Genomic DNA, 111,040 nt, shown 5'->3' on the forward strand with positions numbered 1-111,040 from the left:
CGAACCCTGGATGCCCGACACCCGGAACCGGCCCGGCTCGTTGGCCGAGTACGCCGAGCAGTTGCTGGTGCCGGCCGACGTCCTCTTCGCCGACCCCCGGCACTTCTTCCGCTCGTACTCGGCCGCCGAGACCGGCCGCATGATGACGACCACGACAGGGAGCCGCCTTCGAGGCCCTCCTGGACGGCGAGGGGCCGGAGAAGGTCGACCCCTCCGCCGGCCGCGAGCAGCAACTCGACAACATCAGCGCCATCTACGGGCCCGAGAAGGAAGCCCTGGGCGCCCTGGCGATCGAGATCAAGCTGCTCTGACACCCCGCAGACTCCCGCTCCGCAGCCTACGGCCATGGGCGGGAATCACCACCCCCTGCACCACTCGAAAGGCAATCGAGAGGAGCACGACATGACCGAGATGCTGACCAGGCCGGTCACCCCGGCCGCCGGCCAGTACCGCAACCCCCGCGACTTCGTGAAGCCCGAGGTCTGGGACCGCGAGATCACCCTGCTCATGCGCGACTACCCCTTCGACGAGGTGATGGCGACCCGCCTGTTCCACGCCGCGGTCTCCTACCTCATCACCGCGATGGAGAGGTGGGACGAGCCGGTCCCCCTGGAGATCTGCTGCGGCCGGATCGTCGACATCGCCGTGCACGTCTTCATCCTCGACACCCAGAACTACCGCGAGTTCTGCCACGAGCACTTCGGCGGCCGGTTCCTGGAGCACATCCCCGAGATCGCGTTCAAGTACGACGGCTCCGTGGAGCGCACCGCGCAGATCATCCACGACAACGGGTTCGAGGTGGACTGGAAGCTGTGGGAGGCCGACTACGCCAAGTGCGGCCCCTGTGCGCCGGGGCAGAAGTGCCACTGACCCCGTAGGGCCTTAAGCCCGCCCACGCCCGGAGGTGCGATCATGCGCCTCCGGGCTCGATTTATGCCCATATGCGCGAGTTTCCAGTTTTCGCCCGCGTCCCGGGACCCCCACCGGTAGCGTCTCGCGCACCGAAACCGAGAACCTCCCGAGGAGCCTCATGTCCAGCGCCCCCACCACCCCCGCCGAGTACTGGGACAAGTACCGCCCTGCCGTCCAGCAGCGCCCGGCCGCCGACCGTTTCGACTGGACGGGCCTGCCCGGCGTGGGCCCCGGCGCGGAGATCCTCGGCACGCCGAAGACCGCCCTGGACCTCGGGCCGGCGGAAGGAGAGAACGCCGTCTTCCTCGCCCGCTCCGGTGTCGAGGTCGTCGCGGTGGACTTCTCCGCCGTCCAGACCGAACGCGCCCGCGGCTTCTGGAACGACGTCCCGAACCTGGAGTTCGTCCACGCCGAGGTCTGCGCCTTCCTCGACCAGGACGTGCGGCTATGGGACGTCGTCTACTCGACGTGGGGTGCCGTCTGGTTCACCGACCCCGACAAGCTGTTCCCCCGCGTCGCCCGCAGCCTCGCCCCCGGCGGCCTCTTCGCCTTCGCCCACCGCGAGCCGATCGTGGGCCAGTACGGCGCCCAGGAGATGGGCGGGAAGTGGCTGGATGGCCGGGAGCCCGAGCTGACCGTGCTGCGCTGGCAGCACACCCCCGAGCAGTGGAGCGACCTCCTCAAGCGGCACGGCTTCACCGACATCCGAGCCGAAGTCATCCCCGCCCCCGACGGCGCCCTCGGCACCCTGCTGGTCACCGCGACGGCCGCCTGACCCCGCACACGACGACACCCTCGTCTCCGAGCGCCAGGAGCACGGGGGCATCGTCATGTCCGCGCCTACTCGTCCCGGCGCCACCACGAGACCGACGACAGCGGCAGCCGGGCGGGGGCCCCTGCGTCAGGAGGGACGGGCCGAGGAGCCGTTCGGGCGGGCGGCCGCGAGCGCCGCCTCCTGGGCGTCCAGGAGCTCGTCCCAGTGCTCCCGCGTCCACGCGCACGCCGCGTCCAGGGGCCCGAGGAGGCCCCGCCCGAGCGGGGTGAGGGCGTACTCGACGCGCCGCGTCGGGGTCCCGTACTCCGTGCGCGCCACGAAGCCGTCCCGCTCCAGCCCGCGCAGGGACTGGGTCAGGGACTTGGCCGTGATCTCGCGCAGCGGGACCTTGAGTTCGGAGAAGCGGCGGGGGCCGTCCTGGAGGCAGCGCAGGATCAGCGTGGCCCACTTGTCGCCGATCCGGAAGGGCACCAGCGGCGAGGGGCAGACGGGGTCGAACATCTCCGGGTCCAGGGGCGGCGGGCTCTGCGGCGGCGGGCTCTGCGGCGGCGTGCTCTGCGGCGGCGTGCTCTGCGGCGGCGTGCTCTGCGGCGGCGGGTTCATGATCACGATCGTAGGCCGGTATCCGATCGGTAACCAGGGCATTCCATAGGGTCCGGAACATGACGAACCAGGGGAACGAGCAGGACCAGAGCAATCGGAAGATCGTCGTCTTCGGCGCCCGCGGCCGCGTCGGCCGGGCCGTCGTCGCCGAGGCGCGGGCGCGGGGCCTGGAGGTCACCGAGGCGGGACGCGGTGACGGTGACGTCACCTCGGCGGCGGACGTCGCCCGCCTCGCGGCCGGGCACGGCCTGGCGGTGGCGGCCGTGTACGACACGGCCGCGGACCCGGGGGAGTTCTTCCCCGCCGCCGCCCGCGCCCTCGCGGCGGGCCTGTCCGAGGCCGGGGTGCGGCGCCTGGTGTCCGTCGGGCTGGCCTCCGTACTGCCCACCGGGGCCGGGCCGCTGCTGATGGACACACCGGGGTATCCGCAGGAGTGGCGGGCGTTCTACGTCGGCCACGGCGCCGGGACCGCGGCCCTGCGGGCGGCCGCGCCCGAGGGCCTCGACTGGGCCGTCCTGAGCCCGTCGGGCGACTTCGCCGCCACCGGGTCCACGGGCGGCTACGCGTTCGGCCCCGCCGACGGCGACGACCGGATCACGCACGCGGACTTCGCGCGGGCGGTCCTCGACGAGGCGACGGCCCCGACCGTGCACGCCGCGCACGCGGGGGTGCGGACGGCATGACGCAGGCGCAGCCGACGGACAGTCCGAACCCGTGGGTCGCCGGGCACATCCGCCGCTTCGAGGAGACCGGCGGTGTGCCGCGCCCCGGAATCCGGGACCTGCTGCTGACCACGCGGGGGCGCCGCTCGGGGGTGCTCCGGCGCACGGCGCTCGCGTACGTACGGGACGGGGAGGCGTACGTCCTGACGGCCTCGAACGCGGGGGCCGCGCACCATCCGGCCTGGTACCTGAACCTGACGGCCGACCCGGCCGTCACCCTCCAGGTCGGCACCGGGACCTTCGCGGCCGTCGCCCGCCGGGCCACGCCCGCGGAGGCGGAGCGGCTGTGGCCCGTAGTGGTCGCGGCCATGCCCTCGTACGAGGCCTACCGCGCCTCCGCGGGCCGCGAGGTCCCGCTGGTCCTGGTCACCCCTGCCGGCGGGGCGGAACGAGGCGGTCCGGCTGATCGAGGTGGAAGGGGGATCCGGGGTTCCGGGGCCTCCAGCCTTCGGTGAGGGCGGTGCGGCCCTGGTCGTAGGTCGGACGTCCGCGGAGTCGCCACCGGTAGGTGACGCCGTCCACTGTGATGAGCCGCGATCCCTTTCTGACCAGTGCCATACCGCGTCCTTTCCGGTGTTCAGGAACGCTGCTCCCGGACGGCACCCCGTCGCGGGCGCCCTGCGGGTGACCCGGGCATGCCACGATTCGGTAACCGATCAACCGAACACCGGGTCCGGCCGGCCTGCCGGCGCACACCATTCCCCCATGACCAGTACCGAGGACATCAGCGAGAACATCCGCCTGGAGGACGGTTCCACCGTCCGGTTCCTGCTCTCGGACGCCTCCGGGGCGGCCCCCGCGGCCGGTGACGGCCTCGGTCGCGTCGTCCCGGTCGGCAGGCGGGCCGACGCGGTCGCCGCCTTCGCCACCGACGCGCTGCGCTCCACCCTGAAGCCCCTCGGCGCCCTCGTCCGCGAGGTCCACTCCTCGATGACCTCCGTACCCGTGCCGCCCAGCGAGATCACCGTCACCTTCGGCATCCAGCTCACGCAGGACCTGCAGTTGGGCATCGTCAACGGCAACAACCAGGCACACCTGACCGTCACCGCCAGCTGGAGCCCGCCCGCGGGCGCCTGACCGCCCGGTCACGGCGCGGCAGCCACGGCTTCCGCGCCCGCGTCCAGCAGGCGCCGGAGGACGGGGACCGGGATCGACGGGTTGGTGACCGCCGCGCCCGCCGTGTCGCGGTCGTGGAGCAGCCCGGCGAGGACGCGGGCCGGCAGCCGCGGGCTGCGCACCGCGCTCGCGCGGACGGTGGCCTCCGGGTCGTTCAGCAGCCGCACCGCGTCGGACGGTGACAGCCGGGGGTCCTCGGCCGCGCGTCGGCGCACCTCGGCTTCCGGGTCGCGGGCGAGGCGTGCGACGTCGGCGGGCGTGGACAGCGGATCGTCCAGGGCCAGGCGGCGCATCCGCCCGGCGGGGTCGCCGGCGTAGTGCAGGAGGCCGGTACGGGGGAAGTTGGGGTGGCTGCGGGGGCGGTCGGGGTGGCTGAAGCTGCCGTCCCACCAGCTCCAGACCTCCAGCAGCAGTTCGGCCGGAGCGTCGTCGCAGGATTCGGCGAGGAACAGGCGGACGGGCTCGTCCTCGTCCCGCGCCAGGCGTTCCACGACGTCCGGTGGCAGGTGGCGGGCACGGGCCACGCTGCGGCGGACGAGCGGGTGGGAGGACCCGGCGAGGCGGCGCATCGCGTCGGCGTCCCCGTGCAGGCGCTCGACCCAGGGCAGGGCGTACGACAGCAGCGACGGGTCGAAGGCGTGGCGGACCGCGGCTCGCCGCTCCTCGTCGAGGTCGGGCCGCAGTGCCACCTCCGAGCGGACGTCCTCGTCCGGGTCCTGCGCCAGGACGGCGACGCCGAGTGGACCGAGCCCCGGGTTGGCGGCCAGCGCCCGGCGTTGCTCCGCGGTCCCGTTCCGGACCAGCTCCGCCTCCAGTCCGGGCGCCAGCCGGCACGCTTCGAGCGCGCGCCGGGGCTCGGGCAGCGCCTCGTAGACCTCGCGGGGCATGGGGACGCCGGTGTGGTGGGCGAGCAGCGCCGCCGTACGCACCTGGTCGTCGGTGTCGGCCAGCAGCCGGTCCCGCAGCGGCGCGGCGAGTTCCTCCCACCGGGTGCAGGCGGCGGCCCGCACCCGGGGGTCGGCGTCGGCCGCGAGGCCCGGAACGCGGTGGGCGGGGAGCCCGGGGAGTTCGGCGGCCGAGGCGCGGGAGGGGCCGGCGAGGAGCTCGTCGTACAGGTCGTCGGGGAGTTCGGCGCCCCAGACGAGGGCGCGTTCGGCGCGCAGCACGCGGCGCGCGGCCGACGGTTCGGCGCGGACCAGGCGGACCCACTGGTCGGAGGTGAGCTTGGGGCGGAAGGCACCGGCGGGCCTGGACCGCACCCCCGGATCGGGGTGTGAGACGGCGGCGTCGAGGACGGAGGGCCGGTCGCACCCGAGCAGGAAGCCGTCGTCCACGTCCAGCAGCCGGATCAGCAGGTCGTCCGGGGCGGCCGGGTTGGACCCGATCCGGTCCACCCAGTGCAGCGGCCACGCGGGCCGGCCGGGCACCGCCGCCCACACCTCGGCGCGCTCGGCCTCCGTCTCGCGTCCGGCGGCCGCGGCGGCCTCCTCCAGCCGCTCCGGCAGCCGGTCGAGGGCCGTCACCCGGGGCCCGTCGGCGCCGGGCACCTGAGCCAGGAGCACCTGGCCGTCGAGGGAGAGCGCCACGAAGCCGGGGTCGGCGGTCAGCCGCGGCACACCGCCGTCGGCGGGGCGGACGCGGGTCCACCAGGAGTCGTTGCCGCCGATCCGGTAGCCGAGCACGGCCACCAGGAACTCGCCGTCGGCGTCCGTGAGGCGGCGCCACCACGCGGCGTCGAGCGCCTTCGGCGCGGGGCGGTCGGGCGCCGCGGTCCCGCGCGCGACGCGCCAGGCGGCCTCCGGCGGGAAGAGGCTGCCGGGTGGCACGTCCTCGACGACGGTGAGTCCGGTGCGCGGGAGGAAGGCGTGGAGTGGTTCTCGGCGGGGCACCCGGTCATGATTCCCGGCGCCTCGTGAAGGGGCAACCGGCACCCGCGGATTTCTCATGGGCCCGGCTATGGTCGGACCGGTCGCCGCCGCCCGCGGAGTGCCCCTCGGCCGCGCCGCCGTGCTCCCCCTGCTCGCCGTGGTCGCCGCGGTCGGCCCGCTGCTCGTCAGGGAGGTGCGGCAGCCGGCCGAGTGGGCGGGACGGCACCCGGAGCCGACCGGACGCCCCGCACGACCACCGAGGAGACCCGAATGCCCGACCTCACGCCCGCCCCCGCCCCGATGGCCGACCCCCGTGCCGCGGCCGTCCCGGTCGCCCCGCTGCGGCCCGTCCGCCACGAGGTGCCGTACTTCGCGCAGTGGGAGTCGCCCGAGCTGGTCTCGGAGTTCGTCACCGGCCGTCTGGACGCCGTCGACGACCCCCGCTGGCGGGCCTCCGGCGCCGACTCCCCCGAGGAGTACGCCTTCTGGTCCTGGCGGGTGTGCGGCATGGCCTGCCTGCGGATGGCGCTGGCCCACTGGGGCCTCGAAGCGCCCCCGAGCGTCACCCTCGGCAAGGAGTACCTCGAAGCGGGCGCGTACGTGCCGAAGGACGGGGGCCTGCACGGGCTGATCTACGAGCCGTTCGCCCGCCACACCCGGGACCGCTTCGGCCTCCGCGCCGAGTCCCGCCCCGAGCTCCCGCTGGAGGAGATCGCCGGGCAGCTGCACGCCGGCCGTCTCGTGATGCTGTCCGTCCACCCGGGCGTCCGCAGCGGGGACACCGAGCCGCCCCACCGGGGCGGGCACCTGGTGCTGGCCGTGGGCGCGGACCGGGACGCGGTCACGATCCACAACCCGTCGGGCTGGCACGGCACCTCGCAGGAGTTCGCGGTCGTCCCCTGGCCGGTGATGCACCGCTACTACGCGGGCCGCGGCGTCCTCCTCGGCCGTCCGCCGGCCGCCTGACCCCGCGGCCCCTCCTCAGCGGTCGAGGGGCTTGTGGGCGCTCTCCGGCAGCCGCAGGTACACCGCCGAGGAGCACAGGCAGAGCACGGCGACGTACCAGGGGAACAGGTCCGGCGTGCCCCGTTCTTGCAGCAGGGTGCCGACGTACGGGGCCGTGCCGCCGAAGAGCGCCACCGTCAGCGAGTACGGGAAGCCGATGCCCGCCGCGCGCACCCGGGCCGGGAAGACCTCCGCGTTCACGGCCGCCGAGATCGAGGTGAAGCCGGTGAGCAGCACCATGCCGGCGCCCTGGACGAGCAGGAGGGAGAGGAACGAGCCGTCGAGGGCCCGCAGCAGCGGTACGACGAGCAGGGCGAAGCCGAGTCCGAAGAAGAGCAGGGACGGCTTGCGTCCGAAGCGGTCGGACAGCAGTCCGCCGATGGGCTGCAGCAGGGCGAAGAACGCCAGGGACAGCGTCCCGGCGAGCAGCGCGTCGCCCTTGGCCATGCCGGTCCGGAGTTCGGCGTAGGTCGGCAGGTACGAGGTCCACGTGTAGTAGGCGAGGGTTCCTCCGGCCGTGATGCCGCCGATCAGCAGCGAGGCGCGGGGGTGGTGGCGGAGCGCGTCGAACAGCCCGGGGCGGGGGGCCGCGGCGGGGCGGGCGGCGAGGGTCTCCTCGGCGCCCCGCCGGATCCAGAACCCGGCGAGGCTGAGGACGGCGCCGAGCAGGAAGGGCACGCGCCATCCCCAGCCGTTCATGGCGTCCTCGGGGAGCACGGTCACGAGCAGTGCGGCGATGCCGGAGGCGGCGAGTTGGCCGATGGAGGTGGAGACGTACTGGAACGACGAGAAGAGACCCCTGCGTCCGGGCCCGGCGGACTCCACGAGGAAGGTGGTCGACGCGGCGAACTCCCCGCCGACGGAGAGGCCCTGGAGCAGCCGGGCGGTCACGAGGACGACCGGGGAGAGCAGGCCGACGGCCGCGTAGGCCGGGGTGAGGCCGACCAGCAGGCTGCTGGCGCCCATGAGCAGGATGGTGGCGGTGAGCGCGGTGCGCCGGCCCCGCCGGTCGGCTATCGCGCCCATCAGGAGCCCGCCGACCGGGCGCATGAAGAAGCCGACGGCGAAGACGGCGAAGGTGGAGAGCAGCGGGACCAGGGAGTCGCCGGCGCCGGGTGGGAAGACCTGCCGTGCGATGTGGGTGGCCAGGAAGGTGTACGCGTACCAGTCGTACCACTCCACGGCGTTGCCGACGGACGCGGCCAGGAGCTGGCGTAACGGGCGGCGCGGCGGGGCGGAGGTGTGCGTGTCGGTCTCTGTCATGATCACGCTCTGCCCGTCGGGGGCCGTCCTCACGCCACGCACCCGGCCGCGTACCCGGCGACGTACCCCCCGCCTACCCCACCGCGGGCAGCGGCTCGCGGGCCGCGTGCCAGGCGGGCGGGAGGGCCGCGACACCCGTGCGGGCGGCTATGACCCCGCCCGCGATGGCGCACGTGGTGTCGATGTCCCCGCGCCCTTCGACGGTGGACCACAGGCCCTCGTGCAGGTCGTCGAGGTGGGTGGCCGCGCACCAGAGGGCGTAGGGCACGGTGTCGGGCCCGGACATCCGGTAGCCGGAGCCCAGGACCTCCGAGGCGTGCCGGACCGAGGTGTGATCCGGCATCCTGGCCGCGATCCGCACTCCGGCCCGGACGTCGCCGACGGGGAGGCGTTCGGCGACGGCGTGGAGGAAGTCCGGCCGTGTGGGAGCGGCACCGCCCCGGCTGCGGGCGGCCAGCGCAGCGGCCACGGCGACGGCCACCGCTCCGGCGACGGCCTCCGGATGGTGGTGCGAGACCTCGCTCTGCCGGGCGGCCTGCTCGGCGACGGCCTCCAGGTCGGCGGCGAGCCAGGCCCCGAGCGGGGCGACCCGCATGGCGGCGCCGTTGCCCCAGGAGCCCTGGCCGCCGAACTGTCCGGCGACCACCTCCCGCCAGGCCTCGCCCGCGCCGATCCGGCGGAGCACGTCGTGCATCGAAGCTCCGTAGCCGCGGTGCGTGTCCTCGGCGTAGGTCTCGGCGAGGCGCAGGGCCAGCCGGTCCTGGTCGACGGTTCCACCGCTCTCGGCGAGTTCCCGCAGGAGCACGATCGCCTGGGCGGTGTCGTCGCTCCACTGCCACAGCGGCTCCGGGGGCGGGACCCGCGCCTCCAGGGCTGCCGGGCCTTCGCGGCGCAGGATGCCGAACCAGCGGTCGCCGAAGGCATCACCAAAGGCGAGCCCGGCCAGCGAGTCCCGCGCCGCGGGAGGCGGTGTGATCATCGCCCCATTGTCACAGGGCACCGGCACCCCCGGCACCGCGTTTTCGACGTGGTGCCGGGGGTGCGGCCCGGGCTTCAGACCAGGCTCGTCAGGAGGTCCGCGAAGATCTGCGGCCGGCTGAAGTAGCCGACGTGCGAGGCGTCGAGGGCGTGCACGTCGAAGGGATGGTGCGGGGTCAGTGCGTCCGCCTCGCGGATCATCCGGTCCTGGACCGCCGGGGGGAGGCTCCGGTCGGCGGTGAGCCGAACGTAGGTGTGCGGCACCCGCCCCCACGCGTCGGCCCGGACCAGCGCGCCCGGCTCCATCGCCACGTAGGTCTCGTCCGGGTCCAGGGAGTCGAGCAGCAGCCGGAACTGGTGGTCGGTCGAGTCGGCCATGATGGCGGCCTTCAGCGCGGCGAACGTGTCCGGATCGGCGTGGGCGGCCCGCCAGTTGAGCCGGACCACGCCCGGATCGCGTACGCCCGGCACGGCGATCCGGGCCACCGCGGCGTCCAGCAGGCCGCCGTCGTCCGCGCCCCACCCCTCGGTGAGCACGGCCGGATCGCTGAGGCAGAGCGCGGAGAGGTAGACCACCCGGTCGAGCAGCTCCGGGGCGGCGTTGGCGACGGCGGTGATCGTGAGTCCGCCGAGGCTGTTGCCGACCAGGACGACCGGCCCGGACGCGGCGAGCCGCCGCAGGGTGGCCACCACGTGGCGCACGTTGTCCTCCAACGTGACACCGCGCAGGGGGGAGGGCGCGGCGGCGAGTGCCGTGACGTCCTGGGGCCGGCGGTAGTAGGCGGCGGGGGTGTCGGCGAGATCGCCGTGACCGGGCAGGTCGACGGCGTGCGAACGGTGGCCGCGCAGGGCCAGCTCGTTCTGCAGCGGGCCCCAGGCCCGGGCATTGCTGGATCCGCCGTGGACCAGTACGAAAGTGGGGCGCGGGTCTGCGCGCATGGTGGAGATCCTCGTCATCCTGAGGTGAAGGGTGAACAGCGGGTGGACGTGGACCCGGTGCGGGCGAGCGCCGACACCGACGGTCAGCGCGTCGACCGGATGCGCAGGGCCTGCCGGTTGTGGATGACGGAACACATGCGGACGACCGTAGCGGTCACCCCCGCACCGCGCACGCGGTTTTCGGGGTGGGGGCCGCCCGGCCGGTGGGGTCGGGGCCGTGGGGTCGGGGCCGTGGGGCCGGGGCAGCGGGGCCCTGGGCAGCGGTCGGTGTCGTAGCGGTGCCCTACGGTCGGGCGGCATGACCACTCTGATCGTTTACGCGGGCGAGGGCAGACCCGGCGCTTCGCTCACCCGGATCGGCGGCGTGCCGTTGGGCGTGCCCGGGGCGGCATGGCCGACGTGCCGCGAATGCGGTGGCCCGCTGAAGTTCCTCGCGCAGTTCCGGCTGGACGAGTCCGGGTCGGCCGTCGCCGGTGCCGGCCGACCGCGGTCGCACGCCCACCTGCTGGCGCTGTACGCCTGCCAGAACCGTCCCGGCTCCTGCCAGGACTGGAGCGCCACCTCCGGCGCCAATGCCGCGCTGCTGCTGCCCGCGCGGGGCCTGCGCCGCATCGCACGGCCCCGGGGCCGGTCCGTCGACGTCGACATCGAGAAGCTGTACCTCGGGGCGACCCACGCCGCCGAGCCGTACGTGTCCGCCGAACCGGACTACGACAGCGCCTGTGCGGCCTGGGCGGCCGAGACCGGGCGGCCCCGCAAGCACGTACTCGGGCAGCTGGGCGGCACACCGGCCTGGCTCCAGTACGACCGGACCCCCACCTGCCCGGACTGCGCCGCGCCGATGCGGCCGGCCGTCCAGCTGCAGGAGGGGCCCGATCCGATCACCGCCATGAACTTCGGCACGGGCCGCGGCTACGCGTTCACGTGCCTGCCCTGCGGCGGGGCGGCGTTCCTCTGGCAGTGCTGACCGCCCGCCACCGGTTCGGCCCTGACGCCGAAGGCCATCGCATCCGAGGGGGAAATGGTCCGGGGAAAAGGTCTTGCGCAATGGTCAAGAAACGTTGACCATTGAGCCATGCCCACCGATGATCTTCCTGAGACGTTCCACGTCACCACCGACGAACAGCTGCGCGCCGTTTCCAATCTGACGCGCCACCGCATCATGGCCGTGCTCCGCTTCGAGCCCGCGACGATCACGCAGATCGCCGAGCGCGTGGGCCTCGCGAAGGGGAGTTCCAGCTACCACGTACGGCTCCTGGAGCGGGCCGGTTTGGTGAAGGTGGTGCGGACCCGGAAGGTCCGGGGGGTCACCGAGCGGTACTACGCGATGGCCGCCCGGTCGATCGTGCTCCCGGATCCCGGCGAAGGCGGGCCGGACGTGCTGATGCGGCACGCGGTGGCCGACCTGGAGGCGGCGCCGGCGGACGCCGAGCGGCACGTACGCATGGCCCACCTGCGGCTCACCGAGGAGCAGTTCGCGGAGCTGGGGGCGCGGCTGGAGGCGCTGGCGGACGAGTACCGCGCGCTGTCCGACCCCTCGCTGCCGGACACCTCGCTCGTCTTCGCACTGTTCCACCCGGCATCGCGCGCCCAGGCCACCGAGGAGACCGAATGACCTCCGACGTACGCAAGCTGCCGGCCGTGTTCGGACGGCTGTGGACCGCCCAGACCGTCTCCTCTCTCGGTGACGGGGTATCGCACGCCGCGCTGCCGCTGCTCGCACTGGCGTTGACGCGGGATCCGATGGCGCTCGCCGTCGTCTCGGCCGCCGGGACGCTGCCGTGGCTGCTCTTCGGAGTGCTCGGCGGAGCGCTGGTGGACCGGTGGGACCGCCGGCGCACGATGTGGGTCACGGACGCCGCGCGTGCGGTGCTCCTCGCGGTGACGGCGGCAGCGGCAGCGCTCGACGCGCTGAGCATTCCGCTGCTCGCGGCCGTCGCCTTCCTCCTCGCCCTCGGCGGGCTCTTCTTCGACACCGCCGCCACCGCCTACCTGCCGGACCTCCTCGGCCGGGACACCGCGCTCCTGGAGCGTGCCAACTCCCGCCTGCGCGGCACCCAGACCGCCGCGTCCGGCTTCGCCGGGCCGCCCGCGGGCAGTGCCCTGCTCGCGCTCGGCCGGGCGGTCCCGCTGCTCGCCGACGCGGTCTCGTTCGCCCTGTGCGCAGTGCTCGTACGTTCGTTGCCCGCCGCGCCGCGGCCCGCTCCGCAGGCGCGCGAGTCGCTGCTGCGGCAGGCGCGGGCCGGTGCCTCGTACGTGTTCCGGGACCGGCTGCTGCTGGGACTCGCGCTGCGTCCGGCGGTCGGGAACATCGCCTTCGTCGGCGTGGAGACCGTACTGGCCCTCTTCGCGCACGACCGTCTCGGCGTCGGCGCCTTCGGCTTCGGCCTGCTCCTCACGGCGGAGGCCGCCGGCGGTCTGCTCGGCGCGGGCATCGCCTCCTTCCTCGGCCGGCGGCTCGGCACGGGCACCGCGCTGACCTGCACGGCCGCCGTCGAGGGGCTCGCCGTCCTGGGCCTCGCCGCAGCCCCGAACGCGTACGTCGCCGGCCTCGCGCTCGCCCTCTGCGGGGCGGGCATGGGCGCGACGATGGTGCTCGCCCCTTCCCTGAGGCAGTCGATCGTCCCCTCCCACCTGATGGGCCGGGTCACCTCCACCTCCCGCATGCTCGCCATGTGCGCCGCCCCGTTCGGCGCCTTCCTCGCGGGCTGGCTGGCCACCGCCCACGACGTGCGCACCCCGCTCTACGTCGCCGCGGGCCTGCTGCTCACCATGACCGCCGTCACCGCGACGATGACAAGCAACCGCCGGGTCGAGGCGGCCCTGGCCACCGTCGCGGTCGGCTGAGCGCAAGGAACCCGGCTCGGCCCGGCCCGGGCGTAATTCGGTTGACCCGGCCGCGGGGCGGCGCTGCACTGTGGCGGGGCACCGCGAGCGGTGGTGCCGGCTTCCGGGGAGGGCAGCGGCGCGCATGGAGATCCGTCAGACGACCGAAGAGGAGTTCGGCGTCTTCGTCGACACGATGCTCGCCGCGTTCGGGTTCTACCCGGAACCCCCGGTCGACGGCGGCGGGCAGTGGTGGTCGGCGCTCGAAACGGACCGGTGCCTGTTCGCCGTGACGGCGGACGGGAAGCCCGTCGGCACCGCCGGCGCGTACCCCTTCGAGCTCACCCTGCCCGGTGGGGCCCTCGTCCCCGTCTCCGGGGTGACCGCCGTCGGCGTCCTGCCCTCCCACCGGCGCCGGGGCGCGCTCGGTGCGCTGATGCGGCACCAGCTCGCCGAGCTGCGCGCCCGCGGGGAGTTCCTCTCCGTACTGCTGGCCTCCGAGGCCCTGATCTACCGCAGGTTCGGCTACGGACCGGCGACGTACACGGCGGGGCTGACGGTGTCCCGCCATCGCGCCGCCCCCGCCGTTCCCCGGGCACGCGGGGGCCGGAACGGCGAACCGGCCACGGGCACGGGCACGGGCGCGGCAACGGCCACGGGCACGGCGGGCGGTTCGATCGAGGTGGTGCGGAGCAGTGACTGCGGCGAGGTCCTGGAGGAGGTCTACGACCGGTACCGCCGCGCACAGCCCGGCGCACTGTCCCGCCCGCACCGCTGGTGGTCCCTGCGCGCGGGACAGCCCCCGATCTCCCCCGCACCGCGTTACGTCGCCGTCCACCGGGACGCCCACGGCGTCCCGGACGGGTACGCGAGCTACACGATCGAGCCCGGCGGGTCGAGGACGATGAAGGTCGACGAGATCGTCACCGCCGGCGAGGCCGCCGACGCCGTCCACACGGCCCTGGCCCGGTTCCTGCTCGAACACGACCTCGTCGCCCAGGTCTCCATCAAGCACGTCCCGACCGACCACCCGCTGCGCTGGCAGCTGGAGGACTTCCGGGGCGGCGAGGTGACGGGGGTCGGCGACTGGCTGTGGGTGCGGCTGCTCGACATCCCTGGGGCGCTGACCGCGCGCGGCTGGTCCGCGGACGGCGAGATCGTCCTCGACGTCGAGGACCGGTTCCTCGGCGAGCACGGCCGCCACCTGCTGACCGTCCGGGACGGCAAGGCCGACTGCGTCCCGACGGACCGGCAGCCGGACCTGTCCCTGGACGTCAGCGACCTGGCCTCGCTGTACCTCGGCGGCACCGCCCCCAGCACCCTCGTACGCGCCGGGCACATCAGCGCCCACCACCCCGGCGCGGCCGCCCTCGCCGACGCCCTGTTCCGGACCGAGCGCTCCCCGCACTGCCTGCACTGGTTCTGAACGGGCCCGGGCGGTCAGATCTGGCCGGGGTCCAGGTGTCCCGGCGGGGCGAGGTGCTCGGACTGGCCGTCGACCGCGGCGACGTGCTGCTGCTGCGGATCGAGGTGCTCGAAGTTCCCGTCCGAGGCGGTGTCCGACCCCACGCCCACGTAGTTGGCGTAGGGGGTCTTGCCCGCGAGGCTCACACCCGCGGCCGGCCCCGGCAGGGCGAGCGCCGCCAGGGCTGCGAGGGCGAGGGCTGCTCTGATTCTGGTGTCCACGGCGTGTTCCCCCGGTCCGGTCCGGCCCCGCGCGGGGCCCGCATCCGGCCAGGCTGCCGGCACGCGCCCGGCCGGGCAAGGGATCAACGGCCGCCGGCCGCACTCCTCGCCCCGCGCTCCTCGCCCCGCACTCCTCGCCCCGCGCTCCTCACTCGGACGGAGCGGTCGCGTGGGACAGTGCCACGCCGCCGATGATCAGGGCGAGGGCGAGGAGGCGGCCCGGGGTGACCGGATCCTTGTGGAGCACGACGCCCAGGGTGATGGCGCCGGCCGCGCCGATCCCGGTGAAGACGGCGTAGGCGGTGCCGACCGGCAGGCCCTTCATCGCCAGGGACAGCAGGTACACGGCAACGGCGGCAAGGACGAAGCAGAGCAGGGTGGGCAGCGGGCGGGTGAACCCGGCCGTCGGTTTGATGCTCTGCGACCAGGCGACCTCCACCAGCCCGGCGGCGACGAGGAGGAGCCAGCTCACGGGGCCCCTCCCGTCTTCCGGGCGGCGACGGCGTCGCCGGCCTCTCGGCCGTGCAGCGGCGTGGTCATGACGGGACCCCCTCGTAAAGGACCGGCGCCTCTAACCGGACACGGCGTCCAGTTATACCGGATGGGAGCCTCAACCGGACAGGTCGTCCACTTATTCCGGTAGGCTGGGGTGCCATGGGGACGACTGAACGCGCGGACGCCGCCCGCAACCGGGCCAAGGCGCTCTCCGCCGCGGCCGGGCTGTTCGCCGCCGGTGATCCGCGGTCGGTGACGATGGAGGACATCGCCCGGGCGGCCGACATCGGCCGCGGCACGCTCTACCGCCGCTACCCGGACGTCACGTCCATCGCGGCGGCCCTCCTCGACGAGCACGAACGCCGCCTGCAGGAAGAGCTGTTGCGCGGGGCTCCGCCACTCGGCCCCGGCGCGCCGCCGCTCGAACGCCTCACCGCCTTCTACGCCGCCATGGTCGACCTGCTGGACACCCACGGCCACCTGGTGCTGGGCGCCGAGACCGGCGAGAAGCGCTTCACCGTCGGGGCGTACGGCTTCTGGCGCACCCACGTCCTCGTCCTGCTGCGCGAGTCCGCCGTCCCCGACCCGGAGGCCCTGGTGGACGCCCTGCTCGCGCCCCTGGCCCCGGAGGTCTTCCTCCAGCAGCGCGCGAAGGGAGTGACGCCGGACCGGCTCAAGGCAGCCCTGGCCCGGCTGGCGAGCGGGCTGCGCGCCGGCTGAACGGGACCCCGGCATCCCCGGCGCCCCGCCCGGTGGTTCTCGGGGGCGGGGCGCCGGTCCGGGCCGGGGGCTACAGGAGGGCGATCGAGCTCGCCCGGTCGTTCAGTGCGTCCCCGACGTACGAGGTCGACTGCCGGTACTCCTGGTGGAAGCCGGAGGTGTTGGGGGCGTCCCACAGCTCCAGCCAGCAGCCGTTGCCGCTCCGGCAGCCGCTCGCGCCCGTCAAGACGAGGGCGTTGCCCCCGTAGTTCGAGTCCGCGGGGTGCGCGGCGTACCGAGTGCCGTTCGCTGACCTGGCGCGACTCGTCGCACGGGCCATCGACGGCAACCCGGGGAAGGCGCCCGGGAACGCGACGCGAACTGTTCGCGGGCGCAGCCCCGTTGGCGGAGGTCCCCGGCCGGGACCGGGGCGGCTACTCCCCGCGTCCCATGGCTTCCCCCTGGGCCACCACCGAGCGGACCCGGGACTCGTCGGCCGTGTCGCCGACGAGGGCGTAGTTGTCCGCGGCGATGCGCATGGCCCCCAGGGCCTCCGCCAGGCGTTCCTCTTGGAGGAGGAAGGTGGCGATCATCTCCATCGTCCGGGCCGCTTCACGGCTCTCGCCGAGGTCCGCGAAGTCCTGGGCCGCGCGGGCCAGGGCGCGGCTTCCCTCCTCCCGGCCTTCGGGGCCGGCCAGCAGGGCCGAGCCGAGGTTGCGCACCGCGAGGGCGGCGGCGTGGGCGTGCGGGGTCCGCGTCAGGATCCCGGCGGCCCGGCGGCCGGCGGTCACCGCCTCCGCCACCCGGCCCTGCTGCAGGAGCAGGAGCGCGTGGTTCGACAGCACTTCTCCCTCGCCCGCCCGGTTGCCGGTGTTCCGCAGCAGGGCCAGGGCCTCCGTGGAGGCGGCGACGGCCTCGTCGAAACGGCCTGCGGTGGCCAGGGCGGCGGAGCGGTGGCCGAGCAGCACGGCCCGCTCCTGCGCACTGTCCTCCCCCGCCCCCTCTTCGTGACGGGCGAAGGCCTCGTCGAGGACCCGCTCGGCCTCCTCCTGCGCGCCGGTGCGTTCGAGGGCCACGGCGAGGCAGCTCAGCAGCCGGGCCTCCAGCGTGGTGTCGCCGAGGCTCCGGGCCGCGGCGACGGCGAGCCGTGCTCCCTCGACGCAGTCCTCGAAGCGGCCGGTCCGGATCACGTACGTCCAGGTGTTCTGGAACAGGACCGGCACGCTGTCGTACCGCCCGAGCTCCGTGGCCAGCGGCAGCAGGCCGAGCAGCGCGGTGCACTCCAGCGTCATGAAGTCGCCGGCTTCCGCGGTGCTGTGGAACAGGGTGACGCCGTAGGGGCCGGGCCCGTGCGACTCGCCCCGCATCCCGCGGTCCGCCTCCGTGCTGAGCACCTCGTACGCGTCGAGCAGCCGGCCCGCGGCCTCGTCCCGCCCGTCCTCGCGGGCGTGCCGTCGGCCGGCTTCGGCGGCGAACAGCCGGACCAGATCGTGCATCCGCCAGCGGTCGGAGCCCACCGGCTGCTCCGTGAGCAGCCCGGCCCGGGCGAGTGCGGCGAGCTGTTCCCGGGTGCCGTGCAGGTCGGGCTCGTCCTCGGTCTGCTCGTCGGCCGCCGCCACCATCAGGCTGACCAGCAGCGTGTGCGCGTCCTCCCCCGGGACGAGGGTCAACAGCCGCAGCAGCCGGGCCTCTTCCGCCGGGAGGCGGTCGTACGAGAGGTCCAGGGCCGCGGCCACACCGGTGGGGATGCGGTCCCGCCCGACGCGCGGGCTCAGCGTCCGCAGCCGGGTCCGGGCGTCGGCCAGCCGTCGGGCCAGCACGCCGAGGGGCAGACCCGGATCGCCGGCCGCCAGCGCGGCGGCGACGGTCAGGGCGATCGGGAGGCAGCCGCAGTGCGCGGCGATCTCCCAGGGCGCGTCCGGCTCCTTGCCTGGCCGCGGGTCTTCGGGCCGGGTCGCCCAGATGCGGGTGGTCAGCAGCTCGACCGCCGGACCGGCCGGCAGCTCCGCCAGGGAGACGACCAGCGGGGTGAAGTCCGGGGTCACGAGCACGTCCCGGGAGGTCACGAGCAGCCGGTGCGCCTCCCCGCCCGGCGGCACCAGGGGCAGCAACTGCCCGGCGTCCCCGGCGTCGTCGGCGACGATGAGGACCCGCTCGGCGGCCGCCGCGCGCTCGGCGAGCTCGGACCTGTAGCGGGCCAGCCGGGCGTCGGCGGTGGCGGGCAGGTCCGCCTGCCGTACGCCCAGCTGTTCCAGCAGCGCGATGACGCCCTCCTCGGGCCCCGCGCCGCCGTCCGGGGCGTAGCCGCGCAGGGAGACGTACAGCGCCCCGCCGGTGAACGTCCCCGCGGCGAGCGCCCGGTGGGCGACGGCGTGCGCGAGGGCGCTCTTGCCCACGCCCGCCAGCCCGGCCACGACCACGGTGCGGGCGCCGCCGGGGGCCAGCAGGCCGAGCAGCCGGGCGGCTTCCTCGTCCCGGCCGACCAGGAGGGGCGGGGGGCCGGGCACTCCGCGCGCCGCGACCCCGGCGTGCGGGGGCCGGTCGGCGTAGTAGTCGCCGGCCACCTGGATCTGGGTGATCCTCGCCTGGCCCGCCGCCCGGGCCCGCTGTTCGTTCTCGGCGCTCATGCGCGTCCCCCGTCCCCGGGCCCCGTCCCCCGTCCCCCCGCCCCGTGCACTGCCCCCACGATGGCAGCTCCGGAACCCGCTCGTCCCGGAAACCCCCACCCGCCGACCGTGGCCATCCGGGTCCGGCGGGACGATGCCCGGGCGGCCGGCTCCGGAACCAGGGGCTCGTCCGCGACTTCGGCGCGGAACGCGGTGTGGGTCCGGTGCGGGGCGGGGGTGCGGTTCGGGGCGGGGGTGCGGCGGGGGTACGCTCGCCGTTCATCTGGCCCCGGTGGGAAGTGGTGGTGGTCGTGGTCCGGCCGCGTGTGGGTGTCGCCGTGCTGACGATGGGCGACCGGATGCCCGAGCTGCTGGCCCTGCTGGCGTCGGTGGCCGGGCAGGACGAGCCGGCGGCCCGGGTCGTGGTCGTCGGCAACGGCACCGCCCTGTCGGGTCTGCCCGCGGACGTGACGCAGGTGGAGCTGGAGGAGAACCTGGGGGTGTCCGGTGGCCGGAACGTCGCCTGGCGCCGCTTGCGGGACTTCGGGGACGTCGATGTCCTGGTGGACTTGGACGACGACGGCCTCCTGATCGAGGCGGGCGTCTTCCGGCGGATCGCCGACCTGTACGAGGCGGACCGGCGGCTGGGCATCGTCTCGTTCCGGATCGCGGACGAGACCGGCCACACACAACGGCGGCACGTGCCCCGGCTGCGGGCGGGTGACCCGATGCGGCGCGGGCTGGTGACGACGTTCCTCGGCGGCGGGCACGCCCTGTCGATGCCGATGCTGGAGGAGACCGGCGGCTGGCCGGACGCCTTCTTCTTCACGCACGAGGAGACCGACCTGGCCTGGCGGGCGATCGACCGCGGCTGGGACGTCCTGTACGAGCCCGACCTGGTGCTCCGGCACCCGAGGACGTCCCCGGCCCGTCATGCGGTCTACTACCGGATGACGGCCCGCAACCGGGTCTGGCTGGCCAAGCGGCACCTGCCCGCCCCGCTGGTACCCGTCTACCTCGGGGTGTGGGTGGTGCTGACCGTGGTCCGTGCCCGTTCTCTGGTGGGGCTGCGGGCCTGGTTCGAAGGGTTCGCCGAGGGCATCCGGACATCCGGCGGCACCCGGCGCCCGATGCGCTGGCGGACGGTCCGGCGGCTGACCCGGCTGGGCCGCCCGCCGGTCGTCTGAGCCGTGGGCGGGCTCCCGCCGGTCGTCTGAGCCGTGGGCGGGCTCCTGCCGGAAGCTGTCCGTATCCCGTCAGGCCATGTCGCCCAGGTACTGCGTCTGCCAGGTCCCGGCGGCGGCCCGGGCAGCGACGTCGGTGAGCCGGTCGCGCAGGTACAGGGGGATCATCCGCAGCCCGGCGACCTCGTCGAGCGGTACCCGCTCGACTTGCCCCTGACGAGCAGGACGTGGCCGTCACGGACGACCAGGCCGGTCGCGGCTGTGCGGATGCGGCTCATGCGGGCATGCCCTCCTGCAGGTAGACGGCGCGGCCGTCCAGGGCTGCGGTGTGCAGCGCGATGAGCGTCCGGCGGTGCGCTGCGAGGGTGTCCGGAAGGCCGTCGGGGTGGTGGAAGGCGTGGCGGTCGTGTTCGGGGCTGAGCCGGATCCGTTGCCGGGCCGTGGCGAGCCGTGCCGCGAAGTAGTAGTCCACGACGGGGCCGGTGCCGAGTACGTCGGCCCTGTGGTCGATGCCGATGAGGCGGGGTTCCGGGTCCAGCGTGAGGCCGGTTTCCTCGCCCGTCTCCCGACGGGCCGCGGGCCACGGGTTCTCGCCGTCGTCGACCATGCCGCCGGGCAGCCACCACTTGCCGCTGGCCTCTCCCTGGCCGGGGCCGTACCGGAGCAGAAGCATCCGGTCTTGGTCGTCCAGCATCACGACGCATGACGCCACGAGTGCCTGGGACTGCGTCTTCACCCACTCCTCGCGGGGGATCCAGCCGCCCACTCACGCCTCCTCTTCGGTGGTCGGTGGTCGCCGGTCCGGGCCCGACGTGCCGGGGACGGGCCGGCCGTGCTTCCAACGACGGCATGCCGGAAGGCCGAAGGTGGCATCCGCCGTACGGCCGAGTGTGCCAGGAAACGCAGGGCCGCCCGCGGAAAAACCGGATGCCGGTCCGGGCGCGGTGTGACCACACTGGCCGCGTCACACACCACCCCCACCCCGGAGGACGTCCCACCCGTGCAGGCTGCCGTCACCGTCACCCCCGCCCAGATCCCCGAACTGCTGCTCGGCCTCGCCACCGTGCGGCCCGTTTTCCTCTGGGGGGCGCCCGGCATCGGGAAGTCCTCGCTCGTGCGGAAGTTCGCCGACTCCCTGGGCCTGGAGTGCGTCAGCCTCCTCGGCACGCAGCTCGCCCCCGAGGACCTGATCGGCGTACCTCAGATCCGCGACGGCCGGTCCGTGTTCTGCCCGCCCGAGGCCATCGCCCGCGACGAGCCGTACTGCCTCTTCCTCGACGAGCTCAACGCCGCGAGCCCCGACGTGCAGAAGGCCTTCTACTCGCTGATCCTCGACCGCCGGATCGGCTCCTACGAACTGCCCGCCGGCTCCATCGTCATCGGCGCGGGCAACCGCGCCACGGACAACGCCCTCGCACGGCCCATCGCCTCCGCCCTCGTCAACCGCCTCACCCACGTCCACCTCCGGGCGTCCGCGCAGGACTGGCTGGTGTGGGCCGGCGAGCACGGCATCCACCCGTGGGTCACCGACTACCTCACCGACCGCCCCGACCACCTCTGGTCGCAGCCGCCGAAGACCGAGGAGCCCTTCTCCACCCCCCGCTCCTGGCACATGCTCTCCGACGCCCTGCACTCCTTCGGCGCGGAACTGGACGAGCAGACCCTCAAGGTGGTCGCCCACGGCACCCTCACCCCCGCGCACGCCGTCTCCTTCTGCGGCTACGCCAAGATCGTCCGTCACACCTTCGGCATCGAGGCCATCCTGAAGGGCGACGCCTCCTGGCCCGCCCGGCTCCAGGACCGCGACCTGCTCTACTACCTCGCGGAAGCGTTCCGGGGCCGCCTGCTCAAGGAGCTCCCCGCGCAGAAGGAACACGTCTCGCCCGCGCTGCGCCAGCACACCCACCGCTTCAAGTCGCTCCTCGTCCAGCTCGCCGAGATCTCCGTCGAGGTCGCGCAGACCGTCATCGCCGACGACGCCGACGGACTGCCCGTGCTTCCCGGCTGGTTCCTGATCGAGGCCGCCCGCGACATGCCCCGGCTGGTCGAGGCCCGCCGGTGAGCCGGAACGGCAAGGCCCGGGCGAAGGCCGCCGCCGAGGCCGGTACCAAGCCCGACCCGGCCGCGCAGGCCTTCGCCGAGGGACTCGCCCTGGTCAAGCAGAACCCGGCCCTCGCCGCCCTGAACGGCAAGTTCTGCCGCGAGGCCGGCTGCAAGGAGTCCCCGGACGGGGGCCTGGCCGCCGTCACCTCCAACGGCATCGTCCACGTCCACCCCACCCGGCGGGCCGAACCCGCCGAGTGGGCGTGGGCGCTGGCCCACGCCCTGCTCCACCTCGGCTTCGGCCACGTACCCGCCGCCGCCGACGACCGGACCCAGCCGGACCCGTTCGACCTCGCCGCCCGCTGCGTGGTCGTCAACCGCTTCCTGCAGACCTTCCCCGTCGGCCGCGCCCCCGACCACCTGCCCGCCGACCACCCCGGCGGCGACGAGGCCGAACTCGCCGCCCGCTGGCGCCGCGACGGCATCCCGCCCGCGTACGAGCACTGCGGCACCGCCGGGCGCGGCCCCGACCAGGTCCTGACCACCTGGCGGGCCCGGGGCGGCGCCGCCGTCCCCGACTGGCAGGCCGCCTTCGCCGCCGCCCTGACCCGCAGCGTCTCCGCCGCCATGGAGGTGGCCGGCGGCCGCCGCGACCGGACCACCGGTGAGCGGGTCGCCCAGCGCCCCTGGGACCGGGCCCTGAACTGGTTCGTGTCCTCGTACCCGCTGCTCGGCGGGCTCGCCGCCGGCCTGACCGTCGTAGCCGACGCCGAACTGGCCCGCGCCCAGGACATCTCCGTCGCCGCCGTCAGCGCCACCGCCGGCGAGATCTACGTCAACCCGCTGCGCACCTTCGAGGACGACGAGTGGCGGTTCATCCTCGCCCACGAGATGCTGCACGCCGCCCTGCGCCACGGTGAGCGCCGCGGCGGCCGCGACCCGTACCTGCACAACGTCGCCGCGGACTACGTCGTCAACGACTGGCTGGTGGAGATGCGGATCGGCAGCATGCCCGAGGGGCTGCTGCACGACCCGGCGCTGCGCGGGCTCTCCGTCGAGGAGGTGTACGACCGGATCGCCACCGACCTGCGGCGGATGCGGCGGCTCGCCACCCTGCGCGGCAAGGGCGCCGGGGACATCCTGGGCGAGCCCCTCGCGCACGGCGCGGGGCGCCCGTACGCGGATCTCGACGAGTTCTACCGGCGCGGCCTCGTCCAGGGCTTCGACCTGCACGTCCGCGAGGGGCGCGGCCTGCTGCCGGCCGGGCTGGTCCAGGAGATCCGGGCCCTGGCCCACCCGCCGGTGCCCTGGGACGCCCGGCTCGCCCGCTGGTTCGACGAGTACGTGCCGAGGCCGGAGGCCGTACGGTCCTACGCGCGCCCGGCGCGCCGCCAGGCCTCGACCCCGGACATCCCGCGCGCGGGCCGGTACTTCCCGCCGGAGGAGACGGCCCGCTGCACCTTCGGCGTGGTGCTCGACACCTCGGGGTCGATGAACGCCGCCCTGCTCGGCAAGGCGCTGGGCGCGATCGCCTCGTACGCCGAGGCCCGTGACGTACCGGCGGCGCGGGTCGTGTTCTGCGACGCGGCGGCGTACGACGCGGGCTACGTCCCGCCGACCGAGATCGCGGGCCGGGTCCGGGTCCGCGGCAGGGGCGGCACGGTCCTCCAGCCGGGCATAGACCTGCTCCAGCGCGCCGAGGACTTCCCGCCCGCGGCGCCGCTCCTGGTCATCACCGACGGCTGGTGCGACACCCTGCGCGTCCGCCGCGAACACGCCTACCTGATCCCGCAGGGCGCGTCCCTCCCCTTCACCCCGAGGGGCCCGGTCTTCCGCCTGACCTGACCACCGCAGGGCGACGGTGAGGAGCCGCCGGACCCCTGATTCGGGCAGGGGTCCGGCCGCTGTCATCCGAAGGTGAATCTAGGCGCGGGCGGAGCGTCGTGGTGTTCGTGGCGTGCCGGGTTCCTGTGCTCTGCGTGCGATGCGTGCGCTGCGGCGGCCGGCGGGGACGCGCGGTGCTCGGTGGGCGTGGTTCCGTAGGCTTCGCGGAACGCCCGGCTGAACCCGGTGGCGCTGGCGAAACCCCAGCGGGCCGCGATCGCCTGGACGGGATGGCCGCCCAGCTCCGCGCGTACGAGGTCGGCGCGGGCGCGCTCCAGCCGGGCCCGCCGGATGTGCGCCGCGACGGTCAGGGGCTGATCGCCGAAGAGGGCGTGGAGACGCCGCAGCGAGATGTTGTGGCGGTCCGCGACCGTCCGGGGGGTCAGGTCCGGGTCGCCGAGGTTGTTCTCGATGAAGCGGTGGATCCGCTGGAGCATCTCCCGCGCACGGGCCTCGGCGGGTGTCGCGCCGGGGTCCGCGAGCTGCCGGGCGAGGAACGCGGTGGCCAGGTCGAGGGTGACGGCCCCCAGCCCGCGCAGCTCCTCCGGGTCGCAGTGCCGGGCCTGTCCGAGCAGCGACCTCATGAAGTCGGCGAGGATCGCTCCCGACCCGGTACCCGCGGGCAGGTTCCGGGCGAGGAGGCCGTCAAGGCGGTCCGGGTCGAGCGCCAGAGCCCGACGGGGAATCTGCACGACCACCGACGCGAGCGTCTCGTCCGCGCACGCCGCCTCGCTCGGCCGTGAGGTGTCCGTGAGCACGAGCCCGCCCGAGACCACCGATTCGTTGCCCCGCTGGGAGATCCGGACGCCGCCCCGGGTGAGGAGCGCCAGCTGCAGGTGCTCGGGATCGCCCTGCCGGACATGGGTCGGGGTGCGGCGCGAGCGCACCGGTGAGCAGGTCACGGCGGACAGGCGCACCACGCCGAGGTCCAGCTCCGTGATGTGCGCCCGGAAATCGGCCGCGTGTCGGCTGCTGAGCAGGATGGGCATCACATGGCTCGCGATGGTCTCGCAGAACCAGTCGAACCTGTCCTCGCGCGCCCCGACGACCTCTGACGCGACCAGCGTTCCCAAGCAGTCCCCCCGCACGTCGACCTGACAGAACCCCACTCCGACGGGCCCGGGTCCCTCAGTCCGTCATGCCGCCCAGGCTAAAGGGTGTGGCAGAAGGGTTCTCCTGGTCCTGCGGGGCCTACGCGTGAGTGGCGACGAAGTGGCGCAGTTCCACGCGGGGATCGGGGCCCTCGCCGCCGCGCCGGATCCGGTTGACCCTTTCCCCTGCGGGGATGCCGCGGAGCAGCATGTCCCGCATGGCCGCGACGGCCGTGGCCCGGGCGCGCAGGGTCCGTTCACGGCCGTCGGCGGTGCCGTCGCCGTCGGCCAGGGCGGTGGCCAGTGCGCGCTCCCAAGAAGGGGGGACGGGCCGACCTGGCAAGCGCCCGACCGGAGCCCACGGCGCGCCGGTCCGTGGAGGTGGGCGGGGCGGCGGGGCCGGGGGGTGGGGGCTAGCGTGGGGGCGTGGAGCTGCTGCTGTTGTCGGACACGCACGTTCCCGCGCGGGCCCGGGTGCTGCCGGCGGAGCTGCTCGGACGCGTCCCGCGCGCGGACGTCGTGATCCATGCCGGCGACTGGACCGACGAGGCCACCCTCGACCTGCTCCAGGAGCGGGCACGCCGCCTGGTCGGCGTGTACGGGAACAACGACGGGCCCCGGCTGCGCGCCCGGCTGCCCGAGGTCGCGTACGCGGAGCTCGGCGGGCTGCGGTTCGCCGTGGTGCACGAGACCGGCCCGGCACAGGGGCGCGAGCAGCGCTGCGCCGCGCGGTTCCCGGACGTGGACGTGCTGGTCTTCGGGCACAGCCACATCCCGTGGGACACCACGGCGGGAGACCGGCTGCGGCTGCTGAACCCGGGTTCCCCGACGGACCGGCGCCGCCAGCCGTACTGCACGTACATGACGGCCCGGGTCTCGGACGGCCGGCTCACCGAGGTCGGCCTGCACCGGCTCACCCGTCCACCCCGGCCTTGAGGATCGTCCCGGCCGGCCGAGGCCTGACGTCTTCTCGGTTCGCCGCCCGATCCGATCCGATCTGCGCCGCGCCTCGCCTCGCCTCGCCTCGCCTCGCCTCGGACGACTAGCCCATCAGCGGCGAGTTCGTGAGCTGCCAGGTGAAGGGTCCCTTGGTGTCGCCCGCGATGTCGTACACGACGGTCGCGCCGGCGGACCACTGCTTCTTCGGGTAGAGTGCGGCCGACGGAGTCAGGCAGTCCAGGATGCCGGAATCGGTCGAGTTGATGCGGGTCGTGACGTCACAGGTCCTGCTGGTGACCACGGTGCCGGTACCGCCCGGAACCCGGCTCTCCAGCCGGACGGTCACCTTGAACGAGCTGAAGCGCTTGCTGCGGTCGATCTCGCCGTCCTGGGTGAAGCTCCAGTTGACGTCGGCCCTTCCCCGGACCTTGCCGCCCGGCGCCGCCTCGATGCAGGTCGGTACGTACATCACCGCCTCGGGGATGCCGCCGGGCATCGACTGGATCCGGTCGTTTCCGATCGTCGTGCACGTCTCCGCCGCGCTGGCGGACTGCGAAACGGAGATGACTCCGGAGAAGGCGACTACGGCAGCGCCGACTGCGGAGGCTCGAAAGAGGATACGGTTCATGGCTTGATTTCCCCCATGGAAGTACGGAATAGCGGCTGTACGCCTCGCAAGAAAGCGAATGCGCCCCCCAGCGGAGTTGATCTTAGGTGGTGACACGGTCTTCGCCCGGTGAAATCGGCCCATTTCCGTGGGGAGCGGGATCGCCGATCACCGATCGCCGCGATTCATGTCCTGGGCCATTCCTTCGGCAACCGGGATTTCGGCCATGTCGACGGGTGGAGAATTGGACGATTCGCGGCGGGTCAGGGCCGGCCGGGCGGTGGGGTCTGGAAGTCGTAGGTGACTCCGGTGAGCTCCTCCGACAGGTCCCACAGGCGGCGGGCGGTCTCGGGATTCTTGGCGGATTCGGTCGGCTGCACGAAGGTGGGGTGGCCCTTGGACTCGTTGCGGCCGTCGGGTCCGATGAACTGGCCGCCCTGGGCGTCGGGGGACGCGGCCGCGTAGAGCTGGTTGAGCACGCCCATGCGGACGTCCTGGGCGACGAGGCGGTTGGTGACCTTGAGGATCGACTTGAGGAGCCCGGTCGGTCCGGAGGACTGGAGGTTCGTGGCCGAGTAGCCGGGGTGCGCGAGGATGCTGTGCACCGGGGCGCCGCTCGCGCGCAGCCGTCGGTCCAGTTCCAGGCCGAACAGCACGTTGGCGTACTTGGACTGGGCGTAGAAGCCGCGCGGCGAGTACGAGCGGGCGCCGTCGAGGTCGTCGAAGTGGATGGCGCCGTTCTTGTGCAGGGTCGAGGTGACCGTCACGACGCGCGGGTCCCGCCCGGCCCGCAGCCGGTCCAGCAGGAGGCCGGTGAGTGCGAAGTGGCCCAGGTGGTTGGTGCCGAACTGGGACTCGAAGCCCTGCCGGGTGAGGGAGCGCGGCGGCATCATGATCCCCGCGTTGTTGACGAGTACGTCCACGGGCGTGTCGAGGGCGTCGGCGAAGGCGCGGACCGAGTCCAGGTCGGCGAGGTCCAGCGGGCGCAGCTCCGCGGAGGCTTCCGGGAGTTCGCCGCGGAGGCCGTTCAGCGCGGCCCTGCCCTTGTCGGCGTTCCTCGCGGTGAGGATGACGTGCGCGCCGCGGCGGGCGAGTTCCCGGGCGGTGACGTAGCCCAGGCCGCTGTTGGCGCCGGTCACCAGGACCGTACGGCCGGTCTGGTCCGGGATGTCGTCGGCCGTCCAGCGGCCGGCGGTGGTCGGGACCGTGGTCCGGGCGGTGGTCATCGTGCGTCTCCTTGCTGCTGCGGGGTGTGGAGCAGGTCGTCGACGCTCGCCGCCAGCAGGCGGTGCAGGTGGGCGCGGTCGACGGGGAGCTTGCGGATCGAGTGCAGGGCGGCGAGGCCGTGCGCGGTGGCCCAGATGCGGGCGATGCGGTCGTCGTAGGGGTCCGTGACCCCCAGGGCGTCCGCGATCACCGCGCCGACGGCGTCTCCCTCGGTGACGGTCTCGGCGGCGGACACGTGGACGCCGCCCAGCCCGTACATCACCTGGTAGACGTCCGGCTCGTCGAGCGCGAAGTCCAGGTAGGCGGCCGCCGCGGCGTGGACGGACGTCCCGCCGGCGCGCATGCCGGCGGCGAGCCGGACGAAGCCGTCCTTGACGAAGGCCAGCAGGATGTCGTCGCGGCCCTTGAAGTAGCGGTAGGCGTAGTTGGCGGAGTAGCCGATCCGGTCGGCCAGGCGGCGCATGCTCACCGCCTCCCAGCCCTCGGCCTTGGCCAGGTCACGCGCGGCCTGCAGGATCTCGGCGCGGGCGGCGGCGCGTTCGCGCTCGCGGCGCAGCTGGGAGGCGGACGGGCCGCGCTCCTGGGGTGAGGGGGTCACAGCGCCTCGCCACCCGTCGGCGCGGCGGCCGGCTGCTGGGCGGCGGCCGGCGCGTCGGGCATGCCCGTCAGTTCGAGCAGGCCGAGCTGGGCGAAGAACTCAAGGGTGTTGAGCTCGTCCCAGTGCTCCACCGCCATGCCGTCGCGGACCCGCCAGATGTCCAGCGAGCGCATCTCCACCGCCCGCCCGGTGGGCTCCTCCCCGAGCAGCGACCCGAGGTGGGTGGCGCGGTAGGTGAACCTCCCCACCACGCGGTCGCCGTCGGTCAGGACGTCCTCCAGGGTCACCCGGGTGTCCGGGAAGGCGGCGAACCAGCGCCCCCAGAAAGCCCGGTTGGCCTCGCGGCCGTCCTCGACGTAGGGGTTGTGGTTGACGTAGTCCTCGGCCACGAAACCGTCCACGGCGTCGGGGTCGTGACCGTTCATCAGTGCGGCGAAGGCGTGGGCAACGGTCGGGTGGGACATCTGTTCCTCCGATCAGCGATGTGGTTACACCGTACACGGTGTGTACGGTGTAACCAATACTGAACGGGGTTTGTTTCAGCGGGAGATGGGCTCGGCGCCGGTCGCGGCGAGGGACAGGTCCCAGAGCCGGGCGGCCGCGTCCGGTGCGACGGCGTACGGGCGTACGCCGCCGTCGTCCATCGGGGTGTCCGGGGCGCAGACCCGCGCGATCTCGCAGTCTTCGAGGTAGAGCCCGCCGCGCCCGGCGAGGAGCGGGGACGTGGCTGCCCACAGGCCCGTGGCGGCGCCCTGGGAGGGCGACTTGAAGCCCTCGCCGATCACGTTCCCGTGCGCGTCCACCCATCCGCGTTCGATCTGCTCCCGGAGCGTCATCTCGCGCTGGAGACCGGTGATGATCTTCCCGGGGTGGAGGGCGAACGCCCGGACGCCCGCCTCGCGCCCGAGGGCGTCGAGGTGGACGGCGAAGAGGGAGTTGGCGGTCTTCGCCTGACCGTAGGCGAGCCACTTGTCGTAGCCGGTGCGGAAGTGCGGGTCGTGCCACCGGATGTCGGTCAGGGCGTGCCCGGCCGAGCTGTTGACGACGACGCGCGCGCCGTCCGCCGCGGCCAGGAGCGGGTACAGCTCGCAGGCGAGCGTGAAGTGCCCGAAGTGGGCGGCGGCCAGCTGGCTCTCCCAGCCGGGTCCGACGTGGCGCTCCGGGGTGGCCATGACCCCGGCCACGGCCATGAGCAGGTCGAGCCGGGTGAGGGACCGCGCGATCCGGGCCGCGGCGGCGCGCACGCTGTCGAGGTCCTCCAGGTCCATGGGCACGACCTCGCAGCCCTCCACGCCGGCGAGGGCGGCGCGGGCGAACTCGGGACGTCGCGCCGGGACGACGACGCGGGCCCCGGCGGCGGCCAGGGCCCGGGTGGTCTCCAGGCCGAGTCCGGAGTAGCCGCCGGTCACGACGGCGCTCGCGCCGCGGAGGTCGACGCCGGCCATGACGGCCTCGGCGGTGCTGGTGGCGGAGAAGGGCGAGCCGAGCGGCTGCTGGACGAGGTCGAGGTCAAGATCGTGGTCGAGATCGAGGCTGTTCATGCCGGCGACGCTATGAGCTGGAGCCGGGTCTAGATCAACTCCCGGAGCCTGCGGCCCGCCCGGCCGTCCGCCCGCGACTTAGGTGATGACCACCGACGCGTGGCCGGGGGCCGCACGGCCAGGGTGGGGGCATGAGCGGCGAACTGGATCACATGGAGATCGGATTGTGGGTGCGGGACGGCGGCGGGCGGTGGTCGCGGCGGACGGTGTGGGTGGTGGTGGTCGACGGGGAGGCGTACGTCCGCTCCGCGTTCGGGCGGCGCAGTGCCTGGTACCGCCGGGTCCTGCGGCGGGCCGACACGGAGGTGGAGGTGGAGGCCGGGGTGCGGGTTGGGGTGGTGCCGCGGCCGGTGGCGGACGCCGCGCTCGTCGAGCGGGTGTCCGCCGGCTACCGGGCCAAGTACGGGCTGCACTGGCCCGGTCCGGTGGAGTCGATGAACGGGGAGGAGGCCGCGGCCACCACCCTGTGGCTAGCGGATGTCGGGAAGGTCGCGCAGCTGCCTGCGTGAGGTGAGTCCGAGTTTGCGGAAGATGTTGCGCAGGTGCGCGTCGACCGTCCGGGGGCTGAGGAAGAGTCTGGCCGCCACCTCCTTGGAGGTGGCGCCGTCGGCGACCAGGCGTGCGATGTGCAGCTCCTGCAGGGTCAGCTGGTCCGAGGCCTTCGAGGTGCGGCTGCGTGCCTGCTCCCCGGTGGCGCGCAGCTCGCCCGCGGCGCGCTCGGCGAAGGCCTCGGCGCCGAGGTCGGACAGCGGCTCGTGCGCCCGGCGCAGTGCCGTACGGGCGTCGCGGCGTCGGCCCTGGCGGCGCAGCCACTCCCCGTACAGCAGGTGGGCCCTGGCGCGGTAGACGGCCAGGGTGCCGTCTTCGAGGTGGTCGATGGCCTCCCGGTAGGCGTCCTCGTCCTCGGTCACGAGGGCGCGGGCGTACGCCTCGACGCCCAGGCCCCACGCGTGGCCGCCGGCGCGGGTGCGTGCCTGGAGCAGGGCCAGGGCTTCGGTGGCGGTCTCGTGCTCGCCGCAGCGCACCGCCGCCTCGACGAGCTCTGGGAGGGCGAGGCCCGCGGTGCCGACGGCCCCGTACTCGACCGCCCGCCGGGCCGCCTCCAGCGCGGCCGGGTAGTCGGCCAGGCCGTTGCCGAGGACGGCCGTCGCCCACTGCGCGCTCAGGCTCATCCGGTGGTCCACGGAAGCGAACAGGTCGAGGGCTTCGGCGCGGCGTCCGCGCATCGCGGCCAGGTGCAGGCGCGGGTAGACGAGGGGGGCGGCGCCGGTGGCGTCGGCCAGCGCCTCCTCCTCGGAGATGAGCTCCGCCGCGGCGGCGAAGTCGCCGGTGTGGGCGGTGGTGGTGGCCTGCATGGCCAGGCCGATGGGCAGGGCGTGGAAGGAGCCCGACCGGCGGCCGGCCGCGACGGTCCGGGCGGCTATGCCGTGCATGGTGTCGAAGTTCCAGAACTCGGCGGCCAGCAGGTAGCCCAGCGAAGGGCGTACGGCCCAGATCCCGTCGTCGGGGTCGGAGAGGACGGGCCCGAGGAGCTCTCCCGCCGCCCGGTGCCCCTCGCCGGCGACCAGTGCGGTCACACCGGCCAGGACCCTCGCCGCGGGGGTCGCGGGGGCCGTCGGGCCGTCCGCCGGCGGGGCGTTCCGCGCCGCCTCCACCACCTGGTCGAGGCCGCCCAGGAGGACGCCCATCTCGACGGCGTCCAGGTAGCACTCCCGGGACCGGGCGGGGTCGGTGGCCGCCAGCCGGGCGGCGGCGCGCAGGAGGTGGGCGGTGGGGCCCTCGTCGCCCCGGCGTCGGACGAACGACAGTTTGCCGCGCAGCAGGTCGGCGCGGGCGGCCCGGCCGGGGTCGTCGCCGGGCACGGTGGTGAGCAGACCGGCCGCCGCGTCGAAGTCCCCGACGGAGAGCTTGGCCTGGGCGGCGGCGAGGGTCCGTTCGGCGCGTCGGCCCGGGTCGGGGGTGAGGGCCGCCGCGCGTTCCAGGAAGGCGGCGGCCGCCGCGACGCCGCCGCGTTCCTGGGCGCGGCCGGCCGAGGTTTCGAGCGCTGCGGCGACCTGTTCGTCGGGGCCCGCACTGGCCTGGGCGCGGTGCCACGCCCGCCGGTCGGGGTCGGCCACCGGGTCGGTGGCGGCGGCCAGCGCCTCGTGCGCCCGGCGCCGGTCCTCGGGGGCGGCGGCCCGGTAGGCGGCGGAGCGGGCGAGGGGGTGGCTGAAGCGGATGCGGGTGCCGAACTCGACCAGCGGCACGGAACCCGCGACGGCCGGCCCGTCGATGCCCAGGAGTTCGGCGGCGCGCCACAGCAGACCGGGGTCCCCGATCGGGTCGGCGGCGGCGACGGTCACCAGCAGCCGGGCGGGCGGCGCGAGGAGTTCCAGCCGGGTGCGGAAGCTCTGCTCGATCACGGCGGGGACCGAGGCGGGCTGGTCGAATCCGCCCGCCATCCCGGCGAGTCCGGCGGTCCGGGGCAGCTCGACCAGTGCGAGGGGGTTGCCGCGTGCCTCGGCCAGGATCCGGTCGCGTACCCGCTCGTCAAGGGGTGCGCGGACGGCCGTGCCCAGCAGCGCGCGGGCGTCCGGTTCGCCGAGGCCTCGGAGGGGGTGGGTGGGCAGCCCGGCCAGTTCGGGCGTGCCGCCCGCCTCGCGGGCGGCGAAGACGAGGGCGATCGGCTCGGCCGCGACGCGGCGGGCCAGGAAGGCCAGCGCCTTGGCGGACGCGCGGTCCAGCCACTGTGCGTCGTCGACGAGGCACAGGACCGGGCGTTCGGCCGAGGTCTCCGCGAGCAGGCCCAGGGAGCCGACGCCGACCAGGAAGGGGTCGGGGGTGCCGGTGTCGAGGCCCAGGGCGATCCGGAGCGCGGTGCGGTGGGGTGCGGGCAGCTCCGTCAGCCGGCCGGTGACCGGCGCCAGCAGCTGGTGCAGCGCGGCGAAGGGCAGTTCCATCTCGAACTCCGCGCCGGACGCCCTCATGACGAGGAATCCGCTCGCGCGGTGGTGGAGGTGGTCCAGCAGCGTGCTCTTGCCGATGCCCGGCTCGCCGCGCAGCAGCAGGGCGCCGCCCCGGCCCTTGCGGGCCGCGTCGAGCAGGGCGTCGAGGCGGCGGATCTCGTCCCGGCGGCCGATCAGGGCGTCGGCTTCCGGGTTCGGGTCCTTGTCCGGGTGCGGGTGCGGGTCCGTGTGCGGGTGCGGGTCCGCGTTCGGTGAGGGGTTCGTTGCGGGCATGATCGCCAACCTAGGCGGTCGCACGCCCCGGGGGAATCATGGAACCGCACCCTCCGCTCCGGTCGCCTTCCGGGCGCCAACTACCGGGCCCGCGAAGCGCATTACCCATAGGTGATGACTACCGACGCGAGCGATGGTCGCCCGCCGCGAAGGTTGAGCCATGAACCGCACCGCACCGATGCAGGCCGGCACCGACCCGGCACCGCGGACCGTCACCGGCTGGACACCGCTGGCGGTCCTGGCCACCGCCCAGTTCCTGGTGGTACTGAGCGCCTCGATCGTGAACGTCGCCCTCCCCCCGATCCGGGCCGGGCTCGGGCTGTCGGACGCGGGCCAGGCCTGGACGGTCAACGCCTACGTCCTGGCGTTCGGCGCGCTGCTCCTCGCCGGCGGGCGCGCGGGGGACGCGTACGGGCTGCGCCGCGTGTTCCTGACCGGCACCGGCCTGTTCGCCGTCTCCTCCCTCGGGGCGGCCCTGGCCCCCTCGGCGGCCGTACTGATCGCCTGCCGGGCGGTGCAGGGCGTCGGCGCCGCGCTGCTGGCGCCCACGGCACTGGCACTCGTACTCACGCTCCATCCCACCGGCAGGGCCCGCGGCACCGCGCTCGGAGTGTGGGGCGCGGTCTCCGGGGCCGGCGGGGCGGCGGGCGTCCTGCTCGGCGGGGTGCTCACCGCCTCGTACGGGTGGCGTGCGGTGTTCGCGGTGCTGGTGCCCCTGGCCCTGACCGTGCTGGTGGCGACCCGGCTGCTGGTCGGTGCCGACCGGCCGCGCGGCGGGAGCATGGACGTGCCGGGTGCGGTGACGGTGACGGCGGGGCTGGTCGCCCTCACGTACGGCCTGTCGGGCCCCTGGGCGTTCGCCCTGTTCGGGCTGGCACTGCTGGCGGTGTTCGCGGTGCTCCAGCGCCGGTCCGCCGAGCCCCTGCTGCCGGCCCGCATGAAGGCGGTCGCGGTCCCGGGGCTGCTGATGGCCCTGCTGGGCGCGGTCTGGCTCGGCCTGTTCTACTTCCTCCCCCTCTACCAGCAGCGCGTCCTCGGCTACTCGCCCTTGGCGGCGGGGCTGACGCAGCTGCCCCTCGCCCTCGTGATCAGCCTGTCCTCCTGGGCCACCGGCAGGCTCTCCGGCCGCACCGTGCTCCCCGTGGGGCTGCTGGTCCTCGCGGCCGGGCTGGCCTGGCTGTCACGGACCCCGGCCGACGGCAGCTTCCCGGTGGACCTGCTCGGCCCCACGCTCCTGATCGGCACCGGCCTCGGGGTGGCCTTCGTACGGCTCACCGCGCTGTCCTCGGCCGGTGTCGCCCCGTCGGACAACGGCCTGGCGGGCGGGCTGGCCAACGCCACCCGGCAGATCGGCGGGGCCGTCGGCCTGTCCTTCCTGACCCTGCTCCCTTCCTACGGCGCGGCGTTCCTGGCCTGCGCCGGCCTGACCCTCGTGATCTCCCTCCTCTCCGCCCTCCCGGCGCGGTCCACGCGAAAGGCATGACCATGACGACGAACACGACCACGAACACGAACACGACGACGAACGCGACGACGAGCACGACCGTGAACACGGCCCTCGACAAGCCCTACCTCAGCGGCCACTTCGCCCCCGTCACCGACGAGATCACCGGCCTCGGCCTGAAGGTGCGCGGCACCCTCCCGCCCGAGCTGAACGGCCGCTACTTCCGCAACGGCCACAACCCCAAGCCGGGCATCACGCCCAGCCACTGGTTCCGGGGCGAGGGGATGATCCACGGCATCCGGCTGAAGGACGGCCGGGCCGAGTGGTACCGCAACCGGTGGGTGCGCACTCCCTTCCTGGACGGCGTGCCGTTCACCGGGACCGAGCTCGACGTCAGCGCCGCCGCCACCAACATCATCTTCCACGGGGGCCGCTACCTGGCCCTGCAGGAGGCCAACCTGCCCTACGAGGTCAGCGCCGAGCTCGAAACGATCGGCGTCCACGACTTCGGCGGGAAGCTCACCGGTGCGATGACCGCCCACCCCAAGGAGGACCCGGTCACCGGCGAGCTGCACTTCTTCGGCTACGGCCCCTTCCCGCCCTACCTGACCTACTACGTGGCCGACGCCTCCGGCGCCGTCGTCCGGTCGCAGGTCGTCGAGGGCGCCGGCCCCTCCCTCATGCACGACTTCGCCATCACCCGCGAACACGTCGTCTTCATCGCCTCGCCGGTCGTCTTCGACCACGCGGAACACTCCGGCATCCCCTACCGCTGGCACGACGAGGTGCCGCTGCGCCTCGGTGTCGTACCGCGCGCCGGGGGTCCGGCCCGCTGGTTCGAGGTGCCCGACCCGGCCGCGCTGCTGCACGTCGCCAACGCCTACACCGACGCGCAGGGCCGGATCGTCCTCGAAGCGCCCTCCTTCGACCGCTCCGCCTGGGAGAGCTCGTGGAAGTGGTGGGTCGGCGCCCCCGGTTTCGGCACCAGCCCGGCCACCGGTTCGACGTTCCACCGGTGGGTCATCGACCCGGTGAAGGGGAAGGTCACGTCCGAGCCCCTGAACGGCCTGGTCACCGAGTTCCCGTCGATCAACGACGCCCGCACCGGCGCCGATTACCGCTACAGCTACGCGATCGCCTTCCCCGGGGCGGGCCTGTCGGGCTACCACACCGTCAAGTTCGACACCCGGACCGGCCGGGAGACGCTGCTGGCGCACGGCGAGGGCCGGATGCCGGGCGAGGCGGTCTTCGCACCGGCCGCGGGGGGCACCGCGGAGGACGACGGCTACCTGCTGACCATCGTCAGCGACCTGACCGCCGACGCCTCGGAGCTGCTGGTCCTGGACGCGGGCGACCTGAGCACCGTGGCCGCCGTCGAACTCCCCCGCCGGGTCCCGGCCGGCATCCACGGCCACTGGATCCCCGACACCGACCAGCCCGCCTGACCGCGGCGGCCCCGGCCGCCCCGGCCGGCCCCCAGCCGACCGGACCGCCGCCGCTTCCCCCGCGGCGGCGGTCCGGGCCCCGCACCCACGCACACGCACACGCACACGCACACCACACCCACACCCACGCCCACACCGAGGAGTCGTCATGACCTACCCCACCACCATCGACGAGAACGCGCCCGTGATCGCCGACCACACCATCCGCATCGCCGCCCCCCTCGCGCGGGTCTGGGAGCTGCACACCCGCATCGGCCTCTGGCCCGACTGGCAGCCCGCCATCACCGAGGCCCGGCTCGACGGCCCCGTCGCACCCGGCACCACCTTCCACTGGGAGACGGCGGGGCTCTCCATCGACTCCACCGTCTACGAGGCCGACGAGGCCCGGCACCGCATCCTGTGGGGCGGCCCCGCGCACGGCATCACTGGCGTGCACGAGTGGACGTTCACCGAGGACGGCGACGAAGTCGTGGTCCGCACCCGGGAGTCCTGGGCGGGCGCACCGGTCGAGGCCGACCGGGACCACCTCGCGGCGGCGCTCGACGACTCGCTCGTCTCCTGGCTGGACGCCCTGAAGAAGGCCGCGGAGTAGGCGCCGCGGCACACTTCCCACTCTGCCCCGCGGGCCGTGACGGCCCGTGGGGCAGAGTGGGGGCATGTCGACATACGAGACGATGCCGTTCCACCTCGAAACCGAGCGGCTGATACTGAGGCCGTGGGCCGAGTCGGACGCCGAGGAGTTCTGCGCCCTGCTCGCCGAACGCGGCAAGGGGACGCCCCCGGTCGAACGCATCCGGACCGCCATCGCGGACCTGCTCGCCGCGACGGAGAGCACCGGAATCGCCCTGCTGCCCATCCAGCGCCGCGACGAAGGCGACTTCATCGGCTACTGCGGGCTGATCATCGGCCGCGCCACCCTGGAGGAGCCCGAAATCGCCTACGAGCTGTTCCAGCACGCGCACGGCCGCGGCTACGCCACCGAGGCGGCCCGCGCGGTGCTCGACGCCGCCATCGCGACCGGACGCGAGCGGCTCTGGTCGACCGTCGGCACGTGGAACGCGCCGTCGCTCCGCGTCCTCGAAAAGCTCGGGTTCGAGCGGGACCGCGTCTCCATGGAGGAGAACGGCGAAGTGGCCTGGCTCACGCGCTCGCTGCCCTGAGGGCAATACCCGGCTGACAGATCATCCGGGACGTGCCTATGATGCGGCCGATGAAGAACTTCACCCTTAGCGGATTGGGGGAATCGTCCACGCAAGGTGAGTGCTGATGGCACTTCACTTCGCGGAACCGATTCCCGCCCGCCTGTTGATGTGGCAGCGCGTACGCGAGTACGCCGTGCCACCGTCCATGATCGAAAGCGCGACCGCCCGCCGTGCGGCCGGTGACTGGGCGGCAGCCTGCGCTGTCGCCCGGGTCGACGTCGATCTCGATCTGCGCGCCGTGCGCGTCCGCCACGGCACGGAACTCGCCGCCCGCCTCCGGGCGGATCTGCGCCGGCTCGCGCCGGACCTGCTGCGCTGGCACATGCCCCGGATCGCCCCCGACGGGCGGCTCCGGCCCGGCCTCACCGTGTCGTTGGCACGCTACGGGGAACCGGGCACCGCGGCACCGCACCTGGTCGTGCGGACACCGCCGGCCTGGGCCGACGCGGGCCAGCGGATGTCCCTGGCGCTCTGGGAGGAGTCCCGGACGGACGCTCCCCGGCACCATCCGCACCCCCACCCCGACCGGCGCTTCCGCCTCGACCTGCACCGTCACCTCTGGGACGGCACGCGCAGCGCCGAACTGGCGCGGCGGTGCGGCGCGGAGGCGACGGACCGGTGGGCGGCGGAGGCGGAGCTGCTGCTGCGGGACGAGGGCCGCCCGCGCGGCGCCCTGACCGTACGGCTCGACGCGCGCACCCGTGCCGTGCTCGAACTCGCCGCCCCCGACGACAGCCACGCCCCGGTGCTTCGGCCCGTACGGGAGGAACTGCCGCCGCAGCGGATCGCGGAACTCCCGGTACTGCCGGAGGCCGCGGCACGCACGCTTCCGGACCTGGAGCTCCTGCGTACCGGGCTGGTCCGCGCGGAGCGGCTCCACCCGCTGGTCGCGGCGGCGCTGCCGCCGTCCGCGTCGGCGTACTCCTCGCCGTCGCCGGACGCCGGGCCCGGCCAGGACGCGGACCCGCACCGGGTCGAGTGCCTGGGGGAGGTGCACCGGATCGCGCTGCGGGACGGGGTGCTGGCGGCCGTCGACCACGACCCGGCCCAGCTGGCGCGGGAAGACCTGCTCATGGCGCTCGGCGGTCCGGGGCTGCCCTGCCTGCGGGCGATCGACGCGGTGCACCGCAGCCCCGAGGCGCTTCCCGCGGTCCGCGAACGGCTCCGCCACGGTGACGTGACCGGGGCCCTGGCCGCGGTCGAGGGCCTGCTCGGTCCCGGCGCGGTCCTGCGCGAGGGGCCCCTGCGGGACGCCCTCGCGGGTGCGGTGGCCGGCCGCCTGGACCACGGGCTCTTCCGCTCGGGGCTGGTACCCGTGCACCCCGCCGCGGACGTGGCGGGGGACGACGGCCACCGGCCGCGGCCCGACCGCCATCTGCCGCACCACTTCGACCGCAAGCGCGGCAGCCGTACCCGGCCGCGGACCGCTTCGTACGCCTGAAGTTCCGCCGGGCCGGTGCCCGGCGCACCGCTCCGGCCCCCCGGTGCGTACACCGCGCCGCACGCCGCTCCACGCCTCCACCGCTCCATGGCGACGGGTCTCCCGTCCACGAATCCACCCAGGTGATGCCCATGACTTCCAGTTCCGTCCTCCCCCTGCCCGTACCCGTGCCCGTGCCCGTGCCCGTACCCGTACCCGTACCCGTGCCCGCGGCGGCCGACCGGCCACAGCTCGGCCTCGCCGAGGACCTCCTGACGCTCCTGCGGACGACCACCACCGAGCCGCGCCCCGACGAGCAGTTGGAGGCGCTGGCCCTCTCCGTCGCGGCGGACCTGCCCGTACTCCTCTGGGGCGAGCCCGGCATCGGCAAGACGGCCGCGCTGACCCAGCTCGCCACCTCCCTCGACCTGCCGCTGACCACGGTGATCGCCAGCGTCCACGAGCCGACCGACTTCTCCGGGCTGCCGATCGTGGGCGAGGACCCGGCGGTGAACGGGGTGCCGATGGCCCCGCCCCAGTGGGCCGTGGAGCTGGTGCGCGCCGGGCGGGGGCTGCTCTTCCTCGACGAGCTGTCCACCGCCACCCCCGCCGTGCAGGCCGCGCTGCTGCGCGTGGTCCTGGAACGGAGGGTCGGCGCGCTGCAACTGCCGCCCGGCGTACGGATCGTCGCCGCCGCCAACCCCCGGGCGTCGGCCGCCGACGGCTGGGAGCTGAGCCCGCCGCTGGCGAACCGGTTCGTGCACCTGTACTGGGTGCACGACCGGGAGGTGGTGGTGCGCGGTCTCGGCGGGGTCTGGCCGCGCGCGGAGCTGCCCCGGCTGGACCCGGCGGGGCTGCCGGACGCGGTGGCGTTCGCCCGTCGTGCGGTGTGCGACTTCCTGAACACCCGGCCGACGCTGATCCACCGGCTGCCGACCACCGAGACCCGGCGCGGCGGTGCCTGGCCCTCGCCCCGCAGCTGGGAGGCCGCGATGACGCTGCTCGCCTTCGGCACCGCCGCCTCCGTCTCCCGGGACGTGCTGGCGCTGCTGGTCCGGGGTGCGGTCGGGGACGGGCCCGGCCTCGAACTGCTCGCCCACATCGACCGGATGGAGCTGCCCGACCCGGACGTGCTGCTGGCCGACCCGGCCACGGCCGAACTGCCCGAGCGCGGCGACCTGCGTCAGGCCGCCCTGGAGGGGGTGGTGGCCGCCGTCGGCGCGCGCCCGGAGCGGGAGCGCTGGGAGGCGGCCTGGGCGGTGCTGGTCAGGGCGATGGAGACCGGGACGCCGGACCTGCTGGTCGGCCCGGCGAAGGCGCTGGCCGCGCTGCGGCGCGAGGGCTGGGAGGTGCCGGAAGCGGTGGAGCGCCTCTCGTCGGTGGTGGGCCTGTCCCGGCGGGCGGAGAGCTCGGTGGCCCGGACCGCGGCGGCCGCCGGCGCGGGTCGCGCGGCGGGCGGGCGCGCATGACGGGGGCCGTGAGGCAGCCGGCGCGGCGCCCGGCGGCCGGGTCGGGACGTCCGGTGCCGCGCCCGATGGCCCCGCCCCCGCCGCCGCGGCCGGTGGGGGCCGCCGTGCCCGGCCCGCCGCCGGGATCCGCCGTCCCCCTGGACACGGAGAAGCTGCTGGCCGCCCGGCTGTACGCGGTCGCGGTCCGCCCGTACCTCGCCAGTGCGCTCTTCGCGCTGCACGTGGTGGAGGACCGGTCGGTGCCGACGATGGCGGTGGACGCGTACTGGCGCTGCTACGTCTCCCCGCTGTTCGTGGCGCGCACCCCGCTGGAGGAGCTGGCGGGCGTATGGGTGCACGAGGTCTCCCACCTGCTCCGGGACCACCACGGGCGGAGCGAGCGGTACGCGCGGGAGCACGGCGAGCGGGTGTCCGGGCAGCGGCTGCGGCAGAACATCGCCGCGGACTTCGAGATCAACGACGACATCTACGGCGACGGCCTGCCGATGCCGACGGGGGCGGTACGGCCGTCGATGCTCGGTCTGCCGGACGGGCTGCTGATGGAGGAGTACCTGCAGACGGCCTCGATGTCGGGCAGCACCACGCCGCTGGACTGGCTCGACTGCGGCAGTGGCGCGGACGGGCGCGCGAGGCCCTGGGAGCTGGGGCCGGACGGGGCGAACGCACTGAGCCGGCAGCAGCGGGACGCGGTGCGCTTCCGGGTGTCCGAGGCGATCACCGCCCGGCCGGGGGACGCGCCGGACGGGTGGCGCCGGTGGGCGGACGAGGCGTTCCACCCGCCGCAGCCGTGGCGGCAGTTGCTCGGTGCGGCGGTACGCGCGGCCGCGGGCGCGCCGGGGGCGGGCGAGGACCACAGCTACCGGCGCCCGTCCCGGCGCTCGGCGGGCGTCCCCGGCGTCGTGCTGCCGAGCCTGCGCCGGATGCCGCCGCGGGTCTGCGTCGTGATCGACACCTCCGCCTCGGTGACGGACGCGGAGCTGGGCGGCGCGCTGCTGGAGGTGGCGGCGATCTCCCGGGCGGTGGGCGGGCGGCGCGACCTGGTCTCGGTGATCTCCTGTGACGCTGCGGCGGGGGTCGCCGTACCGCTGTGCCGCGCCGAGAACCTCGAACTGATCGGTGGCGGCGGTACGGACCTGCGGTCCGGCTTCGCCCGGGCGCTGCGCTCCCGGCCCCGCCCGGACGTGATCGTGGCCCTGACGGACGGCCAGACGCCGTGGCCCTCCGCACAACCGCCCTGCCGCACGGTCGTCGGCCTCTTCCCGCGCCCCGCCGCCGCCGTGGACGAGGACGACCCGGACTACGTCCCCGACACCCCGCCCGCCTGGGCACGTGTCGTACGCATCGGGTAGCGGGGCGGGCGGGGCGGCGCGGTGCGGTCAGCGGTCGTCGAGGAGGGCGAAGGCCTCGGCGAAGTCCGCGTGCGCGGGTTCGAAGGACCGTGCCGCGACGAGGAACAACGACCGGTCGGTGAGGGCTCGGGCGAGGCGTGCGGGGTCGTCGGGGAGGCTGCGGGCGAGCGTCACGCCCTCGTCGAAGTACGGGGTGAACCGCTCCTGGAACAGGTGGGGGTGGTCGCCCTCGCGGACGGCCGCGCGGATGGCGATCCTGCGCCGGACGTCGGCCAGCTCGGTCAGCCGGCCGGCCCCGCGCAGTTCCGCCGCCTCCGCTTCGAGGCCCGGCAGCATGCCGAGGAAGCCCTCCCGCACGTCGCGCGACCAGCCGTGCTGCGTGCCGAACGGCGGCATCGGGTTCCCGGGGCTCGCGGCGGGTTCGGCCGCCCGGCCCGAGAGGACGAAGAGCGTCCGCCACCAGCCGAGGATGCAGCTCCAGTTCTCGGGCTCGCCCTTGGCCGCGAGTTCCTCCAGGACGCCCAGTGCCTCCCGCCGGGCGGCCGCGGCACCCTCCCCGTCCCCGGCGGTCTCCCTCATCCGGGAGAAGTGGACCAGCTCCCAGGTGCGTATCGCCAGCGCGGTGCGCCCTTCGGCCGCCTCGCGCCGGGTCTCCGCGAGCAGTTCGCCGAAGACGGCCGATGCCGCGTCGTGCAGCCCGGCGCCCTCCAGGTTCGCCGCCCACCGCACCTTGTTCCAAAAGGAGTGCTCCGGGATCGCGTTCTGCCTGGCCTCCTCGTCGAGGTCCGCGGCTTCCTCGAAGCGCCCCTCCTCGGCCAGGACCCGGACCAGGGGTCCGCTCCAGCCGGCCCCGGCCAGCTCCTCGCAGACCGCCCGCCCTTCCGCCCTGCGCCCGAGGGCGAACAGGGAGGCCTGCTGGGCGTCCAGGGCCCCGCACAACCGCTCCGCCCGGTTCGGAGTGCCGGCCTCCATCGCGCGGGCGGCCCGGGAGGCCTCGGCCGCCAGCGCGAGCTCCACCTCCGGATCCCTGCTCTCGTAGCGCAGCGAGAGCAGGGCGTCCACCAGCTTCGGCACGTACGCCTTCGGACTCACCCCGGCCAGTACCCGGTACGCCCCGACCAGCTCGGCCCGGCTCGGCCGGCCGGACCCCAGCAGCAGCACTCGGGCCCGAAGCACCGCATCGTGATCGATCGTCACCATTTCCCCCTGTCTCCGGATGACGCAAGAAGGAGATTCTGTGAGATGGGGAACGGACCGGACAAGGCTCGCGAACTGTGCGTTCCGTCCTACGAAAAACGGCTCTGACCTGTCATGATGTACACGTCTTCACCCTGAACCGGCTCAGGTGCGGGGCTCCATGGCCCCCAGGCCCAGGGTCCGGAGCGTGTGCTCGGCCATCCGGAGGTGGCCGACCGCGTTGGGGTGGGCCGGGTCGTCGAGCCAGGCGATGGGGTCGGCGCCGCCGAAGTGCCCGTTCCAGTACGCCTCGTGGTCGACCAGCAGCGCACCGGTTTCCTTCGCGATGTCCCGTACGGCCTGCGCGTACGCGGGGAGCGCGCCGCGGGCCTCACGGCCGGCGATGCTGACGAGCACCGGGGTGTGGAGGACGATCTGGGTGTCCGTCCCCGTACGGCCGATGAGCCGGTGCATGGCGTCGTGGAACTCCGGCAGCCCGGCCAGGCCGGCGCGCGCGTCGTTCGTGCCGAGCGATATGGAAAGGACGTCGGGCGCGAAGCGTCCGACGAGGTGCTCGTAGGAACCGAGGACGTCCACGGCACGCCAGCCGGAGACACCGGTGTTGACGACGATGTCGGTCAGCCGGTCCATCTGCCACCGGACCCGTTCCTGCAGGTGTTCCACCCAGCCGCGTGCGCCGTGGGTGTGCAGTACGGCCTGGGTGATGCTGTCGCCGGTGGCGACCCAGGTCATCGGTGTCGCAGAGAGGCGGATCATGCGGTTCTCCTCAGGTGTGGGGATGCCCGGGGTCGTCCCGGGCCGGGGCCGGTCAGGCCCTATTCAAGATCAGGGACATGGCGCCGGGCCGACCGGGTCCAGGCGGTGAGTGCGGCCGCGCGGTCCGGGCGGTCCCGGCGGCCTCAGCGGCCTCGGCCCGCGACCGCGTAGGACCGCCGGTCCGCGGTGAACCGGTCGGCTAGGTTTCCGTCATGACGACTACGGAGCCCCGTCCCCGCCCCCGCCCCGACCTGCGGCCCCCGGGCCTGAACGCCGACGAGAAGACCACCCTGCTGGCCTTCCTGGACTACCTGCGCGAGTCCGTCCTGGCGAAGGCGGCCGGCGTCCCGGAGCCCGCGGTCCGTACGGCCGGCGTCCCGTCCGGGACCAGCCTGCTCGGCCTGCTCAAGCACCTGACGGCCGTCGAGCTCAACTGGTTCGTCTGGGCCTACGCGGGCGCCGGTGACGAGCCGTGGGACGACGAGGAGGCGGTCGCCGCCGGCGAGACCGCGGCGGACCTGGCGGACGCCTACCGCCGGGCGGTCACCCGGGCCAACGAAGTCGTCCTGGCCTGCACCGACCTGGACCTCCCCGGCGCCCGCTCACTGCGGGAGACCCCGGCGCCCTCGATGCGCTGGGTACTGGTCCACATGATCGAGGAGACCGCCCGGCACGCCGGTCACGCCGACATCCTGCGCGAGCGGATCGACGGCGCGACCGGGAGGTGATCGGGGTGCCGTGAACAGGTGCCGCCGGTCGACCACTCGGGCCGGGCCGGGCCGGCCCGGATTGGACGGGCGGGAGGGAGGCTAAGGTCGTGGTCATGGGGGAAGGGCCGACGCGAGTGAAGCAGTGCAAACAGTGCCGGACGCCGCTCGACGAGCGCCGCCGGGGACGCCCGAAGCGTTTCTGCAGCCGGTGGCACCGGGTGAGGTACTGGCTGGAGGAACTGGGGGAACTCGTGCTGAGCTGAACGAGCCGGGCAACGCCCAGGTTTCCTCCTGCTGCCGGTGGCCATCAGCGTACGGCCGCCGCGGCCAGAGTGCCTCCGCCGGCAGCACGTGCGTGACCTTGCAACCCGAGCAGCGCGTACGGCGTGGCCGCGGAAACAGCCGCCCGGCGGCCCCGCCGGAAGACAACCCCACCCGCCACCCTGCCGTCATCAGGCAGCAGCGATGATGCCCCCGTGGCGACAAACCTTGAACTTTTCGCGGACTACTTCCAGATCCACATCCTGGACGAGGCCTCCGACGCCGACTTCAGCGATGTGTGGACTGCGCAGACGGTGTTGGACGGACTCGGAGTCGCTGAAGGCGGTCTGGCTATCGGCACTGACGTCAACTTCACCGTGTCAGTTGCCGTCCATCTCCTCGCAGACCAGCCCGACGAGGACAGCGACGACTTCGACCACGTCGTCGAGGCAAGCCTCAACCTGGCCTCGGGACGACTCGTAGTGCTCGGCTGCACTGACGACGTCGACGCCGCAGCTCGCTTCGACGTGGCCGCCGGGTGGACCCGCATCCGGGCTTCCAGGCGCGGCCTCGCCGCTGCGGCCCTCCCCGACCTCGACTGCGAGGACGAGCCCGAAGACACAGAGGAAATCCGGCTACAAGCATGGCCGGCCCCGTACTCCGAGCCGCACATCGTCAAACGATGGGCACGTCCCGACGCGGAACCGGTCTCGTGAACGGGACGCCCCACCGGACCAGGCCGCGCGCCTTGAAGCGCAGCTGACCGCCGGCAATCCCCGTGCCACGGCCGAGGTGCGGGGAGGGGTATCCGCCGCGCGCGCCGTCGCCTACTCCAGCAGGCGTTCCGCGTCTTCCGGAACCCACGGGAAGGGAACGTCCGGCCACCGTGCGGCAGCCCAGGCATCGAGGTCGACGGCGAGGACGGCGTCGACGAAGACCTGCGGCGGCCGGTAGCCGTGAACGGTGACGTAGTGCGAGATCAGGAACGGCGCGGCGTAGGCGGTGCCGGCCTCGCCCGGGATCCGTATCTCCCCGTTCCCCTCCGGGGCCTGTGCCTCGGGACACAGGTCGCACTCGTGGACGCCGAGGCAGACGTTCATCCACTGGACCCGCTGGACGGCCCCCAGCTTCTCCACGAAGGCGGCGGGCACGGCTCCCGTCGGGTACGGCTCGTCGGCCTCCAGCCATCCGACGTTCAGGCGGACGTACTCGGGCCGGTACCAGAGCTCGCGGAACGACTCCCCGTCCCCGAAGGCGTCCTCGTCCCGGTAGGTGTACTCGCTGAGATCTTCGTAGAACACCCGCACATCATCGCCGCCGCCCGCCCGCCGTGTCGTCGAGGATCAGCCCGCGCGGACGGTTGTCGTACCGGGGCGGCACAATCGGCGCATGTCTGCTGAGATCTTCGTCGACCTGGGGAAAGTAGATGCGCCGTCGGGTGCGCTGGTCCTGGGCATGGCCACTTGGATCGACCAGTGGCGCCATGCGGGCCGGCCCCTGTCCGAGCGTGCCGGGGCCGCTGCGGCGGCGGGCGGAGGCCACCTTCGTGAGGGGCTGTGCGAGGCGGTCGCTGTTCCGGCAGCCCACGACCGGGCTCTGACGGTGCGGGCGACCACCTCGCCGTCTCCGTTCGACGGGGAGCCTGCGATATCGACCTTGGAGGTCGGACTGGGTCTGCCGTGGTCCGAGACCGCGGACCCGTCGGTTCCGGTTCCGCTCGGGGACCTGCCCGTCGACCGGGTGCGGCATGGTCGTCGGCGACGCCTCCGCGCTGGACGCGTGGACCGGGATGGACGACGAGCCGGCCGACGGGCTCGCCGACGTCTTCTACTGGGGCCTGCACGCCGACGACGCACACGCACGGTTCGGCGGTGCGCGGATCGCCCAGCACGGCGGTACCGGGCCGCACGGGTGGCTGGACGTACCGGTGGCCGAGGCGGCCGCACGTGCGGCCGGACTCACCGCCTGGCGTGACTGTCTCCACGGCATCGGCCTCATGGTCGCGGTCGACGCGCACACCGACTTCCACCGCTTCCGGCGAGCCGGGTGGAACCATCCCCTGCGCGCTGGTGTGATCGACGTCGCCGGTTGCCGGGTGCTCGGCATCGAATGGGACCAGGGCGACCACTCGATCAGGCACCGCGGCGAGCGGGCCGCCGGTCAGGTCTACCCGGTCACGCTGCATGCCGACGGGGCGGGGATGACGGTGCTGCGGTGGACCATCCCGCCCTACGCCCTCGGGGACGCGCACGCGGAGCCCGAGCGCGCTCCCTAGAGCGGCGGCGGCTCGGCGGAGGTCCCGGCCGCACCGGCGCTGTCAGGGGCGTTGAGTACGGTCTACCCATGGACCGTCAGAGGGCTGGAGACGCACGGCAGGCGTGGGGGCGGGTGACCGCATGGCTCGAACGTCATGCCCCCGATGTGTTCGCTGCTCTCGGCAGCGCGGGGAGTGCGGCGGCCGTCCACGAAGCCGAACGGCGCATGGGCCTGGAACTGCCGGAACAGCTACGGCAGTGGCTTCTGGCTCACGACGTCGAGGCGGGCCGGCAGACTCGCACCGGATCGGATCTGGTGGCGTTGGGGTGCCCGGGCGTCATCCTCAGTGGCGGACTTCTTCTGGGCCTCATGGACGTCGAGCGCGTCTACCACCACCGGATGGCCATGGAGGAAGCGGCACCGTCCGGAGACCCTGACCACCCGTCTTGGCGCAGGGAGTGGGTGCCGATCGTCTCGGAGCGCGACGGCACCCACGGGAAGTTCGTGAACACGGCCACCGGCACGGTGGGGTCCTGGAGCGAGGGGTCGTCCCCTGAAGACGGCGAGTTCGCCTCGCTGTTCGCCTTCTTCGAGCACGTGGCCGACCAGCTTGAGGGGGTCTCTTCGGGTGACCGCGGCGGGCTTGGCAGGGCCCCTGGACCCGCTCCGCGTCCGGAGGATGACAGCGTACGTCTCTGGGCCCGTGCGAACGGCTACCTCGTAAACGACCGCGGCCGTATCCCCGCGGCCATCCGCGAGGCATACGAGGCATCACGGTAAGCCGCCGGGGCCCGCTGCTCGCCTGTGAGATGACCCGTGCCATGGAGCGTGCCCTTCAGCTCTGTCGGGGCGTCAGCAGGGCGCGTGCCCAGTCGGGGTGTCGGGCGGGTGGCTCGCTCGGCAGGTTCTGGGGGGCCATGGGCCGGTGCACGGGGCCGGGTCGAGGGGGGCGCCCTCTCGCGGGACGGTGCGGTCGCACCAGCCGCAGAGCACCGCCGCGCGGACGCCCGCGGCCTCCAGCACGTCGGCCGCGTCCTGGGCGGTTTCGAGCCAGTCGGGTTCCGTGGCCGCCACGGGCGCGCGGTCCAGCAGGAGCTTGCTGTTCCAGAGGCTGAGGCCGGTGACCGTCCGGACCGCACGGACCGCCTCCGTCTTCCGGTCACCCGGCTCCGTGAGCAGGACTCGGAATCCCGGCTCTTCCACACGCCCTCCCTGGCGACACGCGCTCGTCCTGTGCCCGGCAAGTCAACCATCCCCGCGGCCACGGGCGCGGTCCCGCTCCGTCCGGCCGTCCGGCCGGAGATCCGGGCCGGCGGATGTGACATCCTGCGGGGATTCCGGCGGGCCGGCCGTCGGCGGCGGAGAGGAATCCCATGACCCGCAGCGCGCTCCTGGTCGGAGCCACCGGACTGGTCGGCGGGCAGTTGCTGGTGCGGCTGCTGCGCGACCCGCGCTACGAACGCGTCACCGTGCTGGCCCGCCGCCCGCTCGGGCTCGAACACCCGCGGCTGGAAGCCCGGGTGGTGGACTTCGCCAAGCTCGGGGCCGACGACCTGCCGTCCGGGCCGGGCGGCGGGACGGACGTGTACGGCGCGCTGGGCACCACCATCCGGCAGGCGGGCTCGCAGGAGGCCTTCCGCGAGGTGGACCAGCACCACACCGTACGCGTGGCGGGGCTGGCCCGGGAGGCGGGCGCCGAGCGGATCGCGGTCGTGTCCTCGGTCGGCGCCGGTTCCGGCAGCCGGGCCTTCTACCTGCGGGTCAAGGGGGACATGGAAGCGGAGGTGACGGCCCTGGGCTACCGGCAGACCGAGTTCTTCCGGCCCTCCTTCATCCTCGGGCACCGCCCCTCCCACCGCCGCGGCGAGGGGCTCGGCAGCTCCGCCGCGACCGTGCTGGCCCCGCTGCTGGCCGGGCCCGCCCGCCCCTACCGCCCGGTGCCCGCGGGCCGGCTCGCCGCGGCCATGGTCGCCGCGCTGGCCGAGGACCGAGCCGGCGTCCGGGTCCGTACGTACGACGACTTCCTGGCCCTCGCCCCCGAGCCGGCCGCGGTCGCGGTCGCGGCCGGCAAGGGGTAACCGCGTCTACGGCCTGTCGGCGAACGCCTCGGCCAGGATCCCGGCCGTCCGGGACACCAGCTCGTTGTCCGCCTCCGCGTCCTGCGCGGGCTTGGTCGTCAGGACCGCCATGACCAGCGGCGAGCCGTGGGGCCGCCAGGCGATGCCGACGTCGTTGTTCGTGCCGTAGGAGCCGCCGCCCGTCTTGTCGCCCAGCCGCCACTCGGCGGGCAGCCCCTTGCGGAAGCGCGCACTGCTCGTCGTGTTGGCGCACAGCCAGTCGGTCAGCAGCCCGCGGTCGGCGCGGCCGAGGGCGTCGCCGAGGACCAGCCGGGCGTACGTGCGGCCGATCGCCCGCGGGGTGGTGACGTCGGTGAGGCGGTCCGGTTCGGCGGTGTTCAGCTCGGGCTCCCACCGGTCCAGGCGCGTCACCGGGTCGCCCAGGGAGCGGGCGAAGCGGGTGACGGCGGACGGGCCGCCGAGTTCGCGCAGCAGCAGGTTGGCCGCGGTGTTGTCGCTGTAGGTGATGCTCACCTCGCACAGCTCGGCGATCGTCAGGCCGTTGGCGAGGTGGGCCGGCCGCTTGGTCCACTCCGAGTAGCCCGACCGTTCGATGTCCGCCTCGGTGTAGTGGATGCGGCGGGCGAGGACCGAGCCGTCGTGGTCGAGATCGCGCAACACCGCGGCGGCGGCGAGGGTCTTGAACACCGAGCACATGGGGAAGAGCTCGTCCGCCCGGTGGGTGACGGCCCGTCCGGTGTCCGTCTCCAGGGCGTACACCCCGAGGCGTGCGCCGCGCTCGCGTTCGAGCTCGGCCAGGGCCCGGGCGACCCGGGGACCGGCTCCGGCTCGGGTTCCGGAGGAGGCCGAGGCCGAGGCGGCTGGGGCTAAGCCGGTGGTGAGCACGGCACCGGCACCGGCTCCTAGAGCGGTCAGGACCGTGCGGCGAGCGGGAGGCGTGGGCATGGGCATGGGCATGGGCATGGGGAGCCTCGTCTTCCTTCACGTGTTCCCTCAGGGTGGTCCTTCAGGGAACCTTGACGATCAAGACGCACTGGGCGGATGGGGCGGTTCCAGCCCGGTTTGCGGCTCTCCCCGCCCCCCCCGGTCGTGGTCGGCGGGTCCCGGTCGTACGGTGGTGGGAGGGGGGTGGAGCGGGCACCCGCGGCCCTTGTTCCCTCCGAGAGCAGGTGTATCCCCTTGCGCACGTCAAGCCGCACGTCAAGCCGTACGTCCACCCGTACGCCGTCCCGCATCGTCGGCGTCCTCGCCGCCCTCGCCCTCGCCGTCGGCGGAGCGGCGCTCACTGCCCCCGCCGCGCACGCGGACGTGCGGGCCTGCATCAACCAGGTCGAGCGCGAGCTGCGCGGCGGCGAAGCCCCCGAGTACGTCCGTGACGCCTGTTCCGCCGGCCTCGGCGGCGAACACGAGCTGTGCGTGTCCGGCCTGACCAAGGGCGGCGTCACCAACGGGACCGCGGTCAGCGCCTGCCGGGTCGCCCCGTAGCCCGCATCCGGCGCTCTTCGCACGTGCGTGCTGTTGAATGACGCCCATGTGGATCACGGGGGCGTTGGTCGGGACGATCGTCTTCCTGCTCGTGGTGGTGGCACCCGCCGTGGTGGGCCGGCGGCTGCTCGGGGTGCGGGCGGGTGCGGTGCGGGTCGCGGTCGCCGGAATGTGCGGACTCGCGGTGTCCGGGGGGCTGTTCGGGCACCGGCTGGAGGAGTCGGGGGAGCTCGCGCCGCTGCTCTCCCTGATGGTCGGGGTGGGGATGTTCGCCTCGATGGTGGTGCTCGTCGCGCTGGACGTCCTGGTGCCCGTGGGCGCCGTACGGCCGCTCGGCTGGGCGCAGTCGGTCCGGGGGCGGGTCGCGCGGGCGCGCCGGTACTCCGCGGTGGTGCGCATCGCGACCCGGCACGGGCTCGGCCCGTACCTGCGGGGGCGGCGCAGCGCGCCCGGTGTGCGGCACGAGTTGCTGGCGCGGGAGCTGCGGCAGGCGTTGCAGGCCGGCGGGACCACCTTCGTGAAGCTGGGGCAGCTGATGTCGACCCGGCGGGACCTGCTGCCCGAGGCGTACGTCGAGGAGCTCAGCCTGCTCCAGGACCAGGTGCCGCCCGCGCCCTGGGACGAGGTCGAGGCGCAGCTCCGGGAGAGCCTGGGGGCACCGGTGCGGGAGGTGTTCGCCGCGTTCGAACGGGTCCCGCTGGCGGCGGCGTCGATCGCGCAGGTGCACGCGGCCGTCCTGCACGACGGCACCGAGGTCATCGTCAAGGTGCAGCGGCCCGGGATACCGGGGCTCGTGGAGCGCGACCTGGACATCGTCGGGCGGCTGGCCGCCGCCCTGAGCGACCGCACCGCCTGGGGGCGCGGTCTCGGGCTGAACGAGCTGGCGCAGGGCTTCGCGGTCGCGCTGCGCGAGGAACTGGACTTCCGAGTCGAGGCACGCAACATGAGCGCGGTGCGCCGGGCCGCCGAAGCCCGCGGTGATGCCGGCGTCGCCATACCCGTCCTGCACGGGCAGTTCAGCACGGAGCGCGTGCTCGTCATGAGCCGGGTCGAGGGCACTTCGCTCGGCAAGGCCGTCCCGGACGACCAGCGGCACGGCACCGAGCTGGCCGAGACCCTGCTGACCACGCTGCTCAACCAGATCACTCTGGACGGCGTCTTCCACGCCGATCCGCACCCCGGCAACATCCTGCTCCAGCCCGACGGCACGGCCGCCCTGCTCGACTTCGGGTCCGTCGGCAGGATCGACTCCGGGCTCCGCGAGGCGATGGGCGGCCTCTTCCTCGCCGTCGACCGCGGCGATCCGGTCGCGCTGCGCGATGCCCTGCTGGAGATCACCGATCGTCCCGAGGACGTCGACGAACAGCGGCTGCTGCGCGCGCTCGGGCAGTTCAGTGCTCGGCACCTGGGGCACGGGGCCGCGCCCGACGTGGAGATGTTCGGCGATCTGTTCCGGCTGGTGGCCGATTTCCGGCTGGCGGTCCTGCCCGAGATCGCGGCGGTGTTCCGGGCCCTGGCCACCCTGGAGGGCACACTCGTACGCCTCTCCCCCGGCTTCAACATGCTGGAGGCGTCCCGTGCGTACGCCTCGGACCGGCTCACCGACCGGCTGGGTCCGCAGGGTGCCCGTGACACGGCCCGCGACGAACTGGTCGCGCTGCTGCCCGTGCTGCGGCGGCTGCCGCGCCGACTCGACCGGGTGGGCGGTGCGCTGGAGGAGGGGCGGCTCGGGGTCAACGTGCGGCTGTTCGCCGATGCCCGCGACCGGCGGGTCGCCGGCGAGCTGGTCGGGCGGGTGGTGCACGCCCTCGTGGGGATCTTCCTCGGGTTCGCCGGTCTCCAGCTCCTGGGGATGAAGGGCGGGCCGCGCGTGAGCGAACACCTGGAGCTGTACGGGCTGATGGGGTGCAACCTCCTGCTGCTCTCCGCCGCCATCCTGCTGCGTACCGTGTACGTCACCAGTCGGCCCATGGAGTGACCCCCTGGGCATCGGCGGCCCGGGAACGGCCTAGGGTCGGTCCATGAGCACGCCAGACGACGACCGCACCGTCTTCGACCACACCGCCTTCGACCACGACCAGGACCACGACCTCGACCTCCTCGACGCCCACCTGGACGACCTGTGGCGAGCGGCCGGCGAACTCTCGCGGGGGAACCCGGCGGCCCTCCCCGAGGCGCCGCGCGAGCCGGCCGGGGTCGCGGCGGACGGTGCGGCGTCGGAGCTGCTGCGGTGGGGGTACGGGGAGCTGGCCGGCATCCCGCGCTCGCCGGCCGACGGGTTCGCCCGGAGCGCCGGAAGCACGCTGATGGAGCTGCGGCGGCGGCGCAGCCCCTGGAACGCGGCGGCGCTGCGGCTGCTGGAGGACCCGTACGTCTTCCTCGCCACCGGTCCGCGCCGGCACGAGGACTGGGCCGAGGACGTGCTCGCCCTGATGCGCCGGGAGGTCCCGGACCCGCGCGGCTGGCTGCGGATCGACTACGACCGCGCCGACGGCGCCACCCGTACCGTGTCGGCGTACCCGTTCGATCCGCCGCCCGCCGCGGGGTTCCGGGACCGGCTGCACGAGCTGGAGCCGGCGGGGGCCGTGACGGCGCTCTCCGTCATGGCGGAGGAGTGGGGCGACGACCGGCCCGTGCGGGACCGGCCGGAACGCGACGCCCTGCTGGCCGACGCCCGGTTGCTGCTGGACCGCTACGGCCCGGACGCCCGGTTCTGGACGAACGCCCTGGACGCGGCCTCGGACCCGGCACGGGACTTCGTACGGGCCGGGCTCAAGGGCACGAGGGCGTACAGGTTCGTCACCGACGAGTACCGGGGCGGCATCGACCTGTTCGAGGAGCTGGGCCTCATCGCCGTGTCCGGCGACGAGGTCGGGGTCTTCTGGTCCTTCGGCGCGTACTGACCTCCCCCGCTCAGGGGCGGACGACGATGTTGCCGGTCTTGCGTCCGCTGTCGACCCGGCGGTGCGCTTCGGCGATGTCGCGCAGGTCGTAGGTCCGGTCGATCACGACGGTGAGCACGCCGTCGGCGACCAGGCGCAGGAGGTACGCGAAGTTCTCGGCGCGTTCGGGCGAGGTGCCCGCGACGACGTCGCCCCGGGCGCGGACGGTTTCTCCGAGGTCCGCGACGGCCAGCAGCAGCACTCCACCGGGGTTCAGCAGCCGCCGGCCCGACGCGATCGAGAGGTTGCCGACGGTGTCGAGGACCACGTCGAACCGGTCGGGGAGGGTGGACAGGTCCTCCCGGGTGTAGTCGATGACCCGCTCCGCTCCCAGGCCGGCGACCAGGGCGGTGTTCGGCGTGCTGGTGACTGCGGTGACGGTCGCGCCGAGGTGCCTGGCCAGCTGGACGGCGTTCGTGCCGATGGCGCCCGACGCGCCGTTGACGCACACGGACGTGCCGGGGCCCAGCGACGCCTTGTCCCGGAGGAAGAACAGCGCCGTCGAGCCGCCGAACAGGACCGCCGCCGCGTCGTCGTGGCTCACGGCGGGCGGCTTCGGTGCGAGCTTCTTCGCCGGCACCACGACGTACTCGGCGTGTGCGCCCATCCTGATCCCGGTCATGCCGCACACCTCGTCGCCCGGTGCCACGTCGCCGACGTGCGGGCCGACGGCCGCGACCTCGCCGGAGAAGGCGCTGCCCAGGACCGGGCGCCGGGGGCGGAAGAGGCCGAAGGCCAGCCGGGCGAACGGGCCGAAGCCCGAGGGGAAGCGGGCCCCGCGGATGCGCGAGTCGGCCGAGGTGACCGCCACCGCCCTGACCCGTACCAGTACCTCGCCCTTGCGGGGCGCGGGCCGGGGAACCTCACCGATGCGTACGACGTCGGGTGCGCCGTACCGGTCGACGACGGCTGCCTGCATGTCTCGCCCTCCCCTTACCTCTCCTTACAGGTGTAAGTCTGCGCTCCACGGTAGCCTTACGGGCGTAAGGCAGCAAGTCTGATGCGAGAGGTTCCCCCATGCCCCGGCGTCCAGCGCTCAGTCACGACCGCATCGTCGAAGCCGCGGTCCGGGTCGCCGACCGCGGCGGCCTCGGCCAGGTGAGCATGCGCAACGTCGGCAAGGAGCTCGGCGTCGAGGCGATGTCGCTCTACCACCACCTCGCCGGCAAGGAGGCGTTGCTGGACGCCCTGGCGAACTGGATCTTCGCGCGGATCGAGCTGCCCGGCGCCGGGCAGCCGTGGCGGCGGGCGATGGCCGACCGCGCGGCGTCGGCCCGCACCACCCTGGCGCGGCACCCCTGGGCCCTCGGCCTCATCGGGTCGCGCCGCGCCCCCGGACCGGCGCTGCTCCGGCACCACGACGCCGTGCTCGGCTGCCTGCGCCGGGGCGGCTTCCCGGTGCGGCTGGCCGCGCACGCGTTCTCCGCGATCGACGCCTACGTCTACGGCTTCGTGCTGACCGAGCTCAACCTGCCCTTCGACCCCGGCGTCGGCGCCCGGGAGTTCGTCGACGAGATCCAGGACCTGCTGTCCCCCGAGTCCTACCCGCACCTGGTCGAACTGATCACCGAGCACGTGGTGCACCAGGACTACGCCTACGCCGACGAGTTCGAGTACGGCCTCGACCTCATCCTCGACAGCCTCGAATCGCGCCTGGCGGACCGGTGACGCGCCGGGCGGCGATCCACGGCGGAAACACGTACCGCGGTGAAGTGTGGTGGGTCGACTTCGACGAGCGCCGCCCGGTCGTTCTGGTGTCGGACGAGGAGCCGTCCGGGTTCCGGGCGGTGCAGGTCGTCGCACCGGCGGGCGTCGACATCAGCGGCCTCGGCGTCGAGGTGGCGGTGGGCCGCCCGGAAGGGCTGCCCTTCGACGGCGTGCTGCGGTTCGCGTTCCCGCGTCCGGGCTTCGCTCCCTGCACGTGGCTGACCACCCTGACCCGGGAGGACCTGGTCGAGCGGGCGGGCGTGCTGTCCTCGGCGAAGCTCGGCGAGGTGGAGGACGCGCTCCGCGCCGCCGGGGAGGGGAGGGAGTGGACACCGGTGGCGGCTGCCGGGTTCCGCGGGATCAGGGACGCCCTCCGTCCAGAGTGACGCGGCCGCCCCGGCCCGGCCGTACGGGTGATTCTCGGCTCCGTTGGCCGATCCGGGGGCGGCGCGGCGGGCGCGCCCCGGTGCGTACCGGCCGAGTGTGAGGGGATCGTCCGCACCTCGCTGCAGGACGCCGTCGCCGAGGGTGTGAGTGCCGTGATCCGTTTCGTGTCCGTCCTGCCAGTCGCCGCCGCCGTGACAGGTGTGCTCGCCGCCCCCGCGGGCGCCGCCGCGGCCGATCCGAGGCCGATCACCTCGCCCTACGTCCAGGCCGCCGCGGACGTCTCGGGCTCCGGGACGCTGCTGCGGGCGAAGAACATCGACTGGGTGCGTCACGTCAACACCGGCAGGTACTGCGTGAACGTCAGCGAGGAGGTCAACCTGGCGTTCAGCGTGGTGCACGTGGAGCTGCCCAATTCCAACCGGCGCAGCTTCAGCACCACGCCCAACGCCACGTGCGGTCCGGACACGGTCACCGTCTTCACGTACGACCTGAACGGCAACTACGTGGACAACCCCTTCACGGTCGCCGTGTTCTGAGGCCGGGTGCGGTCGGCGGCGCGGATCCAGGCCGGGTGCAGGGCCGCGAGGAGCAGGCACGCGCAGGACATGGCGCACCACAGGCCGACGGGTCCGGCGTGCGCGAGCAGTCGTGTGCCGGCGAGCGGGGCGGCGATGGCGCCGATGCCCCAGCTCGTGCCGTAGACCGCCAGGTAGCGGGCCTTGCCGTCGGCGGGGGCCAGTGCGGCGACGAACGCGTACGCGCGGCCCACGAGGAGCAGGTCGCCCGCGCTCCACACCACGGTCGCCACGGTGTGGGCGGCCAGGCCGTCGGCGACCGCGTATCCGGCGAGGCCGAGGGCCAGCAGCAGGTATCCGCCCGCGAAGGCGGCGGGGGCCGGGAGCGCGGCGAGGCGCGGCAGTCGCAGCAGTGGCTGGCCGGCGGCGAGGGTCAGCGCGGACGTGGTGAACAGCAGTCCGGCGTCGCCGGGTCGCAGTCCGCCGCGTTCGAGGGCGAGTGGGAGGCCGGTCATGATCTGGAGGTAGACCACGGCGAACAGCGTGCCCGCCGCGAGCATCACGAGGAGCGAACGGTCCCGCCAGGGGGTGACCGTCGCCGACCGGGGGGCCGTGGCCGGCGCGGCCCTGTGGTCCGGGGGCAGGACGAGGTGCACGGTCAGGGCGCAGAGCAGGCAGGTGAGGGCGTCGGCGACGAAGAGCCACCGCAGGTCCCAGTGGCCGAGGCCGGCCGCCAGGAGGCCCGCGCCCATGCCGGCCACCGCCAGGGCGGCGTTCAGCAGGCCGTAGGCGCGGACCTGTTCGTCGGGTGCCACCACGTCCGCGATCATCGCCTGGCTGGGCGGCTCGTAGATCTCGTAGGCCAGCCCCATCAGTACGGCGAAGCAGGCGGCCGGCACCAGGCCGCGGGACGAGGCGATGCCCAGTTGCGCGAACGCGCACGCGGTCAGCCCGGCCACCATCGTGCGCCGCCGGCCGATGCGGTCGGCCAGGCGGCCGCCGATCAGTCGCGAGGGGATCGTGGCGAGCCCGAAGGCGGCGCTGACGTAGCCGGCGACGACGGGTCCGGCACCGAAGCCCGTCGCGATCAGGACGGTGAGGAAGGCCAGGGAGAACGCCCCGAGCCGGTTCACCGCCCGCGCCACGATCAGCAGCCTTACGGTGCGCGGCAGGTGTTCGCGGCTGTGCGCGGTCTTCACGGCCCCCCTCTCGTGCGGGACCGGCGAAACGCCTGCCGGGTGACTGCCGTTCGGTCGCGCGCGGCGCAGGCTAGAGGTCGCGGGCGTGACCGGTCAAGGCGGGTCGGCCGTGGTCACCGCCCGGCCGTGGTCACCGCCCGGCGGGCACGTCCTCGCAGCGCGGGTTCCGCTCGTCCGCGCCGGCCAGCCGGAAGAAGACCGGCGGAAGGCCGAGCTCGATCACGGTGAGGGCGATCTGGAACCACTGCGGCCGGCCGTGCACGGCGAGCGAGAGCAGCCGGCCCGCGCCGCCCAGCAGGAAGACGCCGGCCAGCCACCGCACCACCCCGGCCGGGACGGGGCGCTGCCGTGCCGCCCAGAGCCAGGCCAGTCCGTAGCCGGCGAAGGCCGCCCCCATGAACCGGCCCCAGCTGTCGACCGTCGCGCCGGCGGAACCGGCGCCGGGGATCGCGGCGTTGCCGAGGGCCACGTGGAAGAGGCCGATCGCCACGCAGGACCAGCCCATCAGCCGTACGAGTGAGCGCAGAGCCTTGCCCATGGCCCCTCCCATGACCCCTCAGCGCCGTCCCGGCAAGGGGTAGTTGACATGCGTCCACTACCCTGGCGCGATAGTAGACACATGTCAACTAGAATGCGTCCATGCCACCCCGCAAGCGCCTCACCCCCGGCGACCGCCGCGCCCAGCTCCTCGCCGTCGGCGCGCGGCTCTTCGCCGCGCGCCCGTACGCCGACGTCCTGATGGAGGAGGTCGCCGAACAGGCCGGCGTCTCCCGCGCCCTGCTCTACCGTCACTTCCCCGGCAAGCAGGAGCTGTTCGCGGCCGTCTACCAGCAGGCGGCCGACCAGCTGCTCGCCGACACCCGGCTCGCCCCCGCCGACTCCCTCGTGGAGCAGCTCGTCCAGGGCATGGACGTGCACCTCGACTACTTCGTGGCGAACCGCAACGCCGTCCTCGCCGCGAACCGGGTCCTCGCGGGCGACCCGGTGATCCAGACGATCATGACGAACGAACTGGACGCGCTGCGCACGCGGCTGCTGGCCGTGCTCCCGCTCGCGGACGAGGACACCCGCGCGGCCGTGTCCGGCGTCCTGAAGAGCTGGCTGGTCTTCGTCCAGGTGCTCTGCGTCGACTGGCTCACCCACGAGACCTGCACCCGCACCCAGCTGCGCGACGCCTGCGTCGGCGCGGCCATCGGCGCCCTCCGGCCCCTGCTCGCCGAGGACCCCGCCCCCGGGCGGCCCGCGTGAGCGGCACGTCGGAGAACGGGCGGCGCGTGCTGGTGGGGATCGACTGGCCGGCGGTCGTCGAAGGGGCCGCGCCCGGCGACCTGCTGAGGTTCCGTCCGGACGCGGCGGCGCGGATCTGGCCCGAGGGAGACGGGGCGCGCTTCGTGACCGCGGTCGGGATCCCGCACTCCCGCGGGCTGTTCCGGATCCTCGGGGAGCTGGCCGACCGGGATCCGGCGAGTCCTGGGACGGCCTTCGCCGGGGACCTGGACGCCCTGCCGGTCGACACCCCGGTCGGGCGGCTCCAGCCGCTGGGCCACCTCTTCCAGGCGGTCGTCCACGTGCACCTCGGCGACGGGACGATCTGGGTCGCGGACCCGGACTCGGAGACCGAGTACGAGCTGGTCCACGGGGACGTTTCCTCGCTCGGCTACCTCGTCTACAAGTTCGAGGTGGAACGGCCGGAACCGCACGAGCGCCCGGACCCCAACGACTGGGCCGCGGTGGAGGAGATCGTCCGGGAGGGCATGGAACGCTGGGACCCGCTGCCGTTCGGGAGCGAGTTCTGGACCACGTTCCTCGACTCCTACCCGATGCTGTGAGGGCAGCGGCCGGGCCCGGCCCCGCCCGTCACGCCGGGTGGGGCTCCGGTGGGGTGTGCAGGAGGTCGAGGCGGCGTTGGGCGGCTTCCGTGGCTCCCGGGCGTCGGCCCGGGACGCGGTGGCGGAGGGCTACCAGGCGGGGGCCCAGCTCTCTGGCCCGGCGGGGGTCCGGGATCTGCTGCCACTGGTGGTGGGCCCGGTCCACGGCGCCCTGCACCGGTGGGGCGTCCGGGGCCTGTCGGCGGCCCAGGCGGGCGTCGGCCGCGGCCATCCACAGTTCGCAGCTGCCCGCCGCGTCGCCGGCGAGGTGGGCGAGGTCGGCCCGTACCTCCAGCCAGTGCACGGCCTCCGCGGAGTGCGGCCCGTACGTGTGGACGGCCCAGCCCTCCCGGTTCGCGGCGAGCGACGCGGCCCGCGCGTGCTGTCCGGCGCGGGCCGCGGCGAGGATCGCGGGGAGCGGGTCCGCGTCCACCGCCGGGGTGGCGTCCGCCGCGAGCAGCAGGGCCGTGCCGTCGTCGGCCTGGGCGGCGGCCTTCGCGTGGAGTTCGGCCAGCGGCGGGGTGAGGCCGCTGCGCCAGATGCCGGCCACGCCCTTCAGGTAGGCGGGGTCCGCGACCCGGTGGCGGGCGGGCGGGAGCGAGACGCGGCCGTAGAGCGAGGTGCCGTGGCCGAGGGAGAGGCCCCCCGCGGAGATCTTCTGCCAGGTGTCGGAGGTGGCGGCGACCAGGTCGACGAGGACGGTCGTGGTGCCGGGGCGGCGCGGCTTCAGCTCGTTCACCAGCCAGGCCCAGGGCAGGCCGGTGTAGCGCAGGTTGGAGGGGGTGCTGCGGGCCAGGGCCAGGTGGATCCCGTACTGCCTGGTGTCGAGGTGGAGTTGCCCCGCCAGGAGGAGGGTGAGCGGGCCCGGCGCGGTGGCGGCGGCCCGGATGCGGGTGAGGACGGTCTGCTGGTCCGTCGGGTCGGCCAGCTCGACGATCGTCCCGGCCGCGGTCCGGGTCAGGGCGCCGTGCGGGCAGGCCGCGAGCGTGGACAGGACGCTGCTGGCGGCGATGAGGCGGCCCTTGCCGACCGGGGCGGCGGCGAGGAGCAGCGCGGTGCCGGGTGGGGTCGTCTCCCCTGTGATCAACACATGAGCACGGTACGCCACCTCTTCGACGCGCCTCAAAGGTTCCCGTCAGCTCGCGGCCCCGGCGGACCAGGTGACGGCCGGTGGGCGGACGGCGGCGCACAGGGGTCTGCCGTGGGCGTCGGTCAGGGCGAGGCGGGCGGTCAGCAGGCCGGTGTCCGCCGCGGCGTCGGCCGTCGAGGGGTCGACGGCGTCGAGCATGAGCTTCGCCCGGCGGAACACCGTACGGACGCCGCTGCCGTCGACGCCGCTCCACGCGAGGTAGACGAACCGCTGTCCGGGGCGGCCCTGGACGAAGGTGCCCGTCACGTCGACGCCCCCGGCGCCCCGGCGCGCGGTGCAGTCCAGCGTCCAGAGCGCCGAGCCGGCGTCGCCGGGGTGCGGGGCCAGGGGTTGCGCGTCGCGTTCGCGCGGCTGGACGGCGACGTGGACGTCGTCGTAGCCGGGGAAGCCGGGGCCGGGCGGGCAGCTGCGGCCCGGTAGGCCGAATCCCTCGATCCGGATCTGCATGGGGCCACTCTGCCGGCCGGATCCGCCCGCCGGGGCCGGGCCCCGCCTCAGCCGGCGCGGGTGAGCCGCACCTCGGGCGCCGGTCCGTTCGTACGGGCTCGGGCCGCGGGGAGGGTGAGGCCGTGGACGGCCGCGGCGAGGGCCCAGAGGAGGAGGGGGAACGCGGCCACGCGCTCCATGCCGCCCATGCCGAGGCCCGCGTAGTGGTGTGAGAGGAAGGCACCGAGGGCCGTGAGGGCCACGAGGCCCAGCAGGGTGGTGGCGCGGCGGAGCAGCGGCGGAACCCGGTCCGCCAGGGCGGAGCCGGCCAGGACGAGGCCGAGGTTGCCCACCGCCATGATGAGCAGGGCGCCCAGGACGTGCGGGTTCTCGTTGACGTCCGCGGGAGCCAGCCCCGCCAGTACGAAGCCCACGCCGGCGCCGGCCAGCAGGATCCGGGCGGTGACGGCCGCCGCGCCCCTGCGCCACAGGGCCGCGCCGGTCAGGGCGAGGCCCACGAGGAGGAGTACCCCCAGGGTGATGAACGCGGTGTTCATCAGGCCGTGTTCGGGCGAGCAGACGTACCGCGGTTCGGGCTCCGGTTGCAGCGCGCAGTGGGCGTTGCCCAGATCGCTGATGTTGTTCCGCGCCCAGCTGTACGGGCTCGCCCAGGCCGACTGGGCGAGCCCGTGGATCACGAAGAACTGCACCACACCCACGAGCCAGGCCAAGTAGCCGATCCGCTCCTTCATTTGTCCGCCTTCCGTCGCGCGAGTCCCTTGGATTCCTTGGGGACAGACGATCACGCGGCGACGGGGGCGGACACGCCGACGAACCCCCTGGGCCGGGGTGGGGCAGGCCCTACCCCGGGGCAGGCCCTACCCCGCTCGGTCCAGGACCGCCGTGACCGCGGCCACGAGCCGGTCCCCCGCGCGGTCGACGCTGCCGTTCTGCGCGCTGATCTGGGCGCCTTCCAGGAGGAAGGTGATCTCCGCGGAGGCGTCGTCGGGCGCGTGCGCACCGGCCAGTTCGCACATGGCCGTGAGGCGGCTCCGCTGGCGGGCCTTGTGGTCCGCGATCAGCTTGCGGGCCGGATGGCCGGGGTCGAGCAGGCCTGCGACGGAGTTCACGAACGGGCAGCCCCGCCGGACGATGTCCGGCAGCCCGTCGGCGACGAAGCGCGCCACGGCGAGCACCTGCGCCCGGCCGTCGCCGGGGTGTTCGGCCTCGACCCGGTCGAAGGCGGCCGCGTACCCGGCGGCGACGATCCTCAGCCACTCCTCGATCAGGGCGTCCTTGGTGGCGAAGTGGCGGTAGAGCGCCATCTTCGTGGTGTTCGCCCGCTCGGCGATGGCCTGGACCCCGACGGCTGGTGACCCTGGGTCGTACGGCCACGCCCGAGTTCGCGTACAGCACCACCACCGAGCCGGTCCTCCACGGCCCCACCCGCAACCCCTGGGACCTCACCCGGACCCCGGGCGGCTCCAGCGGCGGGTCCGCCGCGGCCGTCGCCGCCGGGATCACCCCCCTCGCGCACGCCACCGACGCGGCCGGCTCGATACGGGTACCGGCCGCCGCCACCGGGCTGTTCGGGCTCAAGCCCACGCGCGGCCGGGTCTCCCTGGGGCCGGACGCCGACGAGGTCTTCAACGGCCTGGCGGTGCACGGCGCGCTCAGCCGCACCGTGCGGGACAGCGCCGCCCTGCTCGACCTGATCCAGGGCCCGGAGGCCGGCGACCCGTACTCCGCGCAGCGCCCCCGCCGCCCGTACGGCGAGGAGATCACCAGGGAACCCGGCCGGCTGCGCGTCGGACTGGTCACCACCCCCTGGAACGGGCGCGCCGTGGAACCGGCGGTGCTCAAGGCCGTCTTGGCGGCCGCCCGGCTGCTGGAATCGCTCGGCCACCACGTCGACGTGACCACCGTGGACCTCGGCGTGAGCTGGGAGGCGTTCGTCCTCGCCAACGCCCGCCTGTGGACCACGAACCTGGTGACCTGGATCGACGGCCTCGCCGGGACGTCCGGCCGCCCCGTGGACGCGTCCACCGTCGAGCCCGAGATGCTGGCGAGCTACGCGTGGGGACGTGAGGTGAGCGGCACGGAGTTCGTGCACGCCCTCGACGTGCGCAACCGGGTCGCCCGCGCGGTCGGCGCCCACTTCGCGGCCCAGGACCTGGTGCTGACCCCCACCCTCCCCGAGCTGCCGGTCCCGCTGGGCACCTACGCCCGGGGCGCGGAGGGCGCCGACGGGCGGGGCTGGCTGGAGCACCTGTTCCACCGCTCGCCGTTCACCGCCGCCTTCAACGTCGCGGGCACGCCCGCGATGTCGGTGCCGCTCGCGTCCGACCCGGCCACCGGCATGCCGGTCGGCGTGCAGATCGCCGCGGGTTACGGCCGCGAGGACACGCTGTTCCGGCTCGCCGCGCAGCTGGAGCGGGCCGCGCCCTGGGCCGGGCGCAGGCCCGCCGTGTGGGCGGGGGCGCCCCGGGCGGCCTGACCCGCACGGTCAGCCCGGCCCGCCGTACTCCCGGCCGGCTCCCGCCGGGCCGGGGCGGGTCCCGGTCATGAGCGCCGTGTAGAGCAGCAGGGACGCGGTCAGGCCCACCGCCCAGCCGTAGTCGGCCAGCGGCTTCAGGAAGGGGATCAGGCCTTCTGCGGGGAACGGGCCCTTGCCGGGGGCCGAGTGGGAGCCTCCGACGGCGAGGACCCCGCCGACCGCGAAGGCGGCCAGGGCCCGGAGGTTCCAGCCGCCCGTGTACCAGTACGGGCCGCCCGCCCGGTAGAGGTCGGGCAGCGAGAGCCGGGTGCGGCGGATGATCCAGTAGTCCGCGATGAGCACGCCGGCGACGGTGCCGAGCAGCCCGCCGACCAGGCCGAGCCAGGTGAAGATGTACAGCTCGGGGGTGGAGGTCAGCTTCCACGGCATGATCAGCACGCCGACCACGCCGGTGATCAGCGCGCCCCGGCGGAAGTCGATCAGGCGGGGGGCCAGGTTGGCCAGGTCGTAGGCCGGGGAGACGACGTTGGCCGCGATGTTCACCGAGATCGTCGCGATCAGTACGGTGACCAGGGCGAACAGCAGCCCGAAGACGCTGTCGGCCTTGGCGACGAGCTCCACCGGGTCCCAGATCGGGGCGCCGTACACGGCCTCGGAGCCGGAGGTGACGAACACCGACAGCAGCGCGAAGAGCGTCATCGTCGTAGGGAGCCCAAGGGTCTGTCCCAGGATCTGGGAGCGCTGGCCGGCGCCGAAGCGCGTGAAGTCGGGGATGTTGAGGGAGAGGGTGGACCAGAAGGCGATCATGCCCATGAGGGAGGGGAAGAAGACCGGCCAGAAGTCCGCGCCCCAGCCGAGCCGGGACGGCTGGTCGAGCAGTTCGCCGAAGCCGCCCGCCTTCACCCCGATCCACACCAGCAGGACCAGCGCGCCGACGATGACGAAGGGCGCGGCCCAGTTCTCGAAGCGCCGCAGGGCCTCCATCCCCCGGTAGATGATGGCGAGTTCGAGGGCCCAGAAGACGACGAAGCAGAGCCACAGCGTCCACGGCTCGCCGCCGATCTCCGACGCCCCCGCCCAGCCTCCGAAGATCTTGCCGAGCAGGACGAAGATCCCCGACCCGCCGATCCAGGTCTGGATGCCGAACCAGCAGCAGGCCACGGCGGCCCGGACGAGCGCCGCCATGTTGGCTCCGCGCACCCCGAACGAGGCGCGGGCCAGCACGGGGAAGGGGATCCCGTACTTGGGGCCGGCGTGCCCGGTGAGGAGCATCGGGACGAGCACGACGAGGTTGGCGAGCGCGATGGTGAAGACGGCCTGCTTCCAGTCCATCCCGAGGGCCACCAGCCCGGAGGCGAGGAGCCATGAGGGGATGTTGTGGGCCATGCCGACCCACAGGGCCGTGAAGTTGTACGTGGTCCAGCGCCGGGCCTCCACCGGTACGGGGAGGAGGTCGGGGTTGGCGAAGCGGCCGTCGGAGGGGACTTCGCCGGGGGCGAGCTCGACGCGGTCGCCGGTCCCGGCGGTCGGGTGGTGTTCGGGCACGTACGCACGCCCCTTCGGGTCGGGAGGGGCCTCGGGCGGAGACCCCGGTCAGGACCGGACACCGGTACCTTCCCGTTCCATCGTGTCCCCCCGGGCGCTCCGGGGCGAGGGGCTGTTGGGGTCAAGCCCTCCGACGGGCCGGGAAGAAGAACCGGCGGAGCCGGCCGCCGCCGCGGCGCTCCTCGGCGGGCGGTGGCGGCCAGGGGCCGTGGGATTCGAGTTCGTCGGCCAGCCGGGCCAGGAAGCCCCTGAACTCGGCTTCGCCGAAGGGCTCCTGCCCTTCGTACGGGTCGAACGCGCTCGCCAGCGGCGCGTCCGTGGTCAGCACCGCCCGCAGCGCCGCCACCTGCTCGGCCATCGACCGGTCGCTGAGCGGTTCGGCCTGCATGGCCGTCGCGTACCGGCGCACCATCTCCTCGTCGAGCGCCGCGCCCGCGCCGCCCTCCCGGTACATCGCCTGGTACAGGATGCAATTGACCAGCCCGAACGCCCATGCCTGCACCGCGGCCACCGCCGGCTCCTCCCCCTGACGAACGGATGACGGACGTCACCGGAGGCCATCAAAGCAGCCGTCGTCCGTCCGCGGTGTCCCCTTCGGGGCGTGCTGACGCGCCGCTTAGGGGTGTTCGGCGACAGTGGGGACCGTCACGCCTTGAGGGGGGAGTGCCGATGTCGATCCGTGTCCCGGGCCGCGCCGGGGGCGGGCGGCCCGCGCCGCCGCGGCGTGCCGTCACCCGACTGCGCCTCACCTGCGTCTACGGCGGGGTCTTCATGCTGGCCGGGACGGCACTGCTCACCGTCGTCTTCCTGCTCGCGCGGCAGGCGGTGAACAGGGGGAACGCACCGGTCTTCGAGGTGCGTTCGGCGGACACGATCGTGCTGGCGCCCGCGGGCTGTCCGGCCCCGGTGGACGGCGCCCGTTCCCCCTGTCCGGCCGCCGACCGGCGGCAGCCCCGCGACCCGCTGGCGTCGCCCGCCCTGCTCGCCCTGGCCGCTCTCGGACCCCTGTCGATCGGGGCGGGCTACCTGACGGCGGGATACGCGCTGTCGCCGCTCCGGCGGATCGCCCACGGCGCGCGAACGGCCGCCGACCGCTAGTTCCCCCCTCCCCATCCCCCTCCCTGGCGAGACGGAGCGTCTTGTCATGGCGGAGGTGTTGGCGTACAGTCTGGCGAGACGATACGTCTCGTTGCGACTTTGTCGCGGACAAGGGGGTTGCCCGTGCGTGCTTCAGCTGCTGCCAGTCAGGTCGTGCTGGCCGAGGTCGGCAAGCGGTACGGAACCCGGACGGTGCTGGACCGGGTCGGTTTCTCGGTGCGGCCCGGGGAGCGGGTCGGGGTCGTCGGGGACAACGGGTCGGGGAAGTCGACGCTGCTGCGGCTCCTGGCCCGGCGGGAACGGGCCGACGCGGGCGAGGTCTGCGTACGGGCGCCCGGCGGGGTCGGGTACCTCGCCCAGACCCTCGACCTGCCGGCCGGGGCGCTGGTCGGCGACGCCGTGGACCGCGCGCTGGCCGGGCTGCGGGAACTGGAACGGCGGATCCGGGCGGCCGAGGAGCGGCTGCACCTGGCCGGCCCCGAGGAGGTGGAGGCGTACGGGCGGCTCGTCGCGGAGTACGAGGCGCGGGGCGGACGGGACGCCGACCGGCGGGTGGCCGCCATCCTGCGGCGGCTCGGCGAGCGGAACCCGATCGAGCGGGGGCGTGCGCTCGGGACGCTGTCCGGCGGGCAGCGCTCCCGGCTGGCGCTGGCCGCGGCACTGGCCGCCGAGCCGGAGCTGCTGCTGCTCGACGAGCCCACCAACGACCTGGACGACGAGGCCGTCGGATGGCTGGAGGAGCACCTGGTGCGGCGGACCGGCACGCTCGTGGCCGTCACCCACGACCGGATGTTCCTGGACCGGGTCACCACCGCGATCCTGGAAGTGGACCACGAACGGCTCACCGTGCAGCGGCACGGCAACGGCTACGCCGGCCACCTGGTGGCCCGTGCCGCGGCGCGCGCCCGGTGGGAGCGCGAGTACGAGGAGTGGGTAGAGGAGACTCGGCGCGTGGAGCGGCTCGCCGACGGCAACATCGGGCGGCTCGCCCAGATCCCGCGGAAGGCGCCCGCCGCGTTCAGCGGCGCCGGGGCCTTCCGCGCCCGGTCGCGGGCGCACGGGGCGATGAGCCGCATCCGCAACGCGCGGGAGCGGCTGGCCCGGCTGACGGAGCATCCGGTTCCGCCGCCGCCGCAGCCGCTGCGGTTCACCGGGCGGTTCGGGGCCGACCGGGTGGGGGCCGAGCGGTCGGGGGCTGACCGGGTGGGGGCCGACGGCGGCCCGGCGGCCACCGGGGTGGACGTCCGGGGGCTGGCCGTGCCGGGACGGCTCGGACCGGTGTCGTTCCGGCTGGAGCCGGGTGAGCGGATGCTGGTCACCGGTCCCAACGGGTCGGGGAAGTCGACCCTGCTCCAGGTGCTCGCGGGTCTCGTGCCTGCCGGGGACGGGAGCGTACGGGCGCCGGGGCGGGTCGGGCTGCTGCGGCAGGACGATCCCTGGTCCGGTGACGGCCGCTGCGCGGCGGGCGCGTTCGGGGAGGAGGCCGCGGAGGCCCTCGTACGGTTCGGGCTGCTGGGCGCGGCCGACGTCGGCAGGCCGCTCCGGGAGCTGTCCGCGGGGCAGCGGCGCAAGGCGGAACTGGGCAGGCTCGTCGCGGACGGGCCGTACGACCTGCTCCTCCTCGACGAGCCGACCAACCATCTGGCACCGGGGGTGGTGGAGGACCTGGAGGCGGCCCTGGCGCCGTACGCCGGGACCCTGATCGTGGTCAGCCACGACCGGCGGTTGCGCGCCGGGTTCTCCGGCAGGCGGCTGCCCCTGGGCACGGCGACGGCACCCGCGACGACGGCGCCCCGCCGCGTCCGCCCGGTGACCTCGGGGCCTGCGGGCCTCAGGGCCTGAGGTCACCGGACCTGCGGACCTCCGAGCCTGCTGGGCTCCGGGCCGCGGAGCCTCCGGACCGCCAGGCCTGCGGGCCTGCGGGCCTCTGGGCCGCCGGGCGCCAGGACGCCGGGGGCCAGGACGCCGGGCCTGCGGGCCTCCGGACCTGCGGACCTCGGAACCTGCGGGCTTCTCGGCCTCCGGGCACCAGACCGCCAGGCCGCCGGGCGCCAGGCCGCCGGGGGCCAGGACGCCGGGCCTGCGGGCCTCCGGACCTGCGGACCTCGGAACCTGCGGGCTTCTCGGCCTCCGGGCACCAGACCGCCAGGACGCCGGGCGCCAGGACGCCGGGCGCCAGGACGCCGGGCCTGCGGGCCTCCCGGACCTGCGGACCTCGGAACCTGCGGGCCGCCAGGCCACGGGCCCAGCCGGTCACAGCCAGCCGTTGCGCTGCGCCTGGAGGGCCATCTGGAAGCGGTTCTCGGCGCCCAGCCGGGCCATCAGGATCTGGAGCCTGCGGAAGAAGGTGCGGCGGCTGATGCCCAGTTCGCGGGCGATGACCTCGTCGCTCGCACCCCCGGCGAGGAGGCGGAGCAGGCGGCGGTCGGCCGGGGCCAGACCGGCCGGGCGGGTGGCGCGGCCGTGGAAGGGGAGGGCCTGTTGCCAGGTCTGCTCGAACAGCGCGAGGAGGGCGGACAGCAGGCCGCACGGCTGCACCACCAGCATCGTGTTGTGCACGTCCGCCTCCCTGATCGACAGGGACACCATCGCGTACGCCTCGTCGATGATCACCAGCTTGACCGGTACCGTCGGCGCCACCCGGGCCTGCTCGCCGGCCTCGATGCAGGGCTCGATGGCCGACTCCAGCTGGCCGGGCATCTCCAGCGACGCCCTCGAGTAGACGACCCGCTGCGTCACGCCCCGGGCGAGGGTCCCGAGCGCGTCGTCGAGGGCGCCGACGAGCGGGAAGTAGGGCGGCGAGTCGAGCTGGCGGATCTGCGCGCGGGCGCTGGTCCAGGCCTGGCGCATCCTCGGGCCGATGGCGTCGCCGGTCACGACCTCGACCAGGTCGTCGTTGTACGCGGCGAGCCGCTGGCGGCGGAACGACTCGAACGCCCCGCCCACCGCGATGCGCGACCCCTCCAGCTCGGCCGCCCGGTGCCGGGCGAGGATCTCCAGACCCGCGGCGGGAGGCACCGGCGCCACCACGTCGGCACCCCCGGCGGCGGCGCTGGCGAGCCCGGCGTCGACCAGTTCGCCGTAGGCGCCGGCGAACTCGGCCGCGTCCAGCCCGGCCGCCGCCCCGATCTCGGCGAGCGGGGCCGGGGCCAGCTCCAGGAGTGACAGGTACACGCGGCCCGCCGCGGGGCCGATCCCCAGCATCCGCAGGGCCTCGCCCAGTTTCGCGTTCGCCATGCACCGCATTATCGGCGACCGCACGAGGCCGTGGTGGCCGATCGGTGCCACTGGCACCACGGGCCCTCCGGGGCGGCCCGTCCCGCAGTACGTTCCGGGAGCCGCCGGTGCCCCGGAACGTACTGCGGGCCTCCTGCGGCCGGAAAGCCGAAACCCATCCTGAAGCGGGAAGAAGGAGAACGACGTGGCGAAGGGTCGCAAGAACGGTCTCTACTCGGGGGTCTCCGAGGAACTGTCCGCCCTGATGAGGACGGGCTGGGCGGACACCGAACAGCACGACCTCCCGCTCGACGAGCAGGCCCCGTACGCGGCCCGCCGCCGCGCCGCGCTCTCGGCGCGCTTTCCCGGCGAGCGGCTGGTCGTCCCGTCGGGCAGCCTCAAGGTCCGGTCGAACGACGACACCTACCCGTTCCGCCCGTACTCCGGCTACGTCCACATGACCGGGGACCGGGCCCGCGACTGCGCGCTCGTCCTCGAACCGCGCGCGGACGGCGGCCACGACGCCTACTGCTACCTGCTGCCGCGCGACGGCCGGGACACCGACGAGTTCTGGCTCGGCTACACCGCCGAGCTGTGGATGGGCCGGCGCCGCTCCCTCGCCGAGTCGGAGCGCGTGCTCGGGCTCGCGTGCCGCGACGTCCGCACCGCCGCCGCCGACCTGGCCGCCGCGCCCGACGTGCCCACCCGCATCGTCCGGGGCGTCGATCCGGCGCTGGAGGCCGCGGTCACCACCGACGCCGAGCGCGACGACGAGCTGGAGGAGGCGCTGAGCGGGCTCCGGATCGTCAAGGACGACTGGGAGGTCGGCGAGCTGCGCAAGGCGGTGGACTCCACCGTGCGCGGTTTCACCGACTGCGTCGGCGAGCTGTCGCGGGCGGTCGCGTCCTCCGAGCGGTGGATCGAGGGCACCTTCTTCCGCCGGGCCCGGCTGGAGGGCAACTCCGTGGGCTACGGCTCGATCTGCGCCGCGGGCGAGCACGCCACGATCATGCACTGGACCGACAACGACGGCCCGGTGCGCCCCGGCGACCTGCTCCTGCTGGACGCCGGCGTGGAGACGCACACCCTCTACACCGCCGACGTCACCCGCACCCTGCCGGTCAACGGCACGTTCACGCCGGTGCAGCGCAAGGTGTACGACGCCGTGTACGAGGCCCAGGAGGCGGGCTTCGCGGCGGTGAAGCCGGGGGCCGCGTACCGGGACTTCCACGTGGCGGCGCAGCGGTACATGGCGGAGAAGCTCGTGGAATGGGGCTTCATCGAGGGCCCGGCGGACCGCGCCTACGAGCTCGGCCTGCAGCGCCGCTTCACCATGGCCGGCACCGGCCACATGCTCGGACTGGACGTCCACGACTGCGCGGAGGCCCGCAACGAGGAGTACGTGGACGGCGTGCTGGAGCCGGGCATGGTGCTCACGGTGGAGCCGGGCCTGTACTTCCAGCCGGACGACCTCACGGTGCCCGAGGAGTGGCGCGGCATCGGCGTCCGGATCGAGGACGACCTGCTGGTGACGGAGGACGGCAGCGAGAACCTGTCGGCCGGGCTGCCGCGCTCGGCGGACGAGGTCGAGGCGTGGATGGCCCGCGTGGCGGGCTGACGGCCGCGAGGAGCCGGAATCGGACAGGGGCCGCCACCGGACGACGGGCGGGCGCACCCCGTGCGGCCCGGGACCTCCGGCCCCGGGCCGCACGGAACCGGCCCGTGCCCACCCCGGGCACGAGGTCGTTCGTTGTGGGCGCGGGCCCCTTCCCCTACCTCTGGTCCGCCTGCTGAGCCCCTCGCCCCGAGTCCCCGGGCCCGCTCAGGGCTCGGGGGCCGGGGTGCGGGGTCCGGTGCTCGGGCTTCAGGCCCGGGCCCCGGTGGCCGCCGGGGTGCGGTGGGCGATCCGTATCCGGGACCCGGCGAACTCCACCGTCTCGCCCGGGAGGATCAGCAGCCCGGCCTCGCCCTCGGGATCCGGCCCGTCCGGCCCCGACCCGGCCGGCCGGACCTGGACCGCCCGGCCCAGCCCGCCGGCCATGAACACCATCGGATCGACCTCCCAGCCGTGCCCGGCCAGCCAGCGCTCCAGCGCCTCGCCGTCCGCCGCCTCCGCCCAGCGCGGCCACGCGTACGTCGTCGTGCTCTCCATGCCTACCCCCTGTAGCTGATGGGACCACCGGCCCAGATGGTGCCACCCGCCTCTGACAACGGCTCCCCGGTTTTCGGGCCCGGCAGGGCGGGCCGAGTCGTCTCTCCTTGCGGCCAGAAGCGGACGTCCCGTTTCGTCCTGGGGATCGAAGCACCAGACCCCGCAGGTGCCTTGGAATCCGCGCATGGCGGGTGTGGGCGACACCACTCGAAGGTGGCGGCCGCCCGCGCGGTGGCGCGGGTTCGCGCCAACTCCCCCGTTCGAGGGTCGAGTTGAACCGGTCTGACCTATGTTCGTGGGGCTCTCAGAGGTTCACCGTCCAGGAGGTCCGATTGCAGCCCAGACGCATCCGCGCCCTTGTCCGAGCGTTACGCCGCTCCCCCCTGCTCATCGCCTTCGCCCTCGGCTCGCTGCTCGTCGGGCTCACCCCCTGGCTCGGGGTGGCCAGCACCGGCCCCCGGCCGGCGCCGGGACCCCTGGACCAGCAGGCGGCGAAGCAGTCGCCGCACCACGGCGTGGCCCCGGCGAACGCCATGGAGCCGAGCGCTCCGGTCCTTGACCGGACCGGTTGGACGGCGACGGCGAGCGACGAGGAGACCAGCGGCGAGAACGGCCGCGCGTCCAACGTCCTCGACGGCGACTCCGCCACCATCTGGCACAGCAAGTGGACGGGCACCCCCGCCCCGCTGCCGCACACCATCACCATCGACATGCACCGCACGGCGGTGGTCTCCGCGCTCGTCTACCAGCCCCGCGCGGGCGGGGCCAACGGGCGCGTCGGCGAGTACGGCATCAGCGTGAGCGCCGACGGCCAGAACTGGGGCAGCCCGGTCGCCACCGGCACGCTCGCCGACGACGCCAGTGCCAAGACACTCGGATTCGCCCCGCAGGGCGCCCGGTTCGTCCGGCTCACCGCCGCCACCGAGGCCGGCAACCGCGGCCCGTGGACCTCCGCCGCGGAACTCAACCTGCTCGGCGATCCCGGAACCCCCGCAGCCACCGTCGACCTGCCCCGCACCGGATGGACGGCGACGGCGAGCGACGAGGAGGCCAGCGGCGAGAACGGCCGCGCGTCCAACGTCCTCGACGGCGACTCCGCCACCATCTGGCACAGCAAGTGGTCCGGGACGCCGACCCCGCTGCCGCACAGCATCACCATCGACACGCACCGCACCACCGCCGTCTCCGCCCTGGTCTACCAGCCCCGCAACGACGGCCCCAACGGCCGCGCGGGCGCCTACACCGTCACCACCAGCACCGACGGCACCACCTTCGGCACACCCGTCGCCGCGGGCACCTGGCGCGACGACGACACCGTCAAGACCGCCACCTTCACCCGCACCGAGAACGCCCGCTACGTACGCCTGACCGTGACCGGCGAGGCCGGCAACCGCGGGCCCTGGACCTCGGCCGCCGAGATACGCCTGAGCGGACCGGCCGACCCGGCCGCCCACGGCTCCTGGGACCGGATCACCGGCTTCCCGCTGGTGCCGGTGGCCACCGCCGTCCTGCCCGGGGACAAGCTCCTCGCCTGGTCGGCGTACGCGGTCGACCGCTTCGGCGGCAGCAACGGCTACACCCAGACCGCGATCCTCGACCTGAAGACGGGCAAGGTCACCCAGCGCCGCGTCGACAACACCGGCCACGACATGTTCTGCCCGGGGATAGCCATGCTCGCCGACGGCCGGGTCCTGGTCACCGGCGGCAGCAACGCGGAGAAGGCGAGCGTCTACGACCCGGCCACCGACACCTGGTCCGCGACCACCGCCATGAACACCGCCCGCGGCTACCAGGCCATGACCCTGCTCTCCACCGGCGAGGCCTTCGTCCTCGGCGGGTCCTGGAGCGGGGCCACCGGCGACAAGGCCGGCGAGGTCTGGTCCCCGGACACCCGCACCTGGCGCAGGCTCCCCGGCGTCCCCGCCGCCCCGGCGCTGACGGCCGACCCGGCCGGCGCCTACCGCGCCGACAACCACATGTGGCTGCACGCCACCTCGGGCGGCAAGGTGCTCCAGCTGGGCCCGAGCAAGCAGATGAACTGGATCACGACCGGCGGGAACGGCAGCATCACCTCCGCCGGCAACCGGGCCGACAGCCAGGACGCCATGACCGGCAACGCCGTCGCGTACGACATCGGCAAGCTGCTCACCCTGGGCGGCTCGCCCGCGTACGAGAAGACGCCCGCCACCCGGCGCGCGTACACGGTGAGCGTCGACGGCGGCAGCGGTCAGGTGCAGGCCGCGCGCACGGGCGACATGGGTTACGCCCGCGCCTTCGGCAACAGCGTCGTCATGCCCGACGGCAAGGTCGCCGTGTTCGGCGGGCAGGCGTACCCGGTGCCGTTCAGCGACGCCACGTCCGTACTGACGCCCGAGCTGTGGGACCCGGCGACCGGTAGCTTCACCCCGCTCGCCTCCATGGCCGTACCGCGCAACTACCACAGCGTGGCGAACCTGCTGCCCGACGGGCGGATCTTCTCCGGCGGCGGCGGGCTGTGCGGCGACTGCGCCACCAACCACGCCGACGGGGCCGTGTTCACCCCGCCGTACCTCCTCAACGCGGACGGCTCGCCCAAGCCGCGTCCGGTCATCACCGGCGGGGTGCCGCCCCGGGCCGCCGCGGGCGCCTCGCTCACCGTCGCCGCCGAGGGGCAGGTGGCCTCCTTCGTGCTGATGCGGGCCGCGGCCGCGACCCACTCCACGGACAACGACCAGCGGCGGGTGCCGCTGGTGTCCACGGCCGCGGGGAACGGCACGTACACGGTGTCGGTCCCGGCCGACAAGGGCGTGGTCCTGCCGGGCACCTACATGCTCTTCGCCCTGGACGCCCAGGGGGTGCCGAGCACGGCCAAGTTCATCACCGTCTCCTGACGGGAGCACGGCGGCACGGCAGCACGGCGGTGCCCGCCCCGGCCGGGGCCAACCGGCCGGGGCGGGCACCGCCCGTCACCCCGACTTCGAACATTGCGCGGATCCGGGAACGCCTCGGCGTCGCGCCGGGCTACGGTGGCGCCCACCTCGCACCACCACCAACCGCCCTTTGAAGAAAGGCTGCTTGTGAGCACACGCGACGACGCCTCCCAGCAGGACCTCGCACAGCTGCTGGTCACGGCCCCGGAACTGCCCGCGGCGGGCCTCGGCGACTTCACCGAACTGGCATCGCCCTCCTCCGACGAGGACCCGCCGCCGATGACGGCCGCGACCCCGGAGCTCACGGCCGTGCTGAACCGGGCGTTCGGGGACAAGGCGGCGAGGGAGGTCAGGACCTCGTTCATGAACTCCGACTCCTCGATCGTCGTCGACGAGGGCGTCTCGGAGCGGGTCCCGGGGGCGGCCGCGGCCTGGATGGCCGACATGCGCCGGGTGTACGCCGAGTGCGCCTCGTGGACGATGAGCCTCGGTGACGAGGAGATCACCGTCCAGGTGGTGGACCCGGCCGCGGACCCGGGCGAACCCCTCAAGGTGGAGCAGAGGTTCGGTGACCGGGCCGACGAAGCCCTGATGCGCACGATGCTGGCCGGACCCGCCGGGCAGCGGGCGCAGATCACCACCCTCCTGGTGCGCCACGGCGACCGGGCCCTGGAGCTCACGTTCCGCAGCCTGGCGGGCGACCCGGACGGGCCCGAGGCGGCCCGCCTCGCCACCGGGACGTCGAAGTTCCTCGAACTGGCGCCGGCGAAGTTCCTGGGCCTGCCGCCCCGGTAGCGGTCGAAGGGGGGTGGGGCGGCCTTGGGGGCGGTCCTGGGGGCGGTCCGGGCCGTGCGCAACCAGTCGCGCCCCGGGGCGTTGGTCAGTTCATGCGCCCCCTCCCCCCTCACCCCCTCAAGCGCCGCATCGCGCGCGGCCTCGCGTTCGTCGCGGCCGCCGCCGCCATGGGCCTGGGCCTTGGCCCTGCCTCAGCCGCTCCGCTCCCCGACTCTCCCGTCCTCGACCGGGACTTCGCCGACCCGGACGTCGTCAAGGTCGGCGGCACGTACCACGCGTACGCCACCAACGGCGACGGCAAGCACATCCAGCACGCCACCTCCCGCGACCTGAAGCGGTGGAAGGCCGACAGCCGTGACGTCCTGCCCGTGCTCGGCGGCTGGGCGGCGCCCCGGCGCGACCTGGTGTGGGCGCCGGAGGTGTTCGCCACCGGCGACGGCTTCGCCATGCACTACACGGCGCACGACCGGGCGAGCGACAGGCAGTGCATCGGCGTCGCCCTGTCCTCCTCACCCGACGGGCCGTTCCGGCCGGTCGGGGACGGGCCGCTGGTGTGCCCGGCCGCCGAGGGCGGCGCGATCGACGCGTCGAGCTACACCGAGGGCGGACAGCGCTACCTGCTGTGGAAGAACGACGGCAACTGCTGCGGTACGGACACCTGGCTGCACCTGCAGCCCGTCACGTGGGACGGCACCCGCACCACCGGCGACCCGGTCAGGCTGATCAGGCTGATCAGGCAGGACCCCACCGGGGAAGACGGCGTGGTGGAGGCCCCCACCCTCGTCAAGCGCGCGGGACAGTACGTGCTGTTCTACTCGGCCGGCGACTACCGCGGCGACCACTACCGGACCGGCTACGCGGTGGCGCGGACCCTGACCGGCCCGTACACCAAGGCGGCCAAGCCGCTGATGACGACGGAGACCCTCTCCGGCGCGGTGCACGGCCCCGGCGGGCAGGACGTGGTGACCGGCCCCGACGGCCGGGACCGCATCGTCTTCCACGGCTGGCTCGCCGACCCGCGCCGGCGGGTGATGTACACGGCCGGCCTGGGGTTCGCGAACGGCTACCCCGTCGTGCGCGGCAGCAAGGTCCTCTACCAGGCGGAGAACGCCCTCGTGCACCACGCGGCCGTCCGGGACGCGCCGTCCGCCTCCGACGGCAGGGCGGTCGGCGGCATCGGCCATGCCGACAGCCACGTCGAGTTCACGGTCTTCACGGCGGCGGCGGGGGAACACCGGCTGTCGGTGTGGTTCGGCAACGGCTCCCAGGACGGAGCGGGCTCCCCGGTGGAGGCCACGCACGGCCTCACGGTCAACGGCAGGACAGCGGGCACCGTCCGCTACCGGCACACCGGCTGGGACAGGTGGTCGGTGGTGGACACCGCTCTCGCCCTGAAGGAGGGCTGGAACACGATCCGCCTGTCCAAGGGCGAGTACTACGCCGAGCTGGACGGCGTGGAGGTGGCCTGACCCCGGCGGCGCCGGCCGGGCGCGGCCCCGATTCCTTATTGCGAGTCGCTCGCAACAAGGGCAGGCTGTGCGGTGCCAGGACGATCACTCACCCGGAAAGGGGACGTGCCTGATGGGCACCTCCGTGCTTCCCGACCTCCCCCACGCCCAGGACGCCACGGCCGGGGCCGTGCACGCGTGGGTCCACGGCTGGACCGTCTCGCGCGGCGCCGCCGACCCCGTCCCCACCCCCTGGGGCTTCACCATCGACGTCGGCCTCCCCGGGCACGTAGTGCGCCACGTACTGCCGACCGCCGACGAGGCGGCCGTCCGCAAGATCACCGAGAACCCGGCCGCCCCCGGCACGTGGGTGAAGGCACCCGCGCCGCCGGAGGAGTTCGAGTCCTGGCTGGGTCCCGGCTGGTCCCTGGCCGGCGGACCCGGCTTCCTGATGACCGCCCCGCCGCACGCCGCCCGGGCCGGGGCCGGCCCGGCGATAGCCGCCGGCTACCGGCTGGACACCTGGACCCGGGGCGGCGTCGCCCGCGCCCTGGTCCGCACCGCCGAGGGAGCCTTCGCCGCACGCGGCCAGGCCGGCATCGCCGGCCCCGCCTTCGCCGTCGACCAGGTCGAAACCGACCCCGCCCACCAACGCCGCGGCCTGGGCCGCGTGGTGATGCACGCCCTCGCCGCCGGTCAGGGTGCCCGGGAGGGCGTACTGGTGGCGACCCCGGAGGGACGGGCCCTGTACGAGAGGATGGGCTGGCAGCTCCTGGCCCCGCTGACCGGCGCCGTACGCAACTGAGCCCGGCGGCTCACAGTCCCCGAACGGCCTCGGCCGGGTCGGAGCCGTGGGAAGCCCAGCCCCGCCGTGCTCCTCGGCTGTGGGAACGGGCCGCCGCCGGACGGGAATTCGCGCGCTTATAGCATGAGTTCATGGGACCTCTGAAGCCGAACCTCATAGACCTCCTGGTCGCCCTGCTCTGCTTCACGGCAGTCTTCGCCGTCATGGCGAAGGTCCTGCTCCCGCGGATCGGGAAGGCGCTCATGGCGCGTGAGGACGCCATCGGGGGCGTGATGGAGCGGTGCGAGGACAGGCGCCTGGAGGCGCAGTACGTGCTGGGCGTGTACCAGGCCGAGTTGGCCGCAGCCCGGCGCGACGCCTCGCGGATCCGCCAGACCGCCCTGGAGGAGGGTGCGGCGCTGCTCGCCGCCGTCCGCGCGGAGGGGGTGCGGGCGCGCGAGGAACTGGCCGCGGCTTCCGCCGTACAGCTGGAGGCGGACCGGGTCGTCGCCGAGGCCGAGCTGCGCGAGGACGTGCTCGGGCTGGCCACCGAACTCGCCGGCCGCATCCTGGGCGAGCCGCTCACCGACGCCGACCGCAACCGTTCCGTCGCCGAGGCGTTCTTCGCAGAGGTGGACGCGCGGACCGCCGCCGCCGAGTAGGAAGAGGGAGGTGTGACGGGGTGGGCTTCCAGTACTGCTGGCGCGGCAGCCGCTACCCGGGGGAGCCCGTCGAGGACCTGTGGCTCGCGGTCGGCAGGGATACGGACGGTACGGACGCCGCCTGGTGGTTCGACGCGTACTCCGTCGGGCGCACGACGCTGGCCGGTGGCGCGCCGCTGGCGGCCGCGTTCGCCCGGTGGCTGCTGGCCGAAGCGCCCCGAGGCCGGTACGAGGAGGAGTTCGTACTGGTCGACGACGAGCCGCAGAGCGGATCGGCCCGGCTCGCGGACGGGACGCGGCTCACCGTCGAGGTGCTGCTGGGCCGTGAGGAAGCGGGCGGCCCCGAGTACCTCCAGATCCTCCTGTACGGCGAGGTCGGCGGCCGCGCCTTCGAGGTGTGCGCGCCGTTGCTGTGCCCGGGGGTGGTCCGCGCCGACCTCGACGCCGCCGCGGCTCGGCTCCTCAATGACGCGGAACGGGTGTGAGGGCGGCCGGAAAGCGCGTGTTCCTCCCCCGTTCCCGGTGCGACACCCGCGTGTTGATCATTTGCGGGGGAGCACGCCATGACCATCTGCACCAGACCGCTGACGACGTACGGCCTGGCGGTGCTCACCGCGGCCGTCGCCCTGACGGGTTGCGGATCCGCCGAGCCGAAGGACGGCTCGTCCGCCTCCCCCTCTCCCGCCGGGGCCCCCGCCCCGCGCACGACGCCCCGGGGCGGGGCGAAGCGGCGCGGCCGCCGTGGGTACGGCTTCAGCGGACGTGGTTCTTGAGGACGTCCGTGTCGTCCAGGGTGATGCCCACCGGCTCCGGGATCCGTACCGTGTCGCCGAAGAAGAACGTCCGGGTGTGGTACCTGCCGTTGACCGGGTCGGAGTGGAGGACCAGGGAGCCGTTGTCGCGGTCGATGAGGAGGTAGACCGGGATCTCCTGTTCCGCGTAGGCGCGCGGTTTGTCCTGGCGGTCCCGCTGGTCGGTCTTCGCGTCGTACGAGGTGACTTCGAGGACCATGACGACGCCGTCCGCCGCCGCCCACTCCCCCTGGCCCGCGAAGTAGCCCTTGGGGGCGAGGACGCCGTCCGGGCGGGCGTTGCCGTTGCCGTACGTCTCGACGCGCAGGCCCTGCTCCGGGTACAGGCGCAGGTCGGGGCGCTGGTGCATGCAGTGCTCCAGCAGCCACATGATGATCTCGCCGTGGTCGCCGTCGGGCACGGGCTTGACTCCCAGTTCTCCGTTGATGAGTTCGAGCTTGACGTCGTGCTGTGCGGCGGCTTCCGCGATGGCCTCGAAGGCCTCGCGGCTCATCTGCGGCCAGTCTCGTGTGATCACGGTGTCCTCCCGGTAGGGCCCCTGCCAGGGTATCCAGCCGCCGCCGGCGGCGGCACGTGGCGTACGTACGCGCGCACGGGCAGGCCGGCCGCCGACGGCGGCCGGCCCCTGGGCTCAGCCCGTCACCGCCCCGCTTCCGTGCAGCGGTACCCGCTGGCCTGGAGGGTGAACATGGCGGCGTAGTCGCCGTCCAGGGCCATCAGCTCCTCGTGGGAGCCGGACTCCACGATGCGGCCGCCGTCGAAGACGAGGATCCGGTCGCAGTCGACGACGCTGGCGAGCCGGTGGGAGATCAGCACCGTGATCTGGTCCTGCCGCAGCCGGCCGCGCAGCACCGCCTCGTACACGGCGTGCTCGGACGGCGGGTCCATGCTCGCCGTCGGCTCGTCCAGGAGCAGCAGCACCGCCTCCTGGTACAGGCCGCGCCCGACCGCGATCTTCGCCCACTGTCCGCCGGAGAGCTGCTGTCCGCCCTTGAACCGCTTCGACAGCAGCGCGTTCCACTGGCCGGGCAGCGCGGCGATGACCGCGTCGGCGCCCGCTGCCCGTACGGCGGCCATGGCGCGACGGGGGTCGGCCTCGGTGAGCGTGCCGGCGCCGGCGGTGATGTTCGACAGGGCGCTGAAGGGGAACCGGACGGGGTCCTGGAGCACGCAGGCGACCCGCTGGTGCACCGACCGGGCGTCCATCTCGCGTACGTCGACGCCGTCCCAGCTGACGCTGCCCCGCTGGGCCTCGTACAGGCCGGCCAGCAGCTTGGCGCAGGTCGACTTCCCCGAGCCGTTGAGGCCGACGAAGGCCACCGTCTCGCCGGCGCGGAGGGTGAAGGAGACTCCGTCGAGGGCGGGCGCGTCCTTGCCGGGGTAGGTGAAGTGGACGTCGCGGACGGTGATTTCCCCGACCCGGTCGGGCGCCCGCACCCCGCAGGCGCGGGGCAGGAGGCGGCGGCACCGTTCCTGGACGGCGAGGAGGTCGTCGACCCAGAGGGCGTGCTCGTAGACGAGGTGGGCGACCTCGATGAGCCGGGTGAGGGAGGACTGGCCGGCCTGGATGGCCAGGACGGCGCCGACGCCCGCGGCCAGGGGCAGCCAGCCGGCGATCAGCATGGCCGCCAGGGCGGCGTAGGTGATGCCGGTGCCGGTCCCGCCGACCGCCCGCCCGGCGAGGCCCAGCAGGGCGGAGTTCACGCCGAGGCGGGTGTCCTCCTCGGCGATCCTGGTGGTCAGGCGGCGGTGTTCGTCGAGCAGGGCGCCCTGGGCGGTGTCGGAGCGCAGCTCCGCGGCCGCGTCCACGTCGAGCAGCAGCCACGAGAAGACGCGGACGCGGCGTTGCAGTGCGTTCCAGCGCTTGAACGAGCGGAACCGGGCCCGCGCGCTGTTCACGGCGGCCACGCCCACCGGCAGGACGGACAGCAGCAGCAGCGGGAGGAGGAGCGGGTGGAGGACGCCGAGCACGCCGGCGGTGCCGACGAGTCCGAGTGCCGCGGCGGCGAGGGAGACGACCTGCCCGACGATCATGCGGGCGTAGAAGAGCCCGCGGTCGTTGGCGCGGTACACCTCGTCGTGCCAGTCGGCGTCCTCGACGGCTTCGAGGCGCACGTGGGCGGTGAGGTGGAGGAACTCGCATTCCAGCGCGGTGCGGATCTTGGGTGTGACGCGTGCCTGGGCCACGGCCACGGCGGCTTCCATCAGGGCGCGGGCGGAGAGGAAGCCGGCCACGAGGACGATCTCGGGGACGGCGGCGCGGACCCGGTCGGGGGTCGGGCCCTCCGCGAACAGGTGCTGGAGGACCCTGACGGAGGCGATCAGGCCGAAGGCCGTCATGGCGGCGGAGGCCGGCTGGCAGACGGCGACGGCGAGGGTGGCCCGGCGGTCCGCCCGCCAGGCGAGCCGGCCGATGAGGGCGGTGATCCGGGGGAGGCGGAAGAGCACTTGGCGGACGGTGGCGCTCGCGGCGGCGCCGTCGTGGACGGACCAGTACGCCTCTTCCAGCCCGTCGGTCATGTCGCCGTCCTCGGGGCCGGCGGGCACCTCGGCCGGGGGCGGGGGCAGGGGCGGGGCCGGGGGCTTGGAGGCGGAGCGGGGGCCGGGCACGGTGTGGGCGGCCGCGGCTTCGGTGGGCTCGCTCATGCCGCCCACCTCGTGTCCGGTCGTACGGAGCGGCGGGCGCGGATGCCGGGCGGACCCGGTGGGGCGGGGCGGGCGGCGGGGGAGGTCCGCCGCCGCTGTTCGAATCCGAGGCGGCAGGGGGCGGGGGCGGGTTCGGAATGCACGGTGTCCTCCGTCTGGGCGGCCGGTTGGCACTGGTGCTCCAAGAACGCCCCGGTTCTACGCCCGTAACGGCCCCGGAAGGGCGAATCCGTCGAACGTGAATGCGCACCCGGCGCACGGGCCAGCAGCCGCCTGCCCACCCGCCGTTGAACCCACACGTTCGAGTGGTCGCCGCCCGCGCGGCACCCGATCAGGGGCTTGCGCGCCCCGCCGCCGGGACCCGGTCAGGGGCGGGACGGGGAGGGGATGAGGGCGAGCTCCCGGGCCGTGAGGGGCGGGCCGGTCAGGGGCGGGCGCAGTGGGCCGCGCAGGGCGCCCAGGAGTACGCGCGGTTTGACGAGGGTGGTCAGGGGGGCCTGGAGGGAGGTGACGTCGAAGAAGTCCTTGGCCATGGTGAAGCTGCCGCAGGAGGTGTTCAGCAGGCGGTAGGTGTAGCCGGACAGCAGCCTGTCCTTGCGCGTCGGGGCGTGGTGGGCACTGCCCTGGGCGCCCGTGTAGAACACGTCGTGTCCGAGCGCCAGGTCCCAGGCCGCCGCGACCGGTCCGGCGACGGCCTTCTGGACCCGTCGTGCCAGGCGGGGGGCGTCGATTCCGTGGGCCGACGCGAGGTCGCGGAGCAGCAGCGCGGCCTGGGCGGCCACGGACATGGCGTGCCCGTAGATGGGGTTGAACGCGGCCAGGGCGTCGCCGAGCACGACGAACCGCTCCGGCCAGCTCCCGACGTCCTCGAAGTGGCGGCGGACGTTGCGCGTGCTGCGGCTGACCGTGACGTCGGTCAGCGGCTCCAGGCCGGAGATGATCTCGCCGACGAGGGGGTGGCGCAGTCCGCGGGCGAACGGCTCGAAGTCCTCGTTCCTCGCGGTGGGTTCGCCCCCTCTGGTTCCGGCCGTGGTGACGATCCACCGGCCGTGCTCGATGGGGAGGATGCTGGCGCTCTGCCCGGGGCGTGCCGTGCGGGGGTCGGACTGGACGACGACCATGGGGAAGCCGGCCGTTCCCGCGGGTGCGCGGAAGACTCGGCTGGCGTAGGTGAGGCCGAGGTCCAGGGAGCGTTCGGGCGCGGGTGCGACTCCCAGTTCCGCCAGGTGCCGGGGGGCCCTCGAACCGCGCCCGCTGGCGTCGACGACGAAGTCCGCCTCCAGGACCGCTTCCCGCCCGTCGGCCGCGCGGGTCCGGACGCCGGTGACGCGGCGGGCGGTGCCGGTGAGGCCTTCGACGCGGGTGCGCTGGAGGACGGTCACCTTCGGGTCGGCCAGCACGAGGTCGCGTACGGCGTGGTCCAGCAGGTCGCGGCTGCAGGCGATCAGGAAGGCGGTCTCGGTGTTCCAGCGGCGGAGCCAGCCCTCGGGGGTGTAGCCGACCATGCCGGTGGGGATCGGGATGCGGTTCGCACCGGCGGACATCCACCGGTCGGTGACGCCGGGGAGGAGGGCTTCGGCGGCGTGCACGCCGGTGCACCAGAACATGTGGGCGTGGCTCGCCTGGGGAAGTCCCTTGCGGGGGCCCGGGCCGGCCGGCAGTTCGTCGTTCTCGACCACGAGGACCTCGTCCACCGCTCCACGGAGCGCGGCGGCCGCCAGGGTTCCGGCCAGGCTGCCGCCGATGACGACGGCCCGGCGGCGTACCGCGGGCGCGGGGGTGTGGGTGGGGTGGGGCATCTGGCTGCTCTCTCGTGGGCCGCCGGCGGACGGCGGCATGGCCGGAGGAAAGGGGGCCGCGGGGCCGGGACATGGCCCGGTGGGCGGGGGCCGGTGGGCGCTGTGCCGACGGGTGTTGCGCCGACGGGTGTTGCGCCGACGGGCCGGTCAGTCAGCCATCCGCACGGCCCAGGGGTGTCGGCGGGGTGTCGCCGTGCGGTCCGACCAGGTCGGGGGTCCCCGGGAAGGACGACGGCCGGCCGGGTTCCCGGCCGGGGGTCTGGTCGAGCACGGTGAGGACGCGCAGCACGTCCGAGAGCCGGACCAGCTGTTCGTCGTCCAGGGCGTGCACGTCCCCGGCGCCGCACTCCCCCTGGCCGGGCCGGGTACCGCGGAGGGCGTCGAACGCGGCGACCACCATGGCGACGTGGCGTTCGGCCTCCGGTTCCGGTCCGCCGGGGAGCGCGTCCGCCCGTCCGCCGTCCGGTGCGGGGCAGCCGAGGCGTGGCGCGAGCACCCGGAGTCCGTCGCGGATGTCGCAGGTCCGGCGGAGCTGGCGTTTGCCGAGCGAGGACCACCAGGGGATGCGCACCAGCTCGTACGGGGTCACCGCCCGCATGGTCAGCCACAGCGGGCGCAGGCGCCGGTACTGGGACCACCGGCGGTACAGGCCCGTCGCCGCCTGGCTCGCGGAGGGCAGGGCGAGGCCGACGCACTGGAGGAGCGAGGCCAGGGAGGACACGGTCGGGGCGACGGTGGTGCTGACGCCGTCCCAGTCGTGGCCGGCCCATCGCGCGCCGACGGCCAGGAGCTTGCAGGCGACGTATCCCAGGCTCAGTACCGAGCCGGTCACGATGAGGAGCAGTCCGACGCGCAGGAGGCCCGGGATCTCCCGGGACCAGCGCCAGCACAGACGGGCCAGGACCAGGTTCGCCAGCCCGTACGACAGCACGCAGAGGACGACCATCTCCCGGAGGAAAGGGGTGGTGGCGTAGTAGGTGTCGAAGTCCAGACGGCGTTCGACGGGTGCGTCTCCGTAGGCGAACAGCGTGAACTGTGCCGCGATCACCACTCCGTAGACGCCGACGCACCAGCGTGTGGCGGTCCGGCGCCGGGCCTCCGGGCCCCCGCGCCAGATGATGGTGAGGTTGATCAGGGCCGCGCTGGCGGCGGTGACGATGCCGTAGACCAGCGGGACCGAGAAGTTGGGGATGCCGGTGACCGCGTTCACCTGGGAGATCGTCGGCGGCGCCGCGAAGAAGAAGACGGCGGCGCCCAGCGGCAGGAGCAGGGACACCGAGCGGACGAGGGGGTCGCGCCAGTGCCTGACGAGCCTGGGCAGCCTGAGGGCGAAGGCCGCGGAGAGGACGCCGACGAGGAGGTAGAAGTACACGGTGGTCATGCGTACTCCCCCTCCGGGGCGGGGCTGCGCGGTTCCGTGGGGAGGAGCCGCTCCAGCGCGCGCGAGAGCCTTACGAGATCGCTCCTGCCGCCGGGTTCCGGCTGGAGCTCCTTGAAGGACGCGACGACGCGGCCCTCGGGGTCGGCGCGCAGCGCGTCGACCGCGGCGATGACCATGAGCGCGTCCGCTTCGGCGGCGGCGTCCTCGTCGGTGGCGCCGCCGGCCGGCGCGTCGGCGAGTGCGTCGGCGAGTGCGCGGGCCCTCAGGTCGAAGTCGAAGTAGGGGTTGAGGGTGAGCAGTCCGTCGTGGATGCCCGCTTCGCGGTGCAGTCGGCGTACGCCCACGGTGGCGAACAGGGGCATCCTGACCACTGCCACGGCCGGCGTCAGCCCGTGGAGCAGGCGTGAGAGGGTGCCCAGCCTCCGGTACCGGGTCCAGTCCCTCCAGGGTTCCTCGAAGCGCTGCACGATGAGGGGGACGCCGAATCCGAGGAGGATGGAGCAGAAGGAGGCCGCGGCGAAGGGCGGTGCCGCCTTCGTGCTCAGGACGTCCCAGTCCGCTCCGGCCCATCGGGCGCCCACGGCCGCGAACTTGCACAGGTCGAAGCCGAGGGCGAGGGTGCAGCCTGCGATCATGAGGCCCAGGCCCGCGCGGAGCTCCCGGGACACGGCGCTCAGCCAGCGCCGGCCCAGGGAGGCCATGAGCACCGCCGCGGCGGAGTGGCCCACCAGGTAGAGCACGATCATTTCGCGCATGTACGGCGTGTTGGCGTAGTAGGTGTCCAGGTCCTGGAGCCGTTCGACGGGCGCCTCCCCGAGGGCGAAGAGCACGTACATCGCGGCGGCCAGGCCCGCGTACGTCGCCGCGCACCAGCGCGTGGCCCGGCGGATGCGGACCGGCGGGCCCCCTCGCCAGTTGATGATCAGGATGATGCCGGATCCGCAGCAGGCCATCAGGACCGAGTAGAGGAGGGGCGCGGCGAAGTTCGGCACGCCCGTCGTCTCGTTGACCTTGACGATCATGGAGGGCGCCCCGAAGTACAGGACGCCCGTGGCCGTCAGCAGGTACGCCGCCACGGACCGCAGGAGGGGGTCGCGGGCGTTCCTGCGCAGGCTGGGGAGCCGTACGAGCACGGCCAGGGTGCCCAGTGCGGCGGGAACGAGGAAGGCGGGATCGGACACGTGTCAGCCCCGTACGCCGGTCCGGCCCAGCGCGGCCGCGATACGGCCGGACGGGGTGCCGCGGTCGTGTGCGGGGGCGCCGGGAGCCGCCAGCAGGTGCCGGACGGCGTGGGCCAGTTCCAGGCCGTACCGCTCCGCGGCCCGCTCCTGTGCCTCGTGCTGCCTGGTGGCTTCGGGGTCCTCCTCCGGGAGGTCGGGACCGTGGCGTCCGGCGACGGCCAGGGCCGACTCCACGACCTGTTGTAAGTCGGTGTCGTGGCCCAGCAGCCGGGCGGCCGCGGAGCCCTCGGCCGTGTGGTCGTGGCAGTGGCCCAGTTCCAGGTGGCGCAGCTCGTGCCCGGTGATGACGATCTGGTGCTCCGCCACGGTCTTCCGTTCCACGATGACGAGGTCCCGGTCCCCGATGTTCAGGGCGAGACCGCTGACCGTGCCCGGCGGGAAGGACGTGGTGTGGAAATCGATCTTCCGCTTTCGGCGCTCCCCCATGGCGTCGCACAGCGCACGGCAGACCACCTCTGCCGGGACCGGGAATTCGAGATGGCCGATCCCGTCCACGAGGGCGCCGATGGACTGCCGCATCTCCCGCTGCCTGAACACGTGTCTCTCCCCTGACCCCGTTCCGCCGGGGGCGGGAGTTCGCGCCCCTGCGGATTCCGTGCGACCTGCCGGTACCGCCCCCGCACAGCGGCCGGTCGCTTCACCTGCCCATCGCGCCACGACCGGTGCGGGGCAGCGCCCCCCGAGTCCCCTGGCGCGCACGGAACAGCACGTCTCAGTACCCATCGCCGGCCGGCTCCTGCCGTCCCGCGGACTCCCCTTCGGCCGCGCGCTCCTCCATGTAGTTGTCGAGCCATTCGAGCAGCTTGGTGCGGCCCTGGTCGGGCAGCAGGGCCGCGCGCAGCGCGATGCCGTCGACGCCGTGCCGCTCGTACAGGCTCGGGCGGCCGGTGCCGGCCGCGGCCGGCGCCGCGGCGAGCGCGCCGCGCTCGCTGTGTTCCCGGTGCTCCTGGAGGAGCGACTTCTCCGTGACGGCCAGCGCGCAGCTCAGGGCTTCGGTGTCCTCCGACTGGAGGAAGCCGGCCGGGCGCCCGAAGAACCGCTCCAGGCGCGCGCAGTGGTCCATCGTGGGCCTGCGGTCCCCGCCGAGCAGTGCCTGCACCTGCTGCCGGGAGATGCCGCTCTGCCGGGCGATCTCGCCGTGCGAGAACCGCCGGCCGTTCTCCTTGAGGCAGGTGCCGTGGAGGAGGTCCAGCCGCTGCCGGAACCGCTCGTGGATGTCCGGCTCACCGGCCGGACGCCCCTGGAGGAGCTCTCGTACGACGTCGAGGGGGACCCCGGAGAGGCGGTGCAGCTCCTCGGGAACGAGCACCTCGTCACGGCCGCGGCCGAGCTTGGCCCCCAGGTCGACGACCCTCGCCACCGCCTCCGCCAACTGCGCGGCTGTCACCGCCGATGCGGAGAAGGCTTCTGTCACCGGCTGGTCTCCCGAGGTCGCGCAGAACGGATCACCCCGTTCCCCCGGGGAGGCAGGGCCGCTGGAGAGGCAGCCGCAACGCCGATGCTGCCACAGTGGTGGCAGGTGCTCCATAGATCTCCGGCCAAACTGCCACAGCGGTGGCAGGATGTCGGCGGTCTCCCGCGCGGCACCTCACCGGCCGGATCCGTGTGAGGATCTGCCGTGGACACCAGCAGGAACACCCCGGCACCCGAACCCACCCCGACGGGCACCCCGGCACCCGCGGGCACCCCGGCCCCCGCACCCACCCTCACGGAACGCCGGTCGCCCTGGGTCGTCTTCACCCGCGCCGACGATCCGTGGGTCACGGCCGCGGCGGCCGGACTCCGGGGACGGGGCGGCCGCGTGTTCCGGCTGGACGGCCGGGAGATGCCGGACGCCGCCTCGCTGTTCACGGTCTTCGCCCGGGCGCTGTCCTTCCCCGGCTACTTCGGACGGAACTGGCACGCCCTGGTGGACTGCCTGCACGACTGGCACGGCCACGGGGCCGACAGCAAGGACGTCGCCGTCCTGATCGACAACGCCGACGCGCTGCTCGACGCCGAGTTCACGGGTCCCTTCGTGTCCTCGCTCTGCCAGGCCGCCTGGCGGGCCAACCTCCAGCTGGACGCCGACGGTATCCCGCACGAAGACGAGCCGCCGTTCACGCTCCACTTCGTCTTCCTCCTCGGACACGTTCCGCCCGCCGCCTTCGCCCCGGCCGTGGCACAGGGCATGGACGTACGCGTGGCCCTGGAGGACGGCCGGCTCACCGCCACCCTCACCGGCGACGACTGGCCCGAAACGGCGGCTGTCAGTGCCGCCTGGCACCATCCCTGAGCACCCCCACTTCAAGGAGCTCCATGGGTACCTGGGACGTCGGCCCCTTCGACAACGACACCGCGGCGGACTTCTGCGGCTCCCTCGACGAGGCCACCGAGGCGGAGCGGCCCGGCCTCGTGCGGGGCGCGCTCGTCCACGCCCTCGACGCCGAGGACCCCCTCGACCAGCACCTCGCGGTCGAAGCGGTGGCGGCGGCGGCGCTCGTCGCCGCGCAGTGTCCCGGAGGGCGGCCCGTCACCAGCCCGTTCGGGCCCGACCTGCCCGTCCCGGAGCTCCCGGCCGGCCTGCGGGAGCTCGCCGTCCGCGCCCTGCGCCGCGTCGCGGCCGAGCCGTCCGAGCTGCGCGAACTCTGGGCCGACACTGACAAGTACCCGTACTGGCTGCGCAGCCTGGACCTCCTCCTCCGGGTGCTGACCTTCCCCGACCCGCAGCCGGTGGCCCGTTCCTGGGCCCGGATCGACGCCTGGACGCGTCGGCACGCCCCCGCCTCGTACGCCCTGCTCGCGCCGCCGGCGGACCCCGCCGAGGTCGAGGCCGCGCAGACGGCGATGGGGCTCCGCTTCCCCGCCGACCTGCTGGAGTCGCTGGCCTGCCACGACGGGATCACCAAGTGGGCCAACCTGCTCCCCGACCAGCCGCCCGTGTCCGTCGCGGGGATGCTCGACCACTGGCGGATGTGCGTCGAGATCGCCGGTGACGACCCCGACCTGACGGAGCCCCACGGGGACGACGAGGACGACGAGCCCTGGTGGCACCCGCAGTGGATCCCCTGGGCGCAGAGCGACGGCGACTCCCAGGTCATCGACATGCGCGAAGGGCCCGGCCGGGGCCGCCTGGGCAGCGCGCCGCACGCCGACACCCCCACCTTCCACGACGGCTGGCCCTCCCTGGCGGTGTACCTGACCGCGGTCGCCGACGTACTCGACCACGGCGGGGAAGCGGACGACATGGTTCCCTACCTCACCCTGGAGGGAGAGCTGTGGTGGGACTTCCCGGGCGAGACGGAGCTGAACGGCGACCCGCTCACCCCCGCCCCCACGACGAACGGCACCCCGGCCGGCTAGCCGCTAACCGGCGTCGGCCTCGGGCACTTCCGGCCGCGCCGGGTTCCAGAGCCGGTCGGCCTCGCCGCGGGCGATGTGCTCCTCGTAGATCCGCACCTTGTGCCGCATCACGTCCAGGGTCTCCCGCAACTCCCGGATCTGCGCCTCCACGTGGCCCTCGTGCCTGCGCAGCAGCTCCAGCCGCTCGTGTTCGTTGCCGGGGCCCTGCCGGGCGAGGTCGACGTACTGCCGGATCATCGGCAGCGGCATGCCGGAGGAGCGGAGCTTGGTGCACACCGCCAGCCACTCCACGTCCTCCTCGTGGTAGACGCGACGGCCGTTGGAGAGGCGGCGGACCGGGTTGGCGAACAGCCCCTCCCGCTCGTAGAAGCGCAGCGCGTGCACGCTCAGCCCGCTGCGCCGCGCCACCTCGCCGATGCTCAAGTCCATGAGTGACCCCCGTCACAGAGCTGTTGATCTAGACCCGACTCTAGCTCCTAGCGTCGGACCGAACAGCCGGGCAGTCGGGCAGTCGGGCAGTCGGGCAGTCGGGCAGTCGGGCAGTCGGGCGATCGAGTCATAGGAGAAGAGCATGGGCGTTTGGTTCGTCACCGGGGCATCGCGCGGTCTCGGCGCGGAGATCACCCGTGAGGCGCTGCGCCGGGGGCACGGCGTGATCGCCACGGCGAGGGACGTGTCGGCGCTGCTCAAGGCGTACCCGGAGAAGCCGGACGGCCTGCTGGCGGTTACCGCGGACGTGACCGAGCCGGAGCAGCTGGCGGCGGCGGTGGAGGCCGGACTCGCCGAGTTCGGCCGGATCGACGTCGTGGTCAACAACGCCGGGTACGGGCTCGTGGGCGCGATCGAGGAAACCTCCGACCGGGCCGCCCGGGACCTCTTCGACGTCAACGTGTTCGGCGTCCTCAACACGCTGCGGGCGACCCTTCCGACTCTGCGCGCCCAGCGGTCGGGGCACGTCGTGAACATCGGCTCCGTGGGCGGCTTCGCCACCGCCCCGGCCGTCGGCCTGTACGGCGCGTCGAAGTTCGCGCTGGAGGGCATCACGGAGGCGCTGCACGGCGAGCTCGCCCCGCTCGGCGTCCACGTCACGATCATCGAGCCGGGCGGCTTCCGCACCGACTTCCTCAGCGGCTCCAGCATCCACGTCGAACCGGCGGCCATCGCCGACTACGCCGTCGGCGCGGGACCGGTGCGCGAGGCGCTGGCCGCGAACGACGGGCTCCAGCCCGGCGACCCGGTGAAGGGCGCCAAGGCCATCGTCGACGTCACCGAGTCCGCCGAACCGCCGCTGCGCCTCCAGCTGGGCGCGGACGCGGTCGAACGCGTCGAGGCGAAGCTGGACCTCGTACGCCGTGAACTCGACCGGTGGCGCGACACGTCCCTCTCCACCGCCGTCTGAGAACCCGCCGCGCCCCTCGCTCCCCCTGCTCCCCCGCCTCACGATCAAGACGTTCTACGAAGCCGCTACGGGGGAGGCGGGCGCGGGGCGCCCGCCCGGCAGGGGCCGTGACCGCAGGTCGCCCGGCTCGCCGTCCCGCCGCCGGAACGGTCGCGGGGCCGCCGGGACGACGAAGGTCCTGCCCGGGCGGCCGAGTTCCGGGAAGCCTGTGCCTTCCGGCCAAGGTCCGCAGGCGTGCTGGTGGGCACCCGGCGCCACCCGTAGGTTCCCACCGGTGACCAGCGAGGCCACTCCGGCACGTCGGGAGGATCCACATGCATGCCCATCAGCGCGTCGCAGGTGCGTTGGCGGCCGCCCCCTCGGCAGCCGCCTCGACGGCGTCGCCGTCGGACCTCAGCTGTTCCGCCCGGCTGATCGTCGGCAACCCCCACAGGGGCGCGAGCATCACCTGCAGCGGATCGTCCTTCACCGGGGGTCATCGACTGCGAGCGGTACGACAACGGCTACCGCTACCGGCACTTCGGCAACCGCGCCCCGCCCGGCGGGACCTCGACCATCTGGTGCGACACCGACGCCAAGGTGATCCGGGCGGGCGGAACGCCGAGCTGACACCCGGGCCGGGGGGCGGGGGCCTTCACCCCTCCCCCTCCCGGAGCCCGAGCATGCGAAGGGCGTCGGCGGTCGGCGGCGACAGCATCGGGTCCCGCAGCTCCGCCACCGGGATCCAGCTCGCCGCATCGGTCGAACCGTCGACCTCGACCACGGTCGGCGCCCCCGCCCCGAGCTCGACGGCGTAGAACAGCGCGGTCAGGTTCCAGCTCACGCCCCGCCGCTCGGCCGCGTACGTCCGCGCGTCGAGCAGCCGGGCGGCGGCGAGTTCGAGTCCCGTCTCCTCCCGGAGTTCCCGGGCCAGGGTCTCCACGGGCTGCTCGCCCGGATCGATCCCCCCGCCCGGCAGGTGCCACAGCCCCGGCGCGAACACCGGCGAGGCCTCGGTCAGCCGGGCCAGGAGCAACCGGCCTTCCTCCACCGCGACGCCGTACACCGACACCCGAGTCCGCACGCGCACTTCCTCCGCCACGCCCCCCACTCCTCCCCTGCCGACGGCACGATGCGAAAACCCTAACCCCACCAAGATCGGCTACCGCAAGAGTCCGGGAAACGGCAGGGATCTCCGCATGCATCGCAGTGTCCGCAAGCAGGCCCGTGATCAAGCAGTGCCGGGCTGCATGCTCCCGCCTCGCCTAGTCTCGTCTCCCGGAAGCCGGACGGGGGTGGGCTAGGGGATGGGGATGGGGATGGAGCAGGTGGTGGTCGATGCCGTGGGGTACTCGGACGGGTGCCAGGACTGCGGTGCGCAGGCGCAGTGGTGTGGGGTCCAGGTCCTGGACGGCGGGCGGCTGCGGTGGGACACCGAATGCAGTTGCCCGGCCTGTGGGTTCGAGTTGGCGGTGTGCGGTGGGGTCCTGCCCGCCGCGATCCGGGACCGGCTGCTCGCCGAGCACGGGCCGGCCCGCCTGCGGGTGGGGCCGGGGGCGCGGAACGCGGAGGTGATGCGCGTGCTCCGGGCGGTGCTCGGCGTCGGCCTGGACGGGGTCGGGGCCCTGCTGGGCGAGGTCCTGGCGGGAACCCACTCGGGCACGCTGCCCGAGATGGAGCTCCTGGCCCGCCGGCTGCGTGCATCGGGCATCGACGCCGTCGCCGAGCGGGCGCGGCCCTCCTAGGCGGCCGGCCGGTCCGCGTCCCCGCGCAGTCTCCGCCAGGCGGCCAGGCGGCCAGGCGGCCAGGCCCAGCATCAGCCCCCACAGGACGAACAGCCCGTACCAGAACAGCCCCCAGGCGGCCTGCGGGTGGACGTCCTTCGCGGCGAAGGCGGGGGCCGAGACGACCCGGCCCGCGGCGAGCAGGCCCTGCATCGCGAAGTAGGTGAAGCCCCACAGGGTCATGCCGACCGAGGCGGTGAGGGACAGGGCGCAGAGCGTACGGCGCGGGAGCCGGCGTCCCCAGGGCCGGACCAGGGCGAGCGCGACGACGGCACCGCCCACGGCGACCGCGCCCATCACCCAGTACCCGATGGCGGCTTCCCAGGTCCCGTGCGGCGCGGAGGCGAAGTCCCCGGGGAACGTCGCGCCGATCCCGGCACCCCACCAGAAGTGCGGGGCCGCGTACGCGAGCGCCGCCCCCGCCGCCACGAGGCCCGGCCAGGCCCGCCCCGCTGCCGTCGTCTTCATGTCTTCCCCCGAGGTCCGGTTCCCGTACGGCACACCCACCGCGTCCCGCCTGGGAAAACTCTGCCCGTACCGCCCCCGGGGCGCGTCGGCCGCCGGGACCGGTCCGTCTCCCCCGCGGGGGGGGGAGAGAGACGCCCGCGGACGGTCGTGGTCATCCGTAGGGCGGGCCCGGCGCCCCTGCGGTACCGGGGGCGGGCGGGGCGCGGGATAATCAGGGGCATGGTCACGCCGTACTCCCCCACCACGGGCCCGTCCGCGGCCGAGGTGCTGCGCGCCCGGTACGCGGGCAGGCTGCCCGCCGCCCTCGACGAGCTCGCGGGGCCCGAGCACGGTGTGATCGAGCTGCCACTGCACGTCGCCTGGTCCGGGCTGCGCACCTACGACCTGGACCGGCCGCGCCTGCGGATGGGCCTGTACCGGACGGTCCTGGCCGAGGGGCAGCACGAGGACCTGGTCAAGCTCCTCAACCGCGATCTGCTCGCCGCCCAGTGGCCGGTCCTGCGCACGCTGGTCAGCCGGCACGTGCGGCAGGTCTGGGAGGACGCCTTCCCCGAGCTGGCCCCGCCGTCGGCCCCCGCGCCGACCTCCGAGCCCGTGTCCAGGCCCACGTCCGCGCCCGTGTCCGGGCCCACGGCGGCGTGAAGCTCAGCGGTCTCCACCGCCGCCTCCTGGACGCCGTGATCGACATCGGGTCCCCGTACCCCCTCGTCCTCGCCGGCGGGTACGCCGTCCAGGCCCACGGCCTGGTCGAACGCGTCAGCCAGGACCTCGACGTCGCCACCGAGAACCCCGCCCCCATGACCGACATCGCCGCCGGCCTGGAGCACGGCCTGACCGCGCGCGGCTGGCGCGTGGAGGTCATCGGGGTGGACCCGCTCTGCGCCCGCCTCGTGGTCACCGAACCCGCCACCGGCGAACGCTGCGAGGTCGACGTCCTCAAGGAGCACTTCTGGACCCCGCCGGCCCGGACCGAGTACGGGCCCGTCCTCGCCCTCGACTCCGTGATCGGTACGAAGGTCCGGGCCCTGGCCGACCGCGGCACCGCCCGCGACCTCGTCGACGTCCACGCGGCCTCCCGGCACCGCACCCGCGGCGAACTCGAACGGCTCGGCGAGCGCCACGGCCGTGACGAGTTCCGCCTCGCCGACCTCCGCGACCGGCTCGCGGGCGCGGAATGGACCGACGACGACGAGTTCACCGCCTACGGCCTCACCGCGGCCGGGACCGCCGCCCTCCGCGCGTGGGCCCTGGACTGGGCCACCGACCTCGACCGACGCCTCCACGGCGACGGGGCCTGAAGCGAAAACCCCTGGCGGCCGGGGCACCCACCGGGCGAAGCTCCGGTCGTGATCGAACGGGATGACGCGGTACGCATCGTCGAGGAAGAGCTGGAACGCGGCCATCGGGCGTGGCGGGTCACCGGCGGCAAGCGGTTCCCCCGCATGGTGGTCCTGCGCGTGGACGAGCACGAACTCGTCTGGAAGGTCTACGTCCAGTCCGAGGAGTACGCCCGGACCCGCGAACCCCGCTCGATGCTGGTGGGACACGGCCCGTACCTGGTCGACCGCGTCGACGGCGGCCTCCACCGCATCGGAGCGGTGTCCGAGGTCCAGGGTGCGTGGGAGGAGGACTACCGCGGCCGCATCCGCGGACTGCCGGTCCGCACCGCGTTGGACGACCTCCACGAAGAACTGCGGACGGAAGCGGCAGCGCCGGGCGGCAGCGCGGCTGCCGCCCGCGTCCTGTGCTGGAAGGTGGACGGCCTCTCGCCCGCCGACGCCCGTGCGTACGTGACCGGGCTGCTCGACGGTGACGTGCCGGCCCGGCTCCTGGCCGTCGCCCGGCAACAACTCGTGAAGCCGGTCAGCCGTGTCCTCGCCGTACGCTCCCGCGGTGTCGACGCGGATTTCTGAAGCGAATTGCTCCGGTCCGGTGGACACGGGCCGCCCTCTGCATGGGGGACGCTCCCCCATGGGCAGGCTGCACCGGCTGACCGCCGTCAACGGTCAACCCGCAGCCCCACCCGCCGTCTGCCGAGGAGCCCGGTGACCACCACCGCACCCACACCCGCGCCCGCACCCGCCGACTACTGGGAACCGCTGTGGGCCGACGGCCGCCGGTATCGGCCGTTGGAGGGGGCGGAGGCCGGTTTCCTGGCCGAGAGCCTCGGCCGGGGGCGGGGGCGGACCGCCCTCGACATCGGCTGCGGGGACGGCGGGCTCGCCCGGCACCTGCACCACCGGCTCGGCTACCGCGTCACCGGCGTCGACTGCGCCCCCAGCGCCCTCGCGGCGGCCCGGGCGGCGGAGCCGGGACCAGAGCCGGCGCCGGGGCCCGCGTGGCGGCTGATGGACTTCGGCGCCGACGATCTCGAAGGGCTGCCCGAGCCCGCGTACGCGGCGGTGACCTGCCGTCTGGTCTACCGGTGGGTGGACGACAAGCGCGCGTTCCTCGACCGCGTACGCCGAGTCCTGGCGCCCGGCGGTGTCTTCTGGGTCGTCACCAAGGTCGCCGGGCGGCGGGAGGAGGGGGACCCGCTCAAGGGCCTCGCGATCACCGCCGCCGAGGCGGAGGCGCTCACCGCCGGGTGGTCCTCCGTGCGGGTCGCCGATGTCGACGTGCTCCGCTGCTACGCCCTGCGTCCCTGACCCCTCGCTCCCCACCGTACAGTCCCTGACGATCCGTGCAGGTCAGAGGACCGGAAAGGGTCGAACAGGGACTGAAGGGACCGGGTTTTCGAATTGCACGCGAACGACCGCGCCAACGACCTTGCGTGCGGCCTGGCATACGACCTTGCGTACGACCCGCGTCAGGCGACGGTGCGCGTGGCCGCGCCCGAGGCTCCGCGCTGGGAGCGTTCCGTCTTCATGCCGACGTGCCGCGGCTCGACCGTGCGGGGGTCCACCGCCTCGCCGGGGGCACCGGCCCGGTACAGGCCGTCCGGTTCCGCGTCGCGGTCGTGCGGCAGGAGGTAGAAGACGCGCCGCTTCTGGAGCCCGCTGTCCGGGTCTGCCTCCGCGCTGTCGCACAGCTCGGCGAAGCCGACCATGCGGCCGTCGCGGTAGTAGCGGGGCTTGCCGCGCCTGCGCGGGGTCTTGTCGAGGGCCTGGCGTACGTAGTCGAGCTGTGCGGGGTCCTCCAGCCACACCACCTTGTCCTCGTGGGTGAGATCGCTTGCTTGCAGTAGCGAGCTCATGGCCTTGGTCCCTTCTCGGTCTGACGACGACGTACCTGTTGCGCGGTCCGCTCCGACCACGCTACCGGGCGCCGGGCACCGGCTATCGCGGTGTGCGGGGCGGCGGTCCGTGGCCGGCTCGTTCGTTGCGTGTCCATGGTAGGTGGCCGGGAGCGGTGGCGGACAGTAGGCCCGGGCGGTTCACCCCCGGGCGGCCCCGTTCTCCGGGCGCCCGCGCCCGCTTCGTACCGGCTCATCCGGCCTCCTCGGCGAGCAGGGCGAGGCCGGGGTAGAACTTCTGGCCGTTGGAGCGGAGCATCTCGCCGGGCGAGGGGATGCCGACCTCGGCGCGGATGCGCGTGGCGAAGGCGCGGGTGGTGGCGGGGCGCAGCCCCTCCCCCTCCTGGCACCAGTTGCTGTACGCGCGGTACAGGGCGCCCTGCTCGACCTTGAAGTCGCGCGGCTCTTCGGCGCCGTCCCCGGTGGTGCAGCATTCGGCGAGGAAGCGGCCGATGTGGTCCTCGGTGGTGGCGTAGGCCTGGGTGGCGGTGCGTACGACGGTGGGGCCGGTGAGGGACGGCTTGGTGCGGAGGTAGGCCATGGCGCCCTGGATCATCCAGTGGAGGATGCCGGGACCCTCGTGGTTGACGAGTTCCTCCGCGAGGTTGTCGATCTTGCGGTGGTCGGGGACGACCTTGTCGAACGGGATCAGGCGGATGCGGCGCCAGAACGCGTGTCCGCCGGTGCCGACCTCGGGACGGTGGTTGCCGAGCAGCCACAGCTTGTGGGTGGGCTCGAAGCTGAAGTAGTCCTGGCGCATGCGGCGGGCCTTGAGGCGGTCGCCGCCGGTGAGGAGCTTGACGCGGGCCTCGTCGAACTTGTCGTGGGGCTTGAGCTCGCTGCACACGAACAGGCGACGGCCGTGGAGTTCGGTGAGCTCGGTGGAGTGCTCGTTGAACTTGCCGCGTTCCATCAGGAAGCCGGGCGGCGCGACGTCCGCGTAGTCGCCGAGGATCTTGATGACGATGTCCATCAGCGCGGACTTGCCGTTGGCGCCGATGCCGTAGAGGAACGGCAGGACCTGGCCGCCGACGTCTCCGGTGATGGAGTAGCCGAGCAGGAGATGGACGAACGTGATCATCTCCTTGCCCTTGTCGTCGTCGCCGAAGGTCTCCGTCAGGAAGCGGGCGAAGCGGGGCGTGGGGCTGGCCTCGGGCGCGAGGTAGGTCGCGCGCGAGTGCAGGTCCCTGAGCGGGTCGGGCTTGCGGAGCTCGCCGGTGCGCAGGTCGACGACGCCGGCGGGGGTGCACAGGGCGTACTTGTCGCCGTCGAGGGTGTCGGGGTCCAGGGCCAGTTCCGGGGAGGCCTTGGCCTGGGACAGCATGGCCTTGACCCCGGAGGTCGACATGGCGCGCTTGCGGTGCTGTGCGAGCTCGCGGTCGGTGAAGTGGCCGCGCGGGTCGTGCAGCGGCATCTCCTCGGCCATGTCGCCGGCGGCCCAGATCGCGGCCTTCTCGCCGCCGGTGCGCTTCCAGCGGTACTCGTCCCACACGTACCAGCCGAGGCCCTCGACGTGGCGGAAGCGGTGGTTGTGGAGGTGGGCGAAGAGCTTGGCGTTGCCGCGGTCGGTGAGGTTGACGAGCAGGCCGGCCTGTACGAAGTCGTCGGCGCGGAGCGGCATGCCCCCGGGCGTGGAGACCTGCTGGGCGGGCAGCTGCGCGCTCTCGGCCGTCCCTGCCGTTCCGGCCTTCCCGGTCGCCCCGGCCGTCTCGGCCGCGAAGACCGCGAGCTGCTCGGCGGCGGCGTGCGCGTCGAAGCCGGTGCTTCCTGCGCTGCTCATGAACGTCCCTTGGGGTGGATGGGGCGGCTGCTGCCGGCGCGGAGCGCGGAGTCGATGACGAGTTGGTTGCGGCGCGGCCGGTCCGGGCGGGCCGCGGCCGCGGCTTCGGTGAGGAGGCCGGCGCATTCCGGCAGCGTGATGTGGCCGGCGGCCGCGAGGCCTCCGGCGGTGAAGGCCGCCCGGTTGAGCTTCTCGCTGAAGGCGGTGCCCGAGGGGGCGTGGGCGCAGTCCCGGACTTCGGCTAGGAGGGGGCCGAGGATGCGGTGCGCGTCGGCGGCGCCGGTCCCTGCTCCGGTCGTACGCGTCGCCTTCGGCTTCCGCTGCTTCTGCTTCTGCTGCTGCTCCGGCTTCGGGAGGGCGGGGTGGTGGCCGGTGCGGGCGAGTTCGGCGCCCAGCCACAGCGGCAGGGGCGCGGGGGTCCGGGAGCCGGGGAGGGCCTCGTACGCACCCTGCGCCGTACGTGTTCCGGGCGCGACGATGTAGCCGCCCGTGGCGCGTACGTCGACCTGCCAGGCGAGGGCCGTACGGCTGCCGGTGCCGGTGGAGGAGCGCACGGCCGGGCTTCCGAGCGGGGCCCGGTACCAGACGTGCAGGCCGCCGCTGGGGGTGCGTACGCGCAGCGTGCCGCTGTCCTGGGCCGGGTCGGGCCGGCGGCGGACGGCGGCGAGGAGGGCGAGGGTGTCGTAGCCGGAGCTCAGTCCGGTCAGGTCGACCCGGTCGTCGATCGGGATGCCGGGCAGGAGGCGTCGGCGGTCCGGGAGGGGGGCCGGGTGGGTGTCCACGTCGATGACGACGAGCCCGGCGGGCCCGCAGGAGACGCCGACGCCGAAGCGGGGTTCCTGGCGCCACCAGTCCCTGATGACGGCCGGGTCCGTGGTGGCCGCGTGGAAGCCGTGGCACCACCGTCCCTGCGCCGTGCAGTGGCAGGCCGAGGGGGCGTGGTGCTGCTCCCGGCAGCGGGCGCAGTTCCCGGCGGGTGTTTTGGTCCCTGGGGCGAGGGGGTGGACGGGCATGCCCTTGGCCGCGAGCCACAGCGCCACTTCGAGGCCGTGTCCCGTGGCGACGGCTGCCGCTGGTGACGGCGTTGCGCTGTGGGCTGGCACGTGTGGCTTCCTCGGCGGTGCGGCTGGGCTCGGTTCGACTGTGTGGGCTGGTCCGGGTGTTGGCCCCCGTCCTGGCAGGGACTGAAGGGACCAAACTTTCACAATGCCGGAGCCTAGCGCAGCGACACGCCGAAGCGGCGCAGGCCGCTGCGACTGTTTTGATTTTTCAGTCCCTTGAGTCCCTCCGGGCGGGAGGGGCCGCCGGAGGGCCGATCGGAGCCACCACGGAAGCCCGCGCGGCGTATTGGAGCGTATTGCCCCTTATGGCCGACCCTGGAGGCAGGGACTGAAGCCCGGGAGGGGCCGATCGGCCCCTCCCCCCTGATCCCCGCTCCCCCCGGAAACAGGGTCGGAACGGCCCGTCAGTCCCTGTTCCGTCCCTGTCCCTTCGGTCACTGACAAACCTGCAGGTCAGCCGGTTCGCCTCGCCAGCTGGAGGGACTGAAGAGGGACCGAAGGGACTCAATTTTCTAGTTATGAAGCGCATATGAACCCAGTACTGCTTACGCCCGCGCATACACACACGCACGTAAAGGCTGGAAGAGTGAAAACTCAGTCCCTTCAGTCCCTGCGTTTTTCGCCGGATGGCCTCTGACCTGCGAAAACGTGAAGGGACTGAGGGACCGAGGGACTCAGGGACTGAAAGCGAGCGGACGCGAGGGTCCAAGCCCCCTCACCCGGGAGCCGTTTCGAGGCAGCCCACGCTTCGGTCCCTGCGGACGGACGAGAACGGCGGAGGGACCGAAGCCGCCGGGCAGGTTCGAAGCCGTCGGTCACAGGGCCCACCAGCAGTAGAGCCGCCGCCCGGCGGGCAGTGCCCGCCGGGCCAGCCCGGCGAGGGCTTCCAAGACATCGGCGGTGACCTCGCCGCCGAGCCCGAACCGTCGGAGCTCGTCCGTCCGCGACCACGCCTCGGCACAACGCGCGAGTTCCTCCTTCGACGCGTGGGCAAGGGCATGGGACAGGGTGTCCGTCAGCGCGACGACGAACGGCGGGCCGTCCTCGGGCTCGGAGAGGACCTCCCCGGCCCGTGGGCGCTCGCAGGCCTCGTCGTAGCCACAGCCCGTCATGACGGCTTCGAGCCGGGCCATCGTGACGACCGGATCGAGGTTCTTGAGGCACACCACGTCGAGTCCCCCCTCCCCAGGCCCTCCAGGGGCCAGCAGAACGGCAACGGCGGTCTGGTCGTCAGCTGCGGAGAAGTAGTCGCACAGGGGCATGCCGGGGATTCTGGCAGGGCCGTCGACCGTCGTCGGCAGGGGCATCTGGGTGGGGTTACGCCGGGCCGGCTCCCAGGTCGCGGCGCATCGTCTCGCGCAGCCGGGCGAGTGCGGTCTCGTAGGCGGCCCGGCCGTCGGCGTACGCCTCGTCCTCGGCACGAGTGCCGCTCGCCGCGAGGTCCCGTACGTCCCGGAGGCGGCGGAAGGCGGCCTCGGAGGCGGCCAGTACCTCCGGCGCGGCCGTGATGGACATCTGGTAGCGCAGGCCGTAGCAGGGCGCGAAGCTCTCGCGGGCGGAGCGCGCCCGGTCGGCGGAGGCCGTCTCCGTGTCGCGGGCCAGGCCGCGGAAGGCGTTGCGGGCTTCGGAGAGGCACGTGAGGTAATCGCCGTACAGGACCCGTCGCACGGCGAGGAGGCGGTCGTTCTGCTCACGCCGCCAGCGGCTCCGGTCGAGCAGGACGGCTGAAGCGGTCGCGATCAGGGCACCGACTACGGCACTGGCCAGCGTCATCCACGGCATGGGCCAGCGTAGGGCGGGCCCAGGGGTCCCAGAAAGGCCGAAAACAGCCAGTCGGCGAGCGGCTCGCCTTCCGGTTCCGCCGCCCCGAGCCGGGGCTCGGCGGATATAGTGGGGGTACGAGTTACTCAGGCGCGAGGGGCCCTCCACATCGTGGAGGGCCCCTCGTCTTGCACGGTCGGCCGGTAGCGGCTCAGGCCACCTGGAGCTTCGGGCGTCCCGTCGTCGGGGTTGGCGGGGCCTGGTGGTACGTCGGCAGCTTCAGGTTCGGCAGGTCGCCGGCCTGGATGCGGACGAGGGCCGCGCGGAACGCCGCCTCCATGCTCTCGGGGCTCTCGTACTTCGCCGCCAGCGGGTGCAGCCGGTACGAGTTGCCGTTGCGCTCCCCGCTGCGCGGCCTGAGCACGATGTTCAGCTCGCACAGCGGCGCCATGAGCCCGCTGACGGCCTGCGGCGTGACCCCGTACTCGGCCGCCATGTCCTTCTGCCGGACCGCCAGCGCTCCCCCGAAGTCGCTCCGGGAGACCAGGTACTGGAGGAACTTGACGGCGGACCCTGACAACGGCAGCGCCCAGATGCGCTCCGCGACGATCGGAGACATGACGTTAGCCATGGGAGAGCCTTCCTCGTGTGCGGTGGCGGTGGTCCGTGATGGAGGACGGGCCTGGCAGCGCTATCACCCGGTACGTTTCCTTCCGCGGTAGTCGGCTGCCGCCCCGAAGTCGAGGTCGAGTTCCTCCTGATGGGCACCTTGAGGGCCCACAGCGTAGGGGAAGGCCTCGACGTCGTGCTCGTGCCGGTCGGCGATCTCGGCGAGTACGTCGTGCTGGGCGGTGCTGTTGCCGTGGAACCACAGGCGCACGTTGAGCTGGATCCGGCCCCTGCCCGCCTTCTCCACCCAGTTGTAGCCGCACAGCGCCTGCACGGCGCGGTTGACGGTGGAACGCGTGATCATCTTGCCGCCCTTCTGAGCGGCGATCTTGTTCAGCCCGTCGGTGATCTCCTGCTGGGTGTACGGGGTGACGCCGGTCCCCGGCACCTGCCCGCCGGCCACGAAGAGGAAGACGCAGAGCTGGGACTTGGTGATGCTGTTCGCGACGGCCAACTGTGCCAGCAGCTGGGTGAACCAGTTGCTGGCGAGGCTGTAGCCGGAGCCCCCGGCCATGTCGTGGACGGCCTTCGGATCGGCCGTGTACTCGAAGTGGACGCCCTTGAGCCGGCGGCGGCCTCCGGGGTCGGCCGTCGCGGCGACCTCGGCGACCTTCTCGCCGAGCTGCTGGCCCAGGACGGCCAGGATGTCTCCGTACTCGGCTTCGTTCCCCGCGGAGGTGGGTGCGGGAACTGCCCGGGGCCCGCGCCGACGACGGGCGGGCGGATCAGATGTCACGTGACCTCCTCGTTACTCAGGCGGTCAGAGAGTATCCAGAAAATCAACGTGTGCTTGTCTTTTGACGCGGCGACGCGCCGGAGCCGACCCGTGGGCCCCGTTGTGTTCGAACGCGGCGCCAAAAGTACACGGTGGCTGAAGTTTTCAGGCCTCGGGGCGCCGGAAGTACACGCCTGCTTGATTTGGGTTGTCGCGATGGCGACACGTACGTGCAGATGCCACGGATGCCGGCGGGCGGTCCCGGCCCCTCGGCCCGACGCGCTGACCTGCGGTTCCGCCGGGCGGCTCATCCCCCGTCAAAAATCAACCACTGCTTGAGTTTTCCGCTGAATGTGCTCGCCAGGTACACACTCGGCGACCCCGAATGTGTCCTGGGGGACACATAGCCCCGAACAAAACCGCAGGTCAGAGCCATGAAATCGCTGCCGCCTCTTACTAAAAGAGCAACCGGCCCGGTGCCCGGGGCACACCCACTTCCGTGTCCCCGAGCCACCCGCTCCCGGCCCGCCCCGTACCTCGCGCACATCGCACTGCTCCGCTTCTCCCCCCGAGGCCCCGGCCGACGCACCTTCACCACCGTCTGCCCGCAGTCGACATCCCTCCCCCGCCTCCCCCACCTCGACCACGTCCGGCATCGGCCCCGGTTGGCCCGGCCCTCGTGCCCAGTGAGGGCGCCCAGCGCCCGAGGGGTGCCCCGGCGACCGTCAGGGAGCCGGGGCAGGGCGCGAGGGGTGAGCGGGTCCAGGGCGCCGAAGCGCCTGGCGAGGGGGTCTGGGGGGCGAGGAGCCCCCCATGCCACGGCCGGTCCAGCGCGGCCAGGCGCTGGCGGGGTCCAGGGGCTGGCCCCTGGGACCGACGACCCGCGGCCGACGACCGACAAGAACCCCCATCGGGGCCCACCTGCTGGCTCCGGACCGCCGGGGACCCCCGGCACGGCGACTGCATCCTTCGGCCTACTGCGTTTTCGGCCCTGCGGAGGACGCCCGCGCGTCGGCGCCGCGAGAGGGTTGATCCGTGCGAACAACCATCGGATACACGCTCGAAAGCATCGGCTACGTCATAGGGGCCCAGGGGGTCGTCAGTTTCGCCTCGCGGGCCTTCTTCGGTACGGAGTGGGGCTGGATCCACAAGGTCGTCGATCTTCCGTCCACCGCCTACCTCGGAGTCATCGCCGTGGGGCTCGCTCTCGTGATCGGCGGAGTGAGGACGCGGAAGGCGGCCGAGCGCTCGCAGACCGCGTGAGCGCGTGAGGGCGTCCGCGCGCACGCCAATGCCGCGACACACCTCGTTTTCCGGCGCAACGGACAAAAATCGACCGACAGAACGGCCCCTCTGAGGGCCGATCCCGATTCCCCCGGTGTCCCGCGACCTTCCCGGCCTCCACGGGCCGCCAGCGGGGCGCACAGGGCTTTTTGGTGAAGGTTCATGCCCCTCGGAAGCTCTGAGCGTCACCTCGACGGAGCAGCGGGAAGGGGCTGGGCCGTCCGGCTGCCCGAGCTGTCAGTGGCTGTCAGTGGCTGTCAGTGGCTGTCTCTAGGGTCGACCCATGACGGAAGACCTGGTCCAGGATTCATGGAACCGCATCGACGCGTGGCTGAGCACGCACGCGCCCCGCACCTTCGCCTCCCTCGCGCCGCCCGCAGGACGCGAGGAGCTGGCGGCAGCCGAGGAGGAGCTCGGCGTCACCTTCCCTCCCGACCTCGTCGCGTCACTGCTCCGGCACGACGGAGCGCGGGAGGGGGCGGAAGCGTTCCTTTTCAGTACGCACGACCGGTTGCTCGGGGTGAGCGAGATCGTCGGGGACACCAGGTTCATGCGGGGGATCGCCGAGGACCTCGCTGATGACGTGGACGAGGACGAAGCCGCCGGCTACTGGCACCACGGCTACCTCAAGTTCGGTTCCTACGGCGTGACGTCCGACGGCCTCACGATCGACTGCCGCCACGGGCGCGAGTCCTACGGAGCGATCGGACGGTTCTTCGACGAGACCGGCACCGACTTCGGCAGGGCCGACTCACTGGGCGGGTACCTGGCGGAACTGGCGGACGAGCTGGAGCGCGGCCAGGCCGCCGGCGCCGTCACGTTCAACGGACGTCTGTTCTGGGAGTGGGCCAGGCCCCCCGGACCGGACTGGGGCAGCGCCGACGACCCCCTCCCCCGGCCGGACGACGCACAGCTTCCGGAGCTGAACCTGTCCCACGACCCGGACGCCCCCCTTCCGGTGGGCCTCCTGGACGGGTTCGAGGAACTCGGTGCGCTGCTCGCCGTCCTGCCGCGCGAGCGCGTGGCCGCTGCGGGGAGGAAGCAGCTGCGCCGGCTGGCAGCCGAAACGGGCCTGGACAAGTACCCGGAGATCGAGTCGGCCCTGGCCGCGTTGGACCGGGGTGAAACCCCACCGAGGCCGGACCCGTCCGGCTCGCTGGCCCTGCGGCTGCGTACGGTCCTCGACCAGGCGAACACCCGCCGCGACCACCACCGCCGCTGGGCCGCGGAGAAGATGCCGCACGGGATCTGGGGCTCGCCCTACTGGTCCGTGTACGAGACCGCGGCCGTCCGCAGCCGCCTCACCCTCGACTGGCGGGCCGATCTCCACGAGGACCTGGGCAGCCCGCCACTGCCACCGATACCGGACGAACGCTTCTGGGCGACCCTGCGCAACCCCGCCATCGACTCCGGCTGGTACGCGGCGCAGTACGGACGGGACGTCCAGGACACCCAGGACACCCAGGACACCCGGGACACCCAGGACACCCGGGACACCCAGGACTGACCGCCGCGCCGCAGCAAGGTGTCGAGGTCGGTCTCGGGTACGGCTACCCGCTGCGCATCGCGGGCGAGTGGGGCCTGTGGCACCCGGACCGGCCCGTCACCTGGCTGGACACCGGCGTCGGCGGCCACAAGGTGATGGACCTGGAGGCCCGTTGGCGCAAGGACGTGCTCGACGCGCGCCCCCTCGCCGAGGCGGAACCCGGCCCCGTGCGCATCGGGGAGGAGGAGCGCGGGCAGTGGTGTACCGCCTGGACCCGAGGATCCAGGCGGTACGCGGCCTCGCCCGCCGGTACGGCGCCCACCTGATGGCCGCCGACGGCATGTTCGCCTAACTCGGCACGAGGACCGGGCCGGAGTACTGGGCCGGAGTACTGGGCCGCCGACGGCGTACACCCGCCCCCCCGGCCGGCCAAGCCGCCCTCGCGACGGCCCGGCTGCGCCTGGTCGCATGACCCGGCACCCGGCATCCTCGCACCCGGCATCCCCGCACCCCGGCACAGCGGTCGCTTCGCGCCAAGGTAACCGGTGACCTTCCCCGCCAATCCGCCCCATACCAGGGCAACATCTTTCGGTGTGCCTCTTCGCCTTCCCGCCGGAAGGTTAGTAAGGTACCCGCATGACCGCCCCATACGATCCGGAAGTCAGGGAAAAGGTAGTTGCCAAGCTGCCGGCGTCCCTGAGGCAGGAACTCAAGGTCCGCGCCGCCCAGTTGGGCGTGGACATCCAGGACGCCGTCACCCAGGGCATCCACGCCTGGCGGGCCGATGCTTCGGCCGCCACCCCCGTGGACACCTCCGGCTCCTCCTCCTTCTCCACCTACCTCCCCACCGGCCTGTACGGGGAGTTCAAGGACGACTGCCGCACGCGGGAGATCCCGTACAACCAGGGCGTTGCCCAGTCGATCCGCCTCTGGCTCGACACGCACCCCTCCCCCATGGGCCGTCGCAGGCCGGCCAACGAGGGTGCCCGCCGGGTCGTGGTCTGCAACCAGAAGGGCGGTGTCGGCAAGAGCGCCATCAGCAACGGCGTCTCGCAGGCGCTCGCCGAGACGGGCGCGCGGGTCTGCGTCATCGACTTCGACCCGCAGGGCCACCTCACCCGCCACCTGGGCGCCGAGATGCTCGGCATCAAGGAACCCAGCCTCGCCAAGCACATGCTCGGGGAGATCGACGGCCGCGTCCGCGACCTCCTCGTACCCATCGAGCACGGCGTCTTCGCCGGCCGCCTCTTCCTCCTGCCGTCCTGCAAGGACGCCTTCCTCCTCGACGCCCGGCTGGCCACCACCCGCCACGTGCGCACCAAGGAGACGGCGCTGGAGAAGGCCCTCGAAGAGCTGGAGAAGGAGTTCGACTACATCGTCGTCGACTGCCCGCCCAGCCTCGGCTACACCATGGACACCGCCCTCTACTACGCCCGCACCCGCGAGGGCGAGGCGCCGAAGACCTCCGGCATCCTGGTCCCCGTCCAGGCCGAGGACACCTCCGCCGACGCGTACGACATGCTCAGCGAGCAGCTCGAAGACCTCATCGACGACCTCGACATCGACATCGTGCAGCTCGGTTTCGTCGTCAACCTCTACGACAGCCGCAAGGGCTACGTCGTCACCTCCTCCCTCAACAGCTGGAAGGAGTTCGGGGACCCGCCGGTCATCACCGTCATCTCCGACCTGAAGGAGCAGCGCGAGGCCGTGCGCGTCAAGCTGCCCCTGCTGCACTACGCGCCCGAGTGCGAGCAGTCCGAGGCCATGCGCGAGATCGCCCGGAGGATCGCGGTATGAGCAAGAGCGACCTCCTCGGCACCGGCGCGGCCTTCAGCAACGCCCGCCGCGCCGGCGGCCGGAGCGAGCGCGGGCGGGCCAAGGCCATCGCGCAGGGCGATGTACCGGCGTACGAACTGATTCGCGTCCCCCTCGACCAGGTCTCCCCCACTCCCCTCAACCCGCGCCGCAACTTCGGCACGGACGAGGAGAAGACCCGCTTCGGCGAGGAGCTGCGGCAGGCGCAGCTCTCGGCCTGTGTCGCCGTCGGCCGCGAGGCGTACCTCGGCCTGTGGCCGGACCACGCGTCCCGGATCGGGGCGGCCGCGTACGTCCTCATCAACGGCGAGCGCCGGTTCCGCAGTGCCGTGCACGTGGGGCTGGAGTCGCTGGACTTCGTCGTACGCGACGACCTGGCGGTGTCCCGCACCGACTTCATCGACCACCTGCTCGCGGAGAACCTCGAACGCGAGGACTTCGACGTCATCGAGCGCGCCCGCGGTGTGCAGCAGCTCGTGGACACCTGCGCGGAGCAGGGCCGGGAGCACGGGGCGAAGTCGCGGGCGGCGGAGCGGCTGGGGAAGTCGCCGTCGTGGATCACCAACCAGCTGGTGCTGCTGGAACTCCCCGAGGAGATCCAGGCCATGCTCAGCTCCGGTGACATGCCGGAGCGGGACGGCCGCCTGCTGGCGCGGGCGGCGAAGGACCGGCCGGGCGTGGACGCGGCCTCCCTGCTGGACCTGCTCCAGGAGAACAAGGCGCAGGAGGCCCGGGCGAAGGCGACCCAGCGGGAGATCCTGCGCGAGGCCCGTGAGGTCACCCCGGCCGTTCCGGCCGTTCCGGTCGCTCCGGCCGTTCAGGTTGCCCAGGTACCGGCTCCGGCTCCGGCTCCGGTCCCGGAGGCTCCGGTCCCGGTCCCGGCGCCCGTCCCGGAGGCGTTCGCGGAGCCGACCCCGGCGGTCGTCGCGACCCCGGAGCACACCGACCCGGAGCCCCGACTTTTGTCCGCGGACAAAAGTCGGGCCCCGGAGCCGGAGCCGGCCGCTGCGGTAGAGGCCCCGGCTCCGCAGGCGCACAGCACGCCGGAGCCGGTCATTGCCGAGCCCGAGCCCGAGCCCGTATCCGCGCCTGAGTCGGAGTCGGAGCCGGAGCGGGAGATGGCGATCCCGGTCCAGGCGAAGAGCACGCAGGCGCCCCCGGTCGCGTGGGGCGACCCCCAGGCGGTCTTCGAGGCGATCCGCCAGAACATGCCGCCGAGGCAGCGCGCGGAGCTGACCATGCTCCTGATCGACAGCAACGGCAGGACGACCGGCAGCCGCTGACCGCCGATCCCCTCAAGACGACGGCCCGACTTTTGTCCGCGGACAAAAGTCGGGCCGTCGTCGTTCCCCGATCACATCACTACGAAGGGCTCGGGCTCGGGCTCGGGCTCGGGCTCGGGCTCGCGCCACTGGAGGAGTTCCACGGCTTCCTCGACCCGGCCGACAGTGACGAGATGCCTCGCCAGGTCCGTGCGGTGGTGCTCGTGGCCGTGGGACTCCAGGAGCGCGACGGCCTCCTCCGTCCGGCCGGACTCGGCGAGCAGGTCGGCGATGATCCAGGCCGCCACGTACCGTCCTTCGTCCTCGGACCGGGCACGCGCCAGTCCGACCGCTTCGTCGCGCCGGCCGCAGGCGGCCATGAGCCGCAGCCGGGGACCGAGGAACGCCGGGTCCTCCTCCCCGTCGCCCCAGCGTGCCGTCAGGATGTCGAGGTGGGCCAGGCCGTCGGCGGGGCGGCCCTGTTCGGCGTACAAGGTGGACAGTCTGTCGGCGACCCAGTCGTCCGCACCGCCGGGGGAGTCCGCGAAGGCGGCCGCCACCTCGATCGCCTCGTCCCCACGGTTGTGCCGGGCGAGCAGGTCGGCGAGGTCCAGCACCGCGTGCGACCGGTGTACCGGCTGCCGGTACACGGCGATGGCCGCGTCCCTCCAACAGCCCGGCGAGACTCCGTGCGGCGTGCCCGTGGGGATCCGACACCGCGTACGCGCGCAGTTCCTCGATGCGGCCCTGCCGGGCCAGCAGGTCGGCGAGCTGGTCCTGGCCACTGACGGAGGTGATCCGCCGGGTGCGGAGCAGGGCGATCGCCTCGTCGATCCGGCCCTGACGCTCGCGCACCGTGGCGAGCAGGCCGATGGCCGTATCGGGATCGAGTCCCCGGCAGCACCACGGCTCCTCGCACCGGTGCCCGACGGGAATCCGGGCGGCCAGCAGCGGGGCGATCTCCTCGTCCAGGTCAGCCCCCTCGGTGAGCTCGACGAGAGCGGTGGCGAGGCCCGGGTCCTCGATCCCGGCGGTCAGGAGAGGCACCGCCTCGTCCAGGTGCCCGTGCCGGGCGAGCAGGCGTGCGAGCAGTTCCAGCTTGAACCCGCCGCCCCTCGCGTGAGGCCGGGCCTGCGCGATCGCCTCCTCCACCCGACCCCAGTCCTCCAGCAGCCGGATCTGCGCCCGCACGGCCGTCCACCAGCCGGTGGCCACGTACGGGGCGAGCACCTCCAACGCTTGTTCCTGCCGCCCCCCGTCACCGAGCAGCCGCGCCCACTCCAGCGCGCAGAACCACTCCGCCCGTCCGGCCTGGAGCTCCACCTCCTCCTCGTGGCCGAGTTCGAGGAGGAGGGAGACCACGGGCGGAGGGATGGTGCCCGACAGGGTCCGGGCACGGCGGTCAAGAAGTGTGGCGTCCATGGCAGCGGACTCCAGCCACCGCGGCCGCGGAGCGGAGCCTGCGGTGAGGCCCTGCGGTTCGCACCAGGGGCCGGGGGAGGGCGACTTTTGTCCGCGGACAAAAGTCGGGGCGAGCCGGCCGCCACCTCTTGCTCCGCCACCTCTTGCTCTGACACCTCTTGCTCCGGCAGCGTGCGGCCGACGATGCTGGGGCGATGCCAGGACAACGGAAGAGGAAGGGCCGCCGCCGGGACGAGGCGGAGCGGAGCGCTGCCCGGTTCGCGCCCGACGCGGGCCGATGGGACGTGCTGTTCGAGACCCAGGACGCGTCGGAGTTCCAGGCACACATCCGCCGGCTCCGGGCTTCGGACCCGGAGCTCGACTGGTCCGCCGTACGCATGGACACCTGGTGCGGGCGCCTGATCCACCCGACCACGTACCGGCTCAGCCTCTTCGTACCGAACCCCCCGACTTTTGTCCGCGGACAAAAGTCGGGGGCGGAGCAAGTCCCGCCCTCCAGTTCTTCGAGGACATGACATTGCTGCGGAAGCACACCGTGCGACGGGGCCGGGGGAGGGGGGAGAACGGCCGCCCCGCCCGTGCGGGTTCACGGCACGGGCCATAGGGTGGCGGGCCATGGACATCGCAGAGACACCAGGGCTCTGGGAGTTCCTCAGCTCCCTCGAACTCGGCGAACGGCTCTCGGGCAGCGTCGCCTCCATCGAACCCTTCGGGGTGTTCGTCGCCCTCGACGGCGGCCCCGCACACCCGGTCTACCCCGGCGTCGGGTTCATCTCGTTCGCCGAACTGGCCTGGCAGCGCTTCGACGCGGCCACTGAGATCGTCCAAGTGGGGCAGCGCGTCACGTGCCGGTTCCTCCAGTTCGACACCTGGAACGGCGAAGCCCGGCTGTCCCTGCGGGCCACGCAGCCCGACCCCTTTGAGCCCTTCGCCGACGACACCCGGATCGGGCAGACGCTGTCGGGCCGGGTCACCCGACTCGTCTCCTTCGGCGCCATCGTCGAAGTCGCCGAGGGCATCGAGGGGCTCGTCCACCTGCTGGAGCTGGACTGGACACCGGTCGAGTCGCCGGAGGAGGTCGTCCGGATCGGGGACGAGCTCACGGTCGTCGTCACCGAAGTGGACCGGCAGCACCGCCGGCTCGTCCTCTCCCGACGACGGGCGCTGCACCGCAGTAGCGGCTCCTAGACCTCCCTGACTTTTGTCCGCGGACAAAAGTCAGGGGGCGGGGGAGTGGGGGAGTGGCGGCAGCAGCCGTCGCCGGCGGTGGGCGGCGTCACACGGATTCCGCCCGCATGTACGCGAAGACCCTGCCCAGCGACTCGTCGCGGCGGTCGTCGGAGAAGGCCACCCGGGCACGGTCGACGTCGTCGCGGCGGACGGGCCGCGGCTCCTGGGGGGTCAGCCTGATCACCAGCGGGGCGACCCCCGCCTGCTGGTACGCGGCGAGCTTGTGGTGCCCGTCGAGGAGGTAGCCCACCCAGCTGTCGGGGGTGGGGAACAGTGCGACCAGCGCCGGCAGCTCGCCCCCGGCGCGGATGCGGTCGCGGTAGCCGCGTACCGCCCTGTGGTCCCGGGGCGGCCACGCGTCGGTGGTCACCAGGGCCAGGTCCTCGTCCGGGTACCAGTGCTGGACCTGGCGGGCCCGCGGGTGGACCACCCGCAGGTGGTGCGGAGCGACTTCGGCCCTCATCACGTACCGCCCGGGGGCGAGCAGGCTCAGCAGCGGCCGCAGGGACTCCGGGTCCGGAGGCTCGACCCGCCCGGTACGCGGATCGGGCACGAGGCCGGGGGCGCCGAGCCACTCGGTGAGGTACTTGACCTCGTCGAGCCCGGGCCCGCCCGCGCCCGCCCGGGCCGCCAGCCAACCCACGCTGCCGCAGCCGTCGTTGCCCTCCAGGAACACCGGATCGCCGACGAGCAGCAGCAGGCTCCCGCCGGCGTAGCCGGTCACCTCGATGACGCCGTGCCCATCCGGCACGTCGATGGACAAGGAGGTCGGAGGCTGCCGTCTGCGCATCCGCCGATCCTACGAGCGGCCTGCCTCACGCCCGCTGCCTGCCGTCGCCCCCGGCGCATAACCAGTGCTTCTGGACGGCAGCATGACCGTCTATTGGCCATATGGATCAGCCGCCCGCAGGCTTGGTCCATGCGAAGCGCGACGGATCCCACCGCAGACAAGCAAGCTGCCCACAAGGCGGCCCTCAAAGCCGCCATCGCCTCCGAACGCCGCGAACTGGCCGATCTCTTCGACGCCCTGCGGGCCGACGACTGGCACGCCCCCAGCCTGTGCGCGGGCTGGACCGTGCGCGAGGTCGTCGCCCACATGTCCACGGGCTTCCGGCTCTCCCTCCCCGCCACCCTGGGCGAACTCCTGAAGGCACGCGGAAACCTCCACCGCATGACCGACCGCGTCGCCCGCCGCGACGCGGCCGCCCACTCCACCGCCGAGCTCGGCGGCTTCCTCCGCGACCACGCCCACCACCCGTGGACCCCGCCGGT

112 protein-coding genes and 5 pseudogenes (1 of these 117 cut by a window edge) are annotated in these 111,040 nt (G+C 73.8%); 62 read left to right on the forward strand and 55 right to left on the reverse strand.

Annotated elements, in window-relative coordinates; all coding sequences use genetic code 11:
• Window positions 1-167: 167 nt before the first annotated feature.
• The 3 genes and pseudogenes from OG553_RS35975 to OG553_RS35985 form a co-directional block, all read left to right on the forward strand.
• Window positions 168-311 (forward strand): annotated as a pseudogene (locus OG553_RS35975) (RNA-binding protein); the annotation flags it as partial.
• A 100-nt stretch (window positions 312-411) separates the two neighbouring features.
• Entirely contained in the window at window positions 412-870 is a 459-nt protein-coding gene (locus tag OG553_RS35980; protein WP_405983260.1) for a glycine-rich domain-containing protein, read from the forward strand.
• Window positions 871-1,030: 160 nt separating this feature from the next.
• Entirely contained in the window at window positions 1,031-1,687 is a 657-nt protein-coding gene (locus tag OG553_RS35985) for a class I SAM-dependent methyltransferase (protein ID WP_331728046.1), read from the forward strand.
• Window positions 1,688-1,813: 126 nt separating this feature from the next.
• Here OG553_RS35985 and OG553_RS35990 read toward each other — a convergent pair whose 3' ends face one another.
• Window positions 1,814-2,188, reverse strand: a complete 375-nt coding sequence (locus OG553_RS35990) for a helix-turn-helix domain-containing protein (RefSeq protein ID WP_331728693.1) — start codon at window positions 2,186-2,188, stop codon at window positions 1,814-1,816.
• A 161-nt stretch (window positions 2,189-2,349) separates the two neighbouring features.
• Here OG553_RS35990 and OG553_RS35995 point away from each other — a divergent pair, with 161 nt between their 5' ends.
• From OG553_RS35995 to OG553_RS36005, 3 genes are all read left to right on the forward strand, one after another.
• Window positions 2,350-2,973, forward strand: coding sequence for an NAD(P)H-binding protein (locus OG553_RS35995; RefSeq protein WP_331728048.1), 624 nt, complete (start codon window positions 2,350-2,352; stop codon window positions 2,971-2,973).
• Window positions 2,970-3,467, forward strand: a complete 498-nt coding sequence (locus OG553_RS36000; protein ID WP_331728051.1) for a nitroreductase/quinone reductase family protein — start codon at window positions 2,970-2,972, stop codon at window positions 3,465-3,467. Before OG553_RS35995 ends, OG553_RS36000 begins: the two co-directional genes overlap by 4 nt.
• Before the next feature lie 250 nt (window positions 3,468-3,717).
• Window positions 3,718-4,089 (forward strand): CU044_2847 family protein, encoded by a 372-nt coding sequence (locus tag OG553_RS36005; protein ID WP_331728054.1) that lies wholly within the window; start codon window positions 3,718-3,720, stop codon window positions 4,087-4,089.
• A gap of 8 nt (window positions 4,090-4,097) precedes the next feature.
• Here OG553_RS36005 and OG553_RS36010 read toward each other — a convergent pair whose 3' ends face one another.
• Entirely contained in the window at window positions 4,098-6,017 is a 1,920-nt protein-coding gene (locus OG553_RS36010) for a hypothetical protein (protein ID WP_331728057.1), read from the reverse strand.
• 249 nt (window positions 6,018-6,266) lie between these two features.
• Here OG553_RS36010 and OG553_RS36015 point away from each other — a divergent pair, with 249 nt between their 5' ends.
• Window positions 6,267-6,962 (forward strand): C39 family peptidase, encoded by a 696-nt coding sequence (locus tag OG553_RS36015; RefSeq protein ID WP_331728059.1) that lies wholly within the window; start codon window positions 6,267-6,269, stop codon window positions 6,960-6,962.
• A gap of 15 nt (window positions 6,963-6,977) precedes the next feature.
• Here the strand turns inward: OG553_RS36015 and OG553_RS36020 are convergent, their stop codons facing one another.
• The 3 genes from OG553_RS36020 to OG553_RS36030 all read right to left on the reverse strand — a co-directional run bounded on the left by OG553_RS36020 (window position 6,978) and on the right by OG553_RS36030 (window position 10,181).
• Window positions 6,978-8,264, reverse strand: a complete 1,287-nt coding sequence (locus tag OG553_RS36020) for an MFS transporter (protein WP_331728061.1) — start codon at window positions 8,262-8,264, stop codon at window positions 6,978-6,980.
• A 73-nt stretch (window positions 8,265-8,337) separates the two neighbouring features.
• On the reverse strand, window positions 8,338-9,243 hold the full coding sequence (locus OG553_RS36025) for an ADP-ribosylglycohydrolase family protein (RefSeq protein WP_331728063.1): 906 nt from the start codon (window positions 9,241-9,243) through the stop codon (window positions 8,338-8,340).
• A 74-nt stretch (window positions 9,244-9,317) separates the two neighbouring features.
• A complete protein-coding gene (locus OG553_RS36030) occupies window positions 9,318-10,181 on the reverse strand; it encodes an alpha/beta fold hydrolase (protein ID WP_331728066.1) in 864 nt (287 codons plus the stop codon).
• A gap of 298 nt (window positions 10,182-10,479) precedes the next feature.
• Between OG553_RS36030 and OG553_RS36035 the strand changes: the two genes are divergently transcribed.
• From OG553_RS36035 to OG553_RS36050, 4 genes are all read left to right on the forward strand, one after another.
• The gene (locus OG553_RS36035) at window positions 10,480-11,148 is read left to right on the forward strand and encodes a hypothetical protein (RefSeq protein WP_331728069.1); all 669 of its coding nucleotides are present in this window, start codon (window positions 10,480-10,482) and stop codon (window positions 11,146-11,148) included.
• 108 nt (window positions 11,149-11,256) lie between these two features.
• Window positions 11,257-11,796 (forward strand): winged helix-turn-helix domain-containing protein, encoded by a 540-nt coding sequence (locus tag OG553_RS36040; RefSeq protein ID WP_331728071.1) that lies wholly within the window; start codon window positions 11,257-11,259, stop codon window positions 11,794-11,796.
• Window positions 11,793-13,028, forward strand: coding sequence for an MFS transporter (locus OG553_RS36045; protein ID WP_331728073.1), 1,236 nt, complete (start codon window positions 11,793-11,795; stop codon window positions 13,026-13,028). The genes OG553_RS36040 and OG553_RS36045 overlap by 4 nt, the downstream gene beginning before the upstream one ends.
• A 124-nt stretch (window positions 13,029-13,152) precedes the next feature.
• Complete coding sequence (locus OG553_RS36050) at window positions 13,153-14,433, forward strand: GNAT family N-acetyltransferase (RefSeq protein WP_331728075.1); 1,281 nt, start codon at window positions 13,153-13,155, stop codon at window positions 14,431-14,433.
• Between the two features lie 14 nt (window positions 14,434-14,447).
• Here the strand turns inward: OG553_RS36050 and OG553_RS36055 are convergent, their stop codons facing one another.
• The gene (locus tag OG553_RS36055) at window positions 14,448-14,693 is read right to left on the reverse strand and encodes a hypothetical protein (protein WP_331728077.1); all 246 of its coding nucleotides are present in this window, start codon (window positions 14,691-14,693) and stop codon (window positions 14,448-14,450) included.
• A gap of 148 nt (window positions 14,694-14,841) precedes the next feature.
• Entirely contained in the window at window positions 14,842-15,165 is a 324-nt protein-coding gene (locus OG553_RS36060; protein ID WP_331728080.1) for a multidrug efflux SMR transporter, read from the reverse strand.
• A 182-nt stretch (window positions 15,166-15,347) separates the two neighbouring features.
• On the opposite strand from OG553_RS36060, the gene OG553_RS36065 reads away from it, so the two are divergent.
• Entirely contained in the window at window positions 15,348-15,908 is a 561-nt protein-coding gene (locus tag OG553_RS36065; RefSeq protein WP_331728083.1) for a helix-turn-helix domain-containing protein, read from the forward strand.
• A gap of 70 nt (window positions 15,909-15,978) precedes the next feature.
• On the opposite strand, the gene OG553_RS36070 is transcribed toward OG553_RS36065, so the two are convergent.
• Entirely contained in the window at window positions 15,979-16,134 is a 156-nt protein-coding gene (locus OG553_RS36070; RefSeq protein WP_405983240.1) for a hypothetical protein, read from the reverse strand.
• Window positions 16,135-16,321: 187 nt separating this feature from the next.
• Window positions 16,322-18,514, reverse strand: coding sequence for a tetratricopeptide repeat protein (locus OG553_RS36075; RefSeq protein ID WP_331728088.1), 2,193 nt, complete (start codon window positions 18,512-18,514; stop codon window positions 16,322-16,324).
• 290 nt (window positions 18,515-18,804) lie between these two features.
• On the opposite strand from OG553_RS36075, the gene OG553_RS36080 reads away from it, so the two are divergent.
• The gene (locus tag OG553_RS36080; protein ID WP_331728091.1) at window positions 18,805-19,680 is read left to right on the forward strand and encodes a glycosyltransferase family 2 protein; all 876 of its coding nucleotides are present in this window, start codon (window positions 18,805-18,807) and stop codon (window positions 19,678-19,680) included.
• A 271-nt stretch (window positions 19,681-19,951) separates the two neighbouring features.
• Here OG553_RS36080 and OG553_RS36085 read toward each other — a convergent pair whose 3' ends face one another.
• Window positions 19,952-20,443, reverse strand: a complete 492-nt coding sequence (locus OG553_RS36085) for an NUDIX hydrolase (protein ID WP_331728094.1) — start codon at window positions 20,441-20,443, stop codon at window positions 19,952-19,954.
• A 234-nt stretch (window positions 20,444-20,677) separates the two neighbouring features.
• On the opposite strand from OG553_RS36085, the gene OG553_RS36090 reads away from it, so the two are divergent.
• Entirely contained in the window at window positions 20,678-21,739 is a 1,062-nt protein-coding gene (locus OG553_RS36090; RefSeq protein ID WP_331728695.1) for a MoxR family ATPase, read from the forward strand.
• Complete coding sequence (locus OG553_RS36095) at window positions 21,736-23,565, forward strand: DUF2201 family putative metallopeptidase (protein WP_331728096.1); 1,830 nt, start codon at window positions 21,736-21,738, stop codon at window positions 23,563-23,565. Before OG553_RS36090 ends, OG553_RS36095 begins: the two co-directional genes overlap by 4 nt.
• A 62-nt stretch (window positions 23,566-23,627) precedes the next feature.
• On the opposite strand, the gene OG553_RS36100 is transcribed toward OG553_RS36095, so the two are convergent.
• Window positions 23,628-24,677 carry a helix-turn-helix domain-containing protein gene (locus OG553_RS36100; RefSeq protein ID WP_331728099.1) on the reverse strand — a complete coding sequence of 350 codons (1,050 nt, stop codon included), beginning with the start codon at window positions 24,675-24,677 and terminating at the stop codon, window positions 23,628-23,630.
• A gap of 118 nt (window positions 24,678-24,795) precedes the next feature.
• Window positions 24,796-25,038, reverse strand: a complete 243-nt coding sequence (locus OG553_RS36105; RefSeq protein WP_331728101.1) for a hypothetical protein — start codon at window positions 25,036-25,038, stop codon at window positions 24,796-24,798.
• An 83-nt stretch (window positions 25,039-25,121) separates the two neighbouring features.
• On the opposite strand from OG553_RS36105, the gene OG553_RS36110 reads away from it, so the two are divergent.
• Window positions 25,122-25,631: a metallophosphoesterase gene (locus OG553_RS36110; protein ID WP_331728104.1), complete on the forward strand. Its 510-nt coding sequence runs from the start codon at window positions 25,122-25,124 to the stop codon at window positions 25,629-25,631.
• A gap of 106 nt (window positions 25,632-25,737) precedes the next feature.
• Here the strand turns inward: OG553_RS36110 and OG553_RS36115 are convergent, their stop codons facing one another.
• The 5 genes from OG553_RS36115 to OG553_RS36135 all read right to left on the reverse strand — a co-directional run bounded on the left by OG553_RS36115 (window position 25,738) and on the right by OG553_RS36135 (window position 29,607).
• Window positions 25,738-26,262, reverse strand: a complete 525-nt coding sequence (locus tag OG553_RS36115) for a hypothetical protein (protein ID WP_331728107.1) — start codon at window positions 26,260-26,262, stop codon at window positions 25,738-25,740.
• Window positions 26,263-26,504: 242 nt separating this feature from the next.
• Entirely contained in the window at window positions 26,505-27,467 is a 963-nt protein-coding gene (locus tag OG553_RS36120) for an oxidoreductase (protein WP_331728110.1), read from the reverse strand.
• Window positions 27,464-28,066 carry a TetR/AcrR family transcriptional regulator gene (locus OG553_RS36125; protein ID WP_331728112.1) on the reverse strand — a complete coding sequence of 201 codons (603 nt, stop codon included), beginning with the start codon at window positions 28,064-28,066 and terminating at the stop codon, window positions 27,464-27,466. Before OG553_RS36125 ends, OG553_RS36120 begins: the two co-directional genes overlap by 4 nt.
• On the reverse strand, window positions 28,063-28,530 hold the full coding sequence (locus tag OG553_RS36130; RefSeq protein WP_331728114.1) for an ester cyclase: 468 nt from the start codon (window positions 28,528-28,530) through the stop codon (window positions 28,063-28,065). The genes OG553_RS36125 and OG553_RS36130 overlap by 4 nt, the downstream gene beginning before the upstream one ends.
• A gap of 75 nt (window positions 28,531-28,605) precedes the next feature.
• Complete coding sequence (locus OG553_RS36135) at window positions 28,606-29,607, reverse strand: SDR family NAD(P)-dependent oxidoreductase (protein ID WP_331728116.1); 1,002 nt, start codon at window positions 29,605-29,607, stop codon at window positions 28,606-28,608.
• A 131-nt stretch (window positions 29,608-29,738) separates the two neighbouring features.
• Between OG553_RS36135 and OG553_RS36140 the strand changes: the two genes are divergently transcribed.
• Complete coding sequence (locus OG553_RS36140; RefSeq protein ID WP_331728118.1) at window positions 29,739-30,116, forward strand: DUF2255 family protein; 378 nt, start codon at window positions 29,739-29,741, stop codon at window positions 30,114-30,116.
• Here the strand turns inward: OG553_RS36140 and OG553_RS36145 are convergent.
• A complete protein-coding gene (locus tag OG553_RS36145) occupies window positions 30,078-32,825 on the reverse strand; it encodes an AAA family ATPase (protein ID WP_331728120.1) in 2,748 nt (915 codons plus the stop codon). The two genes, OG553_RS36140 and OG553_RS36145, sit on opposite strands and share 39 nt — an antisense overlap.
• 160 nt (window positions 32,826-32,985) lie before the next feature.
• Between OG553_RS36145 and OG553_RS36150 the strand changes: the two genes are divergently transcribed.
• The 7 genes from OG553_RS36150 to OG553_RS36180 all read left to right on the forward strand — a co-directional run bounded on the left by OG553_RS36150 (window position 32,986) and on the right by OG553_RS36180 (window position 41,154).
• Complete coding sequence (locus OG553_RS36150) at window positions 32,986-34,308, forward strand: MFS transporter (RefSeq protein ID WP_331728123.1); 1,323 nt, start codon at window positions 32,986-32,988, stop codon at window positions 34,306-34,308.
• A 2-nt stretch (window positions 34,309-34,310) separates the two neighbouring features.
• Window positions 34,311-35,714: a carotenoid oxygenase family protein gene (locus OG553_RS36155; protein ID WP_405983241.1), complete on the forward strand. Its 1,404-nt coding sequence runs from the start codon at window positions 34,311-34,313 to the stop codon at window positions 35,712-35,714.
• A 148-nt stretch (window positions 35,715-35,862) separates the two neighbouring features.
• Window positions 35,863-36,306 (forward strand): SRPBCC family protein, encoded by a 444-nt coding sequence (locus OG553_RS36160; protein WP_331728129.1) that lies wholly within the window; start codon window positions 35,863-35,865, stop codon window positions 36,304-36,306.
• 64 nt (window positions 36,307-36,370) lie between these two features.
• On the forward strand, window positions 36,371-36,874 hold the full coding sequence (locus tag OG553_RS36165; RefSeq protein ID WP_331728132.1) for a GNAT family N-acetyltransferase: 504 nt from the start codon (window positions 36,371-36,373) through the stop codon (window positions 36,872-36,874).
• 106 nt (window positions 36,875-36,980) lie between these two features.
• Window positions 36,981-38,357: a hypothetical protein gene (locus tag OG553_RS36170; RefSeq protein WP_331728135.1), complete on the forward strand. Its 1,377-nt coding sequence runs from the start codon at window positions 36,981-36,983 to the stop codon at window positions 38,355-38,357.
• A 131-nt stretch (window positions 38,358-38,488) separates the two neighbouring features.
• On the forward strand, window positions 38,489-39,805 hold the full coding sequence (locus OG553_RS36175) for a MoxR family ATPase (RefSeq protein WP_331728138.1): 1,317 nt from the start codon (window positions 38,489-38,491) through the stop codon (window positions 39,803-39,805).
• On the forward strand, window positions 39,802-41,154 hold the full coding sequence (locus tag OG553_RS36180) for a DUF2201 family putative metallopeptidase (RefSeq protein WP_331728141.1): 1,353 nt from the start codon (window positions 39,802-39,804) through the stop codon (window positions 41,152-41,154). The genes OG553_RS36175 and OG553_RS36180 overlap by 4 nt, the downstream gene beginning before the upstream one ends.
• A 27-nt stretch (window positions 41,155-41,181) precedes the next feature.
• Here OG553_RS36180 and OG553_RS36185 read toward each other — a convergent pair whose 3' ends face one another.
• Both OG553_RS36185 and OG553_RS36190 read right to left on the reverse strand, forming a co-directional pair.
• Window positions 41,182-42,354, reverse strand: a complete 1,173-nt coding sequence (locus OG553_RS36185; protein WP_331728144.1) for a hypothetical protein — start codon at window positions 42,352-42,354, stop codon at window positions 41,182-41,184.
• A 141-nt stretch (window positions 42,355-42,495) separates the two neighbouring features.
• A complete protein-coding gene (locus tag OG553_RS36190; RefSeq protein WP_331728146.1) occupies window positions 42,496-43,107 on the reverse strand; it encodes a GDSL-type esterase/lipase family protein in 612 nt (203 codons plus the stop codon).
• A gap of 212 nt (window positions 43,108-43,319) precedes the next feature.
• On the opposite strand from OG553_RS36190, the gene OG553_RS36195 reads away from it, so the two are divergent.
• Both OG553_RS36195 and OG553_RS36200 read left to right on the forward strand, forming a co-directional pair.
• On the forward strand, window positions 43,320-43,835 hold the full coding sequence (locus tag OG553_RS36195; RefSeq protein ID WP_331728149.1) for a DinB family protein: 516 nt from the start codon (window positions 43,320-43,322) through the stop codon (window positions 43,833-43,835).
• A 458-nt stretch (window positions 43,836-44,293) separates the two neighbouring features.
• The gene (locus OG553_RS36200; protein ID WP_331728152.1) at window positions 44,294-44,794 is read left to right on the forward strand and encodes a hypothetical protein; all 501 of its coding nucleotides are present in this window, start codon (window positions 44,294-44,296) and stop codon (window positions 44,792-44,794) included.
• Window positions 44,795-44,905: 111 nt separating this feature from the next.
• Here the strand turns inward: OG553_RS36200 and OG553_RS36205 are convergent, their stop codons facing one another.
• The gene (locus tag OG553_RS36205; protein ID WP_331728155.1) at window positions 44,906-45,379 is read right to left on the reverse strand and encodes a hypothetical protein; all 474 of its coding nucleotides are present in this window, start codon (window positions 45,377-45,379) and stop codon (window positions 44,906-44,908) included.
• A gap of 7 nt (window positions 45,380-45,386) precedes the next feature.
• A complete protein-coding gene (locus tag OG553_RS36210; RefSeq protein ID WP_405983242.1) occupies window positions 45,387-45,563 on the reverse strand; it encodes a hypothetical protein in 177 nt (58 codons plus the stop codon).
• 262 nt (window positions 45,564-45,825) lie between these two features.
• Between OG553_RS36210 and OG553_RS36215 the strand changes: the two genes are divergently transcribed.
• Both OG553_RS36215 and OG553_RS36220 read left to right on the forward strand, forming a co-directional pair.
• Complete coding sequence (locus OG553_RS36215; RefSeq protein ID WP_331728158.1) at window positions 45,826-46,353, forward strand: hypothetical protein; 528 nt, start codon at window positions 45,826-45,828, stop codon at window positions 46,351-46,353.
• 68 nt (window positions 46,354-46,421) lie between these two features.
• Entirely contained in the window at window positions 46,422-47,114 is a 693-nt protein-coding gene (locus OG553_RS36220; protein WP_405983243.1) for a histone-like nucleoid-structuring protein Lsr2, read from the forward strand.
• Between the two features lie 72 nt (window positions 47,115-47,186).
• Here the strand turns inward: OG553_RS36220 and OG553_RS36225 are convergent, their stop codons facing one another.
• Window positions 47,187-47,537, reverse strand: coding sequence for a ribosomal protein L7/L12 (locus OG553_RS36225; protein ID WP_331728160.1), 351 nt, complete (start codon window positions 47,535-47,537; stop codon window positions 47,187-47,189).
• 170 nt (window positions 47,538-47,707) lie between these two features.
• On the opposite strand from OG553_RS36225, the gene OG553_RS36230 reads away from it, so the two are divergent.
• Complete coding sequence (locus OG553_RS36230) at window positions 47,708-48,412, forward strand: NAD(P)H-binding protein (RefSeq protein ID WP_331728163.1); 705 nt, start codon at window positions 47,708-47,710, stop codon at window positions 48,410-48,412.
• 6 nt (window positions 48,413-48,418) lie between these two features.
• On the opposite strand, the gene bla is transcribed toward OG553_RS36230, so the two are convergent.
• Window positions 48,419-49,357 carry a class A beta-lactamase gene (gene bla / locus OG553_RS36235; protein WP_405983244.1) on the reverse strand — a complete coding sequence of 313 codons (939 nt, stop codon included), beginning with the start codon at window positions 49,355-49,357 and terminating at the stop codon, window positions 48,419-48,421.
• 234 nt (window positions 49,358-49,591) lie between these two features.
• On the opposite strand from bla, the gene OG553_RS36240 reads away from it, so the two are divergent.
• The 3 genes from OG553_RS36240 to OG553_RS36250 are packed head-to-tail and all read left to right on the forward strand — an operon-like array spanning window position 49,592 to window position 52,800.
• Window positions 49,592-49,897 carry a hypothetical protein gene (locus tag OG553_RS36240; protein WP_331728168.1) on the forward strand — a complete coding sequence of 102 codons (306 nt, stop codon included), beginning with the start codon at window positions 49,592-49,594 and terminating at the stop codon, window positions 49,895-49,897.
• Between the two features lie 46 nt (window positions 49,898-49,943).
• Window positions 49,944-51,875 carry an ABC1 kinase family protein gene (locus tag OG553_RS36245; protein WP_405983245.1) on the forward strand — a complete coding sequence of 644 codons (1,932 nt, stop codon included), beginning with the start codon at window positions 49,944-49,946 and terminating at the stop codon, window positions 51,873-51,875.
• Window positions 51,876-51,918: 43 nt separating this feature from the next.
• Window positions 51,919-52,800, forward strand: coding sequence for a hypothetical protein (locus tag OG553_RS36250; RefSeq protein ID WP_331728173.1), 882 nt, complete (start codon window positions 51,919-51,921; stop codon window positions 52,798-52,800).
• A 10-nt stretch (window positions 52,801-52,810) separates the two neighbouring features.
• On the opposite strand, the gene OG553_RS36255 is transcribed toward OG553_RS36250, so the two are convergent.
• Window positions 52,811-53,758 carry an NAD(P)-dependent alcohol dehydrogenase gene (locus OG553_RS36255; protein ID WP_331728176.1) on the reverse strand — a complete coding sequence of 316 codons (948 nt, stop codon included), beginning with the start codon at window positions 53,756-53,758 and terminating at the stop codon, window positions 52,811-52,813.
• Window positions 53,759-53,856: 98 nt separating this feature from the next.
• Here OG553_RS36255 and OG553_RS36260 point away from each other — a divergent pair, with 98 nt between their 5' ends.
• The 3 genes from OG553_RS36260 (at window position 53,857) to OG553_RS36270 (ending at window position 55,469) form a co-directional block, all read left to right on the forward strand.
• The gene (locus tag OG553_RS36260) at window positions 53,857-54,507 is read left to right on the forward strand and encodes a TetR/AcrR family transcriptional regulator (RefSeq protein ID WP_331728179.1); all 651 of its coding nucleotides are present in this window, start codon (window positions 53,857-53,859) and stop codon (window positions 54,505-54,507) included.
• A gap of 44 nt (window positions 54,508-54,551) precedes the next feature.
• Entirely contained in the window at window positions 54,552-54,932 is a 381-nt protein-coding gene (locus tag OG553_RS36265) for a type II toxin-antitoxin system PemK/MazF family toxin (RefSeq protein WP_405983246.1), read from the forward strand.
• Window positions 54,933-55,085: 153 nt separating this feature from the next.
• On the forward strand, window positions 55,086-55,469 hold the full coding sequence (locus OG553_RS36270; RefSeq protein WP_331728185.1) for a hypothetical protein: 384 nt from the start codon (window positions 55,086-55,088) through the stop codon (window positions 55,467-55,469).
• Here OG553_RS36270 and OG553_RS36275 read toward each other — a convergent pair.
• On the reverse strand, window positions 55,433-56,647 hold the full coding sequence (locus OG553_RS36275) for an MFS transporter (protein ID WP_331728188.1): 1,215 nt from the start codon (window positions 56,645-56,647) through the stop codon (window positions 55,433-55,435). The two genes, OG553_RS36270 and OG553_RS36275, sit on opposite strands and share 37 nt — an antisense overlap.
• A gap of 130 nt (window positions 56,648-56,777) precedes the next feature.
• Window positions 56,778-57,185 carry a DUF4345 domain-containing protein gene (locus OG553_RS36280; RefSeq protein WP_331728699.1) on the reverse strand — a complete coding sequence of 136 codons (408 nt, stop codon included), beginning with the start codon at window positions 57,183-57,185 and terminating at the stop codon, window positions 56,778-56,780.
• A 101-nt stretch (window positions 57,186-57,286) separates the two neighbouring features.
• On the opposite strand from OG553_RS36280, the gene OG553_RS36285 reads away from it, so the two are divergent.
• Complete coding sequence (locus OG553_RS36285; protein ID WP_331728191.1) at window positions 57,287-57,895, forward strand: helix-turn-helix domain-containing protein; 609 nt, start codon at window positions 57,287-57,289, stop codon at window positions 57,893-57,895.
• On the forward strand, window positions 57,892-58,476 hold the full coding sequence (locus tag OG553_RS36290; protein ID WP_405983247.1) for an SUKH-4 family immunity protein: 585 nt from the start codon (window positions 57,892-57,894) through the stop codon (window positions 58,474-58,476). The genes OG553_RS36285 and OG553_RS36290 overlap by 4 nt, the downstream gene beginning before the upstream one ends.
• Before the next feature lie 28 nt (window positions 58,477-58,504).
• Here the strand turns inward: OG553_RS36290 and OG553_RS36295 are convergent, their stop codons facing one another.
• From OG553_RS36295 to OG553_RS36310, 4 genes and pseudogenes are all read right to left on the reverse strand, one after another.
• Complete coding sequence (locus OG553_RS36295) at window positions 58,505-59,605, reverse strand: hypothetical protein (RefSeq protein WP_331728196.1); 1,101 nt, start codon at window positions 59,603-59,605, stop codon at window positions 58,505-58,507.
• Between the two features lie 45 nt (window positions 59,606-59,650).
• Window positions 59,651-60,112 (reverse strand): DUF5990 family protein, encoded by a 462-nt coding sequence (locus OG553_RS36300; protein ID WP_331728199.1) that lies wholly within the window; start codon window positions 60,110-60,112, stop codon window positions 59,651-59,653.
• 47 nt (window positions 60,113-60,159) lie between these two features.
• On the reverse strand, window positions 60,160-60,843 hold the full coding sequence (locus tag OG553_RS36305; protein WP_331728201.1) for a DUF998 domain-containing protein: 684 nt from the start codon (window positions 60,841-60,843) through the stop codon (window positions 60,160-60,162).
• A 126-nt stretch (window positions 60,844-60,969) separates the two neighbouring features.
• A pseudogene (locus tag OG553_RS36310) lies at window positions 60,970-61,470 on the reverse strand (TetR/AcrR family transcriptional regulator); the annotation flags it as partial.
• On the opposite strand from OG553_RS36310, the pseudogene OG553_RS36315 reads away from it, so the two are divergent.
• A pseudogene (locus tag OG553_RS36315) lies at window positions 61,461-62,588 on the forward strand (amidase); the annotation flags it as partial. The pseudogenes OG553_RS36310 and OG553_RS36315 overlap by 10 nt on opposite strands.
• Before the next feature lie 9 nt (window positions 62,589-62,597).
• Here OG553_RS36315 and OG553_RS36320 read toward each other — a convergent pair.
• Complete coding sequence (locus OG553_RS36320) at window positions 62,598-64,133, reverse strand: NCS1 family nucleobase:cation symporter-1 (protein ID WP_331728204.1); 1,536 nt, start codon at window positions 64,131-64,133, stop codon at window positions 62,598-62,600.
• Between the two features lie 121 nt (window positions 64,134-64,254).
• The gene (locus OG553_RS36325; RefSeq protein ID WP_331728206.1) at window positions 64,255-64,644 is read right to left on the reverse strand and encodes a hypothetical protein; all 390 of its coding nucleotides are present in this window, start codon (window positions 64,642-64,644) and stop codon (window positions 64,255-64,257) included.
• A gap of 158 nt (window positions 64,645-64,802) precedes the next feature.
• Between OG553_RS36325 and OG553_RS36330 the strand changes: the two genes are divergently transcribed.
• On the forward strand, window positions 64,803-65,231 hold the full coding sequence (locus OG553_RS36330; RefSeq protein WP_331728209.1) for a hypothetical protein: 429 nt from the start codon (window positions 64,803-64,805) through the stop codon (window positions 65,229-65,231).
• A 123-nt stretch (window positions 65,232-65,354) separates the two neighbouring features.
• Complete coding sequence (locus tag OG553_RS36335) at window positions 65,355-67,073, forward strand: ATP-binding cassette domain-containing protein (protein ID WP_331728211.1); 1,719 nt, start codon at window positions 65,355-65,357, stop codon at window positions 67,071-67,073.
• A 411-nt stretch (window positions 67,074-67,484) separates the two neighbouring features.
• On the opposite strand, the gene OG553_RS36340 is transcribed toward OG553_RS36335, so the two are convergent.
• Window positions 67,485-68,468 carry a helix-turn-helix transcriptional regulator gene (locus OG553_RS36340; protein WP_331728214.1) on the reverse strand — a complete coding sequence of 328 codons (984 nt, stop codon included), beginning with the start codon at window positions 68,466-68,468 and terminating at the stop codon, window positions 67,485-67,487.
• A 184-nt stretch (window positions 68,469-68,652) separates the two neighbouring features.
• Here OG553_RS36340 and OG553_RS36345 point away from each other — a divergent pair, with 184 nt between their 5' ends.
• Window positions 68,653-70,065, forward strand: a complete 1,413-nt coding sequence (locus tag OG553_RS36345; protein WP_331728217.1) for an aminopeptidase P family protein — start codon at window positions 68,653-68,655, stop codon at window positions 70,063-70,065.
• 246 nt (window positions 70,066-70,311) lie between these two features.
• Here the strand turns inward: OG553_RS36345 and OG553_RS36350 are convergent, their stop codons facing one another.
• Window positions 70,312-70,599, reverse strand: a complete 288-nt coding sequence (locus OG553_RS36350; protein WP_331728220.1) for a hypothetical protein — start codon at window positions 70,597-70,599, stop codon at window positions 70,312-70,314.
• A 332-nt stretch (window positions 70,600-70,931) separates the two neighbouring features.
• Here OG553_RS36350 and OG553_RS36355 point away from each other — a divergent pair, with 332 nt between their 5' ends.
• The 7 genes from OG553_RS36355 (at window position 70,932) to OG553_RS36385 (ending at window position 77,970) form a co-directional block, all read left to right on the forward strand.
• Window positions 70,932-73,469: a discoidin domain-containing protein gene (locus tag OG553_RS36355; RefSeq protein WP_331728223.1), complete on the forward strand. Its 2,538-nt coding sequence runs from the start codon at window positions 70,932-70,934 to the stop codon at window positions 73,467-73,469.
• Between the two features lie 186 nt (window positions 73,470-73,655).
• On the forward strand, window positions 73,656-74,303 hold the full coding sequence (locus OG553_RS36360; RefSeq protein WP_331728226.1) for a hypothetical protein: 648 nt from the start codon (window positions 73,656-73,658) through the stop codon (window positions 74,301-74,303).
• 92 nt (window positions 74,304-74,395) lie between these two features.
• Window positions 74,396-75,772, forward strand: a complete 1,377-nt coding sequence (locus OG553_RS36365) for a family 43 glycosylhydrolase (protein WP_331728229.1) — start codon at window positions 74,396-74,398, stop codon at window positions 75,770-75,772.
• Window positions 75,773-75,884: 112 nt separating this feature from the next.
• Window positions 75,885-76,556, forward strand: coding sequence for a GNAT family N-acetyltransferase (locus OG553_RS36370; RefSeq protein ID WP_331728232.1), 672 nt, complete (start codon window positions 75,885-75,887; stop codon window positions 76,554-76,556).
• Window positions 76,557-76,687: 131 nt separating this feature from the next.
• Complete coding sequence (locus OG553_RS36375) at window positions 76,688-77,197, forward strand: hypothetical protein (protein WP_331728235.1); 510 nt, start codon at window positions 76,688-76,690, stop codon at window positions 77,195-77,197.
• Between the two features lie 20 nt (window positions 77,198-77,217).
• Window positions 77,218-77,682 (forward strand): hypothetical protein, encoded by a 465-nt coding sequence (locus OG553_RS36380; protein ID WP_331728237.1) that lies wholly within the window; start codon window positions 77,218-77,220, stop codon window positions 77,680-77,682.
• 78 nt (window positions 77,683-77,760) lie between these two features.
• Window positions 77,761-77,970, forward strand: coding sequence for a hypothetical protein (locus OG553_RS36385; protein WP_405983248.1), 210 nt, complete (start codon window positions 77,761-77,763; stop codon window positions 77,968-77,970).
• On the opposite strand, the gene OG553_RS36390 is transcribed toward OG553_RS36385, so the two are convergent.
• From OG553_RS36390 to OG553_RS36420, 7 genes are all read right to left on the reverse strand, one after another.
• Complete coding sequence (locus OG553_RS36390; protein WP_405983249.1) at window positions 77,951-78,526, reverse strand: Uma2 family endonuclease; 576 nt, start codon at window positions 78,524-78,526, stop codon at window positions 77,951-77,953. The two genes, OG553_RS36385 and OG553_RS36390, sit on opposite strands and share 20 nt — an antisense overlap.
• A gap of 122 nt (window positions 78,527-78,648) precedes the next feature.
• Window positions 78,649-80,655, reverse strand: coding sequence for an ATP-binding cassette domain-containing protein (locus OG553_RS36395; RefSeq protein WP_331728243.1), 2,007 nt, complete (start codon window positions 80,653-80,655; stop codon window positions 78,649-78,651).
• 365 nt (window positions 80,656-81,020) lie between these two features.
• Window positions 81,021-82,454: an FAD-dependent oxidoreductase gene (locus OG553_RS36400; protein ID WP_331728245.1), complete on the reverse strand. Its 1,434-nt coding sequence runs from the start codon at window positions 82,452-82,454 to the stop codon at window positions 81,021-81,023.
• 151 nt (window positions 82,455-82,605) lie between these two features.
• A complete protein-coding gene (locus tag OG553_RS36405) occupies window positions 82,606-83,835 on the reverse strand; it encodes an MAB_1171c family putative transporter (protein WP_331728247.1) in 1,230 nt (409 codons plus the stop codon).
• Window positions 83,832-85,016, reverse strand: a complete 1,185-nt coding sequence (locus tag OG553_RS36410) for an MAB_1171c family putative transporter (protein ID WP_331728249.1) — start codon at window positions 85,014-85,016, stop codon at window positions 83,832-83,834. The genes OG553_RS36405 and OG553_RS36410 overlap by 4 nt, the downstream gene beginning before the upstream one ends.
• 3 nt (window positions 85,017-85,019) lie before the next feature.
• Window positions 85,020-85,613 carry a toxin-antitoxin system, toxin component gene (locus tag OG553_RS36415; RefSeq protein WP_405983250.1) on the reverse strand — a complete coding sequence of 198 codons (594 nt, stop codon included), beginning with the start codon at window positions 85,611-85,613 and terminating at the stop codon, window positions 85,020-85,022.
• Window positions 85,614-85,788: 175 nt separating this feature from the next.
• Window positions 85,789-86,490 (reverse strand): helix-turn-helix transcriptional regulator, encoded by a 702-nt coding sequence (locus OG553_RS36420; RefSeq protein WP_331728253.1) that lies wholly within the window; start codon window positions 86,488-86,490, stop codon window positions 85,789-85,791.
• Between the two features lie 204 nt (window positions 86,491-86,694).
• Between OG553_RS36420 and OG553_RS36425 the strand changes: the two genes are divergently transcribed.
• The 3 genes and pseudogenes from OG553_RS36425 to OG553_RS36435 all read left to right on the forward strand — a co-directional run.
• A complete protein-coding gene (locus tag OG553_RS36425) occupies window positions 86,695-87,351 on the forward strand; it encodes a barstar family protein (protein WP_331728255.1) in 657 nt (218 codons plus the stop codon).
• 23 nt (window positions 87,352-87,374) lie between these two features.
• A pseudogene (locus OG553_RS36430) lies at window positions 87,375-87,788 on the forward strand (DUF4259 domain-containing protein); the annotation flags it as partial.
• Between the two features lie 87 nt (window positions 87,789-87,875).
• Window positions 87,876-88,418: pseudogene (locus tag OG553_RS36435) on the forward strand (SMI1/KNR4 family protein); the annotation flags it as partial.
• Window positions 88,419-88,421: 3 nt separating this feature from the next.
• On the opposite strand, the gene OG553_RS36440 reads toward OG553_RS36435, so the two are convergent.
• On the reverse strand, window positions 88,422-88,847 hold the full coding sequence (locus tag OG553_RS36440; protein ID WP_331728257.1) for a MerR family transcriptional regulator: 426 nt from the start codon (window positions 88,845-88,847) through the stop codon (window positions 88,422-88,424).
• 142 nt (window positions 88,848-88,989) lie between these two features.
• Between OG553_RS36440 and OG553_RS36445 the strand changes: the two genes are divergently transcribed.
• Window positions 88,990-89,817 carry an oxidoreductase gene (locus tag OG553_RS36445; RefSeq protein ID WP_331728259.1) on the forward strand — a complete coding sequence of 276 codons (828 nt, stop codon included), beginning with the start codon at window positions 88,990-88,992 and terminating at the stop codon, window positions 89,815-89,817.
• A 325-nt stretch (window positions 89,818-90,142) separates the two neighbouring features.
• Here OG553_RS36445 and OG553_RS36450 read toward each other — a convergent pair whose 3' ends face one another.
• From OG553_RS36450 to OG553_RS36460, 3 genes are all read right to left on the reverse strand, one after another.
• A complete protein-coding gene (locus OG553_RS36450) occupies window positions 90,143-90,286 on the reverse strand; it encodes a hypothetical protein (protein ID WP_331728261.1) in 144 nt (47 codons plus the stop codon).
• 165 nt (window positions 90,287-90,451) lie between these two features.
• Window positions 90,452-90,898, reverse strand: a complete 447-nt coding sequence (locus OG553_RS36455) for an NUDIX domain-containing protein (RefSeq protein WP_331728263.1) — start codon at window positions 90,896-90,898, stop codon at window positions 90,452-90,454.
• Between the two features lie 163 nt (window positions 90,899-91,061).
• Window positions 91,062-92,048 carry a hypothetical protein gene (locus OG553_RS36460; RefSeq protein WP_331728265.1) on the reverse strand — a complete coding sequence of 329 codons (987 nt, stop codon included), beginning with the start codon at window positions 92,046-92,048 and terminating at the stop codon, window positions 91,062-91,064.
• Between the two features lie 219 nt (window positions 92,049-92,267).
• Between OG553_RS36460 and OG553_RS36465 the strand changes: the two genes are divergently transcribed.
• From OG553_RS36465 to OG553_RS36480, 4 genes are all read left to right on the forward strand, one after another.
• Window positions 92,268-92,690 carry a hypothetical protein gene (locus OG553_RS36465; protein ID WP_331728267.1) on the forward strand — a complete coding sequence of 141 codons (423 nt, stop codon included), beginning with the start codon at window positions 92,268-92,270 and terminating at the stop codon, window positions 92,688-92,690.
• A complete protein-coding gene (locus tag OG553_RS36470; protein ID WP_331728269.1) occupies window positions 92,687-93,346 on the forward strand; it encodes a nucleotidyl transferase AbiEii/AbiGii toxin family protein in 660 nt (219 codons plus the stop codon). Before OG553_RS36465 ends, OG553_RS36470 begins: the two co-directional genes overlap by 4 nt.
• Before the next feature lie 48 nt (window positions 93,347-93,394).
• A complete protein-coding gene (locus OG553_RS36475) occupies window positions 93,395-93,961 on the forward strand; it encodes a YrhB domain-containing protein (RefSeq protein ID WP_331728270.1) in 567 nt (188 codons plus the stop codon).
• Window positions 93,962-94,093: 132 nt separating this feature from the next.
• Window positions 94,094-94,696 carry a methyltransferase domain-containing protein gene (locus OG553_RS36480; protein WP_331728272.1) on the forward strand — a complete coding sequence of 201 codons (603 nt, stop codon included), beginning with the start codon at window positions 94,094-94,096 and terminating at the stop codon, window positions 94,694-94,696.
• Between the two features lie 161 nt (window positions 94,697-94,857).
• On the opposite strand, the gene OG553_RS36485 is transcribed toward OG553_RS36480, so the two are convergent.
• From OG553_RS36485 to OG553_RS36515, 7 genes are all read right to left on the reverse strand, one after another.
• Window positions 94,858-95,244: a DUF6009 family protein gene (locus OG553_RS36485; protein ID WP_331728274.1), complete on the reverse strand. Its 387-nt coding sequence runs from the start codon at window positions 95,242-95,244 to the stop codon at window positions 94,858-94,860.
• Window positions 95,245-95,476: 232 nt separating this feature from the next.
• Window positions 95,477-97,063, reverse strand: a complete 1,587-nt coding sequence (locus OG553_RS36490; RefSeq protein WP_331728276.1) for a phage/plasmid primase, P4 family — start codon at window positions 97,061-97,063, stop codon at window positions 95,477-95,479.
• The gene (locus OG553_RS36495) at window positions 97,060-98,103 is read right to left on the reverse strand and encodes a bifunctional DNA primase/polymerase (RefSeq protein WP_331728703.1); all 1,044 of its coding nucleotides are present in this window, start codon (window positions 98,101-98,103) and stop codon (window positions 97,060-97,062) included. The genes OG553_RS36490 and OG553_RS36495 overlap by 4 nt, the downstream gene beginning before the upstream one ends.
• 836 nt (window positions 98,104-98,939) lie before the next feature.
• The gene (locus OG553_RS36500) at window positions 98,940-99,386 is read right to left on the reverse strand and encodes a hypothetical protein (protein ID WP_331728278.1); all 447 of its coding nucleotides are present in this window, start codon (window positions 99,384-99,386) and stop codon (window positions 98,940-98,942) included.
• A 55-nt stretch (window positions 99,387-99,441) separates the two neighbouring features.
• A complete protein-coding gene (locus tag OG553_RS36505; protein WP_331728280.1) occupies window positions 99,442-99,906 on the reverse strand; it encodes a hypothetical protein in 465 nt (154 codons plus the stop codon).
• Between the two features lie 190 nt (window positions 99,907-100,096).
• Entirely contained in the window at window positions 100,097-100,516 is a 420-nt protein-coding gene (locus OG553_RS36510; protein WP_331728282.1) for a hypothetical protein, read from the reverse strand.
• A gap of 63 nt (window positions 100,517-100,579) precedes the next feature.
• Window positions 100,580-101,290: a hypothetical protein gene (locus OG553_RS36515; protein ID WP_331728284.1), complete on the reverse strand. Its 711-nt coding sequence runs from the start codon at window positions 101,288-101,290 to the stop codon at window positions 100,580-100,582.
• A gap of 1,014 nt (window positions 101,291-102,304) precedes the next feature.
• Between OG553_RS36515 and OG553_RS36520 the strand changes: the two genes are divergently transcribed.
• The 4 genes from OG553_RS36520 (at window position 102,305) to OG553_RS36535 (ending at window position 107,137) form a co-directional block, all read left to right on the forward strand.
• Window positions 102,305-102,532: a hypothetical protein gene (locus tag OG553_RS36520; protein ID WP_331728286.1), complete on the forward strand. Its 228-nt coding sequence runs from the start codon at window positions 102,305-102,307 to the stop codon at window positions 102,530-102,532.
• Window positions 102,533-102,836: 304 nt separating this feature from the next.
• Entirely contained in the window at window positions 102,837-104,060 is a 1,224-nt protein-coding gene (locus OG553_RS36525) for an SMI1/KNR4 family protein (protein WP_331728288.1), read from the forward strand.
• A 615-nt stretch (window positions 104,061-104,675) separates the two neighbouring features.
• A complete protein-coding gene (locus tag OG553_RS36530; protein WP_331728290.1) occupies window positions 104,676-105,836 on the forward strand; it encodes a ParA family protein in 1,161 nt (386 codons plus the stop codon).
• Entirely contained in the window at window positions 105,833-107,137 is a 1,305-nt protein-coding gene (locus OG553_RS36535) for a ParB/RepB/Spo0J family partition protein (RefSeq protein WP_331728292.1), read from the forward strand. Before OG553_RS36530 ends, OG553_RS36535 begins: the two co-directional genes overlap by 4 nt.
• A gap of 71 nt (window positions 107,138-107,208) precedes the next feature.
• On the opposite strand, the gene OG553_RS36540 is transcribed toward OG553_RS36535, so the two are convergent.
• The gene (locus OG553_RS36540) at window positions 107,209-107,766 is read right to left on the reverse strand and encodes a hypothetical protein (protein ID WP_331728294.1); all 558 of its coding nucleotides are present in this window, start codon (window positions 107,764-107,766) and stop codon (window positions 107,209-107,211) included.
• Window positions 107,767-109,153: 1,387 nt separating this feature from the next.
• Between OG553_RS36540 and OG553_RS36545 the strand changes: the two genes are divergently transcribed.
• Window positions 109,154-109,726: a S1 RNA-binding domain-containing protein gene (locus OG553_RS36545; RefSeq protein WP_331728298.1), complete on the forward strand. Its 573-nt coding sequence runs from the start codon at window positions 109,154-109,156 to the stop codon at window positions 109,724-109,726.
• Window positions 109,727-109,814: 88 nt separating this feature from the next.
• Here the strand turns inward: OG553_RS36545 and OG553_RS36550 are convergent, their stop codons facing one another.
• On the reverse strand, window positions 109,815-110,558 hold the full coding sequence (locus tag OG553_RS36550; protein ID WP_331728301.1) for a hypothetical protein: 744 nt from the start codon (window positions 110,556-110,558) through the stop codon (window positions 109,815-109,817).
• Window positions 110,559-110,687: 129 nt separating this feature from the next.
• Here OG553_RS36550 and OG553_RS36555 point away from each other — a divergent pair, with 129 nt between their 5' ends.
• A protein-coding gene (locus OG553_RS36555; RefSeq protein ID WP_331728304.1) for a maleylpyruvate isomerase family mycothiol-dependent enzyme crosses the window boundary here: on the forward strand, window positions 110,688-111,040 show its 5' portion. It continues 337 nt past the right edge of the window; 353 of the gene's 690 nt are visible here — the first part of the coding sequence; its start codon is at window positions 110,688-110,690; the stop codon falls past the right edge of the window.

Source organism: Streptomyces sp. NBC_00158 (assembly GCF_045160885.1).
In the GTDB taxonomy this organism is placed as follows: Bacteria; Actinomycetota; Actinomycetes; order Streptomycetales; family Streptomycetaceae; genus Streptomyces.

Bases quoted from the DNA above. Each gene is read 5' to 3' on its own strand.
- OG553_RS35980 (WP_405983260.1), top strand. From the start codon at position 412: ATGCTGACCAGGCCGGTCACCCCGGCCGCCGGCCAGTACCGCAACCCC.
- OG553_RS35985 (WP_331728046.1), top strand. From the start codon at position 1,031: ATGTCCAGCGCCCCCACCACCCCCGCCGAGTACTGGGACAAGTACCGC.
- OG553_RS35990 (WP_331728693.1), bottom strand. From the start codon at position 2,188: ATGTTCGACCCCGTCTGCCCCTCGCCGCTGGTGCCCTTCCGGATCGGC.
- OG553_RS35995 (WP_331728048.1), top strand. From the start codon at position 2,350: ATGACGAACCAGGGGAACGAGCAGGACCAGAGCAATCGGAAGATCGTC.
- OG553_RS36000 (WP_331728051.1), top strand. From the start codon at position 2,970: ATGACGCAGGCGCAGCCGACGGACAGTCCGAACCCGTGGGTCGCCGGG.
- OG553_RS36005 (WP_331728054.1), top strand. From the start codon at position 3,718: ATGACCAGTACCGAGGACATCAGCGAGAACATCCGCCTGGAGGACGGT.
- OG553_RS36015 (WP_331728059.1), top strand. From the start codon at position 6,267: ATGCCCGACCTCACGCCCGCCCCCGCCCCGATGGCCGACCCCCGTGCC.
- OG553_RS36020 (WP_331728061.1), bottom strand. From the start codon at position 8,264: ATGACAGAGACCGACACGCACACCTCCGCCCCGCCGCGCCGCCCGTTA.
- OG553_RS36025 (WP_331728063.1), bottom strand. From the start codon at position 9,243: ATGATCACACCGCCTCCCGCGGCGCGGGACTCGCTGGCCGGGCTCGCC.
- OG553_RS36030 (WP_331728066.1), bottom strand. From the start codon at position 10,181: ATGCGCGCAGACCCGCGCCCCACTTTCGTACTGGTCCACGGCGGATCC.
- OG553_RS36035 (WP_331728069.1), top strand. From the start codon at position 10,480: ATGACCACTCTGATCGTTTACGCGGGCGAGGGCAGACCCGGCGCTTCG.
- OG553_RS36040 (WP_331728071.1), top strand. From the start codon at position 11,257: ATGCCCACCGATGATCTTCCTGAGACGTTCCACGTCACCACCGACGAA.
- OG553_RS36045 (WP_331728073.1), top strand. From the start codon at position 11,793: ATGACCTCCGACGTACGCAAGCTGCCGGCCGTGTTCGGACGGCTGTGG.
- OG553_RS36050 (WP_331728075.1), top strand. From the start codon at position 13,153: ATGGAGATCCGTCAGACGACCGAAGAGGAGTTCGGCGTCTTCGTCGAC.
- OG553_RS36065 (WP_331728083.1), top strand. From the start codon at position 15,348: ATGGGGACGACTGAACGCGCGGACGCCGCCCGCAACCGGGCCAAGGCG.
- OG553_RS36075 (WP_331728088.1), bottom strand. From the start codon at position 18,514: ATGAGCGCCGAGAACGAACAGCGGGCCCGGGCGGCGGGCCAGGCGAGG.
- OG553_RS36115 (WP_331728107.1), bottom strand. From the start codon at position 26,262: ATGAACCGTATCCTCTTTCGAGCCTCCGCAGTCGGCGCTGCCGTAGTC.
- OG553_RS36120 (WP_331728110.1), bottom strand. From the start codon at position 27,467: ATGACCACCGCCCGGACCACGGTCCCGACCACCGCCGGCCGCTGGACG.
- OG553_RS36130 (WP_331728114.1), bottom strand. From the start codon at position 28,530: ATGTCCCACCCGACCGTTGCCCACGCCTTCGCCGCACTGATGAACGGT.
- OG553_RS36135 (WP_331728116.1), bottom strand. From the start codon at position 29,607: ATGAACAGCCTCGATCTCGACCACGATCTTGACCTCGACCTCGTCCAG.
- OG553_RS36140 (WP_331728118.1), top strand. From the start codon at position 29,739: ATGAGCGGCGAACTGGATCACATGGAGATCGGATTGTGGGTGCGGGAC.
- OG553_RS36145 (WP_331728120.1), bottom strand. From the start codon at position 32,825: ATGCCCGCAACGAACCCCTCACCGAACGCGGACCCGCACCCGCACACG.
- OG553_RS36150 (WP_331728123.1), top strand. From the start codon at position 32,986: ATGAACCGCACCGCACCGATGCAGGCCGGCACCGACCCGGCACCGCGG.
- OG553_RS36155 (WP_405983241.1), top strand. From the start codon at position 34,311: ATGACGACGAACACGACCACGAACACGAACACGACGACGAACGCGACG.
- OG553_RS36160 (WP_331728129.1), top strand. From the start codon at position 35,863: ATGACCTACCCCACCACCATCGACGAGAACGCGCCCGTGATCGCCGAC.
- OG553_RS36165 (WP_331728132.1), top strand. From the start codon at position 36,371: ATGTCGACATACGAGACGATGCCGTTCCACCTCGAAACCGAGCGGCTG.
- OG553_RS36170 (WP_331728135.1), top strand. From the start codon at position 36,981: ATGGCACTTCACTTCGCGGAACCGATTCCCGCCCGCCTGTTGATGTGG.
- OG553_RS36175 (WP_331728138.1), top strand. From the start codon at position 38,489: ATGACTTCCAGTTCCGTCCTCCCCCTGCCCGTACCCGTGCCCGTGCCC.
- OG553_RS36180 (WP_331728141.1), top strand. From the start codon at position 39,802: ATGACGGGGGCCGTGAGGCAGCCGGCGCGGCGCCCGGCGGCCGGGTCG.
- OG553_RS36185 (WP_331728144.1), bottom strand. From the start codon at position 42,354: ATGGTGACGATCGATCACGATGCGGTGCTTCGGGCCCGAGTGCTGCTG.
- OG553_RS36190 (WP_331728146.1), bottom strand. From the start codon at position 43,107: ATGATCCGCCTCTCTGCGACACCGATGACCTGGGTCGCCACCGGCGAC.
- OG553_RS36195 (WP_331728149.1), top strand. From the start codon at position 43,320: ATGACGACTACGGAGCCCCGTCCCCGCCCCCGCCCCGACCTGCGGCCC.
- OG553_RS36210 (WP_405983242.1), bottom strand. From the start codon at position 45,563: ATGGCGCCACTGGTCGATCCAAGTGGCCATGCCCAGGACCAGCGCACC.
- OG553_RS36215 (WP_331728158.1), top strand. From the start codon at position 45,826: ATGGTCGTCGGCGACGCCTCCGCGCTGGACGCGTGGACCGGGATGGAC.
- OG553_RS36220 (WP_405983243.1), top strand. From the start codon at position 46,422: ATGGACCGTCAGAGGGCTGGAGACGCACGGCAGGCGTGGGGGCGGGTG.
- OG553_RS36230 (WP_331728163.1), top strand. From the start codon at position 47,708: ATGACCCGCAGCGCGCTCCTGGTCGGAGCCACCGGACTGGTCGGCGGG.
- bla (WP_405983244.1), bottom strand. From the start codon at position 49,357: ATGCCCACGCCTCCCGCTCGCCGCACGGTCCTGACCGCTCTAGGAGCC.
- OG553_RS36245 (WP_405983245.1), top strand. From the start codon at position 49,944: ATGTGGATCACGGGGGCGTTGGTCGGGACGATCGTCTTCCTGCTCGTG.
- OG553_RS36250 (WP_331728173.1), top strand. From the start codon at position 51,919: ATGAGCACGCCAGACGACGACCGCACCGTCTTCGACCACACCGCCTTC.
- OG553_RS36255 (WP_331728176.1), bottom strand. From the start codon at position 53,758: ATGCAGGCAGCCGTCGTCGACCGGTACGGCGCACCCGACGTCGTACGC.
- OG553_RS36260 (WP_331728179.1), top strand. From the start codon at position 53,857: ATGCCCCGGCGTCCAGCGCTCAGTCACGACCGCATCGTCGAAGCCGCG.
- OG553_RS36280 (WP_331728699.1), bottom strand. From the start codon at position 57,185: ATGGGCAAGGCTCTGCGCTCACTCGTACGGCTGATGGGCTGGTCCTGC.
- OG553_RS36285 (WP_331728191.1), top strand. From the start codon at position 57,287: ATGCCACCCCGCAAGCGCCTCACCCCCGGCGACCGCCGCGCCCAGCTC.
- OG553_RS36300 (WP_331728199.1), bottom strand. From the start codon at position 60,112: ATGCAGATCCGGATCGAGGGATTCGGCCTACCGGGCCGCAGCTGCCCG.
- OG553_RS36305 (WP_331728201.1), bottom strand. From the start codon at position 60,843: ATGAAGGAGCGGATCGGCTACTTGGCCTGGCTCGTGGGTGTGGTGCAG.
- OG553_RS36330 (WP_331728209.1), top strand. From the start codon at position 64,803: ATGTCGATCCGTGTCCCGGGCCGCGCCGGGGGCGGGCGGCCCGCGCCG.
- OG553_RS36340 (WP_331728214.1), bottom strand. From the start codon at position 68,468: ATGGCGAACGCGAAACTGGGCGAGGCCCTGCGGATGCTGGGGATCGGC.
- OG553_RS36350 (WP_331728220.1), bottom strand. From the start codon at position 70,599: ATGGAGAGCACGACGACGTACGCGTGGCCGCGCTGGGCGGAGGCGGCG.
- OG553_RS36365 (WP_331728229.1), top strand. From the start codon at position 74,396: ATGCGCCCCCTCCCCCCTCACCCCCTCAAGCGCCGCATCGCGCGCGGC.
- OG553_RS36370 (WP_331728232.1), top strand. From the start codon at position 75,885: ATGGGCACCTCCGTGCTTCCCGACCTCCCCCACGCCCAGGACGCCACG.
- OG553_RS36375 (WP_331728235.1), top strand. From the start codon at position 76,688: ATGGGACCTCTGAAGCCGAACCTCATAGACCTCCTGGTCGCCCTGCTC.
- OG553_RS36385 (WP_405983248.1), top strand. From the start codon at position 77,761: ATGACCATCTGCACCAGACCGCTGACGACGTACGGCCTGGCGGTGCTC.
- OG553_RS36395 (WP_331728243.1), bottom strand. From the start codon at position 80,655: ATGAGCGAGCCCACCGAAGCCGCGGCCGCCCACACCGTGCCCGGCCCC.
- OG553_RS36400 (WP_331728245.1), bottom strand. From the start codon at position 82,454: ATGCCCCACCCCACCCACACCCCCGCGCCCGCGGTACGCCGCCGGGCC.
- OG553_RS36405 (WP_331728247.1), bottom strand. From the start codon at position 83,835: ATGACCACCGTGTACTTCTACCTCCTCGTCGGCGTCCTCTCCGCGGCC.
- OG553_RS36440 (WP_331728257.1), bottom strand. From the start codon at position 88,847: ATGGACTTGAGCATCGGCGAGGTGGCGCGGCGCAGCGGGCTGAGCGTG.
- OG553_RS36445 (WP_331728259.1), top strand. From the start codon at position 88,990: ATGGGCGTTTGGTTCGTCACCGGGGCATCGCGCGGTCTCGGCGCGGAG.
- OG553_RS36460 (WP_331728265.1), bottom strand. From the start codon at position 92,048: ATGAAGACGACGGCAGCGGGGCGGGCCTGGCCGGGCCTCGTGGCGGCG.
- OG553_RS36465 (WP_331728267.1), top strand. From the start codon at position 92,268: ATGGTCACGCCGTACTCCCCCACCACGGGCCCGTCCGCGGCCGAGGTG.
- OG553_RS36485 (WP_331728274.1), bottom strand. From the start codon at position 95,244: ATGAGCTCGCTACTGCAAGCAAGCGATCTCACCCACGAGGACAAGGTG.
- OG553_RS36490 (WP_331728276.1), bottom strand. From the start codon at position 97,063: ATGAGCAGCGCAGGAAGCACCGGCTTCGACGCGCACGCCGCCGCCGAG.
- OG553_RS36500 (WP_331728278.1), bottom strand. From the start codon at position 99,386: ATGCCCCTGTGCGACTACTTCTCCGCAGCTGACGACCAGACCGCCGTT.
- OG553_RS36505 (WP_331728280.1), bottom strand. From the start codon at position 99,906: ATGCCGTGGATGACGCTGGCCAGTGCCGTAGTCGGTGCCCTGATCGCG.
- OG553_RS36510 (WP_331728282.1), bottom strand. From the start codon at position 100,516: ATGGCTAACGTCATGTCTCCGATCGTCGCGGAGCGCATCTGGGCGCTG.
- OG553_RS36525 (WP_331728288.1), top strand. From the start codon at position 102,837: ATGACGGAAGACCTGGTCCAGGATTCATGGAACCGCATCGACGCGTGG.
- OG553_RS36530 (WP_331728290.1), top strand. From the start codon at position 104,676: ATGACCGCCCCATACGATCCGGAAGTCAGGGAAAAGGTAGTTGCCAAG.
- OG553_RS36535 (WP_331728292.1), top strand. From the start codon at position 105,833: ATGAGCAAGAGCGACCTCCTCGGCACCGGCGCGGCCTTCAGCAACGCC.
- OG553_RS36545 (WP_331728298.1), top strand. From the start codon at position 109,154: ATGGACATCGCAGAGACACCAGGGCTCTGGGAGTTCCTCAGCTCCCTC.
- OG553_RS36550 (WP_331728301.1), bottom strand. From the start codon at position 110,558: ATGCGCAGACGGCAGCCTCCGACCTCCTTGTCCATCGACGTGCCGGAT.